The 113,207-nt window shown below is 70.5% G+C and carries 109 protein-coding genes, 1 tRNA gene and 1 riboswitch (1 of these 111 running past the window's edge); of the genes, 66 read left to right on the plus strand and 44 right to left on the minus strand.

Annotation, left to right across the window (positions count from 1 at the left end):
• The first annotated feature begins 144 nt into the window (after positions 1–144).
• From N542_RS0115065 to N542_RS0115080, 4 genes are all read left to right on the plus strand, one after another.
• On the plus strand, positions 145–534 hold the full coding sequence (locus N542_RS0115065) for a hypothetical protein (RefSeq protein ID WP_155993123.1): 390 nt from the start codon (positions 145–147) through the stop codon (positions 532–534).
• Between the two features lie 118 nt (positions 535–652).
• Entirely contained in the window at positions 653–2,395 is a 1,743-nt protein-coding gene (locus tag N542_RS0115070) for a DUF4012 domain-containing protein (RefSeq protein WP_028644636.1), read from the plus strand.
• 202 nt (positions 2,396–2,597) lie between these two features.
• The gene (locus N542_RS0115075; RefSeq protein ID WP_028644637.1) at positions 2,598–3,551 is read left to right on the plus strand and encodes an NAD-dependent epimerase/dehydratase family protein; all 954 of its coding nucleotides are present in this window, start codon (positions 2,598–2,600) and stop codon (positions 3,549–3,551) included.
• Positions 3,552–3,583: 32 nt separating this feature from the next.
• A complete protein-coding gene (locus tag N542_RS0115080; RefSeq protein ID WP_197025982.1) occupies positions 3,584–4,759 on the plus strand; it encodes a glycosyltransferase in 1,176 nt (391 codons plus the stop codon).
• 10 nt (positions 4,760–4,769) lie between these two features.
• On the opposite strand, the gene N542_RS28305 is transcribed toward N542_RS0115080, so the two are convergent.
• Complete coding sequence (locus tag N542_RS28305) at positions 4,770–5,282, minus strand: serine O-acetyltransferase (protein WP_051551855.1); 513 nt, start codon at positions 5,280–5,282, stop codon at positions 4,770–4,772.
• A 31-nt stretch (positions 5,283–5,313) separates the two neighbouring features.
• Positions 5,314–6,609 (minus strand): hypothetical protein, encoded by a 1,296-nt coding sequence (locus N542_RS0115090; RefSeq protein WP_028644639.1) that lies wholly within the window; start codon positions 6,607–6,609, stop codon positions 5,314–5,316.
• Between the two features lie 222 nt (positions 6,610–6,831).
• On the opposite strand from N542_RS0115090, the gene N542_RS0115095 reads away from it, so the two are divergent.
• Positions 6,832–8,121: an oligosaccharide flippase family protein gene (locus tag N542_RS0115095; RefSeq protein ID WP_269319776.1), complete on the plus strand. Its 1,290-nt coding sequence runs from the start codon at positions 6,832–6,834 to the stop codon at positions 8,119–8,121.
• A gap of 16 nt (positions 8,122–8,137) precedes the next feature.
• On the opposite strand, the gene N542_RS25055 is transcribed toward N542_RS0115095, so the two are convergent.
• On the minus strand, positions 8,138–8,614 hold the full coding sequence (locus tag N542_RS25055) for a serine O-acetyltransferase (protein WP_051551856.1): 477 nt from the start codon (positions 8,612–8,614) through the stop codon (positions 8,138–8,140).
• Positions 8,615–8,724: 110 nt separating this feature from the next.
• On the opposite strand from N542_RS25055, the gene N542_RS0115105 reads away from it, so the two are divergent.
• On the plus strand, positions 8,725–10,101 hold the full coding sequence (locus N542_RS0115105; protein WP_028644641.1) for a polysaccharide biosynthesis tyrosine autokinase: 1,377 nt from the start codon (positions 8,725–8,727) through the stop codon (positions 10,099–10,101).
• A gap of 57 nt (positions 10,102–10,158) precedes the next feature.
• On the opposite strand, the gene cysN is transcribed toward N542_RS0115105, so the two are convergent.
• Both cysN and cysD read right to left on the minus strand, forming a co-directional pair.
• Positions 10,159–11,433: a sulfate adenylyltransferase subunit CysN gene (gene cysN, locus N542_RS0115110; RefSeq protein ID WP_028644642.1), complete on the minus strand. Its 1,275-nt coding sequence runs from the start codon at positions 11,431–11,433 to the stop codon at positions 10,159–10,161.
• The gene (gene cysD / locus N542_RS0115115) at positions 11,433–12,347 is read right to left on the minus strand and encodes a sulfate adenylyltransferase subunit CysD (RefSeq protein WP_028644643.1); all 915 of its coding nucleotides are present in this window, start codon (positions 12,345–12,347) and stop codon (positions 11,433–11,435) included. The genes cysN and cysD overlap by 1 nt, the downstream gene beginning before the upstream one ends.
• 230 nt (positions 12,348–12,577) lie before the next feature.
• Here cysD and N542_RS0115120 point away from each other — a divergent pair, with 230 nt between their 5' ends.
• Positions 12,578–13,765, plus strand: coding sequence for a nucleotide sugar dehydrogenase (locus N542_RS0115120; RefSeq protein ID WP_269319774.1), 1,188 nt, complete (start codon positions 12,578–12,580; stop codon positions 13,763–13,765).
• A 76-nt stretch (positions 13,766–13,841) separates the two neighbouring features.
• On the opposite strand, the gene cysC is transcribed toward N542_RS0115120, so the two are convergent.
• Positions 13,842–15,755, minus strand: coding sequence for an adenylyl-sulfate kinase (cysC, locus tag N542_RS0115125; protein ID WP_028644645.1), 1,914 nt, complete (start codon positions 15,753–15,755; stop codon positions 13,842–13,844).
• A gap of 39 nt (positions 15,756–15,794) precedes the next feature.
• Here cysC and N542_RS0115130 point away from each other — a divergent pair, with 39 nt between their 5' ends.
• Both N542_RS0115130 and gmd (N542_RS0115135) read left to right on the plus strand, forming a co-directional pair.
• Positions 15,795–16,754: an asparaginase gene (locus N542_RS0115130; RefSeq protein ID WP_028644646.1), complete on the plus strand. Its 960-nt coding sequence runs from the start codon at positions 15,795–15,797 to the stop codon at positions 16,752–16,754.
• Between the two features lie 13 nt (positions 16,755–16,767).
• A complete protein-coding gene (gene gmd, locus N542_RS0115135; protein ID WP_028644647.1) occupies positions 16,768–17,793 on the plus strand; it encodes a GDP-mannose 4,6-dehydratase in 1,026 nt (341 codons plus the stop codon).
• Positions 17,794–17,802: 9 nt separating this feature from the next.
• Here gmd (N542_RS0115135) and manA read toward each other — a convergent pair whose 3' ends face one another.
• A complete protein-coding gene (manA, locus tag N542_RS0115140; protein WP_028644648.1) occupies positions 17,803–19,038 on the minus strand; it encodes a mannose-6-phosphate isomerase, class I in 1,236 nt (411 codons plus the stop codon).
• A 149-nt stretch (positions 19,039–19,187) separates the two neighbouring features.
• On the opposite strand from manA, the gene N542_RS0115145 reads away from it, so the two are divergent.
• Both N542_RS0115145 and N542_RS26730 read left to right on the plus strand, forming a co-directional pair.
• Entirely contained in the window at positions 19,188–19,565 is a 378-nt protein-coding gene (locus tag N542_RS0115145) for a helix-turn-helix domain-containing protein (protein ID WP_028644649.1), read from the plus strand.
• 5 nt (positions 19,566–19,570) lie between these two features.
• Positions 19,571–20,260: a hypothetical protein gene (locus N542_RS26730; protein ID WP_028644650.1), complete on the plus strand. Its 690-nt coding sequence runs from the start codon at positions 19,571–19,573 to the stop codon at positions 20,258–20,260.
• A gap of 84 nt (positions 20,261–20,344) precedes the next feature.
• Here N542_RS26730 and N542_RS0115155 read toward each other — a convergent pair whose 3' ends face one another.
• Positions 20,345–22,468 (minus strand): acyltransferase family protein, encoded by a 2,124-nt coding sequence (locus N542_RS0115155; RefSeq protein ID WP_197025984.1) that lies wholly within the window; start codon positions 22,466–22,468, stop codon positions 20,345–20,347.
• A 172-nt stretch (positions 22,469–22,640) separates the two neighbouring features.
• Here N542_RS0115155 and N542_RS25065 point away from each other — a divergent pair, with 172 nt between their 5' ends.
• A complete protein-coding gene (locus tag N542_RS25065) occupies positions 22,641–22,928 on the plus strand; it encodes a DUF2516 family protein (protein ID WP_081795234.1) in 288 nt (95 codons plus the stop codon).
• 8 nt (positions 22,929–22,936) lie between these two features.
• Here N542_RS25065 and rfbB read toward each other — a convergent pair whose 3' ends face one another.
• The gene (rfbB, locus tag N542_RS0115165) at positions 22,937–23,935 is read right to left on the minus strand and encodes a dTDP-glucose 4,6-dehydratase (protein ID WP_028644652.1); all 999 of its coding nucleotides are present in this window, start codon (positions 23,933–23,935) and stop codon (positions 22,937–22,939) included.
• A 99-nt stretch (positions 23,936–24,034) separates the two neighbouring features.
• Between rfbB and rfbA the strand changes: the two genes are divergently transcribed.
• Positions 24,035–24,898, plus strand: coding sequence for a glucose-1-phosphate thymidylyltransferase RfbA (rfbA, locus tag N542_RS0115170; protein ID WP_028644653.1), 864 nt, complete (start codon positions 24,035–24,037; stop codon positions 24,896–24,898).
• On the opposite strand, the gene N542_RS0115175 is transcribed toward rfbA, so the two are convergent.
• The 3 genes from N542_RS0115175 to N542_RS0115185 are packed head-to-tail and all read right to left on the minus strand — an operon-like array spanning position 24,871 to position 28,319.
• Entirely contained in the window at positions 24,871–25,848 is a 978-nt protein-coding gene (locus tag N542_RS0115175) for a GDP-mannose 4,6-dehydratase (protein WP_028644654.1), read from the minus strand. The two genes, rfbA and N542_RS0115175, sit on opposite strands and share 28 nt — an antisense overlap.
• Position 25,849: 1 nt before the next feature.
• Positions 25,850–26,830: a GDP-mannose 4,6-dehydratase gene (gene gmd / locus N542_RS0115180; protein WP_028644655.1), complete on the minus strand. Its 981-nt coding sequence runs from the start codon at positions 26,828–26,830 to the stop codon at positions 25,850–25,852.
• Positions 26,831–26,876: 46 nt separating this feature from the next.
• On the minus strand, positions 26,877–28,319 hold the full coding sequence (locus N542_RS0115185) for a sugar transferase (protein WP_051551862.1): 1,443 nt from the start codon (positions 28,317–28,319) through the stop codon (positions 26,877–26,879).
• 270 nt (positions 28,320–28,589) lie between these two features.
• On the opposite strand from N542_RS0115185, the gene N542_RS27915 reads away from it, so the two are divergent.
• The 6 genes from N542_RS27915 to N542_RS0115220 all read left to right on the plus strand — a co-directional run bounded on the left by N542_RS27915 (position 28,590) and on the right by N542_RS0115220 (position 32,539).
• The gene (locus N542_RS27915; protein ID WP_197025985.1) at positions 28,590–28,742 is read left to right on the plus strand and encodes a hypothetical protein; all 153 of its coding nucleotides are present in this window, start codon (positions 28,590–28,592) and stop codon (positions 28,740–28,742) included.
• Positions 28,743–29,008: 266 nt separating this feature from the next.
• Entirely contained in the window at positions 29,009–29,374 is a 366-nt protein-coding gene (locus N542_RS0115200; RefSeq protein WP_028644657.1) for an ArsR/SmtB family transcription factor, read from the plus strand.
• Positions 29,374–29,865 carry an SRPBCC family protein gene (locus N542_RS27920; protein ID WP_231482687.1) on the plus strand — a complete coding sequence of 164 codons (492 nt, stop codon included), beginning with the start codon at positions 29,374–29,376 and terminating at the stop codon, positions 29,863–29,865. Before N542_RS0115200 ends, N542_RS27920 begins: the two co-directional genes overlap by 1 nt.
• Positions 29,862–30,422, plus strand: coding sequence for a TIGR03086 family metal-binding protein (locus N542_RS27925; protein WP_028644659.1), 561 nt, complete (start codon positions 29,862–29,864; stop codon positions 30,420–30,422). The genes N542_RS27920 and N542_RS27925 overlap by 4 nt, the downstream gene beginning before the upstream one ends.
• A gap of 348 nt (positions 30,423–30,770) precedes the next feature.
• A complete protein-coding gene (gene galE, locus N542_RS0115215; RefSeq protein WP_028644660.1) occupies positions 30,771–31,775 on the plus strand; it encodes a UDP-glucose 4-epimerase GalE in 1,005 nt (334 codons plus the stop codon).
• Entirely contained in the window at positions 31,772–32,539 is a 768-nt protein-coding gene (locus N542_RS0115220) for an N-acetylmuramoyl-L-alanine amidase (RefSeq protein WP_028644661.1), read from the plus strand. Before galE ends, N542_RS0115220 begins: the two co-directional genes overlap by 4 nt.
• Here N542_RS0115220 and N542_RS0115225 read toward each other — a convergent pair.
• Together N542_RS0115225 and N542_RS25070 are read right to left on the minus strand one after the other, a co-directional pair.
• Entirely contained in the window at positions 32,536–33,150 is a 615-nt protein-coding gene (locus N542_RS0115225; protein ID WP_028644662.1) for a TetR/AcrR family transcriptional regulator, read from the minus strand. The two genes, N542_RS0115220 and N542_RS0115225, sit on opposite strands and share 4 nt — an antisense overlap.
• A 67-nt stretch (positions 33,151–33,217) precedes the next feature.
• On the minus strand, positions 33,218–33,829 hold the full coding sequence (locus tag N542_RS25070) for a TetR/AcrR family transcriptional regulator (RefSeq protein WP_036508140.1): 612 nt from the start codon (positions 33,827–33,829) through the stop codon (positions 33,218–33,220).
• Between the two features lie 100 nt (positions 33,830–33,929).
• Between N542_RS25070 and N542_RS25075 the strand changes: the two genes are divergently transcribed.
• Genes N542_RS25075 through N542_RS0115250 form a run of 4 tightly spaced genes read left to right on the plus strand, consistent with a single transcriptional unit; the run spans position 33,930 to position 36,758 of the window.
• Positions 33,930–34,802 carry a glucosyl-3-phosphoglycerate synthase gene (locus N542_RS25075; protein WP_036508142.1) on the plus strand — a complete coding sequence of 291 codons (873 nt, stop codon included), beginning with the start codon at positions 33,930–33,932 and terminating at the stop codon, positions 34,800–34,802.
• Positions 34,799–35,662: a dihydropteroate synthase gene (gene folP / locus N542_RS0115240; RefSeq protein ID WP_028644663.1), complete on the plus strand. Its 864-nt coding sequence runs from the start codon at positions 34,799–34,801 to the stop codon at positions 35,660–35,662. Before N542_RS25075 ends, folP begins: the two co-directional genes overlap by 4 nt.
• A gap of 5 nt (positions 35,663–35,667) precedes the next feature.
• Complete coding sequence (locus N542_RS0115245; protein ID WP_231482689.1) at positions 35,668–36,180, plus strand: hypothetical protein; 513 nt, start codon at positions 35,668–35,670, stop codon at positions 36,178–36,180.
• Positions 36,177–36,758, plus strand: coding sequence for a dihydrofolate reductase family protein (locus tag N542_RS0115250; RefSeq protein WP_036508332.1), 582 nt, complete (start codon positions 36,177–36,179; stop codon positions 36,756–36,758). Before N542_RS0115245 ends, N542_RS0115250 begins: the two co-directional genes overlap by 4 nt.
• 172 nt (positions 36,759–36,930) lie before the next feature.
• Here the strand turns inward: N542_RS0115250 and N542_RS0115260 are convergent, their stop codons facing one another.
• Positions 36,931–38,511 (minus strand): fatty acyl-CoA synthetase, encoded by a 1,581-nt coding sequence (locus N542_RS0115260; protein ID WP_028644666.1) that lies wholly within the window; start codon positions 38,509–38,511, stop codon positions 36,931–36,933.
• 17 nt (positions 38,512–38,528) lie between these two features.
• Between N542_RS0115260 and N542_RS0115265 the strand changes: the two genes are divergently transcribed.
• The gene (locus N542_RS0115265; RefSeq protein ID WP_231482690.1) at positions 38,529–39,422 is read left to right on the plus strand and encodes an LLM class flavin-dependent oxidoreductase; all 894 of its coding nucleotides are present in this window, start codon (positions 38,529–38,531) and stop codon (positions 39,420–39,422) included.
• Between the two features lie 233 nt (positions 39,423–39,655).
• Here N542_RS0115265 and N542_RS0115270 read toward each other — a convergent pair whose 3' ends face one another.
• From N542_RS0115270 to typA, 3 genes are read right to left on the minus strand one after another with little or no spacing between them, the layout of a single operon-like run.
• Complete coding sequence (locus N542_RS0115270) at positions 39,656–40,669, minus strand: TIGR03617 family F420-dependent LLM class oxidoreductase (protein WP_028644668.1); 1,014 nt, start codon at positions 40,667–40,669, stop codon at positions 39,656–39,658.
• A gap of 7 nt (positions 40,670–40,676) precedes the next feature.
• The gene (locus tag N542_RS25080) at positions 40,677–42,059 is read right to left on the minus strand and encodes an MFS transporter (protein WP_051551863.1); all 1,383 of its coding nucleotides are present in this window, start codon (positions 42,057–42,059) and stop codon (positions 40,677–40,679) included.
• A gap of 4 nt (positions 42,060–42,063) precedes the next feature.
• Complete coding sequence (gene typA, locus N542_RS0115280; RefSeq protein ID WP_028644669.1) at positions 42,064–43,953, minus strand: translational GTPase TypA; 1,890 nt, start codon at positions 43,951–43,953, stop codon at positions 42,064–42,066.
• Between the two features lie 126 nt (positions 43,954–44,079).
• On the opposite strand from typA, the gene N542_RS0115285 reads away from it, so the two are divergent.
• From N542_RS0115285 to N542_RS25085, 3 genes are read left to right on the plus strand one after another with little or no spacing between them, the layout of a single operon-like run.
• Positions 44,080–44,316, plus strand: a complete 237-nt coding sequence (locus N542_RS0115285) for a hypothetical protein (RefSeq protein ID WP_028644670.1) — start codon at positions 44,080–44,082, stop codon at positions 44,314–44,316.
• A gap of 18 nt (positions 44,317–44,334) precedes the next feature.
• A complete protein-coding gene (locus N542_RS0115290) occupies positions 44,335–44,805 on the plus strand; it encodes a PPOX class F420-dependent oxidoreductase (protein ID WP_028644671.1) in 471 nt (156 codons plus the stop codon).
• A 53-nt stretch (positions 44,806–44,858) separates the two neighbouring features.
• A complete protein-coding gene (locus tag N542_RS25085; RefSeq protein ID WP_051551865.1) occupies positions 44,859–46,175 on the plus strand; it encodes a protealysin inhibitor emfourin in 1,317 nt (438 codons plus the stop codon).
• 87 nt (positions 46,176–46,262) lie between these two features.
• On the opposite strand, the gene N542_RS0115300 is transcribed toward N542_RS25085, so the two are convergent.
• Together N542_RS0115300 and N542_RS0115305 are read right to left on the minus strand one after the other, a co-directional pair.
• Positions 46,263–46,952, minus strand: coding sequence for an aspartate/glutamate racemase family protein (locus N542_RS0115300; RefSeq protein ID WP_028644672.1), 690 nt, complete (start codon positions 46,950–46,952; stop codon positions 46,263–46,265).
• Between the two features lie 166 nt (positions 46,953–47,118).
• Positions 47,119–47,865, minus strand: coding sequence for an SDR family NAD(P)-dependent oxidoreductase (locus N542_RS0115305; RefSeq protein WP_028644673.1), 747 nt, complete (start codon positions 47,863–47,865; stop codon positions 47,119–47,121).
• 106 nt (positions 47,866–47,971) lie between these two features.
• Between N542_RS0115305 and mshA the strand changes: the two genes are divergently transcribed.
• The gene (gene mshA, locus N542_RS0115310) at positions 47,972–49,234 is read left to right on the plus strand and encodes a D-inositol-3-phosphate glycosyltransferase (protein WP_442937472.1); all 1,263 of its coding nucleotides are present in this window, start codon (positions 47,972–47,974) and stop codon (positions 49,232–49,234) included.
• On the plus strand, positions 49,231–49,758 hold the full coding sequence (locus N542_RS25090; protein WP_036508144.1) for a YbjN domain-containing protein: 528 nt from the start codon (positions 49,231–49,233) through the stop codon (positions 49,756–49,758). Before mshA ends, N542_RS25090 begins: the two co-directional genes overlap by 4 nt.
• On the opposite strand, the gene N542_RS0115320 is transcribed toward N542_RS25090, so the two are convergent.
• The 4 genes from N542_RS0115320 to N542_RS0115335 form a co-directional block, all read right to left on the minus strand.
• Positions 49,726–50,079: a DUF1304 domain-containing protein gene (locus N542_RS0115320; RefSeq protein WP_028644675.1), complete on the minus strand. Its 354-nt coding sequence runs from the start codon at positions 50,077–50,079 to the stop codon at positions 49,726–49,728. The two genes, N542_RS25090 and N542_RS0115320, sit on opposite strands and share 33 nt — an antisense overlap.
• A gap of 18 nt (positions 50,080–50,097) precedes the next feature.
• Positions 50,098–51,039 carry a DMT family transporter gene (locus N542_RS0115325; protein WP_028644676.1) on the minus strand — a complete coding sequence of 314 codons (942 nt, stop codon included), beginning with the start codon at positions 51,037–51,039 and terminating at the stop codon, positions 50,098–50,100.
• A 110-nt stretch (positions 51,040–51,149) separates the two neighbouring features.
• Positions 51,150–51,827 carry a response regulator transcription factor gene (locus N542_RS0115330; RefSeq protein ID WP_028644677.1) on the minus strand — a complete coding sequence of 226 codons (678 nt, stop codon included), beginning with the start codon at positions 51,825–51,827 and terminating at the stop codon, positions 51,150–51,152.
• Positions 51,824–52,972, minus strand: coding sequence for a sensor histidine kinase (locus N542_RS0115335; protein WP_028644678.1), 1,149 nt, complete (start codon positions 52,970–52,972; stop codon positions 51,824–51,826). The genes N542_RS0115330 and N542_RS0115335 overlap by 4 nt, the downstream gene beginning before the upstream one ends.
• Positions 52,973–53,092: 120 nt before the next feature.
• Here N542_RS0115335 and phoU point away from each other — a divergent pair, with 120 nt between their 5' ends.
• Complete coding sequence (phoU, locus tag N542_RS0115340) at positions 53,093–53,749, plus strand: phosphate signaling complex protein PhoU (RefSeq protein WP_028644679.1); 657 nt, start codon at positions 53,093–53,095, stop codon at positions 53,747–53,749.
• Between the two features lie 89 nt (positions 53,750–53,838).
• Here phoU and N542_RS0115345 read toward each other — a convergent pair whose 3' ends face one another.
• The 3 genes from N542_RS0115345 to N542_RS0115355 form a co-directional block, all read right to left on the minus strand.
• Positions 53,839–54,582: a phosphoglyceromutase gene (locus N542_RS0115345; protein WP_028644680.1), complete on the minus strand. Its 744-nt coding sequence runs from the start codon at positions 54,580–54,582 to the stop codon at positions 53,839–53,841.
• Position 54,583: 1 nt separating this feature from the next.
• Complete coding sequence (locus N542_RS0115350; RefSeq protein WP_155993127.1) at positions 54,584–55,126, minus strand: hypothetical protein; 543 nt, start codon at positions 55,124–55,126, stop codon at positions 54,584–54,586.
• Between the two features lie 75 nt (positions 55,127–55,201).
• On the minus strand, positions 55,202–56,173 hold the full coding sequence (locus N542_RS0115355; RefSeq protein WP_231482691.1) for a UbiA family prenyltransferase: 972 nt from the start codon (positions 56,171–56,173) through the stop codon (positions 55,202–55,204).
• 199 nt (positions 56,174–56,372) lie between these two features.
• Between N542_RS0115355 and N542_RS0115360 the strand changes: the two genes are divergently transcribed.
• Both N542_RS0115360 and N542_RS0115365 read left to right on the plus strand, forming a co-directional pair.
• Positions 56,373–56,858 carry a CarD family transcriptional regulator gene (locus N542_RS0115360; protein WP_028644683.1) on the plus strand — a complete coding sequence of 162 codons (486 nt, stop codon included), beginning with the start codon at positions 56,373–56,375 and terminating at the stop codon, positions 56,856–56,858.
• Between the two features lie 81 nt (positions 56,859–56,939).
• A complete protein-coding gene (locus N542_RS0115365) occupies positions 56,940–57,527 on the plus strand; it encodes a 2-C-methyl-D-erythritol 4-phosphate cytidylyltransferase (RefSeq protein ID WP_028644684.1) in 588 nt (195 codons plus the stop codon).
• On the opposite strand, the gene N542_RS0115370 is transcribed toward N542_RS0115365, so the two are convergent.
• On the minus strand, positions 57,484–58,155 hold the full coding sequence (locus tag N542_RS0115370; protein WP_028644685.1) for an IspD/TarI family cytidylyltransferase: 672 nt from the start codon (positions 58,153–58,155) through the stop codon (positions 57,484–57,486). The two genes, N542_RS0115365 and N542_RS0115370, sit on opposite strands and share 44 nt — an antisense overlap.
• 97 nt (positions 58,156–58,252) lie before the next feature.
• Here N542_RS0115370 and nirD point away from each other — a divergent pair, with 97 nt between their 5' ends.
• Positions 58,253–58,618: a nitrite reductase small subunit NirD gene (gene nirD, locus N542_RS0115375; protein ID WP_028644686.1), complete on the plus strand. Its 366-nt coding sequence runs from the start codon at positions 58,253–58,255 to the stop codon at positions 58,616–58,618.
• Positions 58,619–59,020: 402 nt separating this feature from the next.
• On the opposite strand, the gene ispF is transcribed toward nirD, so the two are convergent.
• Positions 59,021–59,494, minus strand: coding sequence for a 2-C-methyl-D-erythritol 2,4-cyclodiphosphate synthase (ispF, locus tag N542_RS0115380; protein ID WP_028644687.1), 474 nt, complete (start codon positions 59,492–59,494; stop codon positions 59,021–59,023).
• A 32-nt stretch (positions 59,495–59,526) separates the two neighbouring features.
• On the opposite strand from ispF, the gene N542_RS0115385 reads away from it, so the two are divergent.
• The 6 genes from N542_RS0115385 to N542_RS0115410 all read left to right on the plus strand — a co-directional run bounded on the left by N542_RS0115385 (position 59,527) and on the right by N542_RS0115410 (position 68,083).
• A complete protein-coding gene (locus tag N542_RS0115385; RefSeq protein ID WP_028644688.1) occupies positions 59,527–61,122 on the plus strand; it encodes a molybdopterin-dependent oxidoreductase in 1,596 nt (531 codons plus the stop codon).
• Positions 61,115–61,849: an SDR family NAD(P)-dependent oxidoreductase gene (locus N542_RS0115390; RefSeq protein ID WP_028644689.1), complete on the plus strand. Its 735-nt coding sequence runs from the start codon at positions 61,115–61,117 to the stop codon at positions 61,847–61,849. Before N542_RS0115385 ends, N542_RS0115390 begins: the two co-directional genes overlap by 8 nt.
• A 54-nt stretch (positions 61,850–61,903) precedes the next feature.
• Positions 61,904–63,316: a cysteine--tRNA ligase gene (gene cysS, locus N542_RS0115395; RefSeq protein WP_028644690.1), complete on the plus strand. Its 1,413-nt coding sequence runs from the start codon at positions 61,904–61,906 to the stop codon at positions 63,314–63,316.
• Complete coding sequence (gene rlmB, locus N542_RS0115400; protein WP_028644691.1) at positions 63,316–64,266, plus strand: 23S rRNA (guanosine(2251)-2'-O)-methyltransferase RlmB; 951 nt, start codon at positions 63,316–63,318, stop codon at positions 64,264–64,266. Before cysS ends, rlmB begins: the two co-directional genes overlap by 1 nt.
• 11 nt (positions 64,267–64,277) lie before the next feature.
• Positions 64,278–65,786, plus strand: a complete 1,509-nt coding sequence (locus N542_RS25095) for a metallophosphoesterase (RefSeq protein WP_155993129.1) — start codon at positions 64,278–64,280, stop codon at positions 65,784–65,786.
• Between the two features lie 140 nt (positions 65,787–65,926).
• A complete protein-coding gene (locus tag N542_RS0115410; protein WP_028644692.1) occupies positions 65,927–68,083 on the plus strand; it encodes an ATP-binding protein in 2,157 nt (718 codons plus the stop codon).
• Here N542_RS0115410 and N542_RS0115415 read toward each other — a convergent pair.
• From N542_RS0115415 to soxR, 3 genes are all read right to left on the minus strand, one after another.
• The gene (locus N542_RS0115415) at positions 68,080–69,300 is read right to left on the minus strand and encodes a DUF4032 domain-containing protein (RefSeq protein ID WP_028644693.1); all 1,221 of its coding nucleotides are present in this window, start codon (positions 69,298–69,300) and stop codon (positions 68,080–68,082) included. The genes N542_RS0115410 and N542_RS0115415 overlap by 4 nt on opposite strands.
• Before the next feature lie 111 nt (positions 69,301–69,411).
• Positions 69,412–71,244 (minus strand): glycoside hydrolase family 13 protein, encoded by a 1,833-nt coding sequence (locus N542_RS0115420; RefSeq protein ID WP_028644694.1) that lies wholly within the window; start codon positions 71,242–71,244, stop codon positions 69,412–69,414.
• Positions 71,241–71,690: a redox-sensitive transcriptional activator SoxR gene (soxR, locus tag N542_RS0115425; protein WP_028644695.1), complete on the minus strand. Its 450-nt coding sequence runs from the start codon at positions 71,688–71,690 to the stop codon at positions 71,241–71,243. The genes N542_RS0115420 and soxR overlap by 4 nt, the downstream gene beginning before the upstream one ends.
• A gap of 119 nt (positions 71,691–71,809) precedes the next feature.
• On the opposite strand from soxR, the gene N542_RS0115430 reads away from it, so the two are divergent.
• The 5 genes from N542_RS0115430 (at position 71,810) to N542_RS0115450 (ending at position 75,469) form a co-directional block, all read left to right on the plus strand.
• On the plus strand, positions 71,810–72,535 hold the full coding sequence (locus N542_RS0115430) for an SDR family NAD(P)-dependent oxidoreductase (protein WP_028644696.1): 726 nt from the start codon (positions 71,810–71,812) through the stop codon (positions 72,533–72,535).
• A 51-nt stretch (positions 72,536–72,586) separates the two neighbouring features.
• A tRNA-Thr gene (locus N542_RS0115435) sits at positions 72,587–72,659 on the plus strand.
• Positions 72,660–72,772: 113 nt separating this feature from the next.
• Positions 72,773–74,185 (plus strand): ferredoxin reductase family protein, encoded by a 1,413-nt coding sequence (locus tag N542_RS0115440; protein ID WP_231482694.1) that lies wholly within the window; start codon positions 72,773–72,775, stop codon positions 74,183–74,185.
• Positions 74,186–74,189: 4 nt separating this feature from the next.
• On the plus strand, positions 74,190–74,708 hold the full coding sequence (locus N542_RS0115445) for an FMN-binding protein (RefSeq protein ID WP_028644698.1): 519 nt from the start codon (positions 74,190–74,192) through the stop codon (positions 74,706–74,708).
• Positions 74,705–75,469, plus strand: a complete 765-nt coding sequence (locus N542_RS0115450) for an FAD:protein FMN transferase (RefSeq protein ID WP_028644699.1) — start codon at positions 74,705–74,707, stop codon at positions 75,467–75,469. The genes N542_RS0115445 and N542_RS0115450 overlap by 4 nt, the downstream gene beginning before the upstream one ends.
• Here N542_RS0115450 and N542_RS0115455 read toward each other — a convergent pair.
• Together N542_RS0115455 and pdxY are read right to left on the minus strand one after the other, a co-directional pair.
• Positions 75,466–76,044, minus strand: coding sequence for a DUF305 domain-containing protein (locus N542_RS0115455; protein ID WP_028644700.1), 579 nt, complete (start codon positions 76,042–76,044; stop codon positions 75,466–75,468). The genes N542_RS0115450 and N542_RS0115455 overlap by 4 nt on opposite strands.
• 52 nt (positions 76,045–76,096) lie before the next feature.
• The gene (gene pdxY, locus N542_RS0115460) at positions 76,097–76,948 is read right to left on the minus strand and encodes a pyridoxal kinase PdxY (protein ID WP_028644701.1); all 852 of its coding nucleotides are present in this window, start codon (positions 76,946–76,948) and stop codon (positions 76,097–76,099) included.
• 62 nt (positions 76,949–77,010) lie between these two features.
• On the opposite strand from pdxY, the gene N542_RS0115465 reads away from it, so the two are divergent.
• Both N542_RS0115465 and N542_RS0115470 read left to right on the plus strand, forming a co-directional pair.
• A complete protein-coding gene (locus N542_RS0115465) occupies positions 77,011–78,570 on the plus strand; it encodes a succinic semialdehyde dehydrogenase (RefSeq protein WP_028644702.1) in 1,560 nt (519 codons plus the stop codon).
• A gap of 36 nt (positions 78,571–78,606) precedes the next feature.
• Positions 78,607–79,557 carry an aldo/keto reductase gene (locus N542_RS0115470; protein WP_036508348.1) on the plus strand — a complete coding sequence of 317 codons (951 nt, stop codon included), beginning with the start codon at positions 78,607–78,609 and terminating at the stop codon, positions 79,555–79,557.
• A gap of 86 nt (positions 79,558–79,643) precedes the next feature.
• On the opposite strand, the gene N542_RS0115475 is transcribed toward N542_RS0115470, so the two are convergent.
• Together N542_RS0115475 and N542_RS0115480 are read right to left on the minus strand one after the other, a co-directional pair.
• Positions 79,644–80,429: a dioxygenase family protein gene (locus N542_RS0115475; protein WP_197025986.1), complete on the minus strand. Its 786-nt coding sequence runs from the start codon at positions 80,427–80,429 to the stop codon at positions 79,644–79,646.
• Between the two features lie 22 nt (positions 80,430–80,451).
• Complete coding sequence (locus tag N542_RS0115480) at positions 80,452–81,150, minus strand: uracil-DNA glycosylase (RefSeq protein ID WP_028644705.1); 699 nt, start codon at positions 81,148–81,150, stop codon at positions 80,452–80,454.
• A gap of 65 nt (positions 81,151–81,215) precedes the next feature.
• Here N542_RS0115480 and N542_RS0115485 point away from each other — a divergent pair, with 65 nt between their 5' ends.
• From N542_RS0115485 to N542_RS0115495, 3 genes are read left to right on the plus strand one after another with little or no spacing between them, the layout of a single operon-like run.
• Positions 81,216–81,863, plus strand: a complete 648-nt coding sequence (locus N542_RS0115485; RefSeq protein WP_028644706.1) for a TetR/AcrR family transcriptional regulator — start codon at positions 81,216–81,218, stop codon at positions 81,861–81,863.
• Positions 81,860–82,519: a class II aldolase/adducin family protein gene (locus tag N542_RS0115490; RefSeq protein ID WP_028644707.1), complete on the plus strand. Its 660-nt coding sequence runs from the start codon at positions 81,860–81,862 to the stop codon at positions 82,517–82,519. Before N542_RS0115485 ends, N542_RS0115490 begins: the two co-directional genes overlap by 4 nt.
• On the plus strand, positions 82,516–83,442 hold the full coding sequence (locus N542_RS0115495) for a carbohydrate kinase family protein (RefSeq protein WP_028644708.1): 927 nt from the start codon (positions 82,516–82,518) through the stop codon (positions 83,440–83,442). The genes N542_RS0115490 and N542_RS0115495 overlap by 4 nt, the downstream gene beginning before the upstream one ends.
• Here N542_RS0115495 and N542_RS0115500 read toward each other — a convergent pair.
• The 5 genes from N542_RS0115500 to N542_RS0115520 form a co-directional block, all read right to left on the minus strand.
• Positions 83,439–84,875: a pyridoxal phosphate-dependent decarboxylase family protein gene (locus tag N542_RS0115500; protein WP_028644709.1), complete on the minus strand. Its 1,437-nt coding sequence runs from the start codon at positions 84,873–84,875 to the stop codon at positions 83,439–83,441. The genes N542_RS0115495 and N542_RS0115500 overlap by 4 nt on opposite strands.
• The gene (locus N542_RS0115505; protein ID WP_028644710.1) at positions 84,872–86,203 is read right to left on the minus strand and encodes an MFS transporter; all 1,332 of its coding nucleotides are present in this window, start codon (positions 86,201–86,203) and stop codon (positions 84,872–84,874) included. The genes N542_RS0115500 and N542_RS0115505 overlap by 4 nt, the downstream gene beginning before the upstream one ends.
• Before the next feature lie 109 nt (positions 86,204–86,312).
• Positions 86,313–87,638: an alpha/beta fold hydrolase gene (locus N542_RS25105; RefSeq protein WP_051551867.1), complete on the minus strand. Its 1,326-nt coding sequence runs from the start codon at positions 87,636–87,638 to the stop codon at positions 86,313–86,315.
• A 5-nt stretch (positions 87,639–87,643) separates the two neighbouring features.
• Complete coding sequence (locus N542_RS0115515) at positions 87,644–89,083, minus strand: alpha,alpha-trehalose-phosphate synthase (UDP-forming) (RefSeq protein WP_028644712.1); 1,440 nt, start codon at positions 89,081–89,083, stop codon at positions 87,644–87,646.
• Between the two features lie 43 nt (positions 89,084–89,126).
• The gene (locus N542_RS0115520) at positions 89,127–89,570 is read right to left on the minus strand and encodes a nuclear transport factor 2 family protein (protein WP_028644713.1); all 444 of its coding nucleotides are present in this window, start codon (positions 89,568–89,570) and stop codon (positions 89,127–89,129) included.
• A 22-nt stretch (positions 89,571–89,592) separates the two neighbouring features.
• Between N542_RS0115520 and N542_RS25110 the strand changes: the two genes are divergently transcribed.
• A complete protein-coding gene (locus N542_RS25110; protein ID WP_036508148.1) occupies positions 89,593–90,729 on the plus strand; it encodes a sulfotransferase family protein in 1,137 nt (378 codons plus the stop codon).
• Positions 90,730–90,784: 55 nt separating this feature from the next.
• Here N542_RS25110 and N542_RS25115 read toward each other — a convergent pair whose 3' ends face one another.
• Positions 90,785–93,817: an amidase gene (locus N542_RS25115; protein WP_051551870.1), complete on the minus strand. Its 3,033-nt coding sequence runs from the start codon at positions 93,815–93,817 to the stop codon at positions 90,785–90,787.
• A gap of 228 nt (positions 93,818–94,045) precedes the next feature.
• Between N542_RS25115 and N542_RS0115535 the strand changes: the two genes are divergently transcribed.
• Positions 94,046–94,879 (plus strand): pseudouridine synthase, encoded by an 834-nt coding sequence (locus N542_RS0115535; protein WP_197026005.1) that lies wholly within the window; start codon positions 94,046–94,048, stop codon positions 94,877–94,879.
• Between the two features lie 313 nt (positions 94,880–95,192).
• On the opposite strand, the gene N542_RS0115540 is transcribed toward N542_RS0115535, so the two are convergent.
• Positions 95,193–95,753, minus strand: coding sequence for a TetR/AcrR family transcriptional regulator (locus N542_RS0115540; protein WP_028644715.1), 561 nt, complete (start codon positions 95,751–95,753; stop codon positions 95,193–95,195).
• 52 nt (positions 95,754–95,805) lie between these two features.
• Between N542_RS0115540 and N542_RS0115545 the strand changes: the two genes are divergently transcribed.
• From N542_RS0115545 to N542_RS0115565, 5 genes are all read left to right on the plus strand, one after another.
• Positions 95,806–97,047: a hypothetical protein gene (locus tag N542_RS0115545; RefSeq protein WP_036508150.1), complete on the plus strand. Its 1,242-nt coding sequence runs from the start codon at positions 95,806–95,808 to the stop codon at positions 97,045–97,047.
• Complete coding sequence (locus N542_RS0115550) at positions 97,044–97,883, plus strand: oxidoreductase (protein ID WP_028644717.1); 840 nt, start codon at positions 97,044–97,046, stop codon at positions 97,881–97,883. The genes N542_RS0115545 and N542_RS0115550 overlap by 4 nt, the downstream gene beginning before the upstream one ends.
• Entirely contained in the window at positions 97,880–98,809 is a 930-nt protein-coding gene (locus N542_RS0115555) for an oxidoreductase (RefSeq protein ID WP_028644718.1), read from the plus strand. The genes N542_RS0115550 and N542_RS0115555 overlap by 4 nt, the downstream gene beginning before the upstream one ends.
• A gap of 84 nt (positions 98,810–98,893) precedes the next feature.
• The gene (locus N542_RS0115560; RefSeq protein ID WP_051551871.1) at positions 98,894–100,192 is read left to right on the plus strand and encodes a sensor histidine kinase; all 1,299 of its coding nucleotides are present in this window, start codon (positions 98,894–98,896) and stop codon (positions 100,190–100,192) included.
• Positions 100,189–100,830, plus strand: coding sequence for a LuxR C-terminal-related transcriptional regulator (locus tag N542_RS0115565; protein WP_028644720.1), 642 nt, complete (start codon positions 100,189–100,191; stop codon positions 100,828–100,830). The genes N542_RS0115560 and N542_RS0115565 overlap by 4 nt, the downstream gene beginning before the upstream one ends.
• Here the strand turns inward: N542_RS0115565 and N542_RS0115570 are convergent.
• The gene (locus N542_RS0115570; protein ID WP_081795239.1) at positions 100,827–101,894 is read right to left on the minus strand and encodes a Gfo/Idh/MocA family protein; all 1,068 of its coding nucleotides are present in this window, start codon (positions 101,892–101,894) and stop codon (positions 100,827–100,829) included. The genes N542_RS0115565 and N542_RS0115570 overlap by 4 nt on opposite strands.
• Positions 101,895–102,011: 117 nt before the next feature.
• Between N542_RS0115570 and N542_RS0115575 the strand changes: the two genes are divergently transcribed.
• The 10 genes from N542_RS0115575 to N542_RS0115620 all read left to right on the plus strand — a co-directional run.
• Positions 102,012–102,308, plus strand: coding sequence for a DUF3263 domain-containing protein (locus N542_RS0115575; protein WP_028644722.1), 297 nt, complete (start codon positions 102,012–102,014; stop codon positions 102,306–102,308).
• 12 nt (positions 102,309–102,320) lie between these two features.
• Positions 102,321–102,818 carry a LytR C-terminal domain-containing protein gene (locus N542_RS0115580; RefSeq protein ID WP_036508361.1) on the plus strand — a complete coding sequence of 166 codons (498 nt, stop codon included), beginning with the start codon at positions 102,321–102,323 and terminating at the stop codon, positions 102,816–102,818.
• A gap of 63 nt (positions 102,819–102,881) precedes the next feature.
• Positions 102,882–103,721 carry a trehalose-phosphatase gene (gene otsB / locus N542_RS0115585; protein ID WP_028644724.1) on the plus strand — a complete coding sequence of 280 codons (840 nt, stop codon included), beginning with the start codon at positions 102,882–102,884 and terminating at the stop codon, positions 103,719–103,721.
• A gap of 121 nt (positions 103,722–103,842) precedes the next feature.
• Entirely contained in the window at positions 103,843–106,155 is a 2,313-nt protein-coding gene (lon, locus tag N542_RS0115590; protein ID WP_028644725.1) for an endopeptidase La, read from the plus strand.
• Between the two features lie 132 nt (positions 106,156–106,287).
• Positions 106,288–106,433: riboswitch (SAM riboswitch) on the plus strand.
• Positions 106,434–106,443: 10 nt separating this feature from the next.
• Positions 106,444–107,712: a threonine synthase gene (gene thrC, locus N542_RS0115595; protein ID WP_028644726.1), complete on the plus strand. Its 1,269-nt coding sequence runs from the start codon at positions 106,444–106,446 to the stop codon at positions 107,710–107,712.
• A gap of 22 nt (positions 107,713–107,734) precedes the next feature.
• A complete protein-coding gene (locus N542_RS0115600) occupies positions 107,735–108,013 on the plus strand; it encodes a MoaD/ThiS family protein (protein ID WP_028644727.1) in 279 nt (92 codons plus the stop codon).
• 267 nt (positions 108,014–108,280) lie between these two features.
• Entirely contained in the window at positions 108,281–109,300 is a 1,020-nt protein-coding gene (locus N542_RS0115605) for a LacI family DNA-binding transcriptional regulator (RefSeq protein WP_028644728.1), read from the plus strand.
• A 17-nt stretch (positions 109,301–109,317) separates the two neighbouring features.
• The gene (locus N542_RS0115610) at positions 109,318–110,175 is read left to right on the plus strand and encodes an ATP-grasp domain-containing protein (protein WP_051551873.1); all 858 of its coding nucleotides are present in this window, start codon (positions 109,318–109,320) and stop codon (positions 110,173–110,175) included.
• Between the two features lie 201 nt (positions 110,176–110,376).
• Positions 110,377–112,005: a chaperonin GroEL gene (gene groL / locus N542_RS0115615; RefSeq protein WP_028644730.1), complete on the plus strand. Its 1,629-nt coding sequence runs from the start codon at positions 110,377–110,379 to the stop codon at positions 112,003–112,005.
• 125 nt (positions 112,006–112,130) lie between these two features.
• A protein-coding gene (locus N542_RS0115620) for a TolB family protein (RefSeq protein ID WP_155993133.1) crosses the window boundary here: on the plus strand, positions 112,131–113,207 show its 5' portion. Its footprint extends 864 nt past the window's final position; the window shows 1,077 of its 1,941 coding nt (coding positions 1–1,077); its start codon is at positions 112,131–112,133; its stop codon lies off the right edge, out of view.

Consider the following 113,207-nt stretch of genomic DNA (forward strand, 5'->3'; position numbering starts at 1 on the left):
TCCGTGACGAAGGCGTAAATTCTGCGCCTCTCGCGCTCCAAGATCACGCGACGACAGCACATATCCCCAATCTTTGTGATTGGATTGCCGCTCCAGACCCGAGTTACCTCATGGGGAGTCCCAATGAAGAAGTTCCTTTCCGGCTTGATCGCAGCGTTCATGCTGTCGGCTGGCTTTGTTGCGGTCTCCGCTGAGACCGCGCAGGCCGCGTGCAAGCCCACCCGCTACGTGCAGTGCACCGCCACGACGCCCAAGGCGTCCGTGCCGAAGAAGGTCAAGAAGAACAAGAAGGCCAAGGTCGGCGTCACGATCCGCACCCAGGGCAACAAGAAGGCCCTGGGCACCGTCACGGTCGTCATCAGGGGCCCGAAGGGCTTCAAGACCTACAAGAAGACGGTCTCCTACAAGGGCAAGCGGATCTCGGTCCTGACGTCCAAGTTCAAGAAGAAGGGCACCTACAAGGTGACCATCATCTTCAAGGGCAAGAGCCCCTTCAAGGACTCGAAGAAGACCTACACGATCAAGGTCAAGTAGTCATCTGACTTCTGCGCGAAGGGAGCGTCGGCATCGCCGACGCTCCCTTCGTCACATTTCGACAGCGTTCGCTGACACCGTGGCCAGGTGCCGCACTGACACTAGATAGGTTCTCCGCATGCGTAGACGCAGGGTCTGGTCGGCCATCTGGATCATCGTGGCCGCCGTCGTCCTGGCCGCTGCCTGGGCGGGTTGGACTGCCTACCGCGTCAACAGGGATCTCTCGGCCGCCGTCGGTGACGTCACGGTGCTGCGTCAGGCGATCGAGGATGGCGACGACGAAGCCGCCGATGCCGCGCTCGTCGAGCTTGAGGACCACAGCGGCTCGGCCGTCGGTCGAACCGACGGACCGACGTGGGCGCTCCTGGAGCACCTGCCGTCCGTCGGTGACGACGCCCGCGGCGTCTCCGTCGTCAGCGCCGTCGTCGAGGACCTGACCAAGGACGGCATCCGCCCTCTCGTGCAGGTGTCCAGCGATCTGGAGTCGATCGTCCCGAGTGGCGGCATAATCGACCCCGCGGCCGTCGAGAGCCTCCAGCGGCCGGTGGCAACCGCCAGCGCCGCCTTCACCGTCGCAGACAATCGCCTGTCGGCAGAGGACTCGAGCGGGTACGTCCAACGATTGCGCGGCAAGTACCGCAACCTCGCCGGTCAGGTCGACGACGCAGCCACTGCGCTCGACAGTGCTGAGACGGCGGTCCAGGTCCTTCCGGCGATGCTGGGGGCGGACAGCCCACAGAACTACTTGCTCGTCTTCCAGAACAACGCTGAGATTCGCGCTACCGGCGGTCTGCCCGGAGCAGTCTCGCTAGTTCGGGCTGACGGCGGCGAGGTCAGCATGACCCGGCAGGTCGCGGCCAACACCTTCGGCTACACCGACAAGCCGGTCCTCCCACTCACCGCGGCCGAGGAGGAGATCTACGGCGACATCATGGGGACGTTCTTCCTCAATGCCAACCTTCAGCCCGACTTCCCACGCGCCTCTGACCTGTGGAAGGCGCGCTGGGAGCAGGTGTATCCGGAGAAGGTCGACGGGGTGCTCTCGATCGACCCGGTAGCAATCTCTTACGTCCTAGGTGCGACTGGCGCGATCAAGGTCGACGGCATCACCCTGACCCAGGACAACGTCGTCGACGAGCTGCTGCACAAGGTCTATATCCGTTACAAGGATCCCGACGACCAGGACACGTTCTTCCGCGCTGTCGCCAGCACGATGTTCGATGCGATCTCCAACGGTACCGACGCGCCGCGAAACCTGATCTCTGCGCTCGCCCAGGGTGCGGGCGAGCATCGGGTCTACGTTCACGATTTCAACGACGAGGTCCAGTCCGAACTCAGCGGCACGGCTGTCGCTGGTGAGCTCGTGACGAGGGCTGGGCGCGAACCGCAGGTGGGCGTCTACCTCACGGACGCGACGGGCGCAAAGATGTCCTACTACCTGCGCTACGACGCCGCGGTGACTGCAACGTACTGCACCGACGACGTGCAGGGCCTGACAGGGCACCTTCGCCTGATGTCGGATGCGCCGACCGACGCCGCCAAGCTGCCGCCCTATCTCACGGGCGGAGGCTTGTACGGCGTGAAGGCCGGCAACCAGCTGGTGTTCATTCGGCTGTACGGGCCGGTGGACGGCTCAGTCTCCGCCGTGGCTCTCAACAGCGAGCCCATCACTGGATTCCCAGCGGTCGACTCAAGAGGTCGCAAGGTGTTCACGGCGATCGTAGAGCTCAAGCCGCAACAGAAGGCGGACCTCACCTGGCAGATGAAGTCCGGTGCCCGCCAGACGGGCACCATCCGTGTCAGCGTCACACCGTCGGTTGAGCAGGGCGACACCTCGTCCTTCGTTCGAAGCGCTTGTTGATTCGCTATCCCGGCCGTCGATCGTAAGGGAACGCTTCGGCCGGCGCTATTTCTAACAATGGCGGTTCGAGCGCGGCTGTGAGAACCCTAGAACTCCGTCGATGCGTACACATGTAATTCCATCGCCCGTAACAGGCGATGCACTCGTGCACGGTAGACTGCCCGGGTTGTAGGTTAAATTAAAGTCGAAGTAAGGATGAGGCGTGAAAGCTTTAGTGACAGGTGTTGCGGGATTTATCGGAAGCACCTTGGCGGCCCGCCTGCTCCAAAGCGACGACGTCGAGGTCGTCGGAGTTGACTGCTTTTCCGACTATTACTCTCCCGACATCAAGAGGCGCAATTTGTCGAGCCTCCTCACTAATAGTCGTTTCACATTCGTCGAAGCTGATCTCTCCACTGACCCAGTCGAGGAACTGGTCCGAGACGTGAACTGGATTTTCCACCAAGCAGGACAGCCTGGTGTACGGAAGTCGTGGGGAGCGGACTTCCAGATCTACGTCGACGCCAACGTCTCGGCGACTCAGCGACTGCTCGAGGCAAGTCGGGAGTCATCGTCGCTGAAGGCGTTCGTCTACGCATCGTCATCGTCTGTCTACGGCGATGCTGAGCGTTACCCCACTCGTGAGAGTGACCGACCGACGCCACTGAGCCCGTATGGCGTCACGAAACTCGCGGCAGAGCATCTCTGCGTCCTTTATGCCAAGAATTTTGGCGTGCCCACCACCTCCCTTCGATACTTCACTGTCTACGGGCCCGGACAACGGCCCGACATGGCATTCCACAGGTTTGTAAGGGCTGCGATCAGCGATGAGTCTCTGACGGTCTTTGGCACGGGTGAGCAGGTACGGGAATTCACTCACGTCTCGGATATTGTTGCCGCCAATATCCTCACTGCACGGGCCGAGTTGCCTGGCGGCACGGTCATCAATCTTTCAGGCGGAAGTGCCGTTTCCGTGAATGAGGTATTGGATCAGATCGCTGATATTCACGGCTCTCCTCTTCGGGTCGAGCGGGGCAATCCCGTTCCCGGGGACGTCTTCCGAACCGGCGGCAGCACGGAGCTGGCCCAGACCCTCCTCGGGTGGAGCCCCGTCATTGGAATTCGCGAAGGCCTGGAAAGCGAGTACCACTGGATGGCCAAGTTGCTCGAGGGATGACGATGCCGCACTCATCGATCGATGACGCCAGCATGGCAGCCGAGCTCGGCGCGACTTGGGTGGGACCCAAGCGGGTGGCGTTCGTTGTCAACAACGACCGATCTTTCCTCAGCCACCGGGCGACTTGGGCGACGGCTTTGCAGGCCTCGGGGTCCTCGATCGTCGTCGTCGCGGAGGACACCGGTCGACGGGATCAGGTGGAGAGTTTAGGGATCAGGTTCATCGACGTTCGGATCGGCCGAGAGACCTCGAGTATCGCATCGACCCTGGTTGCTTCCCTGCGCATTCTGGTGGTTCTGCTGCGACTTCGACCGAAGACGGTGTTCTTGTCGGCGTCGGTCGCTTACACGATCGGGTGGCCCGCCGCCCTGATTCTTAGGCGCAGCAAATTCATTCGGTTGATCGCGGGCGCCGGGATGGCCATGTCGGAGTCCAGGATGGGGTCGCTCGGCAGCAGGGTCGTGGTTGCTTCCGCGAGGACGTCCGCACGACTTCGAAACGTCTGGACCGTCTTCCAGATCGAGCAGGACCGGGAGCTCTTCGGCCGGTATCAGATGTATCACGCCGATCGCGCGTCCCTCGTACCCGGGACGGGCATTCGCGCGGAGGGCTGGGCGCGGGACGACGCTGGCCCGATGGCCCCGCCGCGAAAGGTTCTCTTTGCGTCCCGTATCTACTGGGAGAAGGGCATCGGCGAGTTCATCGACGCCGCACAGCTCCTACTGGGCGAACCTTTCGAGTTCGTCGTCGCCGGCGGATTCGACGAGGGGGTGGAGTCGGCGATCGACCCGGCGACCGTCGAGCGTTGGCTGGCACTGCCAAACGTCCAGTTTACGGGACACGTCGACAACATGAGGGCGCTGCTTACCGATGCGTGGCTCCTGGTCTTTCCGACCAAGCATCCGGAAGGTACCCCCCGCATCCTGATCGAGGCTGCGGCCAACGGGCTCCCCGTGTTGTGTTCGAATATTGCCGGCTGCGTGGCGGTCGTCGAGCACCAGCGCACGGGAATCGTGATGGACTCGACCGACGCGGCAGTCATTGCATCTTGGATCCGTAAGCTCGACCAGGACGACGAGCAGTGGCGTCGCCTCAGCAACGAGGCTCAGGAAGCCGCACAGAAGCGCTTCGATCTGTCTGTGGTCCTGCCCGACATCTTGGCGCTGGCTGGCGCGCACGAGAGGGTCGCCAGCGGCCGAGTGAGCTGAGACGGCTGGGTCAGCCTCCGCTAGCCAGTCCCCCGCCGAACTTTGCTGGGATAATCCGTGCTGGAACTCCGACAGCGGTGGCGTAGTCGGGCACGTCAGTCAGCACCACCGCGTTGGCGCCGATCTGTGCACCGTTGCCGACCCTGATCTCACCGATGACTTTGCTTCCGGCTCCGAGATACACGTCGTTGCCGATCACCGGCCAGAGATAGTTCCTGTTCCCGACGGTGACGCCTTGCTGAATGTGGCAGTTCGTGCCGATCGCAGCTCGGGGACCGATCACAACGCCCTGCGGGTGGAACAGCTGGAGCCCCCGCCCGATGTCGGCCTGCCAGGCGAGATCGGCACCGGTCAGGACATGGTTGAACTGCTTGATCGCGAAGGCTGGGAGGGGGTGGACGCGGCCAGCCAATTGGGAGAGACGGAACAAGAACACGCACCATCCGCGAACAGTCGCCAACTTGCCGAGCCCTTGCGATCCGTCTGTCAGGTCCTGGGTCAGAAACCGCAGAGTCGCACTCATGTCACAAGCCTAATGTGGGAGGCGTCCACGGTCAGGTACCGACGTCGCCACGGTGCGGGAGATCCCCCTTCAGCGAGGGCGATGGTCCAGAATGTCTTGGCACCCGGGTTGCGTCCGCGGAAGGTCGCGGCCGAGGCGAAGGTCGCGACAGCATCAGGTAGACGACCGCCGGTACGAAGTTCGCGAACGCCTTGTCCAAGCTCCCGACGAAATTGCCACCCACCGCCGCGAGCCACGTGATGGCGAAGAGATAGCCCACAAGCAACTCCGGAGAACGGATTGTCCGGATCTTGTGGTTCAGGTACTCCAAGCCAACCCCGTAGAAAGTTGCGCCAATGCAGACACCGACGAGTCCACCGGCCATGTAGAACCATCCCGGCACGCTGACGCCGAAGGCGACACCTTGAGCGAGGACCAAGGGGAAGAACGTGTTCATGAAGTCGTCGTTCGCGCCTGTGAGCCACCGCGACGGGTCCGGATCGATATACCCGGACTGTGAGATTAGGACGAAGTTGGACATCCCATCGAAGTTCCGATGCTGGAACAAAGAGTCGACGTTCAACACAGCCGACAGGCTGATCGGTTCCCCTGTGGTCAGGTACTTGGTAAGGGGGTCGAGGAGTAGAAGCGCGCCGACGGCCACGAGGGCCGCGATAATGAGCCGGCCGTATCTCATGCGTCGACCGCTGGCGATGAGCAGGATGACCGCAATCGCTGCTGGCCAGAGAATGCGGCCCCGCGACTCCGTCAGGGTCACGGAGGCCGCGAAGATGCCGAACGCCAAGAATCCGAGCGCATACCGCCTCGCTGCTATGGCCTGCGCGAGGATAATCGCCACCGCGAATTCCCCGAAGTACACCACGGTAGTGACCAGACGCCCCTGCCAAGACTTCACGAGTTGGGACCGGAAGCCAGTGGCGTTGCTGTACTGGACGCTCAGGTAGATGTTGGCCAGGACGCCGGCGAGCAGGAAGATGATCAGGACCGTCAGCTGACGACGCGTCAGCGGCTTCAACAGGATGCTCGACGCGTTTGGGATCGCGCCGCGCCGTGTCGTCGGCCTCGCCAGCATGATGCCGAGCGCAACGAAGAACAGGAATATTGCGAATCCCCACGCTCCGCTGACAAACATCTCTTCCATCGACTTCGTCGAACCGAGGGCCGGAAAATCGTCGAGGTAGAAGTCGTGCGCTATCCCGTATATCTCGGGAAGTATAAAGAAGAGCGTCGCGAAGAGAACAAAGAATGCGGCCGGGTTGAAGAATGTAAGAAAAATGCCGGCATCTTTCGGCGCACGCGACAGCCGGATGATTGACGTCAGCAGCACCAGCTGGACTGCTAGCGGAATGAGAGCATTCAACGTGAAGTTCCCTGCGTGGCCTTGTCGGTGTGACCAGATAACTTAGTGGGATTTGTCTTGTCTACGTTTGATCTAGGTTGCCGTCCGGCGCGCTGACTACCACTATACTTTGCGTCAGACGCGCGGTCCACGCCCCTCGCGTCTGCCATCGATGCGGCCGCCAGCAGTCGGCTTAAAAAGGAGTCGGAAATTAGCGGAAGTCGCAAAGCGGTAGCACTAGTAGCGATCGCCAATGTCGCTCGTGCGGGGAGTTTGGCAGTCTCGATGTTTGTGCTCGCGCGAGCACTGGGCCCGACCGGTCGCGGGGAGGTCGCGGCCGCTCTCGCACCGATGACTGCCGCGTCCGCGGCCTTCGCCGGAGGGTTGCCCGATGCAGTCTCGCACTTCGTGGCCAGGTTTCCGACATCTGCGCGCAAGGTCCTGGTGCGCGGTCTGTGGATGGCTTTGGTACTGGGCGTTCTTGCTGCCGCCACCGTGGCCTCGTTCGCTGGCCTACTCGGCGGCGGGAACGATGGTTTGGCCGAAATGATCATGTGGGTCGGGCTGGCGACTATTCCCACGATCGGGATCGTTGTACTCCGGGCGCACTCTTCAGGGCGAAGACTATGGCGTCGCGTTTCATTCGAGGCCATAATTGCTGGCTCGATTCAGATTGTCGGACTAACTGCGTTGTGGGCGCTTGGTCAATTGCATGTTCAGTATGCACTCATCGTCATGGTATTCGGCGCCGCCGCGGGCGGACTTGTTTATATCGGTGCGAAATCGTCATCCGACGAACTGCGCGATGACGAAGTCTCTTACGAGATGCTGGGGCGTTATAGCGCTGGCGCATGGCTCGGCGCGATAGGTATGGTCGGAATGACATATCTGGACCAGATGTTGATGACTCCGCTCTCGTCTGTCGAGCAATTGGGAATTTATGCGCTCGCAATCAACATTGCGTCGCTGCTGAGCGTCGTTACGGTATCGATCCGAAGCGTCGTCCTCGTGAATGAATCGGCGGCAATCGACTTCGAACGGTTGGCGCGGCATGCGAGGTTCTCACTAGTGCTGAGCCTGGTTCTCGCCCTGGCGACAGCGGTCACGCTCCCATTCCTGGTGCCGCTGATATTCGGCGATGCGTTCGCGGCTTCGGTAGTGCCCGCACTCCTGCTCCTGCCTCCGCTGGTCATAACGGCAAGCGGGTCGGTTGCCACCGCGGGCCTGATGGCCCTGGGTCGCCCGTGGTTGAGGAGCATCTCGATTGCAATCGGGATGGTTCTTAACGTCGTGCTGGTGGTCCTGCTGGTCCCGCCTTTCGGGGCCATCGGCGCCGCGCTCGCGATGCTGGCCAGCGCTATCCCGCCGTTGCTGAGCATCCTGTTCCTGCGGAGGTACTACGGGTTGCGAGTCAGGGACTTCCTGATTCCTCGACCGGCCGACGTGCGCGGACTGCTCTCGATGCTGGGTGGCATCGGGCGCGGTCGAGGCGAAAACTAGCGTCTGACGCGGGCGGTCACCCGCGCGGCCACTCGCCGGGCTCCGCCGGTGCTGTGGCAGCTGCGGATGAGGTCGTGACCATCGCCCGGACCACATGACCGGGCGGGACGTCGTCCGTCACCAGCGCGTTCGCGCCGATGATAGACAGCGCGCCAACCGTCACCCCGCCGACGATGCTTGCACCCGGCATGAGGCACGCGCCGTCCTCGATGCGAGGGTAACCGCCACGACGATCACGACCGAGAGTCACGTTCTGGTAAATCGTGACGTCGTCTCCGATTCGCACTCCTTCGCCGATCACGATGCCGATCGGGTGCGGAGTGCTCAGACTGGACGGAATCGCATACCTAGTGGAGACGTCGCAGCCGTGGAGACTGATCAGCAGGTTGCGCCAGATATAGGAGCGCCATCCGCCGAGGCTGGACAGCCGGATCAGGCTCGCCGCCCGGAGGCGTGGCGTAGCGGCGGTTTGTAGCGCTGATAAGACGGTCACGCTGCTGAACGATACCGGCGGACCCGGCGCTGCGCTGGCGGCCGCCAAAGAGGAGATCCCGCGCCGTGCCACTAGGATTCCCGCAGACATACTCAGAGGGGGTTCGGCTCGTGGAGCTTGGCGATTATCTGCGACTGCTGCGCCGCCGTTGGCTTACGATCGCAGTCGTAGCGTGCATTGTTTTCGGTGGAGTCGTCGCTTACACGCTCGCTGTGACCCCTGTCTACCAGTCGAGCACGCGGTTGTTCGTGACGACCCAGACATCAGACACGGCGTCAGACCTAAATCAGGGTGGCCTGTTCTCTGCCCAACGCGTCAGCTCTTACGCCGACTTGGTGGCGAGCCGAGATCTCGCCACCGCGGTCATCGATCGGCTGGGGCTCGACCTCACGCCGGATGAGTTGATCGACAACGTAAGCGCGACCGTCGTCCCGGAGACCGTCAACCTGAAGATTTCATACTCCGATCCGAGCCCGCGCGAGGCGCAAGCCATTGCACAGGGCTACGCGGAGAGTCTGGTTGACCTCGTCCGTCAATTGGAGACGCCGGTCGGCACGACCGATGCCCCGATCAAGGCCACGATCGTCGATGCGGCGTCCCTGCCCACCGACCCGCTCAGTCCTCGTGTGGCGAGGAACCTGGCGCTGGGCCTGGTCCTCGGTCTGCTCCTCGGAGTCGGCGCCGCGCTTCTGCGGGACCTCCTCGACACCACAGTTAAGTCCGAGGAGGACATCGCGCAGAAGCTCGACGCCCCGATTCTCGGTGGGATCGCGTTCGACGGTAGCGCACGCCAACGACCTCTGGTCACCTCGCTCGAGCCGCATGCTCCGAGGGTCGAGGCGTTCCGCGTGCTCCGCACGAACCTCCAGTTCGTGGAGGTGGATAGCGCGCATAAGGTCTTTGTGGTCACGTCGGCTGTGCCTGAGGAGGGAAAGTCGACGACCTCTGTCAACCTGGCCATCACCATGGCTCAGGCGGGGCATAAGACCTTGTTGATCGAGGGCGACCTCCGTCGCCCGAAGGCCACATCGTCGCTTGGTCTCGACAATGCGGTCGGCATCACCACACTTCTCGTCGGAAAAGTCAAACTGGAGGACGCGATCCAGCGTTACGCCGAGGCTGACCTAGACGTTCTGGCGAGCGGGGCGGTTCCTCCCAACCCTGCTGAATTGCTGCAGTCCAACGCCATGGCGCAGTTGCTCGACCGCTTGCGCAGCGAGTACGAGGTCATCATCGTTGACGCGCCACCCCTTCTTCCCGTCACGGACGCAGCTCTGCTGGCATCCCAGGCCGACGGTGCAATCATCGTTGTTCGGTTCGGGAAGACGACGAAGGATCAACTCGGCCAGGCGGTGCAACGGCTCCAGCAGGTTGATGTCAGTCCGGTAGGTGTTGTCCTGAACATGGTGCCGAACAAGCGTCGCCACGGGTACGGGTACGGCTACGGGTACGGCTACGCCCCTGAAGAGGCTCGTCCGAACGACTGACGGCTGCTCAGACATTTGTCGCCGTGAAGCGGCACCCCGCTATCGGTCCCCCTTCACTCAGCTGCCGGAGTTGATCATTCCCGCACCGACGGTCACGCCGGTCGCCTCGTCGATGAGGATGAAGGAACCGGTGGTTCGGTTCTTCGAATACGGGTCGCACAGCAGCGGCACCGTGGTGCGCAGCTGGACGCGGCCGATCTCGTTGACGCCGAGTTCCTTGGTCTCTTGGTCGCGGTGCAGCGTGTTGACGTCCAGGCGGTACTGGATGTCCTTCACCAGCGCCCGCGCCGAGCGTGTCGTGTGCTTGATCGCCAGCTTCTGACGGGGGCGCAGCGGCTCGTTGGTCATCCAGCAGATCATCGCGTCGATGTCCTGCGACGGCTTCGGGGCGTTCCTGACGCGAGCGATCATGTCGCCGCGCGAGACGTCGACGTCGTCCTCGAGCCGCACGGTCACCGACATCGGGGGGAACGCCTCGGTGATCTCACGGTCGAAGAGGTCGATGGCGGCGATCTTCGAGGTCATGCCCGAGGGGAGGACCACGACCTCGTCGCCGGGCTTGAGGACGCCGCCGGCGACCATGCCGCCGTACCCGCGGTAGTCGTGGTGCTCGTCCGACTTGGGTCGTACGACGTACTGGACTGGGAAGCGTACGTCGACCAGGTCGCGGTCCGAGGCGACGTGGACGTGCTCGAGGTGGTGCATGAGCGTCGGTCCGGAGTACCAGGGCATGTTTTCGGAGCGGTTGACGACGTTGTCGCCCTGCAGCGCGGAGATCGGGATGACCTCGAGGTCCGGAATGTTGAGCTTGGTTGCGAAGGCGGCGAACTCGGCGTGGATCTTCTCGTAGACCTCCTCGGAGAAGTTGACGAGGTCCATCTTGTTGACCGCGAGCACGAGGTGCGGGACCCGCAGCAGGGAGAGGATCACGGCGTGCCGACGGGACTGCTCGGTCAGGCCCTGGCGGGCGTCGACCAGCACCAGGCCGAGGTCGGCGGTGGAGGCGCCGGTGACCATGTTGCGCGTGTACTGCACGTGCCCCGGGGTGTCGGCGATGATGAACTTGCGCGTGGGCGTCGCGAAGTACCGGTAGGCGACGTCGATCGTGATGCCCTGCTCGCGCTCCGAACGCAGTCCGTCGGTCAGCAGGGCCAGGTCCGTGTAGTCGTAGCCCTTGGACTGCGAGGTCGCCTCGACCGCCTCGAGCTGGTCTTCGAAGATCGACTTGGAGTCGAGCAGCAGTCGTCCGATGAGGGTGGACTTGCCGTCGTCGACGGATCCGGCGGTGGCGAATCGGAGCAGGTCCATCTGCTCGCTCTTGACGGTGGCCATCAGAAGTAGCCCTCCTTCTTCCGGTCTTCCATGGCTGCTTCGGAGAACCGGTCGTCACCACGGGTGGCACCGCGCTCGGTCACCCTGGCGACGGCGACCTCGTCGATGATCTCGTCGATCGTGCTGGCGGTCGACTCGACGCAACCGGTCAGTGTCAGGTCGCCGACCGTGCGGAATCGGATGGTGCGCTCCTCCACCGTCTCGCCCGAGCGCAGCGGATTGTGCTCGCTCTCGCTGAGCAGCATGCCGTCGCGCTTGAAGACCCGGCGCTGGTGCGAGAAGTAGATCGTCGGGATCTCGATGCCCTCCCGGCCGATGTAGTCCCAGATGTCCAGCTCGGTCCAGTTGGAGATCGGGAAGATCCGCATGTGCTCGCCCTCGTGCAGGCGGCCGTTGTAGAGGCTCCACAGCTCGGGCCGCTGCATCTTCGGGTCCCACTGACCGAATTCGTCGCGGTGCGAGTAGACGCGCTCCTTCGCGCGGGCCTTCTCCTCGTCGCGGCGCCCGCCACCGAAGGCGGCGGTGAAGCCACCTTCCTCGAGTGCGTTCAGCAGGGTGCCGATCTGCAGCCGGTTGCGGCTGGTCTTGCCGTCGTCGATGACGATGCCGTCGCGGATCGCGTCCTCGACGCTCGCGACGATCAGGCGCACGCCGAGCCGGTTGACCCAGTTGTCACGGGTGCTGAGCACCTCGGGGAAGTCGTAGCCGGTGTCGACCTGCAGCACCGGGAACGGGATCTTGGCCGGGTAGAAGGCCTTCTCGGCGAGCCGCATCATCACGATCGAGTCCTTGCCGCCCGAGAACATCAGGACGGGCTTCTCGAACTCCGCAGCCACCTCGCGGAAGATGTGGATCGACTCCGCTTCCAGCTGGTCGAGCTGACTCAGCCGGTAGTCAGTGTGGGTTTGGGTCATGGCGGACGGAAAACCTCTCCTCGGGACGCGCAGCCCACATCGTAGCGATCGGCATCCGTCTGGGCAGGGGAGCCGACGAAGTCAACTGACGCTGTCCACTTTACGCATGTAGTCCCGGGTTCAAGAGTGAGTCTCGTCGAACTGGCAGCGGCAGGCCACGGCCACCCACGCGTGCAAACTCCATGTCACGGTCTGGTGAAACCTGGGGACTCCGTCGAGGTGCGGTCGCAATGCGCCTTAGGCTCGTCGTCGTGAAGATCGCCATCGCAGGTATCGGCTACGTCGGCCTCTCGAACGCCGTCGTCCTCGCGCAGCACCACGAGGTCTGGGCGATCGACCTCGACGACGACAAGGTGGCGATGGTCAACCGGCGGGAGTCGCCGCTGGAGGATCCGGAGCTCGAGCAGTACCTCGCCGAAAGACCGCTGCAGCTGAAGGCGACTCTCGACAAGTACGAGGCGTACGGCGCCGCCGACATCGTCGTCGTCGCTACACCGACCGACTACGACAGCCGGACGAACTATTTCAACACCGAATCTGTCGAGGCGGTCATCGCTGAAGTCCTCGAGATCGCGCCAACGGCGACCATGGTCATCAAGTCGACCGTCCCTGTCGGCTTCACTGCGCGGATGTGTGAGCAGTACCCGGACGCGTCGATCATCTTCAGTCCCGAGTTCCTCCGTGAGGGGCGTGCTCTCTACGACAACCTGCACCCCTCCCGCATCGTTGTGGGTGATCGGGGCGACCGCGGACAGGCGTTCGCTGAGCTGTTGGTGCAGGGAGCCTTGGACGACGACGTGCCGGTCCTTCTCACCGACTCGACAGAGGCGGAGGCGATCAAGCTCTTCGCTAATACGTACCTCGCGCTCCGGGTCGCCTACTTCAACGAGCTGGACACTTATGCCGCGACGCACGCTCTAGACAGCGCGCAGATCATCGAGGGTGTCGGCCTCGACCCTCGAATCGGCAATCACTACAACAACCCGAGCTTTGGCTACGGCGGCTACTGCCTGCCTAAGGACACCAAGCAGCTCCAAGCGAACTACCGCGAGGTCCCGCAGAACCTGATCAGTGCGATTGTCGAGGCGAACACGACGAGGAAGGACTTCATTGCCGATGACATCCTCCGGCGCAAGCCGCAGACGGTAGGTGTGTACCGCTTGATCATGAAGTCGGGCTCCGACAACTTCCGGATGTCGTCAATTCAGGGCGTGATGAAGAGGATCAAGGCCAAGGGAATCGAGGTCGTTGTCTTCGAGCCTGCGCTCGACGGCAGCGAGTTCTTCGGCTCCAAGGTCATCCGAGATCTCGAGGAGTTCAAGGAGCGCTCGGATGTGATCATCGCCAACCGACGTACCGAGGTGCTCGCTGATGTCGCCGACAAGGTCTACACCCGTGACATCTACGGTCGGGACTGAGTGCCACCCGTCACTAGTGTTGGAGTCCAGGGACCGTGGATACGTCCGTGTCCCTGGCGTTCCAGAACTGGTCTGATCAGCCGGCCGGACCGGGCGAGGTGACGGCCAAGGCGGGCACCACGGTCTCCAAGAGCCCATCGAGGTGCTCGGCGCAGGCACGAGCGGCCTCGGAGCCGCGTCGATACGGGTCGGCGACGTCGAGGGCGTGATCGGCCGGACCGCGGTGCTGTCCGGCGAAGTCCACTAGCTCGCGCCCGTGCAGGTCGGAGTGTCGGACGATCTCGGCGAACTGCCCGAGTGTGAAGACCTTGCGGAAGTCGCCCGGGTGGTCGTCCAGGATGAACTGCCGGTGCGTGCCTTCAGCGGTCAGCACCAGATCGGCGTTGCCCAGTAGGCGCGCGGTCAGCGGACGACTGCGGAAGGCGTCCCGGTCGTCGGTGTCGAGGAGGGCTGCCATTTCGGAGTCCATCGCACTGTCGCGGAAGCCGTGGGTGCCTGCGCTGCTGAAGGCGACGCCCGCGCCCGGGCCGGCGATGCGACGCGCGGCGAGCTCCATGTAGGGCGAGCGACAGATGTTGGCGGTGCAGACGAAGAGGACCTTCAGCTGCCCGTGGTCACCGCTGTGGCCGGGTGCGGGGGTCTCGACGACGCTCGCTGGCGCTCGCTGCTCGACCACCGGGGAGCCGGCGCTGTCTGCTCGCTGCTCGACCGCCGGGGAGTCGGCGCTGTCTGCTCGCTGCTCGACCGCCGGAGAGCCGTCGCTCGGTCGGTGCTCGGCCACCGAGGTCGGGAGCTCGAGGTAGCCGGCCTCTGCGAGTCCGACGAGGACGTCGTCGAGCACCTCGTCGATGCTGCGGCCGGTGGTGTCGACGACGACGTCGGCGTCGTCTGGCTTCTCGTACGGCGAGGAAATGCCCGTGAACTCCGGGATCTCGCCCCGGCGAGCCTTGGCGTACAGGCCCTTGCGGTCACGGCGCTCGCACTCCTCCAATGGGGTGGCGACGTGCACGAGGAAGAAGGCGCCCCCCGCGTCCTCGACCATCGCCCGGACCTGCTGTCGGGTCTCGTCGAAGGGCGCGATCGGGCTGCACACGGCCAGTCCGCCGTGTCGCGAGATCTCGGCCGCGACCCAGCCGATCCGGCGGATGTTGGTCTCCCGGTCCTGCTTGGAGAAGGTGAGCCCGGCGGAGAGCTGGCGGCGTACGACATCACCGTCCAGGCTTGTCACGGTCCGGCCGCCATGCTCGAGGACCCGGTCCATCAGCGCGCGGGCGAGCGTCGACTTCCCGCTCCCGGACAGCCCGGTGAAGAAGATGACCAGGCCCTGGTCGACGGACGCGGGTCGCTCCTGGTCGACGACGGCCTGGATCGACGGCGGACAGGGCGACGACGAGTCCGGCACACCGATCACCGGGTCCGGGCCGGCGTAGTTGGACACGACCTGGAGCCCGAGCGCGTGATCGACGTCGGCGTTGCCGTGGGCCGCCAGCGGGACCGCGACGACGACGGCGTCCGGCAACAGGTCGGCCGCGGCCAACGTCGCCCGGATGAGCCCGCTCGCAGAGAGCTCGGGAGTGCCGTGACCGACCAGCGCGAGCAGCAGCAGCGGTCCCGCCGCCGCCAGCACGGCCAGTTCGTCCTCGGGGAGCGCGTCGACGACCGGGACGACGGTCCGGCCCGCGTACTGCTGTCGGACCTGTGCGGGCGAGACGTAGAGCCGCCGGAAGGGACCGTACTGAATCTTGTTCAGTAGAGAGATCGCGCCCCCTGGGATGCTGACCAGTGCGAGTGGCAGGCCCTCGGGGTCGACCAGCTCGACGGCGCCGGCCACCTCGGCGAGGGCGGCCACGTCCGGGGGCAACGTCAGAGTGACCGGGCTGCCCGCCTCGTCGAAAGACACCGTCGGGGCCAGGGCGCCGACCGCCAGCAGCTCGAGGTCATCGAGCTCTCGCGGCGTCGGGCAGTACTGCGGCGGGGCGGGCGTCGGCACGGCGTCATCCTGCCACCCAGGTGAAGTTAACCTGCACCCATGCCGAACCCCGTCGTCGTTGCCGAGCTCGTCCGATCAGGCTTCGTCGAGGGCCACCACCACGGGTCGGTCGTCGCCCTGGACCGAGACGGGTCCGTCGCGTGGTCGGTCGGCAGTGTCGACCAGCCGGTCCTGCCGCGGTCGAGCAACAAGCCGCTCCAGGCGCTCGCGATGGTGCGTCTCGGGCTGGACCTGCCGTCGGAGCTGCTGGCGCTGGTCTGCGCCTCGCACTCGGGCGAGCCCTTCCACCTCGACGGCGTACGCCGGATCCTGGCGTCGGCCGGGCTGTCAGAGGCCGCGCTGCAGACACCGCCCGACTATCCGCTCGAGGACGCCGAGTGGCAGGCCGTCGTGGCGGCCGGAGGCGGTCGCACGCCGCTGCAGATGAACTGCTCCGGCAAGCACGCGGGCATGCTCGCGACCTGCGTCGTCAACGGCTGGGACACCGACACCTACCTGGACCCGACCCACCCCCTCCAGGTGGCGATCCGCTCCACCATCGAGGACCTTAGCGGCGGGCCGATCGCCGCGGCCGCTGTGGACGGCTGCGGTGCTCCGCTGCTGTCGACGTCGTTGATCGGTCTGGCCGGCGCCTTCCGCCGCTTGGCAGTCGCCGAGACCGGTCCGGAGCTGCGGGTGGCCGCCGCGATCCGGGAGCACCCGGCCTGGGTCTCCGGCACGCGACGCGACGAGATGGCACTGCTGACCGCCATCCCCGGCGCGATCGGGAAGGCGGGGGCCGAGGCCTGCTACGCCGTCGCCCTGTCCGACGGCCGGGCGTACGCGCTCAAGATCGACGACGGTGGGGCCCGGGCCCGGCCGGTCGTGATGGCGGCTGCACTGCAGCGGTCGGGCATCGATCGGGAGCCGGGGGTCGACGGCGACGCCGTACGCCGGACCGGGGACGCACCCCTGCTCGGCGGAGGTCGTCGAGTCGGCGAGATCCGCGCCGTCTTGTGACAGGCTTCGGAGGGTGACGAGACGCGCGCTGATCACCGGCATCACCGGCCAGGACGGTTCCTACCTGGCCGAGCTGCTGCTGGCCAAGGGCTATGAGGTGCACGGCCTGCGGCGCCGGTCGTCCACCTTCAACAGCGGGCGAGTCGAGCACCTCTACCGCGATCCGCGCGACCCGGACACCCGGCTCTTCTTCCACTACGCGGACCTCACCGACGAGACTCGCCTGATCCGGCTGTTGCGCCGTATCCAGCCCGACGAGGTCTACAACCTGGCCGGCCAGTCACACGTCGGTGTGAGCTTCGACGAGCCGGAGTACACCGGCGACACCGTCGGACTGGGGGCCGTGCGCCTGTTGGAGGCGATCCGTACGGCCGAGCTCGACTGCCGCTACTACCAGGCCTCGAGCTCGGCGATGTACGGCACGGCCCCGGCGCCCCAGCGGGAGGACACGGCCTTCCGCCCGACCTCGCCGTACGGCGCCGCGAAGCTCTACGCCCACAACGCGACCACCATCTACCGCGAGGGCTACGGGATGTTCGCGGTCAGCGGCATCCTCTTCAACCACGAGTCTCCCCGCCGCGGCGAGACGTTCGTGACTCGCAAGGTCAGTCGCGCGGTCGCTCGCATCCAGGCCGGGCTCGCCGACTACCTCTACATGGGCAACCTCGACGGGGTCCGGGACTGGGGATACGCCCCCGAGTACGTCGAGGGCATGTGGCGGATGCTTCAGGCCGATCATCCGCAGGACTACGTCCTGGCCACCGGACAGAGCTTCACCGTGCGCGACTTCGTCGTCGCGGCCTTCGAGCACGCCGGTCTCGACTGGGAGAAGCACGTCCGCACCGACCAGCGCTACCTGCGCCCCACCGAGCCGGCCGCCCAGATCGGCGATGCTGCCAAGGCCGAACGGGAGCTCGGCTGGAAGGCGCACGTGCACGGCAAGCAGCTCGTCGAGATCATGGTCGACGCGGATGCGGCGGCCCTGGGGCACGAGGGCAAGCCCTGGGTGGACCGGCCGCGGCACTGGCCCGCGAGCTGACCGGCAGGCTCAGCTGACGGGGACGCTCGCGACGGCGAGCGTGCCCTCGCCCTCCAGGCTGATCGCGCCGTCGCTGTGCGGCACGAAGAGCGTCTGGCCCCGGCGCAGCTCGTGGCGAGCGGCGGCACTGCTCACCACGAGCTCGCCCTCCAGGCACAGCAGCGTGCGCGGGCCTTGCGTGGGCAGACGATCGCCGGGCTCCCGCGCGATGGTCAGCGCAAACTCTGCGACCGGTGGCCGGTAGCTGAGCGTGTGAGCACTGAGGGCGGCAGGCTCCCAGAGCGGAGCAGGCATCGGGGTGAAGTTCGCGATGTGGAGGAGCTCCGGCACGTCGACGTGCTTGGGCGTCAGTCCGGCGCGTACGACGTTGTCGGACGACGCCATGATCTCCACGCCGAAACCAGAGCCGTAGGCGTGCACCACGCCGGCGTCCAGGAACATCGCCTCCCCGGGCGACAGCACGACGTGGTTGAGGAGCAGCGTGACCAGCACCCCCGGATCGGTCGGGTACTTGCTTGCCAGCGACGCGGTCTGGGCGAAGAGGCGGGTGCTCTCGCGCTCGACGCTGGCCCGGTCGAGGTATCTCCGGCCCGACGTGCGAGACGTCTGGTGGCCGCGCTCCTCGGCGGCCGCCGCGGATGCGGCGATCTCGCTCACGAGCTGGCGCAGCCCGTCTCCGCGCTGGTCCAGGATCTCGCTCACGACGGAGTGCAGTGCCTGGTAGGGCGGCGCAGCGTCGAGCTCCTTGGCGATGCGGTCTGCCCAGGGGTGCTCGAGGAGCCGCAGGATCTGCACGGTCTTCTCGACGTCTCGGAAGCCGGCCATGCCCTCGAAGCGGGTGATCGCGACGATCATCTCCGGCTTGTGGAAGCAGTCCTGGTAGCTCCGCTCGGCGGCCCCGACCGGGATGCCTGCCTGGGTCTCGAGCTCGAAGCCGATCCGGGCGCGCTGGGACGTCGGGTGCACCTGCAGCGACAGGGGCTCCGCGGCGGCCAGGGCCTTCACCAGGTAGGGCAGGCGGGGGCCGAAGGTCTCCAGGGAGTGGTCGCCGAGGGCGCTCTCCGCGTGGTTGCGGATGTGGTCGTCGAGCCGGGTCCCGTCGGGGAGCTGGGCCGGGTCCCCGGGGTGGGCGCCGATCCACATCTCTGCTTGGGGGCGGCCGTCAGCCGGCGTGCCGAGGAAGCGGGGGATCAGGCTCGTCGATCCCCACGCGTAGTCGCGCGTCACGCACGTCAGCTCCTCCACGCCTTGATGGTAGGACCGGTGAGGGACCGTCGGCTCCGTTGTTGACGTCTTGTGTGCAAGCTGTGGCACCCGTGTGGCCGAGGTGGTGTGCACGGACTCACACTCCAGGTGCTTGCAAAGTGCTAGCAGTTGCAAGCACAGTGGAGGCAATGGCTAAGGGCAAGGTCGTCAAGACCGTCGAGACTCTCGGGGACTACCTGCGACAGCAGCGCGAAGGCGCTCAGCTGTCGCTGCGTCAGCTCGCCGAGCAGGCTGGCGTCTCGAATCCCTACCTGAGCCAGATCGAGCGCGGACTGCGCCGACCGTCTGCACAGGTCCTGCAGCAGCTCGCCAAGGCGCTCCGCATCTCCGCTGAGCAGCTCTATGTGCGAGCAGGGATCGTCAGTCCCGAGGAGGGCGTCGGCGGATCCGTCGAGCTCGCGATCCTCGGTGACTCCGCGCTGACCGAGCGTCAGAAGCAGTCGCTGCTCGACGTCTATGCGTCGTTCCTCGCGCTCAACAGGACGACGACCCAACCGAAGGAGTAACACCCATGGCCAAGTTCGACATCCCCACGTTCGAGATCCCCACCGAGGCGGCCCGCCCGCTGTACGCCGCCGCCGGCGCCACCGACGTCGTGGTCGGCTACGTCCGCGACGCGTTCACCGACATCCAGAAGCAGCTGGCCGGACTCCAGAAGGACGTGCAGACCCGCGTCACGAGCTTCGAGCTCGAGCCCAAGACGCTGCGGGACCAGGCCGTCACCGTCCTCGCGACCCAGATCGACACCCTGTCCAAGGACGCCAAGGCGCGTCGCGAGGCCATCGAGGCCCGGGTCGCCGAGCTGCAGGCGGACGCGATGGGTCTGCCCGCCAAGGTGCAGGGCTTCGTGGCGGAGAACGCGGTCACCGTGAACTCGGCGTACGCGGACCTCGCCAAGCGTGGCGAGACCCTCGTCGGCCGGATCCGCGCGCAGGAGTCGACGAAGGCGACCACCGCTGCCGCGCAGACCACCGCTGCTAAGGCGAAGACCACCAAGACGCAGGCCACCAAGGCGACCAAGTCGGCCACCACGACCGCCAAGAAGGCGACGAAGTCGGCGGCCAAGAAGACCACCTCGACGGCGAAGAAGACGTCGACGGCGCCCAAGAGCAGCGCGAAGGCGACCACCACCGCCGCCAAGAAGACCGTCTCGTCGGCTGCTGCGGCGACCACCGATGCTGCGGCCAAGATCGGCGACTGATCCTTACCCAATCCTGCGCGTGGGGCGGCGACCGAATGGTTGCCGCCCTGTGGGAGCGCATCTTCGACCCAACTATTCGAATCATCAGTCGGTGTTCGCACGCCCGCTGAGCAATGCCTCGCCCAGCAGTGGCGCCAGCTGTCGGGAGTACTTCGCCGTCATATGGGAACCGTCATACATCACAGGTGTCGTGCCGACGAACGAGGGGCATTGGCTCCAAGAGCAGAACCAGTTCCGGGTCTGCACGAAAGGGACCTCGGCCGAGTCCGCAGCCTTCTGCTCGCCCTCGACGGCCTCGTGCCAGCCCCTATTGAGCCTGGTGACGCAGTCCACCGGGTGACCCACCCTGGTCTTGCAGTTCACGATCGGTTTGCCTGACGGTGGCGATCCGAGCACGACGATGCGGTGAGCAAGCGGCGTCAGATCCGTCAGTGTGGCCAACAACGCACCTTGGGCGAGTTGCTCTCCATCGTTAGGCATGTCTGGCCGCTCTGAGTTGCGCACGTTCATCCAAGAACTCGCGAGGACAACAAGGTCCGGGTGGTGCTGCTCGATGTAGTCGTGCACAAACACGTGGTGCTCGGCACATTCCGCGAACCTCGTGCCGTCGATGCGCAGGTAGCTAGGCAGCGTCCAGGCTGGACACTCGACCATCGTGAGCTGCTGAACAGTCCATCCGTGCGGTACCAGAGCAGCGCGGATGCCGTCGGTCCACGAGACTGCAATCGAGTCGCCGACGACCACGGCCACTCGGCGACCGTTGCCCCACCGGCACCGGTCGAGGTTGTGAGCCCGAATGTTGAGGCATTCGCCCTCTTGGTGCGCGGCGTTCATGGCGTCGATGCCGAGGTTGTCGAGGTCCGGATGGAGATCGGGAAAGCTGGTCTGGCTGAGTGCCTTCACGATTCGGCGCTGCTGTAGTTCGACCAATGTCGGTATGGGTCGGTCCGCCCCAGCCGCCGCTGCAGCCGGTCGGACGGTCGGGGTGATCACGGGGGGGATGAGTGCTGCCGCACAGAGCGCTGCCAGCGCTGTTCCGACCAGCGCCGACAAACCCACCTGCCGGCTGAGTACTCGACGCTCCTCTGGCCACGGCTGCCACCGCTCCCGCTCTGGTGGCGTCATCAGTACGCGGGCGAAGCGCAAGGGACGCTCAACCAGGTGGTAGGTCGCGACGGCGGCGCCGAAGGAGATGACGATCGCCAAGATGTAGAACAGCGGGTCGCCGAGCGGGTACCACGCTGTGAGCAAGACGGCGAGCGGCAAGTGCCAGAGGTACAGCGAATACGAGATGTCGCCGAGATAGACCATTGCTGGGTTGTCGACCATCGGCAGATAGCGGGTGTCGCGGCCGATACCGCCGACCAGGATTGCCCCGGTCAGCAGTGCCGGGAGCAGACCCCAGGGCGCCGGGAACGAAACGCTCAACGGGATCACGAACACAGTGGCGACGATGCCGATGAATCCGACCCACCCCAGGGTGATTCCGAGCCAGAGAGGGAGCCGAGCGAACCGAGCCGATAGGAGCCCGAGAATGCCGCCGATGCCAAACTCCCAGATCCGGTCGAGAGTCGAGAAGTATGCCGCCATCGGTTCGGTCGCCGAATGCCATAGCGAGTAGCCGAATGAGAGGACGGTGACGACCCCCAAGAAGCCGAACAGCACTGCCAGCGGAGATTCTCGGTGGGTCCGGCGCCACAGGGCCAGCATCAGGAGAATCAGGAACGGCCAGACCGCGTAGAACTGTTCCTCCACCGAGAGCGACCAGTAGTGCACGAACGGGGACGGCGTGTGGTCGTGGAAGTAATCTGCCCCGACCTGGATGTAGTGCCAGTTGGCCAGGAAAGCGAAGGCCCACAATCCGTCGATGCCGACGAGTCGGCCTCGGGCCGAGGAATACACGGCGTAGAAAAGCAGGATCGTGGTCGCGACCACCAGCCCCGCCGCCGGCATCAGGCGCCGAATCCGGTTGAGGTAGAAGACAACCGTGAATCGCGCGCCGTGCTCTCGCATTCCGTCGACGAGAATCGGCGTGATGAGGAAGCCGGACAGGACGAAGAACATGTCGAGCACCGTGAAAGCGCCCGCTGGCCACTGCCAAAGGTGCCCAACGACCACGAAGGCGACGCCGAGTCCACGCAGACCTTGCAGGTCACGGCGTACCGCGTGCGGCGGCTTGGTGCGCGCGTGGGTGAGCGGGCTGCTCACACTGTCCCCCCGGGGTGTTCGAACGGTTGCCAGCCAGAACCGTAGATCGTGTCAAGCGCCGTTGCAGACGCCCGCAACCATCGCCCGATGTGTCTAGACCATCCGAGCCGGCACATGTCACTGCATCGATGCCCGTCGTCGCGGTGGCGAGGCCCGTAGGCTGTGCCCCGTGATGGCGGTGTTCAACTTGGAATCGGGTTTCATGCTGATCGTCGAGCTGGTCCTGCTCGCCGTGAAGGTGTTCACCTTCGTCAACTCGCTGCTGTGGTCGACGGACTCCTACAAGGCCGCCAACAAGCTCACCAAGCCGGCATGGGCGATCATCCTCGGCCTGGGGCTGGTCGTGCAGCTCGTCATGCCAGGGGGGCCGATCAGTCTGCTCAACCTGGTCTTCACCGTTGCCGCGTTCGTCTACCTCGCCGACGTGCGACCGGCGTTGGCCAGCCTGACACGTCGTTGAGCTAGCGCCTACTGCCCGCGCGCGGCGTACGACGCTTCCACGGCGTCCTTGCGGGGACGCCACCATGCCTCGTTCGCGACGTACCACTCGATCGTGGCCTGCAGCCCGGCCTCGAAGTCGGAGTGGATCGGATGCCAGTCGAGTCCGCTTCGCAGCTTGCCGGAGTCGATGGCGTAGCGGCGGTCGTGACCGGGGCGGTCGCGGACGAAGTCGATGTCGTCCTCGCTGCGTCCGAAGTGGCGCAGGATCGCTCGCACCACCTCGAGGTTGCTCCGCTCCCCGTCGGCGCCAACGAGGTACGTCTCGCCGATCGCTCCGCGCTCCAGGATCGCCAGGACGGCCGAGGAGTGGTCGTCGGTGTGGATCCAGTCGCGGACGTTGCGTCCGTCGCCGTAGAGCCGTGGTCTCCGGCCGTCGATCACCTCGGTGACCTGGCGGGGAATGAACTTCTCGAGGTGCTGCCACGGCCCGTAGTTGTTGGAGCAGCAGGAGATCGTGGCTCGGAGCCCGAAGGAGCGGATCCACGCGCGCACCAGGTGGTCTGAGCCTGCCTTGGACGCCGAGTACGGCGACGAGGGTCGGTACGGCGAGTCCTCGGTGAAGCGCTGTGAGTCGTCCAGCTCGAGGTCGCCGTACACCTCGTCGGTCGATACATGATGGAAGCGCCGGCCATGCGCCCGTGCCGCCTCGAGGAGGGTGAAGGTGCCGACGAGGTTCGTGCGGATGAAAGGCACGGGATCCTCGAGGCTGTTGTCGTTGTGGGACTCGGCGGCGAAGTGCACGACGGTGTCGGCCTCGCGCACCAGCGGCCCCACCACATCGGGCTCGGCGATGTCGCCCACCACCAGCTCGACTCGGTCGGACGGCAGTCCGGCAAGCGACTCCAGGCTCGCGGCGTACGTGAGCTTGTCCAACACCGTCACGTGCGCGTCCGTGTGCGCGATGAGGTGATGAACGATGTTGGACCCGATGAAGCCGGCCCCACCGGTCACGAGGATGCGGTCCACGCGGCCGATCCTAGGGCGACTTCACTCTCCCAGGTGCTTTCGGCCGCGGTCGTGTCAGGGACACCAGAAGGCCGGTGAGACGCGCATATGATGCGGGCCATGCGAGGCATCATCCTGGCGGCGGGTACCGGTTCTCGGCTGCACCCGATCACCATCGCGGTGAGCAAACAGCTGATGCCCGTCTACGACAAGCCGATGATTTATTACCCGCTCTCGACGCTCATGTTGGCCGGGATCCGCGACATTCTGGTGATCACCACCCCGCATGAGGCCGATCAGTTCGCGCGACTGTTGGGCGATGGCAGCCAGTTCGGCATCTCGATCAGCTACGCCGTCCAGCCGAGCCCCGACGGTCTGCCCCAGGCCTTTCTGATCGGGGAGGCGCACATCGCGGGTAGCAGTGTCGCGCTGGTGCTCGGAGACAACCTCTTCTACGGGGCTGGACTCGGTGCCCAGCTAAAGCGGTTCGACGACCTCGACGGGGCGGTGGTCTTCGGATACCGAATGGCCGATGCTTCGGCGTATGGCGTCATCGAGCTCGACGAGCGAGGCAGCGTCCTGTCGTTGGAGGAGAAGCCGACGAAGCCGAAGAGCAGCCTCGCGGTGCCGGGCCTCTACTTCTACGACGACACCGTGGCGGATCGGGCGAAGATCCTGGAGCCGTCGCTACGAGGTGAGCTAGAGATCGTCGATCTCACCCGGACGTACCTCGACGAACACAAGCTCAAGGTCGAGATCTTGTCCCGCGGTGTGGTCTGGCTCGATACAGGTACCGTCGACGACCTCAACCAGGCCAGCAACTACGTCCGCGCCGTCGAGCACCGGCAGGGCATGAAGATCGGCTGCCCTGAGGAGGTCGCCTGGCGCAACGGCTTCCTCAGTGATGACGAGCTCGCAACGGTGGCCGAGCCCCTGCGCAAGAGCGGGTACGGCGCCTACCTGCTCGGCCTGCTCGACGACTGATCCCCGACCAATTCGAGGTCGCGGTCGACCATTCGGCCCACCAGTTCCTCGAAGCCGACACTAGGGGCCCAGCCGAGGAACTTGCGAGCCCGCGAGCTGTCGCCCACCAACTCGGTCGCATCCACCGGGCGTACGAATGCTGGGTCGATCACGACGTGCGACTCCCAGTCTTCGAGCCCGGCTCGGGCGAACGCGGCTTCTACGAACTCGCGTACGGAGTGCGCGACCCCGGTGGCGATCACGTAGTCGCGAGCGTCGTCGGCGCGCGCCGCGCGGACCAGTGCGTCGACGTAGTCGGGTGCCCACCCCCAGTCGCGCCGCGCATCCAGGTTGCCGAGAGCAAGGGTATCGGCCTCGCCGTGCGCGATCGCTGCGACGGTCGCCGTGATCTTCCGGGTGACGAACTGGGTCGGGCGGCGCGGCGACTCGTGGTTGTAGAGGATCGCACTGACGGCATGGAGCTTCCGCCTGCGATAGACCTCGACGGCGAGGTGGGCGTAAGCCTTGGAGACGCCGTAGGGGTTGATCGGCTTGACGAGGGTGGCCTCGTCCTGGGGCGAGCTGGTGGGCTCGCCGAAGATCTCGGCGCTCGAGGCTTGCACGAACCGGACCGCCCGACCGGAGGCCTCCTGGACCTGCCAAGCGGACTCCAGCAGGGCGACTGCCGCGAGGCCATTGACCTGTCCCGTGAGGTCCGGTTCGCTCCAGGACCTCGCGACCGAGCTCACTCCGGCGAGGTTGTACACCTCGTCCGGTGCCAGGTCGAGCAGCAGATGGCGGGTCTGCGCGATGTCGGTGAGGTCGCCCGGGTGCAGCTCGACGCCGCGCGCCACCGGCGCTCGGTCGTCGGGGTGAGCGAGCGCGTGCACTTCTGCACCCGCCGACAGCAGCTGCTCGGCGAGGTAGCTGCCGTCTTGACCACCGATCCCGGTGATGAACGCTCGGGTCATCTCACCAGCCCTGCCGGGTCGCGGCCAGGTCCGCCTCGACCATCATGGAGACCAGCTCGGGGAAGGACACCTTGGGCTTCCAGCCCAGCACCTCGCGGGCCTTGCTGGCGTCGCCGATGAGGTGGTCGACCTCGGCCGGTCGCATGAAGCGCGCGTCCTGCCGGACGTAGCCGGTCCAGTCCTCGATGCCGACGTGAGCGAAGGCGGCGTCGAGGAAGTCTCGGATGGAGTGGGTCTCTCCGGTCGCGACCACGTAGTCGTCCGCCTGCGGCTGCTGCAGCATCAGCCACATGGCCTCGACGTAGTCGCCGGCGAATCCCCAGTCCCGCTCTGCGTCGAGGTTGCCCAGCACCACGTGGTCCTGGATGCCGAGCTTGATCCGGGCGACCGCCTCACTGATCTTGCGGGTCACGAACTCCGGGCCGCGACGTGGCGACTCGTGGTTGAAGAGGATCCCGGAGGAGGCGTGCATGCCGTAGGACTCGCGGTAGTTGATCGTCATGTAGTGGCCGAAGACCTTGCTCACGCCGTACGGCGAGCGCGGCCACAGCAGGGTGCGCTCGTGCTGCGGCACCTCCTGGACCTTGCCGAACATCTCCGAGCTCGAGGCCTGGTAGAAGCGGATGCCCTCGGGTCGGTCACCGGTGTGGAGACGGACCGCCTCGAGCATGTTGAGGACGCCCTTGGCGGTGACATCGGTCGTGAGCGCAGCGTTCTCCCACGAGTACGCGACGAACGACACCGCGCCCAGGTTGTAGACCTCGTCGGGATCGGACATCCGCAACGCCCGGATCAGGCTCGACATGTCGGTGAGGTCGCCGTTGTGGAGGCGCACGTCGGGCAGCAGCTCCTCGACCAGGTCGCGCTTCGGGTTGTTCTGGCCGCGGATCACGCCGTGGACGTCGTACCCCTTGGAGAGCAGGAGCTCGGCCAGGTAGAGCCCGTCCTGGCCGGTGATCCCGGTGATGAGTGCGGTCGGCATGCTCGGATTGTGCCGGAAGTGGTCGCCGCGTGGGGTGGTGTGGTGACTAGTAGGCGCCGCGGGAGCCGAAGACTGCGCCCACGGTGCGTCCCAGGATGGACACGTCCTGGACGAGGGACCAGTTGTCGACGTAGTAGAGGTCGAGGCGAATCGCTTCCTGGATGCTGAGCTCGCTGCGTCCGGAGACCTGCCACAGCCCGGTCATGCCGGGGCGCACCCGGAGGCGCCGCGACATCGGGCCGTTGTAGAGCGCGACCTCCTGGGCCACCTGCGGTCGCGGCCCGACCAGGCTCATGTCGCCCCGGAGCACGTTGAACAGCTGCGGGAGCTCATCGACCGAGAATCGTCGGATCCACTTGCCGGGCTTGGTGATGCGTGGGTCTGCCTTCATCTTGAAGAGCAGCGCACTCTGGCCGACGTCGGTCTGCAGCTGGCCGACCAGCTCGTCGGCGTTCACCACCATGGTCCGATACTTCAGGCAGGTGAACTCCTCGCCGTTGCGACCGATGCGAGTCTGCCGGAAGAGGATCGGACCTCCGTCGTGCATCTTGATGCGGATCGCGGCGAACAGGAAGATCGGCGTGAAAGCCACGATCAGCGCCAGCGAGCCGACCGCGTCGAACGAGCGCTTGCCGATGCTGGAGGCGTCCGTGGCGCGCGGCGGGTCGATGTGCATGAGCGGCAGGCCGCCGACCGGGCGGATCCGCACGCGTTCGCTCGAGATGTCGCTGACGCTCGGCGCCACGACGACCTGGACCTCGTCCTTCTCCAGGTCCCAAGCCACTTGGCGAAGCTGTGCCGCCGACGTCAATGCGCCGCCGGCGAAGAAGATGATGTCGGCGCCCGATGCCCGGACTTCCGCTGTCACGTCTTCGCACGCCCCGATGACCGGAAGTCCGGAGTCGGTGTGCTCCCCGCGCATCTCGCGACGAGGGAGCAGCGCACCGATGACCTCGTAGCCGAGCCACGGCTCCCTGTGGAGGACTGCTGCGATCTCGTCCACGTGCTCGGCAGAGCCGGCGATCAGCACCCGGTGCTGGAGATACCCCTGTCGACGGGCTCGGTGCACGGCCTGTCGGAGCAACCATCGCCCGAGCATCAGCGCCGGGACGCCCAATCCGAAGGCGAGCAGGAAGAAGCCGCGGGAGAGCGGGAACTTCGCCAAGTAGCAGCCCACGCCGAGCAGGCCAGCCGTCACCAGACTTGCGTTGAAGACCCGCTTGTACTCGTCGGTCCCGGCGCCGAAGACGTCGTCACGGTAGCCACCGAAGGCCGCGATCACGACGAGCCAGCCGAGCAGCACCATGGGTCCGGCGACCTGGAGCGACGACGCGATGCCGGAGGCAGTGTCAAAGACGTCGAGGCGGCTGCGGCCGAGGACGGCCAGCACGAAGACACCGATCATGACGATCAGGTCGAGGACCAGGGCGGAGACAGGGAGGTAGCGGAGTGCTCGACTCGGCGGACCGAGGGTCCGCGTCCTCTTCACCGATAGCAGTGTCATACCGATCCCATGCCGTTCCCGTGCAATCTGGTGTTGCGTCCCCGAGAGAGACCGCCGATGCACCGGCAGACAGTCTGCCCCATGGCGAGGGGCCCCGCAGCCGATTCGGGTCTCAGCGTAGGTGCGTTGTGTTACACCCAGTGCAAGGACGTGCGTCCGTGGGATTTCTGGCCCGTGACCCCTGCCCCGCATCGCCGGATCAAATGGCCGCGTGGTGGATGTTTGCCGCTTCGTGTCCCAGGTCACACTTGCTGCATGACTGCACTCGTGATCGTCGCGCTCGCGATGGTGCTGTGGTGCGTCGCCCCGATCCCGGTGGCCGTGGTCGTGGGACGAGCGTTCCGGGCGGGCGAGATCGAGACCGCCTTCGACGAGATCGTCCGCGACTACGACGCTGCCGGGGTGTGAGCTTCGCCGGCGCCCACGCTGTGCTCGTAGAGGGGCCAGGCCCGCGAGTCCTCGGGGTGCAGGTCCATCGACTCGCACCATTCCTCGAACGGTGTCGCTAGCGACTCGGCGTCGTCGTCGCCAGTGGAGAAGACCAGGATCATGTCGCTCTGATCGGCGCAGTGCGCGGGGACCTGAGATCTCCGGTCAGTTCAACCAGATGGTTGACAATTGCGGTCGCCGATGACACCCTTGCTCAACCAGTTGGTTGATGATGAGGTGGTGACATGGCGGACCAGTTGTCCCGGGTGTTCCAGGCGCTGGCGGACCCGACCCGTCGAGACCTGGTCGCGCGCCTCGCCGCCGATGGGGACGCGAGCGTCGGTGACCTGGCCGCGCCGTACGACGTGACCGTGCAGGCGATCTCCAAGCACGTCAAGGTGCTCGAGGACGCCGGCCTGGTCAGTCGGAGCCGCGATGCCCAGCGCCGTCCGGTCCACCTCGAGGCGGAGGTGCTGGACCTCATGACGAAGTGGATCGAGCGCTACCGCCGCGAGGCCGAGGAGCGGTTCAGCCGTCTCGACGCCCTGCTGGGAACCGAGGACCGGGCCGTGAGCTCGGTCGAGGACGACGACGAGGGAGCAGCATCATGATGACCCAGCAGCACCAGACCCGGATCGAGGCGGTCGCGGACCTGCCGGTGATCCGCATCATCCGTGAGTTCGAAGCGCTGCCGGAGCGCGTCTTCCGCGCCTTCGTCGACCCCGAGCTCTTCGCGCAGTGGTGCGGGCCGCGCAGCATCGAGACGAGGATCGAGCGCTGGGACGCCCGCACCGGGGGCGAGTGGCGCTACTCCGCGATCAGGACCGGCGACGACGACTTCACGATGGGCTTCTGGGGCTCCTTCCACGAGGTCCGCCCGTCGGAGCGGATCGTGCAGACCTGGGCGTACGACGGCAGCCCGGACCACGCGAGCCTGGAGACGATGATCTTCGAGACGCTCGAGGGTGGCCGCTGCCGGCTGACGAGCACGGCGGTCGTCGAGTCGATCGAGCTCCGTGACCAGATGCTGGCCAGCGGGATGGAGACCGGCGTCCGCGAGGGCTACGAACAGCTCGACGAGCTGCTCGAGGACGGGCGATGACGACCCCGGCCGAGCACCACCGCGAGGTGTCGGGCGGCTTCACCCGCCGGGTCGACGGTACGACGAGCTGGGACGTCCCGGCACCCGTGGCCGGCTGGACGGCGCGCGACGTCGTACGGCACCTGGTCGAGTGGTTCCCGGCCTTCCTGGAGTCGGGCACCGGCATCCGGCTCGCCGCAGGACCGTCCGTGGACGACGACCCGGTCGCCGCCTGGCATGCGCATGCCGACGCGGTGCAGTCGCTGCTCGACGACCCGGAGTCGGAGGCTCAGGTGTTGAGCAACCCGCACATCGGCGACATCCCGCTGCCGCAGGCGGTCGACAACTTCTACACGGCCGACGTCTTCATGCACACCTGGGACCTAGCCCGGGCCACGGGTCAGGACGAGACGCTCGACGCGGACACCTGCGCCCAGATGCTCGCCGGCATGGAGCCGATCGACGAGATGCTCCGCTCGAGCGGGCAGTACGGGCCGCGAGTGGAGGTCGCGGCGGATGCGGACGCGCAGACGAAGCTGATCGGCTTCATCGGGCGGGATCCGCAGTGGCGGGCGTGAGGTCGCTCGTCGGGTGCGGGGGTCTCGACGACGCTCGGCGCTAGCGCGCCTCCCTGCTCGACCACCGGGGGCTCCGGGTCTCGACGACGCTCGACCAGCGGGGGTGCGGGGGTCTCGACGACGCTCGGCGCTAGCGCGCCTCCCTGCTCGACCACCGGGGGCTGCCGGTCTCGACGACGCTCGACCAGCGGGGGTGCGGGGGTCTCGACGACGCTCGGCGCCAGCGCGCCTCCCTGCTCGACCACCGGAGCTCCCGGGTCTCGACGACGCTCGACCAGCGGGGCTCCTGGGTCTCGACGACGCTCGACCAGCGAGGCGGTGATCGGGCCTCCGCCGTAGGGTTGTCGCATGAAGATCCTGGTGACCGGCGGCGCCGGCTATATCGGTTCGACGACCGCGAAGGCGCTGGAGGCCGCGGGGCACACGCCGGTCATCCTCGACTCGCTGCTCACCGGGCCGCAGGCGTTTGTGCGCGACCGGATCTTCTACGAGGGCGACATCGGCGATCGGTCGCTGATCCGTCGTGTCGTCGACGAGCACCCCGACATCGACGCCACGATCCACATGGCGGCCCGGATCGTCGTACCGGAGTCGGTGGAGAAGCCCTACGACTACTACAAGGACAACGTCGCCAAGTCGCTCGAGCTCTTCGACGAGCTGAACGCGGTCGGCAAGCCGCGGGTGCTCTTCTCCTCGTCGGCGTCGCTCTACGCGACCAAGGAGAACTTCGAGGTCGTCGAGTCCGACCCGCTCGCGCCGCAGTCGCCGTACGCGCGCACCAAGGGGATGATGGAGCAGATCCTCATCGACATGGCCGCGGCCACGGACCTGCGGGCGATCATCCTGCGCTACTTCAACCCGATCGGCTCCGACCCGGATCTCGAGTCCGGGATCTACGCCAAGGAGCCCTCCCACGTGCTCGGCCAGCTGGTGATGGCCGCGCGTGGGCAGAAGGACTCCTTCACCATCACCGGCACCGACCTGCCCACCCGCGACGGCACCGGGATCCGCGACTACGTCCATGTCTGGGACCTCGCGAAGGCGCACGTGCGGGCGGTCGAGCGGTTCGACGCCGTGCTGGAGCAGGTCGGGGCTCCCAGCGTCGTGATCAACGTCGGCACCGGCTCCGGCGTGACCGTGCGCGAGCTGGTCGCCGCCTTCGAGGGCGTCTTCGGCCGCGACGTGCCGATCAGCGAGGCGCCGCCGCGTCCGGGTGACGCGGTCGGGGCGTTCGCCAACGTCGACCGGTCGGCGGAGCTGCTCGACTGGCACACCGAGCTCTCGCTCGAGGACGCGATCGCCTCCGCTCTCGCCTGGGGCGAGAAGCGCCAGGAGATCCTGGGCTACGAATGAGACGCGCAGCAGCACTCCTCCTGGCGCTCGCCGTCCTGAGCGGCCTCGCCGGGCCGGCGTACGCCGACCGCCCCACCGGACCCGCACGGGCGGCGAAGCCGCTGGCCGGTCGGGTGGTCGTCATCGACCCGGGCCACCAGCTCGGCAACGGGCGTCACCCGCGCCAGGTCAACCGGCTGGTGCCGGCCGGCGGGTCGCGCAAGCCCTGCAACACCACGGGGACGGCGACCAACGCCGGCTACCCGGAGGCGACCTTCGCGTGGAAGGTCGCGCTGAAGGTGCGCGCCCGTCTCGAGCGGCTCGGGGCCACCGTCCGGCTGACCCGCCACTCCAACTCCGTCAGGCGGTGGGGGCCGTGCGTCGACGTGCGCGGGCAAGCCGGCAACAGGCTGCGGGCCGACCTCAAGCTGAGCATCCACGCCGACGGCAGCTATGCGGCCGGCGCTCGCGGCTTCCACGTCATCGCGCCGGCCGACCGGCGCCCGTGGACCCACGACATCTACCGCTCGTCCTACCGCCTCGCCCGGGAGACCCGGTCCGCGCTGCGGCGCCACGGGCTGCACGTCGCCAACTACATCGCGGGCGGCGACGGGCTCGACGTCCGGTCGGACCTCGGCACCCTCAACCTCTCGGACGTGCCGACCGTGATGGTCGAGCTCGGCAACATGCGCGACTCCCGCGACGCGCGCCGGATGACGTCGGCGAAGGGACGCTCGACGTACGCCGCCGGCCTGGTCTCCGGGGTGCGCAGGTATCTCGACTAGCTGCCGGCGATGCCGCGCAGCACGATCGCGACGATGTCGTCGGCGCGCGTCTGGATCCAGGCGTCGTCGTCGCCGCGACCCTGGAGGCGGTCGGTGAGCGCGTCGACGACGGCGGAGCCGTAGATCGCCTCGGTGATCGCTCCGGTCGGGACGCCCTCGACCATCTCGCCGCGCTCGACGGCCCGACGGCAGATCTGCTCCACCGGTCGCCCGTGCACCTGGATGACGGCCGCCGAGAACGCGCCGAGCCGCTCGTGGGCGCTGGCCACGTCGAAGGTGACCCGCAGGGCCGCCCATCCGGCGGTCGAGTGGAACTGTCGCAGCAGGCTGAGCGCCAGGTGCCGCAGGTCGCCCGCCAGGGTCCCCGTGTCGGCCGTCGTGATCCCGATGCCGTGGTTGGTCACGGCATCGGTCAGCAGGGCGTCCTTGTCGGGCCAGCGCAGGTAGACCGTCGACTTGCCCACGCCCGCGCGTCGCGCGACGGCGTCCATCGTGAACCCGGCCCAGCCGTGCTCGGCGTACTCGTCGAGGGCGGCGGCGAGGATCTTGTCATCGGCTCCCGGCGTCCGGGGTCGGCCGCGACCGCGGCTCGGGTCGGTTCCGGGGCTCATGATTGATTGAAACATCAGACACCGGTCGTCGGATATGGCCCAGATGGCGTCTTTTGGCTGCTCGGCCCTAGCAGAGGCCCCGGGTCAGGACGCTCACGACGTTGTCCACCCGGCTGGTGAGCTCGGCGTCCGTGATCTCGGCGTGGTCGAGGCGGCACCCGAGGGTGTAGAACAGGGCCGCGCCGTAGATCAGGTCGGTGAGGGCGAGCGGCTCGACCTCGGTCAGCAGCTCGCCACGGCCACGGCCGCGCTCGAAGATCCCTTCGATGACGTCGCGGTGCACCCCGCTCACCTCTCGGGTGAACTGGCCCAGGGGCACGCTGGCGCTGGCGCTGTCGATGACCATCCGGAAGCCGGCCCAGCCCTGCGGTTCGGTGAACTCGCGGAAGACCGCGGTCGCCAGGGCGGTGAGGTCGCCGCTGAACGAACCCGTGTCGACCTGCGCGACCGTGCGGCTGCGCAGGCGCACGGCGTCGGTGAGCAGCGCGTCCTTGTCCGGCCAGCGCAGGTAGAGCGTCGACTTGCCGAAGCCCGCCCGCCGGGCGACGCCGTCCATGGTGAAGCCCGCCCAGCCGTGCTCGGTGTACTCCTCCAGGGCGGCCTGCAGGATCTTCTCCTCGGCGCCGGGGGCCCGGGGGCGACCGCGGCCACGGCGCGGCGGCTCCTCGCTCGACGTCATCCGATGATTGAAGCATCCGACAGCGGACGTCGGATATGACCCGTATGGCCCGTTTTCTCGCCTCGGATGGCCCTGTGGGGCCGTCGTCTACGCTCAGCGCGTGCCCCGACCCGTCCCGCCGTACGACGTCGAGAGCTGGGCCGGTCGCCACACGCACCACTGGGACGACTGGTCGCTCGACTCCCTGGTGGCGGCGAAGGATTCCCGGGTCGTCAGCCTCGTGGTCCCCGCCCGCAACGAGGCGGCGACCGTCGGCGACGTGGTCACCCAGGTGCGCTCCGCCCTCGTCGAGACCGTCGCCCTGGTCGACGAGATCGTGGTCATCGACTCGGACTCCACGGACGACACGTACGCCGTCGCGGCGGATGCCGGCGCGACCGTGCACCGGTCCGCCGAGATCCGACCCGACCTCGGCACCCGCCCGGGCAAGGGCGAGGCGATGTGGAAGTCCCTCTTCGTCACCTCGGGTGAGCTGATCGTCTTCATGGACGCCGACCTGGTCGACTGGGACACCCACTTCGTGCCGGGCCTGCTCGGGCCGTTGCTCGCCGACCCCGGCGTCGAGCTGGTCAAGGGCTTCTACGAGCGGCCGATGGGCTCGGGCGCCGATGCGGTGCCCTTCGAGGGCGGCCGGGTGACCGAGCTGGTCGCGCGTCCGCTGATCCGGCTGCTCTTCCCGGAGCTGGCGGGCCTGCACCAGCCGCTGGCGGGGGAGTGGGCGATCCGGCGCTCGCTCTTCGAGTTGCTCCGGGTCCCGCACGAGTACGCCGTCGAGCTGGCCGCCCTCGTCGACACGGAGCGCGCCCGCGGGCTCGAGGCGATCGCCCAGGTCGACCTCGGCGTACGCGCCCATCGGCACCAGTCGCTGCACGACCTCAGCGGCATGGCCACCCAGATCCTGGCCGCGGCCCTGGCCCGGGCCGGCGCCGGCCCGGCGGTCGAGGAGCGTCCGCCGGCGGTGGGCCTGCGATGACGTTGCAGCTGGGCCGGCACGCCTTCGCCGACGACGCGACCCTGATGATGGCGATCGTCAACCGCACCCCCGACTCGTTCTACGACCAGGGTGCGACGTGGGCCGAGGACAGCGCCTTCTCGCGGGTCGAGCTGGTGGTCTCCCAAGGTGCCGAGATCGTCGACATCGGCGGCATCAAGGCGGCGCCCGGCGTCGAGATCTCGGCGGCCGAGGAGATGTCGCGGGTCGTCGACTTCGTGGCGCGGGTGCGCGCGGCCTTCCCGTCGCTGGTCATCTCCGTCGACACGTGGCGCGCCTCGGTGGCCGCGGCGGTCTGCGCCGCCGGCGCCGACGTCGTCAACGACGCCTGGGGAGGTGCGGACCCCGAGCTCGTCGACGCGGCCGCGGAGGGTGGGGCGGCGATCATCTGCACCCACACCGGCGGGGCGACGCCGCGGACGCGGCCCTACCGGATCGAGTACGACGACGTCGTGGCCGCCGCGATCGCCGACACGGTCGCCTACGCCGCGCGGGCGATCGCCGCCGGAGTGTCGCCGGAGTCGGTCGTGATCGACCCGGCGCACGACTTCGGCAAGAACACCTTCCACTCCCTCGAGGTCACCCGCCGGCTCGGCGAGATGGTCGAGACCGGCTACCCGGTGCTGGTGTCGCTGTCCAACAAGGACTTCGTGGGCGAGACCCTCGACCAGCAGGTGGGGTCCCGACTCATCGGCACCCTGGCCGCGACCGCCGTGTGCGCGCTCGCCGGCGCCCGGATCTATCGGGTGCACGAGGTCGTGGAGACCCGCCAGACCGTCGACATGGTGTCGTCGATCGCCGGCCGCCGGCCCCCGGCGCGCGCGATCCGGGGGCTCCAGTGACGCGGGTGGTGCTGGTGCCGGGCGTGCTCGCGCTGCTGCCGGCGTACGCCTCGCTCGAGGACCCGGTGGCGGACCTGCGAGCCGCGTGCCTGGCCGCCGTGACGTGGCTCGGGCCGGACCCTGTGGTGCTGGCCGATGCGCAGGGTGCTCGGGTCGCGGCCGCGTTGCTGGCGGCCTGCACCGAGCCGCTGGTCGAGGCGCCAGGGCCTCTGGGCCCGAGCCTCGCCGCCACCGCCGAGGCGTCGTACCTCGTCGTCGGCAACGGCTCGGCCCGCCGGACGGAGAAGGCGCCCGGGCACCTCGACGAGCGAGCGGCGGCGTACGACGACGCGCTGCGGGCCGCGCTGACGTCGGGTGACGGCGACCTGCCCGACCTCGAGGTGGGCCGGAGCCTGCTCGCGTCGCTCGACGGCATCGACCGGCTGGCCGACCTGCTCCCGCCAGGTGTCGGGGCTCGGGTGGACTACGACGACGACCCCTTCGGGGTGCAGTACTGGGTGCTGAGGTGGCAGTGGTGAGGGTGCTGGTCGGGCCGGACACCGACGACCTCGGCGAGCTGTACGCCGCGCCGCGGCTCCCGTGGCTGCGGGTCAACATGGTGGGCAGCGTCGACGGCGCCGCGACGGGCGACTCCGGCAAGAGCGGGTCGCTCAACAACGCCGCCGACAAGCGGGTCTTCGACCACCTCCGCTCGGTCGCCGACGTGGTCGTCGTGGGCGCCGGCACCGCCCGCACCGAGGGCTACCGGCCGATCGATCGGCCGATCGTCGTGGTGAGCAGGAGCGATGAGGTGCCGGAGACCCTGCGCGGCGCGGCCCCGGGCCGGGTGCTGGTCGAGCGGGTCGACGACCCGGTCGCGTTCAAGCAGACGCTCGTCGCCCGCGGGTGGACCAGCATCCTGTGCGAGGGCGGCCCCACGCTGCTCGGCGACCTCCTGGCCGGCGGCGTCGTCGACGAGCTCTGCACGACGACGGTGCCGCGGCTGGTGGGCGGTGACCACCGACGGATCATCGAGGGACCGGCGGTCGACGTACCCCTGCGGCTGCACACGCTGCTGGAGTCCGAGGGCACCCTCCTCGCGCGCTGGTGGGTCTGAGTACCCCATGTTGGTGATGACGGGCGACCGGGCCGGTTCGTAGCGTCGTGGTATGTCCCGGAGACAGGCGACGGCCGATCAGCTCGTGTGGAGGTCCGTGCTCGCCCTGCTCGTGCTCGTCGTGCTGTGGACCGTCTTCGCGACGTCCCTCCACCGGGTCTGAGGCCGGACGTCAGTCCGCCTGGGCCGCCAGGTCGGCGTGCTCCGCGCGCAGCTGGCGCTTGAGGATCTTGCCCGACGGGTTCTTCGGGAGGGCCTCGACGACCACGACGTGCTTGGGCGTCTTGAAGCCGGCCAGCACCGAGCGGGTGTGCGCGATCACGGCCTCGGGGGTCAGTGACGCACCCGCCTTCGGTACGACGACCGCGGCGACCGCCTCGACCCAGCGCGGGTGGTCGACGCCGAAGACCGCGACCTCGGCGACCCCGTCGAGCAGGTAGATCGCCTCCTCCACCTCCCGGCTGGCGACGTTCTCCCCGCCGGTCTTAATCATGTCCTTCTTGCGGTCCACGACGTAGAGCCGACCGCCCTCGTCGAGGTAGCCCAGGTCGCCGGAGTGGAACCAGCCGCCGCGGAACGCCTCGGCCGTCTTCGCCTCGTCCCGGTAGTAGCCGAGGGTCGCGTGCGGCGAGCGATGCACGATCTCGCCGACGGTGCCCGCGGGCACCGGCTCGTCGCGGTCGTCGACGATCCGGGTCTCGACGTTGAGCGCGGCCCGGCCGGCCGAGCCGGGGTAGGTGAGCTGCTCCTCGGGACCCAGGATCGTGGCGAGCGGGGACATCTCGGTCTGTCCGTAGAAGTTCCAGAGGTCGACGTCGGGCAGGCGTCGGCGCATCTCCTCCAGCACCGCGACCGGCATCGGCGACGCGCCGTAGTAGCCCGTGCGCAGCGACGACAGGTCGGCGTCGTCGAAGTCGGGGTGACGCAGCAGGCCGATCCAGATGGTCGGCGGCGCGAAGAACTTCGTGACCCGGTGCTCCGCGATCGCCCGCAGGATCGCGCCCGGCTCCGGCGCCGGCAGGATGATGCTGGTCGCGCCGAGATAGACGTCGACGCCGAGGAAGCAGTCCAGCTGCGCGCAGTGGTAGAGCGGCATCGTGTGCAGCTCGACGTCGTCGGCGCGCATCCGGCCGTCGACCACGCACGAGACGTACTGCCACAGCAGCGACCGGCTCGACAGCAGCGCACCCTTCGGACGCGACTCCGTGCCCGAGGTGAACATCATCCGCACCGGGTCGTCGTCGCCGAGCACCACGGCGTACGGCGTGCCCGGGCGGTCGAGCCAGCCCCGGAGGTCGGACCAGCCCGTGGGGACGTCGCCGCCCGCCAGACGGACGACCGCCCGGGTGGTCACGGCCCCGGCCGTCGAGGCGAGCGCCTGCTCGGCCACGGGCAGAAGGCCGTCCTCCACCACGAACGCCGTCGCACCGCTGTGGTCCAGGATGAACGCGATCTCGTCGGCGCCGAGCATGAAGTTGACCGGCACCAGGACGACGCCCGCGCGGGCGCAGGCGAAGTCGAGCACGACGTACTGCCAGCTGTTGTGGCTCAGCAGGGCCAGTCGGTCGCCGACGCCGAGTCCTGCCTGCTGGAGGGCCGCCGCCGCCCGGTCCACGACCGCGTCGAGCTCGGCGAAGGTGAGCCGCACGTCGCCGTCGACGACGGCCGCCTTGTCGGGGGAGCGCTGCGCCGTACGACGAGGCAGGTCGCCCAAGGTCTGGTGGCGCGCCTGGTCGACGTGCGGCGAGGTCATGCCCGCACACTAGGGCCGTGGACGTTGGCATGACGTTGCCCGTGATGGAGCCCAACCTGTGGGTCGAGGGCCCCGCGACGCTCGAGGCGTGGGCGCGCGCGGTCGACGAGGGGCCATGGTCGTCGCTGTGCTGGGGCGAGCGGATGGCCTTCGACAACCCGCACTCGCTGACCCTGCTCGGTGCCGTCGCGGCCTGGACCCGGCGGGCGCGGCTGACCACCACGGTCGTCGTACCCCAGCTGCACGACCCGGTGTCGCTGGCCAAGGCGCTCGCGACCGGGGACCAGCTCTGCGGTGGTCGGCTCAGCGTGGGATTCGGGGTCGGCGGGCGCGAGGAGGACTACCGCGCCGCCGGGGCGCCGCTGACGTCGAGGACGATGGGCCAGATGGCCGACCGGGTGGCCGTCATGAAGCGGGTCTGGGCCGGGGAGAGGGTCACCGACTCGGTGCGGCCGGTCGGGCCGGCACCGGTGCAGCCCGGCGGACCTGAGCTGCTGGTGGGCACCCTCGGACCGCGCACGATCCGCAGCGCCGCGGCGTGGGCCGACGGTCTGGCCGGGATGTCGCTCGACCTCGACCTCGCCGAGATGGCCCGGGTGTTCTCGCTGACGCGGGAGGCATGGGCGGACGAGGGACGGCGTACGCCGCGGGTGACGACGTCCTTCTGGTTCGCGCTCGGGGATCCGGAGGAGGCCCGCCAGCAGGTCCGGCGGCACCTGCGCCACTACATGAACTGGATCCCCGGGCAGTACGTCGACGCCCTCGCCGCCACCGCCGGCTTCGCGGGCACGCGCGCCGAGCTGGGCGAGGTGCTGCGACGCATCGAGGACCTCGGCTGCGACGAGGTGCAGCTGATCCCGACGGACTCCGCGGTCGACCAGGTGCACCTGCTCGCCGAGGTGCTCTCCTGATCGAGGTCGTCGCCGGCTGAGGACGGCTCCGATCCGGGCTTGTGGCCTGGGTGGGCGGTCGGGTGCGGGGGTCTCGACGACGCTCGGGCCTGGCGGCCCTCACTGCTCGACCAGCGGGGCGGTCGGGTGCGGGGGTCTCGACGACGCTCGGGCCTGGCGGCCCTCGCTGCTCGACCAGCGGGGTGCCCGGCTGGGGGCCCTCACTGCTCGACCAGCGGGGTGGTGGGGTGCGGCTACAGCGCGCGCAACGAGCCGGCGAGGTCGGCGATCTGCTCCAGCGGTGGCTCGTAGCCCGGGAAGTAGCAGCACACCCGCTCGGCGACGTCCCCGAAGCGGCGACCGATCTCGGCGGCGCACTCCTCCGGGGTCCCGCGTACGGCGAGGGTCTCGAGCATCTCGTCGGTCACCAGCGCGAACATCGCGGCGAGGTCGCCGGTCTTCGACAGCCGGTTGAGCTCCGGCTGGACGTCGGCCCAGCCCTCCGCCTCGAGCACCGGCACGTACGCCGGGGTGGAGCCGTAGAACGCGAGCAGCCCGCGTACGCCGACCGAGGCCGCCGCGAGCTCCTCGTCCGTGCGGCCCATCGCCACGATCGCCTGGGGCAGGATCGAGAAGTCCTCGCGACGACGCCCGGAGCGGGCCAGCCCCTCGTCGACGGCCGGTAGCGTGCGCGAGCGGAAGTGCCGGTGGCTGTGGAACGGCATCACCAGCAGGCCGTCGGCCACCTCCGCAGCGGTCCGCGTCATCACCGGTCCGAGCGCACCCAGGAGCACCGGTGGGACGCCGTACCGGTTGGGGCCGGGCACGAACGTCGGCGGCATCAGCGTGTGCCGGGTGAACTCGCCCTCGAAGTGCAGCGGCGTCCCGTCCTGCCAGGAGCCGAGGATCGCCTTGGTCGCCAGCACGATCTCGCGCATCCGTGCCGCGGGCGGCGACCAGGTGGCGCCGTACCGCTTCTCGATGTGCGGCTTGATCTGCGAGCCCAGGCCGAGGCGGAAGCGACCGCCCGACATCAGGTGGAGGTCGTACGCCGTGTTGGCCAGGTGCATCGGGCTGCGGGGCATCGCGATCGCGACGTTCGTCATCAGGTCGACGTCGACCCCGGCCGCCGCGGAGGCCGCGAGCGGCAGGAAGACGTCGTGCGGGCCCTCGAAGGTGAACAGCCCGGCGATGCCGGTCCCGGCCAGCTCGCGGGCGCGGGGGACGGCCTGGTCGGGCGGGGCGTCGAGCTGGATGTCGAGGAGCACCCGCCGATCATGGCTGAATCGACGCGGTCTGTCTGGCAGTCCGCCGGTCGAGCACCACGGCACCGGCCGCCGCGAGCGCGAAGATCGACGACACGGTCAGGAGGGTCGCCCGGAAGCCGCGGTCCCCACCGCCGTACGCCGCCACCAGCGCAACGCTGAGGGCGCTGCCGATGGTGAACCCGAGGTAGCGCAGCACCTGGTTGAACGCCATCGCGCTGCCGGTCTCCGGCTGCGGCACGTGCGGCACCATCAGCACCGCGAGCGACGAGAACGTGAAGCCGCTGCCGACGCCGCCGATCGCCATCGCGAGCAGCAGCTGCCAGAGCCGGTCGTGGGCGAGGGCCAGCAGCATGGTGGACCCCAGGAACATCAGGCAGCCCGTCGGCAGCAGCAGTGCCGGGCCCAGCCGGGTGCGCACCACCCGGGCCAGCTGGTTGCCGAGCACGCTCATCACGGAGTACGGCACCAGGATCAGGCCGGCGACGATGACCGGCAGCCCGAGCCCGAACCCGGGCTCGTCGGCGCGGACCAGCACGACGGCCAGCGTGAGGAGCGAGTACATCCCCAGGCCGCCCACGAACGCCACCAGGTTGGGCGCCGCGATCCCGGGCAGCACCGCCATCCGGAGGTCGACCAGCGGCGTCGCGCTGCGCAGCGTCCAGCGGGCGAAGACCAGCAGCAGCACGGCGCCGGCGGCACCCAGGCCGATGGTGATCGGCGAGTCCCAGCCCCAGACCTCGCCCTCGCTGACGGCCAGCAGGACCGCGAGCATCCCGCTGCTCAGCAGCGCGGCGCCGGCCCAGTCGACGCGCATCGACGCGGCGTCGTCGCTCGCGGGCAGGTGGCGCCAGGCCATCGCGAGGGTCGCGGCGGCGAGGACGGTGCCGAGCCCGTACGCCGCGGGGAGCCCGCCCACCTCGGCCACGAGCGCGGTCAGCGGGTAGCCGAGCCCGGCACCGGCCACCGTCGTCACCGACAGCAGCGCGATGGCGCGGCTCATCCGCTCGCCGTCGAGTGCATCGCGCGCCACCGCGATCGCCAGTGGCAGCAGCGCCATGCCGACGCCCTGCATGGCACGACCGGCGACGAGGACGCCGTACGTCGAGGGGACGACCGCCAGGGCGGTGCCGGCCGTGACGACCATCAGCCCGGCCAGGATGGTGGGCCGTCGCAGCCGACCGCTCGCGAACCGGCCGACGACCGGGGTCGCCAGCGCGCCGGTGAGCAGCGTCGCGGTCAGCGACCACTGCGCCGTCGTCAGGCGGACGTCGTACGCCGCCGCGATGCTCGGCACCAGCGGTGCGCCGAGGCTGCTGACCACCGCCGTGATGGTGGTGAGCAGGGCCAGGGTGGGCAGCAGCAGACGCTGCTGCCCGCCCCGGGGTGTCAAGGAACTACTTGGACTTGCGGGCCCGCGACGCGATCTTGGCGCGCTCGTTCTGGTCGAGGATCACCTTGCGGATCCGGACCGACTCGGGCGTGACCTCGACGCACTCGTCGTCGCGGCAGAACTCCAGGCTCTGCTCCAGCGACAGCTTCTTCGCCGGGATCAGCTTCTCGAAGTTGTCGGAGGTGGCGGACCGGATGTTGGTCTGCTGCTTCTCCTTGGTGATGTTGACGTCCATGTCGTCGGCGCGGGAGTTCTCGCCGACGATCATGCCCTCGTAGACCTCGGTGGTCGGCTCGAGGAACATCACGCCGCGCTCCTGCAGCGAGGTCATGGCGTACGCCGTCGCGGCGCCCTTGCGGTCGGCGACGAGCGAGCCGTTGTTGCGCGAGCGGATCTCGCCGGCCCACGGCTCGTAGCCCTCGGAGATGCCGTGGGCGATGCCGGTGCCGCGGGTGTCGGTGAGGAACTGCGTCCGGAAGCCGATCAGGCCGCGGGCCGGGACGATGAACTCCATCCGGACCCAGCCGCTGCCGTGGTTGGTCATCTGCTCCATGCGGCCCTTGCGGGCGGCGAGCAGCTCGGTGATCGCGCCGAGGTACTCCTCCGGCGCGTCGATGGTCAGGCGCTCGACCGGCTCGTGGAGCTTGCCGTCGACCTCCTTGGTGACGACCTGCGGCTTGCCGACGGTCAGCTCGAAGCCCTCGCGCCGCATCTGCTCGACGAGGATCGCCAGCGCCAGCTCGCCGCGGCCCTGCACCTCCCACGCGTCGGGACGCTCGGTCGGGAGGATGCGCAGCGACACGTTGCCGACGAGCTCGGAGTCGAGGCGGTCCTTGACGAGGCGGGCGGTGACCTTCGAGCCCTTGATCCGGCCGACGAGCGGCGAGGTGTTGGTGCCGATGGTCATCGAGATCGCGGGCTCGTCGACGTGGATGAGCGGCAGCGCGACCGGGTTCTCGACGTCGGCGAGGGTCTCGCCGATCGTGATCTCCGGGATGCCGGCGATGGCGACGATGTCGCCCGGACCCGCGGACTCGCCGGGCTGGCGCTCGAGGCCCTCGGTGACGAGCAGCTCGGTGATCTTGACGTTCTTGACGGTCCCGTCGCGCTTCATCCACGCGACCTGCTGGCCCTTCTTCAGGGTGCCCTCGTGGACGCGGACCAGCGCGAGCCGGCCGAGGAACGGCGAGGCGTCGAGGTTGGTGACGTGCGCCTGCAGCGGCGCGCCCTCGGTGTACGTCGGGGCCGGGATGGTCTCGAGGATCGTCTTGAAGAGCGGCTCCAGGTCCGTGCCCTCGGGCATCGTGCCGTTCTCGGGAGCGGTGAGGCTGGCGATGCCGGCCCGGCCCGAGGCGTAGACGACCGGGAAGTCGAGCGCGTCCTGGCTGTGGCTCTCGTCGAGCAGGTCCATGAAGAGCTCGTAGGTCTCGTCGACGACCTCGGCGATGCGGGCGTCGCCACGGTCGGTCTTGTTGACCACCAGGATCACCGGCATGTCGGCGTTCAGCGCCTTGCGCAGCACGAAGCGGGTCTGGGGCAGCGGGCCCTCGGACGCGTCGACCAGCAGCACGATGCCGTCGACCATCGACAGGCCGCGCTCGACCTCGCCACCGAAGTCCGCGTGACCCGGGGTGTCGATGATGTTGATGACCATCGGCTGACCGCCGCCGGCCGGACCCGCGTAGTGCACCGCGGTGTTCTTCGCGAGGATCGTGATGCCCTTCTCGCGCTCCAGGTCGCCGGAGTCCATGACCCGCTCGGCCACGCTCTCGGCCTGGTGCTCGGTGAAGGCGCCGGCCTGGCGCAGCATCGCGTCGACGAGCGTCGTCTTGCCGTGGTCAACGTGGGCAACGATGGCGACGTTGCGGAGATCGGTGCGAGTGGTGGTCGACATGCGCGCTGCAGCATTCCGTTCGGGAGACGAGTGCGGCCCAAACGGGCCTCGTCGAGTCTAGTCGGGTCCGCGGCTTCGACCCGCATCGGTGATCTGGGCGCGACGTGCGGGTTTGCGCGGTCGACGGTGCAACCCGCCGCCGCTCGATACCCCGAGCAGCGCACGCCGCTGGCGCCCGGCTGCCGCTACCTGTGGACCCTCGCCGGGCTGGCGAAGGTCCGCGTCGGCAAGACCCGGGTCACCGCGCGCAGCTGGCGCTGGCCGGCGGACATCGTGTCGTGGGACAGCACGCAGCTGCGCTGGATCCAGGTCGTCGACAGGTCGGGTCTCCGGAGCAGGTGGCACCGGCTGCGGCTGCGCTGACCTGGGTACGGTGAGGAGATGCCTCGCATCGCCACCGCCGACCGCGTCGACCGGGACCAGCTGCTCGACTTCGTCCGCACCCGCCACCACCTGGTGCTGGTGACCACCCGGGCCGACGGGCGACCCCAGGTCTCCCCGGTCGCCGGCGGGGTGGACGCCGACGGGCGGATCGTCATCTCCACCTACCCCGACCGGGCGAAGGCGGTGAACCTGCGCCGCCGACCGGCCGCCTCCGTGCTGGTGCTCTCCGACGAGTGGGACGACGCGTGGGTCCAGGTGGACGGCGTCGCCGAGGTCCTGGACATGCCCGACCAGGCGGCCGAGGACGGGCTGGTCGAGTACTTCCGCTGCATCGCCGGCGAGCACCCGGACTGGGACGAGTACCGCGCCGCGATGCGCACGCAGGGCAAGTCGCTGATCAGGATCACGGTCGAGGGCTGGGGCCCGGTCGCGACCGGCGGCTTCCCGCCGGACCGCGCACCGTCGTGACGGGTGCGCCCGGCTGAGGATTGGGGTCGCTGCTCGGGTGGCACCCTGGTCACATGAGCCGCTGCCGGTTCGTGCCGCCGTACCTCCTCGCCCGGGTCGCTCCGCGGAGCCTCGTGGTGGACGAGGCGCTGCGCGCCGCCCGTACGGTCCCGGTCGCCACCCGGACGCCGGTGCTGGTCGCTCCGGCGCCCGCGTGGACCGTGCACACGGCCGCCGGCACGACCACGCTGCCGGGTCAGGTGGTCCGACCCGCCGGCTCCGCGGAGTCCGGGGACCCGGCGGTCGACGAGGCCGCCACCGGGATCACCGGTGCCCTGGCGCTCTTCGAGGAGGTCTACGGGCGGGCGTCGTACGACGGCGCGGGCGCGCCGGTCAGCCTGACCGTCCACTACGGGCAGGACTACGACAACGCGTTCTGGGACGGCACCCAGCTGGTCTTCGGGGACGGTGACGGCCGGGTCTTCGGACGGTTCACCGAGCCCGTCGACGTCCTCGGGCACGAGCTCACGCACGCCGTGACCGAGCACACCGCCGGGCTCGTCTACCGCGACCAGCCCGGCGCCCTCAACGAGTCGGTCTCCGACGTCTTCGCGGCCTGCCTCAAGCAGCGGCTGCTCGGCCAGACCCCCTCGGACGCCGACTGGCTCATCGGTGCCGGGATCTTCGTGCCGGGCATCCAGGCCCGGGCCCTGCGCGACATGGCCGCCCCCGGCACGGCGTACGACGACCCGGCGCTGGGGCGCGATCCCCAGGTCGGACACCTCGACGACTACGTCTCCACCTCGGACGACAACGGTGGGGTGCACCTCAACTCCGGTATCCCCAACCGCGCCTTCCAGCTGGCCGCCGTCGCCGTCGGCGGCTCGACGTGGGAGGGCGCCGGACGGATCTGGTACGCCGCGCTCACCAGCGGGGCGGTCGGCCCCGAGTCGGACTTCGCCGCCTTCGCCGGGGCCACCGTGGCCGCTGCCGGCTCCCAGGCCGACGCCGTCGGCTCGGCCTGGGAGGCCGTGGGGGTGACGCCGGGCGGTGCCGCCACCGCGCCCCCGGGCGGACCGGTGGTGGTGGACCCGGCCCGCCGCGTCGTCGTACGCCGCACCGGTGGCTTCGCCGGTCTCCGGGCCAGCGGCGAGCTCGACCTCGCGGGCGACGACCCGCGCGTCCCCGAGGTCGTCGCGCTGGTCGACCGGGTGGACCTGCGTGCCCTCACCTCCGAGCCACCGCACCCCGACCGCTACGTCTACGCCTTCGACCTCTGCGGCGACCGCGCGACCGTCCCCGAGCAGGGCCTCACCCCCGACCTGCGCCGGCTCGCCGACCTGGTGCTCGAGCCCGGTCGGACGGATCCCCGCGGCCCCGCCTGGAGCTAGCCCCGCCCGAGGGGTAGTCCCTGACGATCGCGGGGTCTGTGGAGCGCATCGACCCCGGAAACGTCAGGGACTACCCCGGCGATCCGACTATGCCAGCGCGCGGTCCAGGGCAGCGGCCACGTGGAGGGCGGTGCCGGGGAAGACCGGGATGTCGGCATCCGCCTGCTTGACCAGGAGCTCGAGCTCGGTGCAGCCGAGGATGACCCCGCCGGCACCGGCGTCCCAGAGCTCGTCGATGAGCTCGACGACGGTACGCCGCGAGCTGTCGAGCACCTTGCCGTGGACCAGCTCGTCGTAGATCACCGCGTTGAGCGGCGCGTGGTGCCGAGTGTCCGGCACGTGCACGGTCAGGCCGTGCGAGGCGATCCGGTCGGTGAAGAACGTGCGGGACATGGCGAAGGTCGTCCCGAGGAACCCCACGGACTCCAGGCCCTTCGCCCTGCACTCGGCGGCGACCACGTCGGCCAGGTGGAGGAGCGGGATGTCCACGGCCTCGGCGACCTGGTCGGCGACGCGGTGGAAGGTCGTCGTGCACAGCAGCAGGAAGTCCGCGCCGCCGGCCTCGACCCCGCGGGCGGCAGTGGAGAGGATGGCGGCGACGTCGTCCCACCGCTCCTGCTCCTGCAGTGCGGTGACCTCGGCGAAGTCCACCGACGCCAGTACGCTGCGCGCCGACGAGAGGCCGCCGACGCGGGCCTCGACGCCTCGGTTGAGCTCCTGGTAGTAGACCGCGCTGCTCTCCCAGCTGAGGCCCCCGACGAGTCCGATCGTCTGCATGGCCGTCAGTGTGGCAGAACGTCCGGGCGGCAGCCGCTTGCTCCCGGCACGCCCGCCGCGAGCTCCGCGCTCGGTCGTGACCACCAGGTCTCGACACGCCCGTCGCGACCTCCTTCGTCGGTCCCGGGGCTTGCTCGACCTCCACCGCTGCAGCCCTTCGCTGCGCTCAGGGCTGGCGGTGGACCTTGTGCTGGGCGGCCTGGGCGCGCGGACGGATCACCAGCTCGTCGATGTTCACGTGCGCGGGGCGCGTGACCATCCAGGTGATCGCGTCGGCGATGTCCTCGGCGACGAGCGGCTCCGCGACCCCGGCGTACACCGCCTCGGCCTTGGCCCGGTCGCCCTCGAAGCGTACGAGCGCGAACTCGTCGGTCTTGACCATGCCGGGGGCGATCTCCATGACCCGGACCGGCTGGTCCCACAGCTCGAGCCGCAGCGTCTCGGTGACGACCTGGGTGCCGTGCTTGGCGGCCGTGTAGCCGCCGCCGCCCTCGTAGGCGACCCGGCCGGCGGTCGAGCCCACGTTGACGATGGCGCCCGCACCGGTGGCGACGAGGGCGGGCAGCAGCGCCCGGGTGACCTGGACCAGGCCGATCACGTTGACCTCGTACATCTGGCGCCACTCGTCGCTGTCGGCCCCGGACACCGGGGAGGCGCCGTACGCGCCGCCGGCGTTGTTGACCAGGACGTCGAGCCGCTCGCCGACCGCCGTGGCCAGGGCCGCGACGGACTCCTCCGAGGTGACGTCGCACTCGACCGCCGTACCGCCGATCTCGGCGGCGAGCGCCTCGATCCGGTCGCGCCGGCGGGCGGCGCAGAAGACGTGGTAGCCGGCGGCGGCGAGCTGACGGGCGGTGGCCGCGCCGATGCCGCTGCTGGCTCCGGTGACGACGGCGGTCCTCTGGGTGCTCATGGTTCCATTGTCGACGACCGGGTCCGAGCTCGTGCGCGGTGGTCCGGGAATCAAAAGCCCGGGGTGGGCGTTCACCCGAGTCGGACCAGTCGTCAACGAATCCGAGGTGTCCGTGGAGCCGATGCGCCGTGTGGCGATGGTCAGCCTGCACACCTCCCCGCTCGACCAGCCGGGCACCGGTGACGCGGGGGGCATGAACGTCTACGTCATCGAGCTGGCCCGGCGGATGGCCGCCCGCGGCATCGAGGTGGACATCTTCACCCGCGCCACCAGCTCGCTGCTCGACCCGGTCGTCTCGGCTGGGGACGGCGTCCGGGTGCGCCACATCCACGCCGGCCCGTTCGAGGGGCTGAGCAAGGGCGAGCTGCCCGGCCAGCTCTGCGTCTTCGCCCGCGAGGTGCTCCGCGCCGAGGCCTCGCAGCCGGTCGGGCACTACGACGTGGTGCACTCCCACTACTGGCTCTCCGGCCAGGTCGGCGCGCTGGCCCGCGACCGCTGGGGCGTGCCGCTGGTCCACTCGATGCACACCATGGCGAAGGTCAAGAACGCCGCGCTCGCGCTGGGCGACACCCCGGAGCCGGACGCGCGGATCATCGGCGAGGAGCAGGTGGTGGAGGCGGCCGACATGCTGATCGCCAACACCGAGCTCGAGGCCCGCCAGCTGATCGACCTGTACGACGCCGAGCCCGCTCGCGTCGAGGTCGTGCACCCCGGCGTGGACCTCGACGTCTTCCGGCCGTACGACCAGGCCACCGTCCGCGCCGAGCTCGGGCTGCCGGCCGACGCCGCCGTGCTGCTGTTCGCCGGGCGCATCCAGCCGCTCAAGGCCCCCGACGTGCTGCTGCGCGCCGTCGCCGAGCTGCTCAGCCAGTCACCCGAGCTGCGGTCGCGGCTCGTCGTACCCGTCGTGGGTGGGCCCTCCGGCAGCGGGCTCGAGCACCCCGAGTCGCTCGCCCAGCTGTCGTCCGAACTCGGCCTGGACGGTGTGGTGCGGTTCGTCCCGCCGGTCGCGCAGGACCAGCTCGCCCGGTGGTGCTCGGCGGCCACCCTGGTCGCCGTACCGTCCTACAACGAGTCGTTCGGCCTGGTCGCCGCCGAGGCGCAGGCGACCGGCACCCCGGTCGTCGCGGCCGCCGTCGGCGGACTGACCACCGTCGTCCGCGACGGCCACAGCGGCCTCCTCGTCGACGGCCACGAGCCGCGCGCCTGGGCCGCTGCGCTGCGCCGGGTCGTCGAGGACGACGCGCTGCGTCTCCGGTTGGAGGGCGGTGCGCTCGAGCAGGCCCGGCAGTTCTCGTGGGAGCGCACGGCCGAGCGCACGCTCGCCGTCTACCAGCAGGCCCGGGCCGAGCTGCGGGAGACGGTGTGACGGACCCCAAGCAGGTCATCCGCGACCACCTGAGCGCCACCGAGGTGGAGTACGACGAGGCCACCGAGGGCGTCTTCTCGTTCTCGCTCCCGGGGGACAAGAAGCTCCAGACCGCGGTCCGTCTCGACGTCGGCCAGCACGCGCTCGGCGTGCACGCGTTCGTCTGCCGCAAGCCCGACGAGGAGCACGAGCGGGTCTACCGCTGGCTGCTCGAGCGCAACCTGAAGATGTACGGCGTCGCCTTCGCCGTCGACCGGCTCGGCGACATCTACCTCGACGGCCGGCTGCCGCTCGCCGCCGTCACCCCCGAGGAGCTCGACCGGCTGCTCGGCTCGGTGCTGACGTACGCCGACGAGTCCTTCAACACCATCCTCGAGCTCGGCTTCGCCAGCTCGATCCGCAAGGAGTGGGAGTGGCGCAAGCTGCGCGGCGAGCCCACCCACAACCTCGAGGCCTTCCGTGGCTGGCTCGAGGCGGGCGACGACGCGGCCTCACCAGGCGAGCAGGACGGCTCCGAGCGCTAGCAGCGCCGGGACCGCCTGGACGACCAAAATCCGCGAGCTGACGGTGATCGCGCCGTACACCCCGGCCACGATCACGCAGACCAGGAAGAACACGCAGACGTCGTACCGCTGCGCGACCAGCCCCCAGACCAGGCCGGCGACCAGGAAGCCGTTGTAGAGGCCCTGGTTGGCGGCGAGCACCTTGCTCGCCTCGGCGAACTCCGGGGTGTTGCCGAAGGTGCGGCGCCCGAGCGGCTTGGTCCAGAGGAACATCTCGAGGACCAGGAAGTAGAGGTGGAGCGCGGCCACCAGACCGACGAGTACGTATGCGACGACGTCCATGCGGAGCAGCATGACGCATCAGGCAGGTGGCGTGGCCTCCTGCGCCACGGTGCGCGGCTTGCGACGGGCCACGGCCACGCCGACGAGGGCGAGCGCACCGCCGACGTACGCCATCGCCGGCGGCGCCTCGTCGAGGAAGATCACGCCCATCACGATGGTGATCGGCGGGACCAGGTAGGTCGTGATGCCGAGGTTGCTGGCGCTCATGTGCTTGAGAGCGAAGGCGTACGTCGTGAACGCGATCGCCGTGGGGAAGACCCCGAGGTAGACGACCCAGAGCACCGAGGAGGTCGGCGCGTCACGGGTCTGGTCGACCAGCTGCCCGGCGAAGGGCAGGCAGGCGATCGCGCCGATCGTGCAGGCCAGCCAGGTCACGTGGATCGCGGGCAGCTTGGCGACGAGCGGCTTCTGCAGGATCAGGCTGACGGAGTAGACCGCGGCCGAGACCAGGCAGAGCAGGACGCCGATGACGTCGTGGTCGCTGGACTCCCCGGACGACAGGCTGATCAGCCCGACGCCGGTGAAGGCGAGGGCGAGGCCCAGGCCGATGTAGATCGTGAACCTCTCGTTGAGGAAGATCGCCGCGAGCACGGCGATCAGCACCGGCGACACCTGGATCAGCATCGCGGCGGTGCCCGCGTCGACGCGGCGCTCGCCGGCGTTGAGCGCGATGTTGTAGACGCCGAACCACAGCACGCCGATGGTGACCAGCGAGACCCACTGGCCCCTGCTCGGGTGCGGGACGCCCTGGGTCGCCAGCGCGACGACGCCGAGGCAGAGCGCGCCGACCAGCGTCCGGCCGAGCGAGAGCGCGCCGGGGGAGAGGTCCTCGCCGAGGTGCCGGATCGCGACGAACGCCGACGCCCAGAAGACCAGCGTGATCGCCACCGCCGTCACCGGCAGCCAGGTGGGGGTGGCCGTCGCTGCGGGCGTGGTCGGGGGCGTCGCCGTACTCGTCACCCACTCAGCCTAGAGACGTGCACCGACGGCGGACACGCGGGTTTCGGACGTCGATGCGCGATCCGCTGCCAGATCGTCCCGGGCGGCGTCCCACCCTCCGCGCACTCGGCTCAGAGATCGAGCTTGTAGCCGAGCCCGCGCACGGTGACGAGGTACTTCGGCTCGCCCGGGTCGGGCTCGATCTTGGCGCGCAGCCGCTTCACGTGGACGTCGAGGGTCTTGGTGTCACCGACGTAGTCGGAGCCCCAGACGCGGTCGATCAGCTGGCCGCGGGTGAGCACCCGGCCGGGGTTGCGCAGGAACATCTCCAGCAGCTCGAACTCCTTGAGCGGCAGCCGCTGCGCCGAGCCGTCGACGGTGACGACGTGACGCTCCACGTCCATCCGCACCGGCCCGGCCTCGAGGGTGGGCGGCGCGAGGTCCGGCTCCTGCCCGCGTCGCAGCACGGCGCGGATCCGGGCCACCAGCTCGCGCGGCGAGTAGGGCTTGGTGACGTAGTCGTCGGCGCCGAGCTCGAGGCCGACGACCTTGTCGACCTCGTCGTCCTTCGCGCTGACCATGATCACCGGCACGCTGGAGGTCTGCCGGATCTGCCGGCACACCTCGGTGCCGGGGATGCCCGGAAGCATCAGGTCGAGCAGCACGATGTCGGCCCCGTTGCGGTCGAACTCCACCAGGGCGGAGTTGCCGTCGGCGGCGATCGCCACCTCGAAGCCCTCCTTGCGCAGCATGTAGGCGAGCGCCTCGCTGTAGCTCTCTTCGTCCTCTACGACGAGTACGCGGGTCACCGGTATTCCTCCTGGCTCTCCCTGACGGAGAGATAGCGGGGGAGGCTCAAGGTGAACGTAGACCCTTGACCCTCGACGGACCACACATTGACGTCCCCGCCGTGCGAGGCGGCGACGTGCTTGACGATGGACAGGCCGAGGCCGGTGCCACCGGTGGAGCGGTGCCGGGCGGGGTCGACCCGGTAGAAGCGCTCGAAGATCCGGTCGATCTCCTCGGTCGGGATGCCGATGCCCTGGTCGACCACCGAGACCGAGACGCTGGAGTCGTCGGCCTTCGTCGAGACCAGCACCGTGGACCCGGACTCCGAGTACGAGACGGCGTTGGCCACGAGGTTGGAGATCGCCGCGGTGACCTGCTCGCTGTTGCCGAGGACCTCGACGCCCTTGACGCCGCTGGTCACCACCGCGATGTGCTTGGAGACCGCGTCGATCGCACTGGTGTCGACGGCGACCTCGATCGCGTCGTCGAGGGAGACCGGGATCGGGGCCTCGAGCGGGTCGTCCCCCTGGAGCCGCGACAGCTCGATGACCTGCTGCACGAGCCGCGAGAGCCGCTCGCTCTCGATCAGCATCCGGTCGGAGAACCGCTTGACGGCCTCGGGGTCCTCGGAGGCCTCGTGCACCGCCTCGGCCAGCAGCCGGATGGCGCCGACCGGGGTCTTCAGCTCGTGGCTCACGTTGCCCACGAAGTCACGGCGTACCGCCTCGACCCGACGCTCGCGGGTGCGGTCCTCGACCAGGGCGAGCACGAGGCGCGCACCGAGCGGGGCGACCCGGGCGGTCACGTGGCGCGAGGGCACCCCGGGACGGGCCATCACCAGCTCGGTCTCGCGGATCTGCCCGTCACGGCGTACCTGCTGGACCAGGGTGGCGAGCTCGGAGGAGACCAACGACTGCCCGCGGACCAGGCCCATCGCGTACGCCGGCGCGGAGGCCTTGAGCACGGTGTCGCTGTCGTCGACCACGACGGCGCTGCTCTTGAGCACCGAGAGGACCGCGGCGACACCGGCCGGTACGACGGGCTCGTCGGTCGTGACTCCCGTGCCATGCTGTTGCCGGTCGCTGACGTGCCACGCGAGCACCGCTCCGCCGGCGACGACGGCGCCGATGATGGCGGCGATGAACGCCTGCGTCGTCGAGTCCACACGTGAATCGTACGAGGGAATTCAGCGGGAGTTCGCCCGGGAGGCGGGGGCTTCCGAACGTTCATCCCTCGTTCACGTCACAACCCCGGCTGTCCACCTAGCATGCCTAGGGTCTGCGTCATGCGAGAGGCATTCCACGAACAGCTCGACGGCATCTTCATCGACCTGGCTGCGATCTGCGGCGACGTCGAGGTCGCCGTACGGCTTGCGACCCAGGCCCTGCTCACCGGCGACGCCGAGATCGCCGAGAAGGTGATCAGCGCCGACATCGAGGTCGACCGGTCCCGCGAGCGCGTCGAGGACTCCGCCTTCCTCCTGCTGTCGCTGCAGCAGCCGGTCGCCAGCGACCTGCGGACCGTCGTCGCCGCGCTGCGCATGGTCAGCGAGCTCGAGCGGATGGGCGACCTGTCGGTGCACGTCGCCAAGATCGCCCGGCTGCGGGTGCCCAACCTTGCCGTGCCCACCGACGTCGTCCCGATCATCGAGCGGATGGCGCAGGTCGCCGAGGACATGGTCGGCCGGGTGTCGCGGATCATCACCGACCGCAACGTCGACGACGCGCTCGCGCTCGTGCACGCTGACGAGGAGATGGACCAGCTGCGGCGCAAGAGCTTCGCCGAGCTGCTCTCCACCGACTGGGACCACGGCGTCGAGGCCGCGGTCGACGTGGCCCTGCTGGGTCGCTACTACGAGCGGATCGCCGACCACGCGGTCTCGGTCGCCAACCGGGTCGTCTTCGTCGTCACCGGCGAGAACCCGCGCTCCGTCATCGGCTGAGGCTCCACCGTCGGGGTAGTCCCTGACGAAACGGGCCCCTGGCGGCGGTGTTGTCCCCGCAAACGTCAGGGACTACCCCGGTACGGCGCTCAGCGACCCTGGTTGGCGACGGCGGCGGCAGCGGCCGCAGCGGCCTCGGGGTCGAGGTAGGTGCCACCGGGGACGGTCGGCCGGAGCGACTCGTCGAGCTCGTAGACCAGCGGCATGCCGGTCGGGATGTTGAGCCCGGCGATGTCCTCGTCGCTGATCCCGTCGAGGTGCTTCACCAGCGCTCGCAGGCTGTTGCCGTGGGCAGCGACGAGCACGGTGCGGCCCGAGCGCAGGTCGGGCACGATCGCCGAGTCCCAGTACGGCAGGAAGCGCGCGATCACGTCCTTGAGGCACTCGGTGCGGGGCAGCTCGGCGCCGAGGTCGGCGTACTGCGGGAGCCCGGCCTGGGAGAACTCGCTGTCGTCGTCGAGCGGCGGCGGCGGCACGTCGAAGGAGCGGCGCCAGAGCATGAACTGCTCCTCGCCGTACGCCTCGAGCGTCTCCTTCTTGTTCTTGCCCTGGAGCGCGCCGTAGTGGCGCTCGTTGAGGCGCCACGAGCGGCGCACCGGGATCCAGTGCCGGTCGGCGCCGTCGAGCGCCGTGGCCGCCGTGTTGATCGCGCGGCGCAGCAGCGAGGTGTGGACGACGTCGGGGAGCACGCCGGCGTCGCGCAGCAGCTCACCGGCGCGGACCCCCTCGGCGCGGCCCTTGTCGTTGAGCGGGACGTCGACCCACCCGGTGAAGAGGTTCTTGGCGTTCCACTCGCTCTCGCCGTGGCGGAGCAGGACCAGGGTGTACGTCACGTCACTCCTCGATCTCGACGGCTGCGGGCTTGCACTCGTCGGCGGGCGTCGGGGTCTCCGCCGACTTGTCGAGGCCGGAGTACTCGTAGCAGTCGGCGACCGCCGGGATGTCGAGCCGGGTGGTGCTCCCGTCGCCGAAGGTGAACTCCAGCGTCAGGAAGTCGCCGGCCCCGAAGTCGCCGGTGATGGTGACGGGGGTGTCGGCGTCGGCCAGGTTGACGTACCCGCCGGGGGCGAGCTCGATCGGCGTGAAGCCCTCGACCTTGAGGGCGGCGTCGTCGCCGGCACCCGCGATCGCGGTGACCTTCTCCGGCTCCTTGGCCTTGTTGTTGGCGAAGGTCGTGACCAGCGTCCCGGACCCTTCCTCGGCGCTCACGACGACCGAGCCCAGCACGTCGACCTTGGTGTCCTGGTCGTTGGTGCCGGTGCCCGGCGTGTAGACCCGGTCGGTCGCGTAGTCGAAGCCGCAGGAGGACAGCACCGGGGCGGCGAGCAGGAGCGCTCCCGCGGCGGCGAGCAGGCGAGCGGTACGGCGAAGCTGCATCTTCAGGGCCTTCACGTGTGGCGACGACGGGTGCGAGACCAGCCTAGCGGTCCGCCCGGGTGGGTTCAGAGGCCCCTACTGACTGAGTCCGACGGCGTTTCCGACCAGCAGCAGCCCGACCAGCACGAGCCCGGTCCAGGCCAGCGAGACGACCAGCAGCCGGGTCGCGCCGATCTTGAGCGCCACCCGCAGCGGCAGGTGGCGTACGCCGTCCTCGTGGTCGGCCACGAGCCCCGGCAGCGCGCACAGGAAGTGCACGCCCACGCCGAGCAGGGCCGCGAGCACGACCATCGCCACCTGGGGCGGGTCGCCGTCGGCCTGACCGCCCCAGCCGCCGTACGAGAGGAAGGCCGGGAGCAGCGCGTACGACGCCGCCCAGGTCACCCACGAGAGCCAGCCCCGGCGCAGGACGACGTTGCCCAGCAGGCCGATCCCGACGGAGGCGAGGTAGAGGCAGCCGGCCGTCACGCCGTTCGAGATCGCCAGCGGCACCAGCAGCAGCACCGCGCAGCCGGCCGCGAACCAGGCGGTGCCCGGGTCGAGGTAGCCGTCGGCGATCGGCTTGCCGCTGGGCAGGCGCTGCGCATCGCGGCTGCGGTCGACGAGGTCGTTGCACCAGCCGAGCAGGATCTGACCGACCAGGACCGTCGCCAGCATCAGGCCGACCTCGCGGCTCGGCCGGCCCGCGAGCGCGGCGGCCACCGCCATGGCCAGGGCGGTGATGACCGCCTGGCGCGGGTGCGCGGCGCGCAGCAGCAGGACCGGCGTGGTCTGCGCGAGCGTACGGCGCCGCTCCCGGCCGCTCGGGGGAGCGGCGGGCGCCTGCGTGGGCGGCTTGTCGCCCGGCTTGTCGGCCGGCTTGTCGACCACCGTGCCGGGCGGCTTCGCGGCCACCTTCTCCGGCGCCGTCTCGCGCGGCTCCCCGGACATCTTCTCGGGGCCCTTCTCGGGCACCTTCTCGGGCACCGTCGTGGTGGCCGTGGCGGCGGTCCCGGAGGGCAGCTCCGCGACCGGTTCCGGCTTCCGTCGGCGCAGGTGGGGCGACATACCCCGCAGTATCGACCAGCGGCCGCCCGGGTATGCCTGATCCGGGCCCCGGAGTGTCCGGGAGGCCGTTCGCAGGGGGCCCGCCACCACACCGATTCCGGTCTGTCAAGCCCCGATTGTGCCCCTGACCTGCGCAAACGATGCTGGGCTCTCACCGATGGCGTGTTAGAATCTTCACCTAGGAAGGGGTACTTCACATATGACTTTCACCGTCGGCGAAACGGTTGTTTACCCGAATCACGGGGCCGCCATCATCGAGGACATCGAGATGCGGACCATCAAGGGAGAGGACCGGGAGTACCTCGTACTCCGGATCGTCGCCCAGCAGGACCTGGTCGTCCGAGTGCCCGCCTGCAACCTCGACCTGGTCGGGGTGCGCGACGTCGTCGACAAGGCCGGTCTCGACCGGGTGTTCGACATCCTCCGGGCCGCCCACGTCGAGGAGCCGACCAACTGGTCGCGGCGCTACAAGGCCAACCTCGAGAAGCTGCACAGCGGTGACGTGATGAAGGTGTCGGAGGTCGTGCGCGACCTGTGGCGCCGGGAGCGGGACCGCGGTCTGTCGGCCGGCGAGAAGCGGATGCTCGCCAAGGCCCGCCAGATCCTGGTGTCGGAGCTCGCGCTCGCGGAGCACACCAACGAGGACAAGGCCGAGGCGCTGCTCGACGAGGTACTCGCCTCCTGAGTCAGCCTCACAGCTTCGAAGGCCCCCGGAGAGATCCGGGGGCCTTCGTGCGTCTGCGGCACGTCGCCTAGGGTCGCAACCGTGTACGACGACGAGGAGCTGCCCCCCGCTCTCGGTGCCGTGCTCGACGACGACCGCGGCCACCTGCCGTACGCGCTGATCCACGGCGAGTCCCTCGTCGCCGCGGCCGCCTGGGCGCTGGGCGAGGCCGGCGTGACCCCGGTCGACCTCGGCACGACGTGGGAGGGGCTGGCCGACGCGGACGAGCCGTTCGTGCTCCACGACCCGCTGTGCCCGATGACCCCGCCGGCGTTCATCGCCGAGTGCGTCGCGCGGGCCGTCGAGCGGGGGTGCGTGGTGGTCGGCGTACGCCCGGTGACCGACACCGTGAAGGTCGTGACCGACGGGGTCGTCGGCGACACCGTGGAGCGCACCGGGCTCGTGGCCGTCGCCTCGCCCGTGGTCCTCCCGGCGAGCGTGGTGGCCGCCCTGGGCGGGCTGCCGAGCACGGACTTCGTCGCCCTGGTCGCCGAGCTGCGACGGCGCTACCCGGTCGAGCTCGTGGAGGCGCCGCCGTACGCGCGCCGGGTCGGCTCGGTCGACGACCTGCGGGTGCTGGAGGCGCTCACGTCAGGCGCAACGCCAGGTCCAGGTCCTCGGGGAACGTGATCTTGAGGTTGGTCGGACTGCTCGGCACCGCCGCCACGGGCAGGGCGGAGTAGCGCGCCCAGCACGCGGCGGTGTCGGTGACCTCGAAGCCCTCGGTGGTCGCTGCCGTGTAGGCGGCGAGCAGCTCGACGGCCCGGAAGGCCTGCGGCGTCTGGACCCCGTCGAGCTCGGCCGGGAGCTCCCGGCCGTCGCGCGCCAGCAGCCCGGGCAGTCGTACGCCGGGGATGGCGCCACCGTGCTGGCGAGCGGCCTCGATCGTGGCGGTGAAGAGATCCCGCCCCGCCAGGGGACGCGCACCGTCGTGGATCGCCACCACGTCCACCTCGCCGCGCTCGATCTCCGGGGCGAGCGCGCGCAGCGCCGCCCACTCCGACGCGTGCCGCGTCGAGCCGCCGTCGACCAGGCTGATCTCGGCGGCTCCCAGGTGCGGCTGCAGGGCGGCGGCCACCGCGTCGTGCTCACCGGGACGCACCACCACGAGGACCCGCCGTACGTCGCCGAGCGCCGTCGCGTCGCGCACCGACCAGGCCAGGACCGGGCGGTCGCCGAGAGGCAGCAGCACCTTGTTGGAGCCGGCCCCGACGCGTGAGCCGGTCCCGGCGGCGAGGATCACGACGGCGGCGGGCACCCGCAGAGTCTAGGGAGTGTTTTCACGGCTGTTACACGGCGAAACAGGTGCTTGACGCGCCGCACCTACGTTCGTGACACCAGGAAGGGGCACTCGGATGACGCCTGCGGCACACCAGCGTGCGGAGGAGTGGCAGCCCGTGTGCCGCATCGTCGAGCTCGCCGTCGAGCGCGGTGCGACCGCGCTCGTGCACGGCCAGGCGATCGCGATCTTCCGCACCCAGGACGACCACGTCTACGCACTCGGCAACCACGACCCCTTCGCCAAGGCGTCGGTGCTGGCCAAGGGCATCGTCGGGACCCGCGAGGGCGTGCCGTTCGTCGCCTCTCCCTCGCACAAGCATGCCTTCGACCTGCGCAGCGGACGCTGCCTCGACGACACCCACGTCTCCGTCCCGGCGTACGACGTGCGCGTGGTCGAGGGCGTCGTCCTGGTCGGCCACCGCAAGGTCGACGCCGCCTGACGCAGCCGCACCTGAGGTCGTGGCACCCGCTGGTCGAGCAGTGAGCGCTAGCGAGCGTCGTCGAGACCCCCGCACTCGACGGCGTACGCGGGTTTCGGGGGTTTCGAGACGGGCCTGGCGGCCCTCCTCAACCACCGGGGTTTCCGGTGGTCGAGCAGCGAGCGCTAGCGAGCGTCGTCGAGACCCCGGCACTCGGCGGCGTACGCGGGTTTCGGGGGTTTCGAGACGGGCCTGGCGGCCCTCCTCAACCACCGGGGTTTCCGGTGGTCGAGCAGCGAGCGCTAGCGAGCGTCGTCGAGACCCCGGCACTCGGCGGCGTACGTGGGTTGCGGGGGTTTCGAGACGGGCCTGGCGGCCCTCCTCGACCACCGGTGCGGCCGGGGCTCTCCGACACCCGAGGGGTCAGTAGACGAGTGCGGTGGCGATCGCTGCGACACCCTCGCCGCGGCCGGTGAGGCCGAGGCCGTCAGTGGTGGTCGCGGAGATGGAGACCGGCGCGCCGATCGCTGCGGACAGGGCGGCCTGGGCCTCGGCGCGGCGCGGGCCGAGCCGCGGCCGGTTGCCGATGACCTGCACGGCGACGTTGCCGATCTCGAGGCCCGCGGCCCGCACCCGGGCGGCGGTCTCGGTCAGCAGAGCCGCTCCGGACGCGCCGGCCCACTGCGGCTCCGCCGTACCGAAGTTCGAGCCGAGGTCGCCCAGGCCGGCCGCGGAGAGCAGTGCGTCGCACGCCGCATGGGCCGCGACGTCGGCGTCGGAGTGTCCCTCGAGACCCTGCGGTTCGTCGGGCCAGGAGAGGCCCGCGAGGTGGAGAGGTACGCCGTCGACGAGCCGGTGCACATCGGTGCCGATGCCGACTCGGGGGAGGTGGTCCACACGGAGATCATGCCTGAGACAGAATCAACGCTGTGAGGACATCGCGCGGCAGCTGGTCGGTGGCCGGCCTGGTCGCGGGTCTTGCCGGTCTGGTGACGAGCTACTGCGTCGCGATGGTGATGACCACGCGGGACTCGCCGGTCACCGCGGTCGCGTCGCTGGTGACCCGACTGACGCCGGGTCCCGTCGTCGAGCGCGCGATCAAGCTCCTCGGACACCACGACAAGCAGTTCCTGCTGCTGGTGATCCTGGTGCTCTCCGGGGTCGTCTTCGCGTGGGCCGGCCGGCTGGCCCGTCGGTCGTGGTGGGCGCCGGCGATCGTCTTCGGCGTGCTCGGCATCGTCGGCGCGGTGGCGGTCGGGCGGCAGCACGGGTCGGGGACCATCGACGTCCTGCCGATCGGGGTCGGCGTCGCGACCTGGCTGGTCTGCTTGTCGCTGCTGACCGAGCCGCTGCGCCGGCAGGAGCTCGCGCTCGCCCACGCCGGCGAGGCACCTGCTGCCGACGCGCCAGCCGCAGGGCCGTCGCCCCAGCCCCGACCGGCCGACCACACCCGTCGTACCTTCCTGCTGCGCGCGGGCGCGATGGTCGCCGGGGCCACCGTGCTGGGCACCGTCGGACGGGTCGTCGGTCGCAGCCGCCGCCACGTCGAGGAGGCGCGGCGACTGCTGCGGCTGCCGGGCGTCACGGCACCGGAGGGCGTCGCCGGCAGCCGGATCGGCCTGGCCGGCCTGACCCCGTGGGCGACCCCGGCGAGCAGGTTCTACCGGATCGACACGGCCTTCGTGGTGCCCACGATCGAGCCGACCGACTGGCAGCTGCGCATCCACGGGATGGTCGACCGCGAGGTGGTGCTGAACTACCAGCAGCTGATCGACCGGCAGATCACCGAGGCCTGGGTGACCATCAACTGCGTCTCCAACCCCGTCGGCGGCGACCTCATCGGCAACGCCTGGTGGAGTGGCGTGCGCATCGCCGACCTGCTCGCCCTGGCCGGCGTGCAGCCGGGGGCGGACGCCGTGCTGCAGACCTCCGAGGACGGCTGGACGTGCGGTACGCCGCTGACCGCGCTCACCGACGAGCGCGACGCGATGCTGGCTGTCGCGATGAACGGCCGGCCGCTGCCGATCGAGCACGGCTTCCCGGTGCGCACCATCGTCCCCGGGCTGTACGGCTACGTCTCCGCCTGCAAGTGGGTGGTGGAGATGGAGGTGACCCGGTTCGCTGACATCGAGGCGTACTGGACCGGCAAGGGCTGGTCGGAGCGCGGCCCGGTCAAGATGTCGTCGCGCATCGACGTCCCGGGCAAGGGCGGCGGCGAGGTGCTCGCCTCGGGCGGACGCGTGGGTGGCATGGCCTGGTCGCAGCACACCGGCATCAAGGCCGTCGAGATCTCGATCGACGACGGACCGTGGGAGGCCGCCGCGATCGGCCAGGTGCCGAGCGTCGACACCTGGGTGCAGTGGGCCGCGACGATCGACGTCGAGCCGGGCGAGCACACCCTCGCCGTGCGCGCGATCGACACCGCCGGCGTGGTGCAGACCGGCCAGGAGCAGGACACCCTGCCCGACGGCGCGACCGGGTGGGACACGACGAGCTTCACCGCGACGGAGGCCACGGATGACTGACTTCGCCGGACGGGACGGTGTGGCGCTGGTCGTCGGCGGCAGCGGTGGCATCGGCGCCGCGATCACCGACCTGCTCCGGGAGCGGGGAGCCACGGTAGCCGTCACGCACCGGAGCAACCCGGTCGCGGGGTCCCTCGAGCTCGACCTGGGGGCGTCGACGGCCGCGACCGACGCGGCTCGGGTCGTCGCCGAGGTCGTCGCGTCGGCCGGCGGGCTGCACACGCTCGTCTACGCGGCGGGGCCGCACGTCCCGATGGCCCACCTCTCCGGCGTCGACCCGGTCGCGATGGCGGCCCAGCTCACCGCGGACGCGGCGGGCTTCTTCGCGGTCGTCGCACCGGCGCTCCCGCACCTGCGCGCCAGCGAGGGCTCGATCGTCGCGGTGACGACGGCGGCCACCACCCGCTTCCCGGTGCGCGACGGGCTGTCGTCGGCGCCGAAGGCGGCGGTCGAGGCCATGGTGCGCGCGCTCGCGGCCGAGGAGGGGCGGTACGGCGTACGGGTCAACGCCGTGGGTCCCGGCATGCTCACCGACGGGATGGCGGCCCGGCTGATCGGGTCCGGGGAGCTGTCCGAGGAGGCGCTCGCGGTCATCCGCCGCAACATCCCGCTGCGTCGTTTCGGCACCGCCCGCGACGTCGCGGAGGCGGTCTGCTTCCTGGCCTCCGACCGGGCGGGGTTCGTGTCCGGCCAGAAGCTGGACGTGGACGGCGGATACGGCGTCTGAGGCACTCCCCGCGACGATGCGAGAGCGCCGCCCCGACATCTCTAGACTGGGCCGGTGACCTTCAGGCTCTACGACACCGCGACGCGCGAAGTCCGTGACTTCGTCCCCCTCGAGGAGGGGAAGGCCGGCATCTACCTGTGCGGCCTCACGGTGCAGTCGGAGCCGCACGTCGGCCACGTGCGATCGGGCGTCAACTTCGACGTGCTGCAGCGCTGGCTGGCCCACCTGGGCTACGCCGTGACGTTCATCCGCAACGTCACCGACATCGACGACAAGATCCTCACCAAGGCCGCCGACCAGGGCCGGCCCTGGTACAACCTCGCCTACGAGATGCACCGCGAGCTCGACAAGGCGTACGCCGCGCTCAACGTCGCGCCGCCGACGTACGAGCCCAGCGCCACCGGGCACGTCCCGGAGATGGTCGAGCTGATCGCCACCCTGATCGAGCGAGGTCACGCGTACGCCGCCGCCGACGGCTCGGGCGACGTCTACTTCGACGTGCGGTCCTGGCCGTCGTACGGCGAGCTGACCCACCAGCGGATCGACGACATGGAGGCGGCCGAGGACGCCGACCCCCGCGGCAAGCGGGACCCGCGAGACTTCGCGCTGTGGAAGGGCCGCAAGGACTCCGAGCCGCAGACCGCGTCCTGGCCGAGCCCGTGGGGCCGCGGCCGTCCCGGCTGGCACATCGAGTGCTCCGCGATGGCGGAGAAGTACCTCGGTGCGGCGTTCGACATCCACGGCGGCGGCGTCGACCTGCGCTTCCCCCACCACGAGAACGAGCAGGCCCAGTCGCGCGCGGCCGGCCACCCGTTCGCGTCGTACTGGATGCACAACGCCTGGATCACCACCGCCGGCGAGAAGATGAGCAAGTCGCTCGGCAACACGCTGTCGATCCCGTCGGTGCTGCAGCAGGTCCGCGGGATCGAGCTCAGGTTCTACATGGTGGCGGCGCACTACCGCAGCCACGTCGAGTTCAGCTTCGAGGCGCTCCAGGAGGCCGCGGTCGGCTTCCGCCGGATCGAGAACTTCCTCGAGCGCGCCAACACCCCGGGCGCCGTCGACGTCGACCTGCCCGCCGCCTTCGTCGACGCGATGAACGACGACCTCGGGACCCCCGCGGCCGTCGCCGTCATCCACGACACCGTGCGCGAGGGCAACCGCGTGCTGGCGGCGGGCGACGACACGGCGGCCCGGGCCGCACGGGTCCAGGTCGTCGCGATGCTCGACGTGCTCGGCCTCAACCCGGCCGACCCCGCGTGGGGGCCGACCGCCAGCGACGACCAGCAGCTCACCGACGCCGTGGACGTGCTCGTCCGCGGGCTCCTCGACCAACGCGCACAGGCGCGCGCGAACAAGGACTTCGCCGCCGCCGACATGATCCGCGACCAGATCAAGGCCGCCGGCATCGCGATCACGGACACCCCCGACGGCCCGACGTGGTCACTGGAAGCAGGCACGAAGTAATGGCAGGGAACAGTCAGCGCAAGGGCGCTATCAAGAAGACCGGCAAGGGCAACCCGACCGCCGGCTCCGGCGGCCGCGTCAAGCGCGGGCTGGAGGGCCGCGGCCCGACGCCGAAGGCCAAGGACCGCGAGTACCACAAGGCGTACAAGGCCGCGAACAAGGTCGACAAGTCCGCCGCCGCGCGGCCGAAGAAGCGGCGCACCGGCAGCACCGACGCCGAGTGGATCGCCGGTCGCAACTCCGTCGTCGAGGCGCTGCGCGAGGGCGTGCCGGTCAACGGCGTGTACGTCGCGGAGGGCGTCGAGCGCGACGGTCGGGTGCGCGAGGCGTTCGCGCTGGCCGCGGACCGGGGCATCAGCCTGCTCGAGGTGACCCGCAACGAGCTCGACCGGATGACCTCCGGTGCGGTGCACCAAGGCCTCGCCGCGCGGATCCCGTCGTACGAGTACGCCCACGCCGACGACCTCCTCGACGCGGCCGCCGCCAACGGCGAGCCGCCCCTGATCGTGGTGCTCGACTCGGTCACCGACCCCCGCAACCTCGGCGCGATCGTCCGCAGCGCGGCCGGCTTCGGCGCCCACGGCGTGGTCATCCCCGAGCGGCGCGCGGCCGGCATGACCGCGTCGGCGTGGAAGACCAGCGCCGGTGCGGCCGCCCGCATCCCGGTCGCCCAGACCGTCAACCTGGTGCGCCAGCTCAAGGCCTACCAGGACGCGGGCTGCATGGTGATCGGCCTCGCGGCAGACGGGGACGTCAGCCTGCCCGAGCTCGACCTGGCCGACGGCCCGCTCGTGGTCGTCGTCGGCTCGGAGGGTGGCGGCCTCGGCCGCCTGGTCGCCGAGACCTGCGACCAGCTGGTCTCGATCCCGATGGCCAACCAGCTCGAGTCCCTCAACGCGGGAGTCGCGGCGTCGGTGGTCCTCTACGCCATCTCCGAGGCCCGCCGCTGACGGTGCCGGTCGTGGCGCGACGCGCAGTCACGGCCCTGGCGTACGCCGGGGCCTGGTTGGCGTGCTCGCTCGCGGTCACGGCCGTGCTCTTCTTCTCGAGCAGCCGGGCCGTCGAGCTGGCCAGCCACGACGCGGTCGTGCGGCCGACCATGACGGGGTCGGCGGTCCTGCAGACCGGTCCGGTGCTGCCCGACGTACGCATCAAGGGCACCGGTCGGATCGGCGTGAACATCCGGCTCGACAAGACCGACGCGGCCTCCACCGACGAGCTGGTCCGGCGCTACGGCTACATCGCCGGGCAGCCCGACGGTCAGATCGCCAAGGTGACCGACGCTGTCGCCGACATGCTCGGCGACGCCGCCCTGCGCGGGGCGGTGGTCGGGCTCGTGCCGATCGCCGTGTGGCTGCTGGTCGGGCGAGCCCGCCGGCGCGAGATCGCCTCCCGGCTCGGACCGCCGCAGCTGGTCATCGCGCTGAGTGTCGTGGTGGTGCTCGGCATCAGCCTGTGGCAGCCCTGGACGACCGACGCCGAGCGCATCGCCGACGACGAGGACTGGGTGTCGCTGCAGGACTTCCTCGGTCCGCAGGTGCCGCTGCCCGGCGGGCTCGAGGACGTCGAGGTGCGCGGCGACGTGACGACCGCCCAGACCCGGCGGCTGATCGAGAGTGCCGTCGACACCTACGACAAGAGCAAGGTCTTCTACGCGAGCGTGGCCACGGAGGCGGCGACCCTCGACCTGCGCCAGCCCGAGGAGGGCGACACCGTCGTCGCCTTCGTCTCCGACCGGCACGACAACATCGGAATGGACCCCGTCGCACGGGCGATCGCCGACGCGGCCGGGGCGCACGCGGTGTACGACGGCGGGGACGACACCTCGTCGGGCAAGAGCTGGGAGGCGTTCTCCCTCGACTCGGTGTCCGAGGCGTTCGACGGCTTCGACCGGTGGGGGGTCGCGGGCAACCACGACCAGGGCAGCTTCGTGCACGACTACCTGGGTGACCACGGGTGGAAGATGCTCGACGGTGAGGTCATCGAGGGTCCGGGCGGCACCACGCTGCTCGGTGTCGACGACCCCCGCTCGAGCGGGCTCGGCTCGTGGCGCGACGAGACCGGGCTGAGCTTCGCCGAGGTGGAGCAGCGCATCGCCGACGCCGCCTGCGACAGCGACACCCGGGTCACCACGATCCTGGTCCACGACACCAACCTGGGCCGCACCGCACTGGCCCGCGGCTGCGTCGACCTCGTGCTGGGCGGCCACGTGCACGTGCGGTCCGGCCCGGACCGGGTGGACGGGCCGGACGGCCAGGTGGGCTACAGCTACACGACGGGTACGACGGGCGGGGCGGCGTACGCCATCGCGATCGGCAGCAAGCCGCGACGCGACGCCGACGTCAGCCTGGTGACCTACCGCGACGGTCGGCCGGCAGGCATCCAGTGGGTGACCGTCCAGCCCAACGGGGTCTTCGAGGTGGGCATCTACGAGGCGCTGACCTTCCCGGAGGCGGCGCCGGCGGGCTGACCGCCGCCGTCCCTGACCAGACCACCGGGTTCGGGCACCGTCAGAACGGGTAAGAGACAGGCACGCGCTTCGGCGTCGCCACCGGGACCAGCCGCAGCTGGGATGTCTCGACGGAAGGTACGACCTACCGAGAGATCTCCATGCCGCACACCCGTACCCCCGCGTCGACCGTCCGGGTCATCCTCCTGCTGGGCGCCGTCGCCGTCATCGGCTTCTGCGCGGTGGAGGGCTCCGGACCAGACGTCGCGGGCGACCTCTGGCCGGTCGGACTGCTGACCGGTGTGCTCTGTGTGGCCTCGGCCGGGGCCCGTCCGCTGGTCGTGGCGAGCGCCGTCGCGCTCGCGGTCGCGACGATGTGGGCCGGTGGGCGGCCGTCGGACGTCGCCCTCGGGCTGGCCACCGGCGCGGTCGCCGGCTCCTGGGTGGTCTGGCGGCTGGCCTGCGGTCCGAGGGGCGATCGGACGAGCCTGGTGACCGATCGCGACTTCACCCGCTTCCTGCTCTCGACGATGGCCGGAGCCGGGGTCGCCGGGCTGGTCGCCTCGACCACGTCCGCCGTGACCGGCTGGAACTCTCCTGCTCTCGTCGGGCTGGCGACCGCCCTGGCCCACCTCGCCGCCCAGCTCGTCGTCCTCCCCTTCTTCCTGCGGATGCAGGAACGCCCGACCGTCGCTCCGTCGATCGAGGTCGTGGCGCTGTGGGGCACCACGGCGCTGGTGACCGGGCTCGTCTTCGCGTCGAGCAGCGTGCCGGCCCTGGTGTTCCTGGTGATCCCGGTCCTCGTCTGGGGTGCCATGCGGGTGGCGCCCCGCCAGGCCCTCTGGCAGGTGGCGGCCGTGTCGGCAGTGGCCATCACGATGACGATGCTCGGGTTCGGACGGTTCGCCAGCAGTGGCGGTGACCTCGGGTTGCGCGGCTACGAGCCCACTCTCTTCGCGGAGCTCTTCGTGGTCGCCTGCGTGCTCGCCGTCGTACCTCTCCTGCTGAACGTCGGTCAGCGGGTCGACAGCGCGCGCGACGCGGCGGCCGCGGACGACAACCTGCGCCAGGTCATGGAGAGCGCCCTGGCGGTCGCGATCATCGGCACCGATCCCGAGGGCCGGATCACCTTCTTCAGCCCCGGAGCCCAACGACTGCTGGGATATGAGCCCGGCGAGGTCCTCGGCGGGTCGGTGCGGATGTTCTTCGACCCCGCCGAGATCACCGCCCAGGCCGCGGACCTCGGCGTCGAGGACGACTTCGGCTCGGTGATGCAGCACTTCCTCGAGCTTCCCCGCTACGGCCCGGGCCGTGACCTCGTCTACCGCCGCAGGGACGGGCAGCCACGGACCCACTCCACCAGCGTCGTGAAGCGCACGGACGGACGCGGCGAGGTCAGCGGCTACGTGATCACCTCCGACGACGTCACCGAGCGGGTGCGGGCGCAGGAGTGCCTGGTCGAGGCGCTGGAGGTCGAGCGACGCGCGGTCGACCGGCTGCACCAGGTCGACCAGATCAAGGACGACCTGATCTCGACGGTCAGCCACGAGCTGCGTACGCCGATCACCAGCATCGTCGGCTACCTCGAGCTCTTCGAGGACGGAGCGTACGGCGTCGTCAGCGCCCGCCAGGTCCAGGCGCTCGAGCGCGTCACCGCCAACAGCGGTCGACTGCTCACCCTGATCGACAAGCTGCTGACGCTGTCCCAGATCCAGGAGGACGGGAGCGAGGTCGTCGACGAGACCATGGACCTGCGTGCCGTCGTCCAGGCGGGGTACGACGTGGCCGCCACCGAGTCGAGGACGCGCGGCCTCGACGTGCTGCTCGAGCTGCCGAGCGAGCCGGTCGCCTACCTGGGCGACGGCGAGATGCTCGAGCGGGTCGTGGTCAACCTGGTCGACAACGCCATCAAGTTCACGCCGCACGGCGGCCTGGTCGGGGTCGGTCTCTCCGCCACCGCGGACGAGGCCGTGATCGTCGTGACCGACACCGGGATCGGGATCCCGCACGAGGAGCAGGGTCTGCTCTTCACGCGGTTCTTCCGGTCCTCGCTGGCGAAGCGGGAGGAGATCGCCGGCAGCGGTCTGGGCCTGTCGATCGCCCGTGCCGTGGTCGAGATGCACGGCGGCACCCTGCAGGTGGAGTCGAGCCCCGGGGCCGGGACGACGTTCGAGGCGCGGCTGCCGCGTCGCCAGGTCGGTCACGTGGGACCGCCGGCCGTGCCGCAGCCGCACGGCGAGTCGGTGCCCCGGCTCCGGCTGGTCGCCGGCGGACGGCACCCCGGCGTCGGCGTACGCCCGGCCTCCGCGCGTCGCTAGAGGGCGTCCGGGGCCTGGTCGGCGGTCATGACCTCGTCCGGCTTCTGGGCCAGCACCGTCTCCATGTAGTCGCGTGCCGTCTCGAGGAGGTCGACGGCGTGGCCGGCGCGCTCGGAGAGGTACCACCGGTGGACCAGGATCTCGTGGAAGACCTCGGCCGGCTCGAGCTTGCCGCGTGCCTCGGCCGGGATCATCGCGACGATCGGGTCGTAGGTCTGGTTGAGCCACTTGGCCGCGACCAGGGACCGGTCCTCGCGTCCGAGGTCGAAGTGGGCGGTGAACGACGCGATGTCGTTGAGCATCCGCCGGGCCTGGGCGTCCTCGACGTGCAGCCCGGTCAGCGCCTGCAGCTCGCGCTGGTGGTGACCGAGCTCGACGACCTTCGGCTGGATCCGGATCTTCTCGCCGTCCCAGTCGGTGACGATGTCGAGCTCGTCGACGTCGAAGCCCAGGTTGTTGAGCCGCTCGACGCGCTGCTCGATGCGCCACATCTCGTGGGTCGCGAACTCCTCGGCGGCGGTCAGCTCGGCCCAGAGCGCGTCGTACCTGTCGCGGAGCATCTCGACGATGTCGAGCGCCTGCACCTCGTGGTCGAGCGACTCGCTGGCCTGGAGGTCGAGCAGCTCGGCGAAGACGTTCTCGCTGGCGACTGTGATGTCGTGCTCGCGCAACCGGTCCGACAGCGTGGACTTGAGCTCGCCGGTCTCGGCGTCGACGAGGTACGCCGCGAAGCCGCCCGCGCTGCGCCGGAAGAGCACGTTGGAGAGCGACACGTCGCCCCAGTAGAAGTCCGCGAGGTGCAGCCGCACCAGCAGCACCACCATCGCGTCGACGAGTGACGGCAGGTTGTCGGCGGTCAGGCCGTGGGAGAAGAGGCTGCGGTAGGGCAGCGAGAACTGCAGGTGCTGGGTCAGCAGCGCCGCCGGCAGCTCCTCGCCGTGCTCGTCGACCCGGCCGGTCACCACGCCCTGGGCCACCACGGCCGGCAGGCCGATCCGCTGCAGGTCGCGCAGCAGCCGGTACTCGCGGAACGCGATCGGCTCCTGGGTCTCCTTCACGGCGTACGTGTTGCCGCCCAGCCGGATGATCCGCACCACGTGCCGCGACAGGCCGCGGGGGAGCGGGACGACGTGCTCGGTCCACTCCTCGAGCGGCGTCGACCACGGGAGCCCGAGCAGGGCCGGGTCCGGCCGGTTCGCCACGATGCGGAGCGCCATGCGGCTCAGGCTAGTCGCTCAGCCGGGCGCGGGGTTCCTGGACGGAACTCGGGGTTGTGGTGCGGAACTTCGTCCAGGAACCCGCAGTTTCACCGGGTAGGCGGTGAAACCTCACAGCCGCCAGACGCCGAGCACCGGCCCATCGGTGGCAGGCAGGGTCACGACGCCGTCGACCTCGACCAGGTCGGCGGCGGAGCCGGTGCTGAGCAGCAGCGACCCGTCACCGAAGCCCAGCGGCCCGGCGTCGAGGTCGATCGCCGGGCCCGCCGTACGACGCGCGGCGACCAGGACGGAGCCCGCCGGGTGCTCGCGCAGGTAGACCAGGGTGTCGTCGTCGACGTACGCCCAGCGCAGCCCACCGCGACGCAGCGCCTCCTCCTCGGTGCGCAGCCGGGCGAGAGCGGCGTACGTCGCCAGGGTGTCGTCGTCCCAGCTGTCGGGGTCGGCCCACGGGAAGGGGCGCCGGGAGTCCTCGCCGTTGACGCCCTCGAGGCCGATCTCGTCACCGGCGAAGAGCATCGGGACCCCGGGCATCGTGAACTGCAGCCCCACGGCGACCCGGTGCGTCTCGCCCGAGCCGGTCACGGTGCGGATCCGGGCGCTGTCGTGGGAGCTCAGGATGTTCCACGAGCAGGTGGAGGCGCGCCAGCCGTAGCGGCCCTGCCACTCGCGCAGGCTGCGCACGACGGCCTCCCCGGCACGCCGCGGCGCGGGGACCGGCCGGCCGAAGGCCCGCGCGGGCGACTCGGGGTCGCGCAGCCACGACCAGATCGGCCAGGAGAAGCCGGAGTAGTTCATGGTGCCGTGCCAGCCGTCGCCGTCGACGTCGGAGGAGGCGTCATGGTTGTGCTCGCCGATCACGAACGCGTCGGGACGCTCGGCCTCCGCGGTACGTCGTACCAGCCGAGCCACCTCGTGGTTGACGTCGATCGCGCCGAGCCGGCCGGTCATGTTGGCCACGTCGACCCGCCAGCCGTCCAGGTTGAAGGGCGGCCGCAGCCAGCGCGCGACGACCGAGTCCGGCCCGTCGACCATCGCGGCTCGCAGCGCGGGGTCGGCGTGGTTGAGCTTGGGCAGGGTGCCGTGGCCCATCCAGCACTCGTAGTGCCCGGTCGGCAGGAAGTAGTAGAACGACCTGGCGGGCGCGCCCTCGACGTCACGCGCGGCGACGAACCACTCGTGCGTGTCACCGGTGTGGTTGGTCGTCAGGTCGCCGAGGATCCGCCAGCCGCGCTCGTGCACCGCGGTCGCGAGCCGCACGTAGGCCTCGTCACCGCCGAGCAGCGCGTCGACGGTCTCGAAGGTCGAGGCGTTGTAGCGGTGGTTGCTCTCGCCCGGGAAGACGGGGGTCGTGTAGACGACGCTGACCCCGATGTCGGCGAGGTGGTCGAGGTGCTCGGTGGCGCCGTCGAGGTCGCCGCCGAAGAACTGGAGCGGGGTCCGGGGGTCGGCACCCTCGAAGACCACGACGTCGTCCCACTCCGCCGGCACCGCCCAGTCGGGCATCGGCCGGTCGGCGGCCGCACCCGAGCGGGCGAACCGGTCCGGGAAGATCTGGTAGACCACGGCGTCACGGGCCCAGTCCGGCGGCGGCTTGTAGGAGCTGACCCGGAAGTCGAAGGCGTCGGGCGGGTCGTGCTCGACCGTCCCGACAGCACTCACCCAGCGCTGGCTGCCGCCGCCGTCGAGCAGGAACCGGTAGTTGGTGACCGGGTTGTGCACCGGCAGCGAGGCCTGCCACCAGACCACGTGCTCGTCGCTGGAGGCCACGGTGCAGGGGTGGTACGTCGGCTCGGCGTCGTACGTCGTGCGCACCCACACCTGCTCGACCGGGTCGGTGATGTCGGTGCGCAGCCGCACGGTCACGATCGAGCCGGGCGCGGGGGCCTCGACGTCGACGTACGTCGGGGAGCCGTCGTGGTGCGGCTCGCGGAGGTGGCTCATGTCGTCCTTCGTCGGTGGGGCTCCAGGAAGACCGGGCCGGGTCCTCCCTCGGCGGCGGTGTCGTCGGGGTTGGTGAGGGCGCAGGTCCTCAGGCTCAGGCAGCCGCAGCCGATGCAGCCGTCGAGCCGGTCGCGCAGCCGCTCGATCCGCTCGATCTGCTCGTCGAGCCGCGGTCGCCAGGCCTTGCTGAGGCGGTGCCAGTCGGACTTCGTCGGCGCCCGACCGTGGGGCAGGGTCTCCAGCGCCTCACCGATCTCCTCGAGGCTGAGCCCGACGCGCTGCGCCGTACGGATGAACGCGACGCGACGCAGCGTCGACTGCTCGTAGCGGCGCTGGTTGCCCGCCGTGCGCACCGAGGCGATCAGGCCCTTGGACTCGTAGAAGCGGATCGCCGACGTCGCCACGCCGGCCCGCTCCGCGAGGTGGCCGATCGTCACGTGCGTCATGGGACCAGGGTCGCCGAACCTCAAGCATCCTTCAAGTTCACGTGCACCCGGCGCGCCCGGGTCGTCGCGCCGGCGGCGACATCTAGAACGTGTTCTAGATGTGCGGTAGCGTCCGCGCTGTGACTGAGCCCACCTCTCCCCGCGTCGTCGTCATCACCGGAGCTGCCTCCGGGATCGGCTACGCCACCGCCGAGCTGTTCCGCGACCTGGGCGACACCGTCTACGGCCTCGACATCAACCCGACGGTCCCCGACGGCGTGACGTACGTCGAGTGCAACGTCGCCAGCAAGGCGGCGGTCGACTCGGCCATCGAGACCTGCGCCGCGTCGGGCCGGATCGACGTGCTGGCCAACATCGCGGGGATCGTGCAGTTCGGCCGGATCGAGACGGTGACCGAGGACGAGTGGGACCGGGTGCACTCGGTGGACCTCAAGGGCCCGTTCTTCATGGTCCAGGCCGCGCTCCCGCACATCCGCGCCGCCAAGGGCACGATCGTCAACGTCTCCTCCGTCGCCGGCAACGCGCCGCAGCCCTACGCCACGGCGTACGCCGCCGCGAAGGGCGGACTGACCCAGTTCAGCCGGGCGCTGGCGCTGGAGCTCTCGCCCGAGGGCATCCGGGTCAACGTGATCTGCCCCGGCACCGTCGACACCCCGATCGTCGAGCAGGTCTTCCACAAGCTCACCGACGACCTCAACACCCGGGTCGCCGACCGGCTGATGATGATGCTGCCGGGCGGCGCCATCAAGCCCTCCGAGATCGGCGACACCGTCGTGTGGCTCGCCTCGCCGTCGGCCCGGATGATCACCGGTGCCGTGATCGCGCACGACGGTGGCATGAGCTGACGCTGGCCCGACCCGTAACATGTGGCCTCGCCGTGGGCTCGCCGACGGCTCGCCGCGTTAGCTCAGCTGGTAGAGCTCCCGCCTTGTAAGCGGACGGTCAGGAGTTCGAGTCTCCTACGCGGCTCCGCCCGATCCGCCCAGTCCGTGGCCGGCCCAGCGCTCACAGGATCCGCACAGGTCGTCCATCGAGACCGCCCAGCGACGCGGCGGACAGTTGCCTTCGAACCAGGAGGCACCGTGACCGACACGACCGCGCTGACCGCGCACCCGATCCCACCCCCGGCGACGACCGTCCGCTCGCCGGCGCGGGCGGACGCCGCCGTACGCACCGCGTCCGCGCTCCTGCTGTGGGCCGGGCTGCTCCTGGTGACGTACTGGTGGGTGGCCGACGGCGGCATCCAGGACCTGGGCGGCTGGGAGACGGGGCTGACCTCGGTCGGTCGGCAGACCGGTCTCGTCGCCTCCGTGCTGCTGCTCGCGCAGGTCGCCCTGATGGCCCGCATCCCGGTCCTCGAGCACGCCTTCGGCCAGGACCGCCTGGCCCACCTGCACCGGCTGGTCGGCTTCACCTCGTTCAACCTCATGCTCGCCCACGTCGGACTGATCACCTGGGGCTACGCCGCCGGCGACCTCGGTCAGGTCCCGCGCACGTTCTGGGACCTGACGGTCGACTACCCCGGCATACTGCTCGCGCTCGTCGGCACGCTCTGCCTGGTGCTCGTCGCGGTGACGAGCGCCCGTGCCGCCCGTCGGCGACTGCGCTACGAGTCCTGGCACCTGCTCCACCTCTACGCGTACGTCGGGGTCGGGCTCGCGCTGCCGCACCAGCTGTGGACCGGGGCGCAGTTCATGTCGTCCACCGCCCGCACGGTCTTCTGGTGGGCGGCCTGGGGGTCGGTCGTGGTCGCGGTGCTGGTCTGGCGCGTGGGGCTGCCGGTGGCCCGCAACCTGCGCCACGACCTGCGCGTCGAAGCCGTGGTCCCCGAGGGGCCGGGTGTCGTCTCGGTCTACCTGACGGGACGGCGCCTGGACCGGTTCCCGGCCGAGGCCGGGCAGTTCTTCCTGTGGCGCTTCCTGGGCCGTCCCGGGTGGACGCGCGCCAACCCCTACTCCCTGTCGGCGGCGCCGGACGGCCGTCGGCTGCGGATCACCGCGCAGGCCGTGGGAGACGGCAGCGCCGCGCTCGCGACCCTGCGGCCCGGCGGCCGGGTCTTCGTCGAGGGCCCGTACGGCCGACTCTCGGCCCGGGCCCGATCGCGGCGCAAGGTCGCCCTGGTCGGCGCCGGCGTCGGCATGGCGCCGATCCGGGCGCTCGCGGCCGGGCTCGACTACGCACCCGGCGAGGCGGTGCTCGTGCACCGCTACCGCGACCAGCCGCTCTTCGCCGCGGAGATCGCCCAGCTCGCGCGCGACCGCGGTCTGAGGGTGCTGGCCCTGCCCGGTCGCCGCCGTGCGCCCGGGTCCTGGACCGGAGGCACGACCACCGGCCCCGCCTCCGACCTGGACGCCCTGCGCACCTGGATCCCCGACATCGCCGAGCGCGACGTCTACCTCTGCGGCCCTGCGGCGTGGGCCGACCTGGTCCGCGCCGACCTCCAGCTCGCCGGGCTCCCGCCCGAGCGACTCCACCTCGAGACCTTCGGATGGTGACCTCGTGAAGAAGATCGTCCTCGCCTTCGCCGGCACCGTGTCGGTGATCGTGCTCCTCTTCGGGTACGACACCTCCACGGCCGGTCCCATGGCCACCACCTCGCAGACCTCGGTCATCAGCGGCGGTGCCACCACGGCACCGTCCGGCAGTGACTCGTCGGGCAGTGACTCGTCGGGCAGTGACTCGTCCGGCAATGCGTCCTCCGGCTCGGACTCCTCCGGCAGCGGCTCGACCGGAGCCTCGCAGTCGAGCACGGTCACCGGTGACGTCGCCCAGACCCGGTGGGGACCGGTCCAGGTCGAGCTGACACTCGACGGAGACACGATCTCGGACGTGTCGGTCGTGCAGTACCCCAACGGCAACGGCAAGGACCAGGAGATCAACTCCTACGCCCTGCCGATCCTGGTGCAGGAGACGATCGACGCGCAGAGCTCGGACATCGACATGGTCAGCGGCGCGACCGTCACCAGCGTCGGCTACCAGCAGTCGCTGCAGAGCGCGATCGACCAGGCGTCGACGTGAGCGAGCCGACCTGGCGGGCGGTCGAGCAGATCATGGGCCTGCCCGTGAGCATCGCGCTGCGCGGACGCCACGCGGGCTCGGCTGCCGGCAACGCGGCGTGGGCGGCGGTCGTCGCCGACCTGCGCACGGTCGACCGCGCGTTCAGCACCTATCGGACCGACTCCTGGATCTCCCGGCACAACGCCGGCGAACTCCTCGACCCGCCGCCGGAGGCCGCCGAGGTGCTGGCGCTGGCCGAGGCGGCGCGGCGCGAGTCCGACGGTGCGTTCGACGTACGCCGCACCGGTCGCGGACCGGTCGGCTCCCTCGACCTCGACGGGGTCGTGAAGGGATGGGCGGTCCAGCGGGCCGCTGCACGACTGCGCGACCTGGACGACACCGATTCCTGCCTGTCCGGGGGCGGCGACCTGGTGTGCTGGACCGCGGAGCCGGACGGTGCGCCGTGGCGGATCGGCATCGAGGATCCCCTGGACCCCCGGGGCGTGATCGCCCGGCTGCCGGTCAGCCGCGGGGCGGTGGCGACGTCGGGGAGGGTCCACCGGGGCGACCACATCGTCGACGCCCGCACCGGGCGGCCGCCCGTCGGCGGTCCCGTGTCGGTGACGGTCGTCGGCGCGGAGCTCGCCCAGGTCGACATCGACGCGACGGTGGCCTTCGCCCAGGGCGGGCGGGCCGTGGCCTGGCTGCGGGCCCGACCCGACCACGCCGGGCTCGTGGTGTGGGGCGACGGCCGGGTCGAGACCTGGAGGTCGGCCGCCTAGGACCCGGCGAGCATCGACCGCATGTGCGCGATCTCCGCGGTCTGGGAGGTCACGATCGAGCGAGCGAGGGCGACGGCGGCGCCGTACTGGCCGCCCTCGATCTCGGTCTTCGCCATCTCGACGGCGCCCTCGTGGTGCGCGATCATCATCCGCAGCCACATCGCCTCGAAGCGGTCGGGAGCGGCGCCGTCGAGCTCGGCGAGGTCGTCGTCTCCCATCATGTCGCTGTCCGTCGAGCCGCTGGCCATGCCGCCCATCGGGTGCCCGTCGTCCGGCACCTTCTCGCCCCACTTCTCGAGCCAGCCGGTCATCTCCTCGATCTCGGGCGCCTGCGCGGCCTTGATGTCCTGGGTCAGCTCGGCGAGCTCGGGGCTGAGGTCGCGGCCCTCGGTCATGTCCACCATGAGCAGCGCCTGCTCGTGGTGCGCGATCATGTCGCTCGCGAAGGCCACGTCGGCGGAGCTGTGGCCCGTCGTGCCCGAGGAGCTCGCGGGCTCGTCGCTGCCGCAGCCGACGAGCCCGGCGCCCGCCAGGGCCAGCAGGAGGACGACGGCGGCCGATCGACGGGTGGGCATGCCTCCACGGTAGGTCAGCCGCGGTGGCGCGTCGGGGGGCGAAGGTCCCGAGTCAGCGCAGCCGTCGGACCTCGAAGCCCATCGGCGGTGCGGCGATGGCGTCCTGGGCGGCGACGAGCTGGATCTCGCGGGTGCCGGCCGCGATGGTGGCCTCGAGGACCGCGTAGACCGACGACGTGGTGCGGGCCAGTGCCTCGGCCGCCGAGCCCGTCGTGCGCAGGTGGGCGAGGTAGAGCGCCGCCGTCACGTCGCCACACCCGTTGGGCGCGATCGGGAGCAGCGGCGTCTCGACGGCCCACGCGCCCTCGTCGGAGACGGCGAGCACGTCGAGCCGCCCGTCGGGGACGTCGCCGTGCAGCACGCTGGTGACCAGCACGTCGCGTGGCCCGCGCGCGCGTACGTCGTCCACGGCGTCGAGGATCTCGTCGAGCGTGGTCGTCGTGCGGCCGGCCAGGAAGTCGAGCTCGAAGTGGTTGGGCGTGACGATGTCGGCCTGCGGCACCACGGTGTCGCGCATGAACTCCGGGATGCCGGGCCGCACGAACATGCCGCGCCCGACGTCGCCCATCACCGGGTCGCAGCAGTAGACGGCGTCCGGGTTGAGCTCCTTCACCCGGGCGACGGCCTCGAGGATGATGCCGCCGACCGCGGGGTCGCCCTGGTAGCCGGACAGCACGGCGTCGGCCTCGCCGAGCACGCCACGGTCGTCGATCCCGGCGATCACCTCGCGCACGTCCTCGGGGGCGAGCAGCGGGCCGCGCCAGGCGCCGTACCCGGTGTGGTTGGAGAAGTGCACCGTGAGCACCGGCCAGACCTCGTGACCGAGCCGCTGGAGCGGGAAGACCGCGGCGGAGTTGCCGACGTGGCCGTAGGCGACCGAGGACTGGATGGACAGGATCTTCACGGCTCCATCCTCTCGTGACCGGCGCCTGTACGAGCAAACTAGAACGGGTTACATTTTTGGGCATGACCCTGCAGCGACCGGCCACCCTGACCGACGACTTCCTCGCGGCACTGGTGGCTCGCGTCCCGTCGAGCGACGGCGGGAGCTGGAAGCTGACCGAGGTCTACACCGGCGAGCTCCTCGTCGAGCTCCCGCAGTCGACCCCGGCCGACATCGAGCGGGCCTTTGCGACCGCCCGGGCCGCGCAGGTGGACTGGGCGAGGCGGCCCCTCAAGCAGCGCCTCGAGGTGTTCAAGCGAGCGCACACGCTCTTCCTGGACCGTGCCCAGGTGACCACCGACCTGATCCAGGCCGAGAGCGGCAAGAACCGGCGGATGGCGATCGAGGAGACCTGCGACCCGCCGATGGTGATGAGCCACTACCTCAAGCGGGCACCCAAGCTACTCGCGCCGGTCAAGCGCGGTGGTCCGGTGCCCTTCCTCACGACGTCGACCGAGATCCGCCAGCCTAAGGGCGTCGTCGGGATCATCGCGCCGTGGAACTTCCCGTTCGCCACCGGGATCTCCGACTCGATCTCGGCGCTGATGGCCGGCAACGCGATCGTGCTCAAGCCCGACAACAAGACGGCGCTGTCGCCGCTGTACGGCGTTGCGCTGCTCGAGGAGGCCGGACTCCCGCAGGGCCTCTTCCAGGTCGTCTGCGGCGAGGGGCCGGACATCGGGCCGACCCTCATCGACAACGCGAACTACGTGATGTTCACCGGCTCGACGGCGACCGGCCGGGTGATCGGCGAGCGGGCCGGTCGCAACCTGATCGGCTGCTGCCTCGAGCTGGGTGGCAAGAACCCGATGATCGTGCTGGACGACGCCGACCTCGACGACGTCGTCCAGGGCGCGATCTTCGGCGCCTTCGGCAACACGGGCCAGATCTGCATGCACATCGAGCGGCTCTACCTGCCCGAGTCGCGCTACGACGAGTTCCGCGACGCGTTCGTCGCCGCGACCGAGGCGCTGCGCATCGGCGCGGCGTACGACTTCGGTCCGGACATGGGCTCGCTGGTCTCGTCCGAGCACATGGAGCGGGTGAAGTCGCACGTCGACGACGCCGTCGCCAAGGGGGCGAGGGTGCTGACCGGTGGCCGGCCGCGGCCCGACCTCGGGCCCGCCTTCTTCGAGCCGACCATCCTCGAGGGCGTCACCAAGGACATGCTGGCCGGTGTCACCGAGACCTTCGGTCCGGTGATCGCGCTGCACCGCTACCGCACCGTCGACGAGGCCGTGGCGCTCGCCAACGACACCGAGTACGGCCTCAACGCCTCCGTGTGGGGCGGTGACGTCGCGAACGCCTGTCAGGTCGGCAAGCGCCTGCAGTCGGGCAACGTCAACGTCAACGACGTCCTCGCGACGGCGTTCGCCTCCAAGGGGACGCCGTCGGGAGGCGTCAAGCAGTCCGGCGTCGGCGCGCGCCACGGCGATCAGGGCCTGCTCAAGTACACCGACGTGCAGCAGCTCGCGGTGCTCAAGAAGCAGGTCATGGGCGCGCGGCCGGGGCAGGACTACGACGAGTACGTCAAGAGCATGCTCGGCGGCCTGAAGATGATGCGCAGGACCGGCATCCGCTGACGATCCGCCGGTCGTAGGGTCGACCTCGTGACGGAGATGACCTACCGCCCGCTGGGCGACTCGGGCCTGATGGTGAGCGCGGTCGGGATCGGCTGCAACGCGTTCAGCCGCCGGGTCGACCTGGACGGCGTACGCGACATCCTGAGGGCTGCCCGCGACACCGGGGTGACGCTGCTCGACACCGCCGACATCTACGGGTCGCCGCCCGGCGGGTCCGAGGAGCTGCTGGGGGAGGCGCTCGCCGGCCAGCGCGACGAGTTCGTGCTGGCGACGAAGTTCGGCATGGACATGCAGGGCGCGAACGGCAACGACTTCGGTGCGCGGGCGTCGCGACGCTACGTGCGCCGTGCCGTCGAGGCGTCCCTGCGGCGGCTGCGGACCGACCACATCGACCTCTACCAGCTGCACCAGCCTGACGGCGTGACGCCGATCGAGGAGACCCTGTCGGCGCTGACCGACCTGGTCCGCGAGGGCAAGGTCCGCTACGTCGGCTGCTCGAACTTCGACGGCTGGCAGATCGCGGACGCCGCCTGGACGGCCCGCACCGTCGGGCTCGAGGCCTTCGTGTCCGTGCAGAACCGCTACTCCCTGCTCGACCGCACCGTCGAGGCCGAGGTGACCCCGGCGAGCCAGAGCTTCGGGCTCGGCATCCTGCCGTTCTTCCCGCTGGAGTACGGCCTGCTCACGGGCAAGTACCGCCGCGGCGCGGGTGCTCCCGAGGGCTCGCGGGCCGCCCTCGACCCGGCGCGCTCGCAGTGGCTGGAGGCGGCCGACTGGGACCGGATCGAGGCGGTGGAGCGCTACGCCGAGGCGCGCGGGCTCGCCGTACTGGACGTGGCGATCGCGGGACTGGCCGCCCAGCCCGCGGTGGCCTCGGTCATCTCCGGCGCGACCTCAGGTGAGCAGGTGCGGACGAACGCCGCCGCGTTGCGCTGGGTGCCGACTGCCGAGGACCTGGTCGAGCTCGACCAGATCACCCAGGGCTGAACTCCTCGGGCACTTCATGAGGTTCTGGGGCATTGCAGGGCCATAGAAGTTCGGGGATACCCGGTTAACCGGGTATCCCCGGCCGGTCAGGTGACCTGCAACGAACGCTTCGACAGACCCATCCAGAAGCCGTCGATCACCTGCTGGCCGGGCTCGTCGGGGGTGGTCGCGGCGCCGAGGGTGACGAAGAGCGGCGTGTAGTGCTCGACGGTCGGGTGGGCGTACGGCATGCCGGGAGCGTGGGTGCGGTAGCGGGCGAGCTCGTCGACATCGCCGCGGGCGAGGGCCTCGCCGGCCCACGCGTCGAAGTCGCTCGACCAGCCCGGAGCGTCGGCCTCGATCCGGAACTCCGTGAGGAACGGCAGGCCGTGGGTGAGGAAGCCGGAGCCGATGATCAGCACGCCCTCGTCGCGCAGCGGGCGCAGCCGCTCCCCGAGCGCCATCAGCCGCACCGGGTCGTGGGTCGGCAGCGACATCTGCAGGACCGGGATGTCGGCGTCGGGGTACATGATCCGCAGCGGCACCCAGGCCCCGTGGTCCAGGCCGCGGCTGGCGTGCTGGTGGACCGGCTCGGAGGAGGGCATCATCGCCGCGATCCGCTGCGCCAGCGCGGTGGCGTCGGGCGTCGCGTACGTCATCCGGTAGTACTTCGCGTCGAACCCGCCGAAGTCGTAGACCAGTGGCGCGCCGTTCGCGGTCAGGCTGACCGGGGCCGACTCCCAGTGCGCGCTGACGATCAGGATCGCCTTCGGTCGGGGCAGGTCGCGGGCCCAGGCGGCCAGCTGTCCGGACCACACCGGGTCGTCGAGCAGCGGCGGTGCGCCGTGGCCGATGTAGAGGGCGGGCATGCGCAGGTCGGGGGCGTCGGTCATGGTCACTCCAATGATTGAAGCATCAACTATATGCCGCCGGCAGGCGCCAGTCCACCGGTTCGGCGCCCTGCTCCGCGAGGAGGGCGTTGACCTGGCTGAACGGCCGCGAGCCGAAGAAGCCCCGGTAGGACGACAGCGGCGAGGGGTGCACGGACTCGACGCACGGGATCGGGCCGAGCAGCGGCCGCAGCTTGCGGGCCGGGCTGCCCCACAGGATCGCGACGCACGGCCCACCGCGGCGAGCCAGCGCCTCGATCGCGCACTGCGTGACCACCTCCCAGCCCCTGCCGTGGTGCGCGCCCGAGGTGCGCGGCTGCACGGTCAGGACCCGGTTGAGCAGCATCACACCCTGGTCGGCCCACGACGTGAGGTCGCCGTGCGGGGGAGTCTCGATGCCGAGGTCGGAGCGCAGCTCCTGGTAGATGTTCGCGAGGCTCGGCGGCAGCGGACGGACGTCCGCCTCCACCGCGAACGACAGCCCGATCGGGTGCCCCGGCGTCGGGTAGGGGTCCTGTCCGACCACGAGCACCCGTACGTCGGCGAGCGGCCGCCGGAACGCCCGGAAGACGAGGTCGCCGGCCGGCAGGTAGCCCCGACCGGCGGCGACCTCCTCGCGCAGGAACTGCCCCATCGTCGCGATCTGCTCGTCGACCGGGGACAGCGCCTCCGCCCAGTCCGGGGCCATCAGTCCTTGGTTGACGAGTCCCGCGAGCGCGCTCATGGCGTGAGGGTACCGAGGTCGGGCGAAAACCTGAATGCGTGTCAGGTTTTGATTAGGCTCGGCCCATGGCCCCCGCAACGACCGCAGCCCCGCAGCGACGCGTCCCCCGGCAGGACCGCAGCAGGCGCCGCTTCGAGGACCTCCTCGACGCGGCCGCGCGCCTGGTCGTGGAGCGGGGCGTGGACGCGCTCACGACGCGCGACATCGCCGAAGGCGCGGGCGCACCGGTCGGCTCGCTCTACCAGTACTTCGCCGGCAAGGAGGACGTGCTCCTCGCGCTCGCCCAGCGCGACATGGAGGAGATGGACGCCCAGGTGATCGCCGACCTCGCGCAGCTCGAGGTGCTCTCGGTGGCCGGCATCGTGCGCACCACCATGCTGGCGTTCGTGAGCGTCTACCGGCGGCGCCGAGCCTTCGTCGAGATCTACCTGCGCGGGCGCAACAACGCGGCCGTGCGGCAGTTCGGGCGCACGCACAACGAGCGTGTCGCCGAGATGCTGCAGGCGTACGCCGTCGACGCCGGTCTCGCCAGCGCCCACCTCACTCTGGCGAAGACCCTGCTGGCCGTCGAGGTCGGCGACCGGGTCTTCCAGCTCGCCTACGAGTCCGACCTCGAGGGCGACCCGGTCCTGATCGAGGAGGGCATCACCCTGGTGACCGCCTACCTGGAGCGCTACGCCACGACCGAGGGCCTGATCGGCATCCGTCCGTGACCGACCACGCCCCGGCGTACGCCGCCGTCGCCGCCGGCTGCCGACGGCTCGCCGCCCAGGGCCTGGTGATCGGGAGCGCAGGCAACGTGAGCGTGCGCCTGCCCGGCACCGACGACCTGGTCGTGACGAGGAGCGGTGTCGCGTTCGCCGACTGCACGCCCGACGACGTCGTGCGCGTCGGCTCCAGCGGCCGGGTGCTCCCGGGCACGGGTACGCCGACCTCGGAGATCGACCTCCACCTCGGCATCTACGCCGACACCTCGGCAGCGGCCGTCGTGCACACGCACGCGCCGTACTCCACCGCCGTGGCCTGCGTGCTCGACGAGCTGCCGGTCCTGCACTACCAGCAGATGCTGCTGGGCGGCCCGGTGCGCGTCGCGCCGTACGCGACCTTCGGCACGCCGGAGCTCGCCGCGCACGTGCGGGACGCACTGGTCGACCGGCAGGCCGCGCTGATGTCCAACCACGGCTCCGTCGCCCTCGGTGCGTCGTTGGACCAGGCGATCGAGCACGCGCTGCTGCTCGAGTGGCTGGCGGCCCTGCACCACCGCTCCTCCGCGCTCGGGACCCCCCGCGTCCTCACCGCCGAGGAGCAGTCCGACGTGGTCGCCCAAGCGGTCCGCCGCAGCTACGGAACCCAGCAGGAGAAGCCATGAAGATCGCCACCGTCGGGGTGCACGTCCTCGACACCCACGTCATCGGCATCGAGTCGATCCCGCCCGGCTCCGAGGGCCAGCTCGTCGAGACGATCCGGATGTCGCCGGCCGGCACCGCGGGAGGTACGGCGGTGGTGCTGAGCCGGCTCGGGGCCGAGGTGCTCGCCTTCGGCGCCGTCGGCACGGACCCGATCGGCGACGTGCTGGTCGGTCTGCTCGGGGTGGAGGGCGTCGACGTGTCCGGGCTGGTGCGCAAGGACGGGGACCAGACGTCCGCCTCGGTGATCCCGGTCCGCCCTGACGGCGATCGGCCCGCCTGGCACTGCATCGGCGCCAACGGCGCCTTCACCCTCGACGACCTGCCGCTCGCCGCGCTGACGGGGATCACCCACCTCCACCTCGGCGGGCCGGAGTTCCTGGGCGGCGAGGCCGCCGGCGAGCTGCTCGCCCACGGGCGCTCGATCGGAGCGGTGACGTCCCTCGACCTCCTCGCGCCGGGTGACCCCGACCTGCTCGGCTGGATCGCGGACGCGCTGCCCCACACGGACTACCTGCTGCCCAACGACGAGCAGGTGCTGGGGTTCACCGGCGCCGCGTCGCTCGTCGCGGGTGCGCAGGCGCTGGTGGCAGCCGGGGTCGGCTGCGTGGCCGTCACGCAGGGAGCTCGTGGCGCGCTGGTGGTGACGGCCGACGAGGTGATCGAGGTGCCGGCGTACGTCGTCGACGTCGTCGACACGACCGGGTGTGGTGACGCCTTCTCGGCCGGCTTCCTCCGAGGGCTGTCGCTCGGACGCGACCGTCGCGGCGCGGCCGAGCTCGGGTGCGCGGCCGCCGCCCAGGTGGCAGGCGGGCTGGGGAGCGATGCCGGCGCCTACGACCTGGCGTCGGTGGAGAGGTTCGCCGCGGAGGCCGAGCGCCGCTAGCGGTGCGGGCGGGCCAGCCGGTCCAGGAACGCCACGAGCAACGCCTCACGCATCGCCGGGCTGGCGACGTCGAGCATCGCGTTGACCTCGGCCATCCGGCTGGGCAGCGCGAGGCCGGCGTCGCCGTCACCGCCGCCCACGAGGCCGGACGCCGTGAGCAGCCCGTCGAAGTCGGCGTCGGAGAGTGCGGCGGGGTCCAGCGTCTCGATGAACGCAGCGACGTCGGGGTCGACCGACACCGGACCGGCGGCGACCGCGGCGGCGACCGACTCGGTCAGCGCCGTCAGGAGCTCGTCGACGTGTGCGAGCGTCGCGGCACTCACCGAGAGGTGAATGTTGGGCACGGACCCGGCGTACGACATCTGTGGCTGGACGTACCAGTCCCTCGTCGCCATCTCGTCGCAGATCGTGAAGGCGTCGCACGAGCCGTCGGTGACGAGGGTGACGAGGGTGGAGTCGGGGACCGCGAGCAGGCTCAGCTCGGGGATCGCCTCGATGCCGGCGGCGATCCGGTCGACCGCCTCGAAGACGTCGCGGGTCAGCTGCTCGTAGCCCGCGTCGCCCAGGGACTGCACCACGGCCCACGCGCCCGCGAGCGGACCACCCGACTTGGTCGACTGGATGGTCGAGTTGAGCATGGTGTAGCCCGGCCAGTCGGCGTGCGCGAAGTACTGCGGGCGCCGGTGCGCCGACGAGCGGTGCAGCAGCACCGAGGAGCCCTTGGGTGCGTAGGCGTACTTGTGGGTGTCGACCGAGATCGAGGTGACGCCCTCGACCGCGAAGGTCCACGGCGCCACGTCGCGACCGATCCGGGCGGCGTACGGCAGCACCCAGCCGCCGATGCAGCCGTCGACGTGGCAGCGGATGCCGCGCTCGGCGGCGGCGGCGGCGACCGGTGGGACCGGGTCGATGACCCCGTGGGCGTACGACGGCGCCGAGACCACGACGAGCACGGTGCGCTCGGGCGCCTCGTCGATCGCCGCCACCATCGCGGCCGGGTCGGCGCGGAAGTCGGGGCCGACCGGCACGACGACGGCCTCGACCCCGAAGTAGTGGGCGGCCTTGAGGAACGCCGCGTGCACGGTCGACGGCACGACCATCCGCGGCCGGTCGACGTCGGGGCGGCTGTCGCGCGCGCCCTGCACGGCCAGCAGGCAGGACTCGGTGCCGCCGGAGGTGACCGTGCCGACCGCCTCGGGGGGCGCGTCGAGCAGGTCGGCGGTGAAGCCGACCAGGTCGTTCTCCATCTGCAGCAGGCTCGGGAACGCCGTCGGGTCCAGGCCGTTGGAGCCGGCGTACGCCGCGACCGCCTCGCGGCCGATCCGGTCGACGTCGGGCAGGCCGGAGTCGTAGACGTAGGCGAGCGTCCGGCCGCCGTGGACGGGCAGGTCGGCGGTCTGCATCTCACGCAGGCGGGCGAGGGCGTCACTCATGCTGCGACCTTCTCATCCACCTCGGCGGAGCCGAGCGAGTACCTCCGCAGCCACCACAGGCTGAGGATGATCAGGACGGCCGGGAGGATCGAGAAGCCGAGGGTGATCGCGGTCAGGGCCGAGTCGGGCTGGGCGACGTCGCCGTCGGTCGACGAGCGGTAGCCGCCGATCGCGAGCACCAGCGCGAAGACGCCCGGTCCGAGCGCGAGGCCGAGGGTCTCGCCGGCGGTCCAGACGCCGGTGTAGACGCCGGCGCGGTTGGAGCCGGTACGCCGTACGTCGACCGCCGCGGCGTCCGGCAGCATCGCCATCGGGAAGACCTGGCAGCCGGCGTACCCGACCCCGACCAGCACCACGGCGAGGTAGACCACGGCGACCGGGGCCGACTGCGCCGTCACCGCGAGCAGCCCGCCGCACGCCAGGATGACGGAGCTGGCGACGTACCCGCTCTTCTTGCCGACCCGGGTGCCGATTGCCGACCACACGGGCGTGAGCAGCAGAGCGGGCCCGACGAAGCAGACGAAGAGGATGGTCGCGGCGCCGTCCTTGCCGAGCACGTCGGAGGCCAGGTAGTCGACCCCGGCGAGCATGCAGCCGGTCGCGAGCGCCTGGATGACGAAGCAGGTCAGCAGCGCCCGGAAGTCGTGCGCACCGGCGACGATGCGCAGCTGGTCGCGCAGGCTGCCGGCGCCCGGCTGCGGCGACGTGACCGGCGCGTTGCGGGTGCCGACGTACGAGCTGACGACGCCGATGACGATGATCGCCGCCATCACCAGGCCCATCACGCGGTAGCCGTCACGGCCGCCCACTGCGTCGCGGATCGCCGGCGCGGTCGCGCCGGCCAACATGATCGTGAACGCCAGGATCGCCACCCGCCAGGTCATCAGGCGGGTGCGCTCGTCGTACGACGACGTCATCTCGGCGGGCATCGCGACGTACGGCACCTGGAAGAAGGCGTACGCCGTCGCGCACGCCAGGAACGCGACCAGCACCCAGGCCGCCTCGAGGCCGGTGGCCATGTCGGGCGCTGCGAAGAGCAGCACGAACCCGACCGCCAGCCCGGCACCGCCGCGCAGCAGCCACGGCCGGCGGGGCCCGCGCGGGTCGACGGTGCGGTCGGAGATGCGGCCCGCGATCGGGTTGAGGATCACGTCCCACGCCTTGGGGAGGAACACGATGAACCCGGCGAGGATCGCGGCGATGCCGAGGCTGTCGGTGAGGTACGGCAGGAGCATCAGGCCCGGGACCGTGCCGAAGGCGCCGGTGGCGACGGAGCCCGAGCCGTAGCCGATCCGGACGCCTCTCGTGAGCGTGTCGGTGGCTGGCATGCGGGGGAGAGTATCGGTCGGCGGGACGCGGGATCCCCGGTTCACCGGGGATTGCCGCACTTCTCGGGCGTTGCAACGGCCGAGAAGTGCAGGAAGAGCCTGAGAAGTCCTACGGCGCGAGGGCGCGTGAGCCGGCCGACGGGTGCCGTCGACGCGGGTTGGCGCCGATGGCCTCCGTGTCCGGCGCCTTCTTCGCCGGCGCCTTCTCCGCGGCGACCTTCTTCGCCGGCGCCTTCTCCGCGGCGACCTTCTTCGCCGGCGCCTTCTCCGCGGCGACCTTCTTCGCCGGGGCCTTCTGTGCCGCGACCTTCTTCGCGCGAGCCTGGGTGGCGGGGGCCTTCTTCGCCGCCCGCCTCCTCGGTACGGCGCGCCCGTCGTGCTCCTCGAACCACTCGTCGAGCACCTGCCATGTGGAGTCCCGCGCCCCGCGGCCGGCCAGCATCCCGAGGTGCCCGCCCGGCACGATCTCGAACCGTACGTCGCTCGAGCCGCTCAGCAGCGGCAGCACGGCGCGGACCGCGGCGATCGGCGCGATGCCGTCGCCGGCGCCCGCGAAGACCAGCGTGGGGGCCGTGACCGCGGACAGCGAGACGGGGTGGTCGCCGAGCTCGACGGTGCCGGTCGCCAGCGCGTTGCCCTTGGCGAAGCGGTGGTAGAGCTGCCCGAAGCTGCGGCCGGGGTACGCCGTCATCGCCGCGGTGAAGCGGTCGACCGCCTCGACCTGGGCGAGCCAGTCGGCATCGTCGAGGTGGACGGCGACGGCGATCGGCTTGGTGACCAGCTTCTGGAAGGAGGTGAGCTGGAAGGCCCAGCGCACCAGCGGCGTCGGCGCTCCGCCGAGGGCGCGGTAGGTGCGGGTGATCGGGCCCGGCCAGTCCGTCTCCCGCAGGAGCGGCCGCAGCGGCGCGATCATCGGCACCAGGGTCGTGTCGACCGGGGCGCCCAGGACCGACAGCGACGCGATCGGCAGGTCGGCGAAGTCCGCGGCGGCGAGCATCGCGAAGATCCCACCGAGGCTCCAGCCGACGACGTGCACGGGCCGTCCGCCGGCATGGCGGGACGCCTCCCGGATCGCGGTCGGCACGACCTCCTCGACCCAGTGCTCCAGGCCGAGGTTGCGGTCGCGGAAGGAGACCTCGCCGTACTCCACCAGGTACGTCGGCCGTCCGGTGCCGACCAGGTGCTCGACGACCGAGCAGCCGCGGCGCAGGTCGAAGCAGGTCGCCGGCGCGGCCAGCGGGGTCACCAGCAGCACCGGGTCGCCGTGCTGCTCGACCGCCGGGTCGGGCCGGTAGTGGTAGACCTCCCGCAGCAGGCCGTCGTCGACCAGGGTGCGCGGCATCGGGCGCAGGTCGGCCAGGCCGCCGTACAGCAGCAGGTGCGCGGCGTTGCCGGCAGCCGCCAGGACCTGATCGGGCTTCGGCACCAGGTCCATCGCGCTCAGCCCTGCTTCGCCGGGCGGACGATCTTGGCGTGCGAGGCCTGCGTGTCGTTGAGCGCCTGGAGGAAGCTGGCCGCCCATGCGGCGACGTCGTGCTCCATCACCTGCTTGCGCATCGCCTTCATCCGCCGGGTCAGGTCGCGGTCGTCGGCCCGGTAGGCCTCCATGAAGGCGGACTTCATGCCGTTGATGTCGTAGGGGTTGATCTGCCAGGCCTGGCGCAGCTCCTCGGCGGCCCCGGCGAACTCGGAGAGCACCAGCGCGCCGTCGTTCTCGAAGCGGCAGGCGACGTACTCCTTGGCCACCAGGTTCATCCCGTCACGGTACGGCGTGACGACCATGATGTCGGCCGCCCGGAAGAGCGCGGCCATCTCCTCGCGGGGGTACGACGCGTGGAAGTAGCTGATCGCCGGCTGCCCGATCTTGCCCAGGTCGCCGTTGATCCGCCCGACGAGGCGGTCGATGTCGTCACGCAGGATCCGGTACTGCTCGACCTGCTCGCGCGACGGGGTCGCGACCTGGACGAAGACGGCGTCCTCGACGTCGAGGGCCCCGTCCTCGATCAGCTCGGCGAAAGCGCGCAGCCGGGCGTGGATGCCCTTGGTGTAGTCGAGGCGGTCGACGCCGAGGAAGACCTTGCGGGGACTGCCGAGAGCCGCGCGGATCTCGGTGGCCCGCTCCTCGACCTCCTCGGTCCGCGCGAGCTCCTCGAACCCGCGCGAGTCGATGGAGATCGGGAAGGCGGCGGCCCGCACGGTGCGGCCGTCGGGCAGGTAGACGACGTCGCGGTGGGTCTTGTGCCCCACGCGCTGGCGGACCAGGCGGACGAAGTTCTGCGCCGCTCCGCTGAGCTGGAAGCCGACCAGGTCCGCGCCCAGCAGACCCTCGAGGATCTGCCGGCGCCACGGCAGCTGCTGGAAGAGCTCGGTCGGGGGGAAGGGGATGTGCAGGAAGAAGCCGATGCGCAGGTCCGGGCGCAGCTCGCGCAGCATGGCCGGCACCAGCTGCATCTGGTAGTCGTGGACCCACACGGTCGCGCCCTCGGCGGCGGCCTCCGCCGCTCGCTCCGCGAAGCGCCGGTTGACCGCGGTGTAGGAGTCCCACCACTCGCGGTGGAACTCCGGCTTGGCGACGACGTCGTGGTAGAGCGGCCAGAGGGTCGCGTTGGAGAAGCCCTCGTAGTGCTCCTCGACCTCCTCGGCGCTCATCGTCATCGGGATCAGGTCCATGCCGTCGTCCGTGAACGGCTCGAGGCCGCTCTCGGTGCCGCCCGGCCAGCCGATCCAGGTGCCGTCGTTCTCCCGCATGATCGGCTCGATGGCCGTCACCAGACCGCCGGGCGAGCGCCGCCAGCCGGGGCTGCCGTCCGGGAGCGTCACGCGGTCCACGGGCAGCCGGTTCGCCACGATGACCAGGTCTGCCGAGCCAGAGGTTGCCACGCTGTCACCCTAGTCGGAGCCCTCACACGGGTCCGACGGCGTACTAGAACCGCAGGTGGTGGCTCAGGTCGCCGCTCTGGTCCACGAACATGGTGCGGCTGTCGAAGCACCACACGTCGTCGATGCGGTGGAACGTGTCGTGGTAGTGCCCGGTGATGATCACCTGGAGCGGCAGCGCGTCGGTGGCCTGCGTGACGAGGTAGCTGGTGCGCGCGGTCGCCGTGCCGGCGGCGTCGTCGACCTCGATGCGGGCGTTGGTCGTCAGGTGCTTGGTCTTCGGCGTCCCGGTGTCGTCGTAGATCCGGGTGGCCATCCCGTAGAGCTCGCGCACCCGCTCGCGTCCCTCGAAGACCGTCTCGGGCGGGCCGCCCTCCTGGCCGTTGATGCGGCCGTGGGCGAAGAGGTCGGCCACCCCGTCCAGGTCGCCCGCGTCAATGAGCTCGGCGTACTCGTAGAGCAGGTTCTCGATCTCGCGGGCGCTGTCCACCGCGACAGCATAGGTTCGCGCCATGGTGGCTGGCTTCGATCTGGCGAGCGTCGTCGAGGACGCGCGCCGCAAGGAGGGCCTCGACGACTTCGGGCCGGGCGCCTTCGAGGAGCCGCTGGGCGTCCTGCTCGAGGCGTACGCCGGCGCGGGGCTCACCGACGTGGGGGCGCACCTGCTGCGCGGCGGCGCGGTCCACAGCCTCCGGATGCGACTGCGGGCCCAGGAGTGGGTGCGCCGGCACTCCGAGATCGCCGATGAGCAGGTCGTCGACCCGGTGGTCGTGGTCGGGATGATGCGCAGCGGCACGACCCTGCTGCAGCGGCTGCTCGCGGCGGACCCGCGCTTCCGCTGCGCGCGAGGGTGGGAGGTCGTCGAGGTCGCCCCGCGGCTCGACCACCGCTGGGACGGCGACGACCCCCGGATCGCGAAGGCGGTGGCGCGCGAGGAGGCGTCGCGCCAGTGGGTGCCCGAGCTCTACGCGATCCACCCGATGCACGCGCTGGAGGCCGAGGAGGAGATCGTCTTCCTGGCCGATGCCTTCCTCTCCCACGTGCCCGAGGCCGGCGCGCACGTGCCGGCGTACCGATCCTGGATCGACACCCAGGACTTCGCGCCGGCGTACGAGCACCTCCACCGGATGCTCCAGCTCCTGCAGTGGCAGCAGCGACGCCGCGGCATCGAGGCCGAGCGGTGGGTGCTCAAGACGCCGGCCCACCTGGGCTACCTCGACGTCCTGTGGGCGCGCTTCCCCGGCCTGCACGTCGTGCACCTGCACCGCGACCCGGTCGAGACGATCGCCTCGGGTGCCAGCCTCAACGCGACCCTGCACGCGATGCACGCCGACACCGTCGACCTGCACCGGATCGGTGCCGAGTGGATCGAGCGGATGGGGTGGACCGACGACCGCGCCACCGCGACGCGGGCCGGCTGGCCGGGTTCGCTGGTCACCGACGTGGAGTTCGCCGAGGCGGTCGCCGACCCGATCGGCCAGGTCGCGCGGGTGTACGACGCGCTGGGGCTCGACCTGACCGCCGAGGCCGAGGCGTCCATGCGCGACTGGCTCCGGCGCCGTCCGCGCGACGCGAGCCGGCCGGCGTACACCCCCGAGACCTACGGCCTCTCCGCGGACCAGATCCGCGAGCGGTTCACCCGGCGTTGACACGCAGCAGCGCCGTGGACCCCGAGGTCCACGGCGCTGCTGAGGGGGAGCGCTGCTACTTCTTCTTGACCCGCAGGGTCAGGGTGCGGCTCCACTTCGACGCGTACTGCTCACCCGCGACGACGTACAGCCGGATCTTGTGGCTGCCCACGGACAGCTTGGGCAGGAGCACCGTGCTGGACCGGTTGACTTTGACGGTCCTGATGACCCTGGAGCCGTCGTACACGAGGACCGTGGACGGGGCGCCGACCGTCACCTTGACCGCCGAGCGCTGGCCGGCCTTGACGGTCGACCTGGTCAGCGTGACGCTCACGCTCGGAGCGGCCTTGGACACCTTGAGCGTCGCGGTGGCGACGCTCGCGGCCACGGTCGCCGAGCCGGCGTACGACGCGGTGACCAGGTGCGTGCCGACCGACACGGTCCGAGGCAGGGTCAGCGTGACCCGGCCGGCGGCCAGGGTGCCGGTGACCGTGCGTCCGTCGACCTCGACCGAGACCTTGCCGGTCGCGGCCGGGTCGGCGGTGACGGAGACGGTCGCGGTGGTCGTGGCGCCGTACTTCACCGCCGTGCTCGAGAGCCGCAGCCCGGTGACCGACTCGGCCGGTCCGCTCCACGTCAGGGCGGGGGCGAACTCGGTGTGCATCGCGGCCTTGGTCTGCTGCTCCAGGGCGTAGCCCATGCCGAGCACGTCGGCGTCGTCCCAAGCCCGTCCGACGATCTGGATGTTGTTGGACTGGCCCTCGGCGTTCTCTCCGATCGGCAGGATCGCCGTCGGCAGGCCGATGGTCTGCGTGATGACGCCGGACGCGCGGTCGGAGCTGAAGATCGCCGAGGACGCGTCGTTGTTGCCGACACTGGTGAGGAAGCCGGGGTAGATCACGGCGTCGACCGGGGTGATCGCCTCGGGGGTGGCCCCGAACGCGGTGTCCATCCAGGTCGCTGCCGTCTCCTTGTAGGCGTCGCGTCGAGCCAGCAGGTTGGTGACGGAGGTGTCGTCCATCGGCTGCGAGGTGTAGTTGCTCGACACGTTGTAGGGCAGGTTCGCCTGGCTCTCCATCAGCTGCTTGGTGGTGAGGGGGAACGTGGTGGGACGCGCCTCGGCGATGTAGCGCTCCCAGCCCTCGGCGCCGGCGCTGCCGGTCGTCGGGTAGCTCCCGGTCGGCGCGGGCGGCGCCGTCTGACCGGTCGCCACCGGGACGAGCGTGCCCCCGGCGGCCTCGATGGCGGCCTTGGCCTGGGCGAGCGCCAGGGCGCCGGCGTTGTCGTCGACGATGACGGTCGAGGCGAAGGCGGCCGGGTTGTAGCCGATGACCTTGCCCTGGAGGGCGTCGGTCCTCAGGGCGGTCTTCCACTCGGTCGGCCGGAGGTCGTTGTCGACGCGGCTGGTGAGCAGGTCGTCGGGGTTGTTGCCGGTGGTCCGGGTGGCCGTCGCGTCGAGCATCGAGGCCACGTCGGTGACCGACTTGGCGATGGGGCCCGCATAGTCGGTGGCCCAGGTCAGCGGCATCACGCCGTTGGTGCTGGACAGGCCGTCGGTGCCCCGGAACGTCGTCAGGCTGGCGCCGGTCGACGGTGCGTAGAGCGAGACCCCGGTCTGGGTGCCCATCGCCGCGGCGGCCAGCTCGGCCCGCACGGCGGTCGCCGACCCGCCGCTGGAGCCGAACGAGGTCTTCGACGGGTAGAGCGCGTTCCAGGTCTGCTCGAAGCCGCTCTCGCTGAACGATCCCGAGTTGGCGAACTCCGACAGGTTGGTCTTGCCGATGATCACGGCGCCGGCCTCGCGCAGCTTGGCGACCTGCCACGCGTCGGTCTTCGGCTCCCAGTCCTTCAGGGCCAGGGTGCCACCCGACGTGGGCATGTCCTTGGTGTCGTAGAGGTCCTTCAGCGCGATCGGCACCCCGAGGAGGTCACCGTTCTTGCCGTCCGCGCGGGCCGCGTCGGCCGCCATCGCCTGCGCGACGGCGTCCTTGGCGACGGTGATGAAGGCGTGGAAGCCCAGCGCCCCGTCGTCGTAGGCCGCGATCCGGTCGAGGTAGGCCTTCGTGACCTGCACCGAGGTGACGGTGCCGGCCACCATGTCGGCCTGCAGGTCGGCGATGGTCTTGCCGGTGACGTCGTAGGCGACCTTGGTGGTGTGCTCGACCTCGGCGTCGGCCGCGGGCAGCTGCAGGGGCTCGGCCCCGGCGCAGGCGGCGGCGTACGCCGAGATGTCCCAGTTCTGCAGCGTGCAGATCTCGTCGATCGTCAGGTTGGAGAAGTCCGGCGTCGCGGCCAGCGCGGCGGTGTCGGTCGCGATCTGGGTGGTGTCGCTGAGCGCCCCGACGACGACGTACTGGGCCAACGACTCCGTCTGGCCCGGCGCGACGGTCAGCTCGCGGACGAAGCCGAGGTCGTTGGCGCGGCTGCCGGTGGGGACGTACGCCGTGGTGAACGGGTCGGACTGCTGGTCGCCGAGGTCACTGATGCCCGACCCGACGACGACGCCGGTCGGGCGGGTGCTGCCCGGGGTGGTCGCGGCGATCCAGGTGTCGGTCGGGTCGGCGACCGCGTCACCGCTGCTCGAGGCGCTGAGGGTCGCCTTGTTGGGGCTCGTGGTCGCGGTCAGGCCGGAGCCGAGCGAGCCGCCGAAGGAGACCTTGAGGGTCACCGGCTCGGTCGAGGTGTTGGTGAAGGTGTCGAAGAAGCTGGTGGTGTTGGTGGCGGTCGCGACCTGGACCTTGCGGGTCATCAGGACGTCGGCCAGCCGGACCGACCTCGTTGAGCGGTACGACCCGGGCGCGGCGGCGGTGAGACCGAAGCCGCGCATCATCTGGTCGTTCATCCGAGGTGCTTCGTCGGCCGGGGTGTCGACGTGGACGAAGAGGTTGCCGAACCCCTCCATCCGGGAGCCGGTGACGTTGCGGATCGACCCGGTGTCGAGTCCGGGGCGACGGGCGTCGTTGATGGAGACGTTGGCGCCGTTGCTGGTCGTGACGTTGGTCAGTGCCTGCGCCTGCGGGGCGATCGCGAGGGCGCTCAGGCCGACCGCGACGACCACCGGGACGGCGGTCAGGCGGGCGGCGCGGCGCCCGGGAGTCTGGTGGGGCATGGAGGTGGCGGTGCCTTTCATCGGGAGGACGAGCTCGTGGCCACCGCTGTTCTATGCACGCCCGGTAACGGACGATCGGTCCCCACATTTCTCGCCTGTAACGTTTCAAGATCCGCCGGCACCTAGCATCGGCGGATGCCCCCGCACTCGCCCCTGCCGCTGCGCCACGGCCTGGGCGCGGCCTGGGTGCGGACGCCGGACCGTGCCGAGCCGGCGCCGTGCTCGACGATGGGCGAGTGGCTCGAGCAGCGGCTCAGGCCCCGGGTCGACGTGGCCGCGCTGCTTGCCGAGGGTCGGTTCGTGTACGACGACCTCCGGCCCGTCCGCGACGACGATCCCTACCGTCCGCACACCTTCGTGTGGTTCCACCGCGACCTGCGTGACGAGCCGCAGGTGCCGGGCGCGCTGCCGGTCATCCACCGCGACGAGCGACTCGTGGTCGTCGACAAGCCGGCCTTCCTGTCGTCCATCCCGCGTGGCGACCACGTCGTCCAGAGCGTCGTCGTCCGGCTGCGTGCGGAGCTCGGCCTGCCCGAGCTCTCGACGCTGCACCGGCTCGACCGCGTCACCTCCGGGGTCCTGATGCTCGCGACCGAGCAGCGCTGGCGGGCGCCGTACCAGCAGCTCTTCGAGCGCGGCGAGGTGCGCAAGACCTACCGGGCGCTGGCGTCGTACCGTGCCGATCTCGAGCTGCCGGTGACGGTGCGCAACCACATCGCCAAGGAGCGCGGGGCGTGGCGGGCCGAGGTGGTGCCGGGGGCGGCGGTCAACGCCGAGACCTGCGTCGACCTGGAGTCGCGCGACGGCGAGCTGGCCGTCTACCGGCTGTCGCCCCGCACCGGTCGCACCCACCAGCTGCGCCTGCACCTCTACGGCCTGGGCATCCCGATCGTCGACGACCCGCTCTACCCGGTCGTTCGCGAGATCTCGATCGACGACTTCAGTCGCCCGCTGCAGCTGCTGGCCAGCGAGCTCGCCTTCACCGACCCGGTCGACGGGAGCGAGCGCCGCTTCGAGAGCGTCCGGCGGCTCCCGCTGAGGACGTCGGTGGACGCTGGTTGAGGTGTGAGCCGCGCTAGCGGCGAGCCTCGACACCATCGTGGGTCGGCCTGGGTGGTTTCGAGGCTCGGGCCTGGCGGCCCTCGCACCTCAACCACCGGTGGGTCTGTGTGTCGTGCGGTGACGGCGTTGGTTGAGGTGTGAGCCGCGCTAGCGGCGAGCCTCGAAACCATCGTGGGTCGGCTGGGGTGGTTTCGAGGCTCGGGCCTGGCGGCCCTCGCACCTCAACCACCGTGGTGCTCCGGGCCTGGCGGCCCTCGCGCCTCAACCACCGTGGTGCTCCGGGCCTGGCGGCCCTCGCACCTCAACCACCGGGCTAGAGGGCCGGGCGAACGCGCTCGAGGGCTTGCTGGGTGAGGTCGCCGAGGCCGGCGAGGTCTCGGTCGGCGGGGCCCTCGGTCCAGACGGCGAGGGCCGCGAAGACGGCACCCGCCACCACCTCCGCGCGTACGGCGGCGTCGAGCGGCGACTCGCCGCGCTCGGTCAGGAGGGTCCGCAGCTCGGTGGCCATGGCGCCCTGGCGGTCGCGGAAGGTGCGCTCGATCCGGTCGGCGCTGAGCAGCTGGGTGCGCAGCCGCGCGATCTCCAGCATCAGCCGCGGGTCGGTCGGCGCCGAGGCGAGGGCGGCGAGCACGGAGCGGATCAGGTCCTCGTCGGCGGGTCGGTCGCGCATCGCCGTGCGGAACCAGGCCAGACGGCTGACGACGTCGCCGAAGAGGACCTCGTCCTTGGTGGCGAAGTGGCGGTAGAAGGTGCGCTCGGTGACGCCCACCTCGGCCGCGATCGCGGCGACGCTGGCCGCCTCGAAGCCGTGCTCGACGTAGTGCCGCAGGGCGGCGTCACGCAGCGCGGCCCTGGTGCGATCCGCCTTCGTCATGCTCTCATAATGTCAGAACTGACATTCCGACTCGGCACCGCTGAGGAGAGCCATGACCCACCCGGTCGCCACCGCCGAGCAGCACGCCCACGAGCTCGCCGCCCTCGAGCTGGTCGCGCACCCGACCGTGCGGACGGCGTACGGCGCCGTCGCCGAGACCTGGCTGGGTCGCGCCCGCGCGTCGGACGCGATGCGGGCGCGGTTCGACGCGGCGTACGAGGAGGTGATGTTCTCCGCGGCCGTGTGGTCGTCCAACCAGGACCCGCTGCGGCCGAAGGTCACCACGATCACGCGGCTCGCGCACGAGGTCGACGGTCGCCGGATCCCCGGCAGCCGCTGGGGCATCGACAACCCGGACTCGGTCTACCGGGTCGTCCCGATCTCCGGCGACGAGCGCTACGAGATCCGCGGACGGGTCGGCGAGCACCGGATGACCGAGAACTACTTCACCCTCTGGGACGCCCACATGGGCACCGTCGACGTGCTCGACGGTCGCCGGATGCACGTCGAGGACGACGGGTCGTTCCTGATCACCGTCGACCCCGCCCCCGCAGGCGGTCGGCCCAACCACGTCCGCTCCACGTCGCAGGCGCACGAGCTCTACGTCCGCGACGTGCTGCTCGACTGGGGCCGCGACGACCCGAACGCGTTCACCGTCGAGCGGCTCGGTGGCCGACCCGCCCGGCCGGCCGCCACGCTCGACGAGCAGGCCGAGGCGACGGCGCGGATGATGGCCCACTTCGCGAGCTTCACCGGCAAGCTCAGCCACGGCATGTACAAGGCGCCGGAGAACCACTTCTCGCTCGCCTGGACCGCCGACCACACCGGCGCGATGCGCAACCAGGTGTACGTCGCGGGGCGGTTCGTGCTCGCGCCGGACGAGGCGTTCGTGGTCGACGTGAGCGACGGGGGAGCGGAGTACTTCACCGTCCCGCTCTCCAACATCTGGGGCACGACGCTCGACGTGCTCGACCGGACCGGCAGCCTCAACAAGGCCCAGTCGCTCGCCAACGCGGACGGCACCTACACCTACGTGATCGCCGCCCAGGACCCCGGCGTGCACAACTGGATCGACACCGACGGACTGCTCGAGGGGATTCTCACGCTGCGGATGGCGGAGTTCCCCGACGGCGGCGCGCGACCCGACCTGTCCGCGCGCGGGCGGGTGGTCCGGCTCGATCGGCTGGACGCAGAGCTGCCGGACGCACCGCGGCTCGACGCCGCCGGGCGCGCCGCCCAGCTCGCCGCCCGGCGTACGGCGTACCTGCGCCGCCTCCCGGAGGTGACGGCATGAGCCGCTGGCTGATCACGGGGTGCTCGACCGGCATCGGCCGGGAGATCGCCCGCGCGGCGCTCGGCGACGGGCACCAGGTCGTCGTCACCGCCCGCAGGGTCGCGGACGTCGAGGACCTCGTGGAGACGTACGGCGACGCGGCGCTCGCCGTACCTCTCGACGTCACCGACCGCGCGCAGATCGACGCTGCCGTGGCCGCCGCGGGCGCGGCCTTCGGCGGCATCGACGTCCTGGTCAACAACGCCGGCTACGGCTACCTCTCGGCCGTGGAGGAGGGCGACGACGCCGACGTACGACGGCTCTTCGACACCAACTACTTCGGGGTCGTGGACACGCTCAAGGCCGTCCTGCCCGGCATGCGCGCGCAGGGCAGCGGCCACGTCATCAACATCTCCTCGATGACGGGCCTCGTCGCCAACCCGCCCAACGCCTACTACAGCTCGACCAAGTTCGCGCTCGAGGCGCTCACCGAGGCGCTGGCCAAGGAGGTCGGCCCGCTCGGCATCAGGGTCACCGCCATCGAGCCGGGCGCCTTCCGCACCGACTGGGCCAAGCGCTCGATGCACGAGGCGGCGGCTCCCATCGAGGCGTACGCCGCCGACGTCGGCGCCCGCAAGGAGCTGATCAGGGCGTTCGCCGACCACCTGCCCGGCGATCCGCGCAAGGTGGGCGCCGCGGTCGTGATGGTCGCCGGTCTCGAGGAGCCACCGCTCCGGCTGCTGCTGGGCAAGGACGTGCTCGCGGCGGTGCGCGCCAAGCTCGCCGAGACGGCGGCGTCCATCGACGCGTGGGAGCACGTCACCATCGACACCGACCTCCCGCCGGACCACCGATGACCACGCCGACCGCGCGGCTCCCCACCGCCGCCGAGGTCCTCGTCGGCATCGATCTCTCGGGCCGGACCGCCCTGGTGACCGGCGGCTACTCCGGCATCGGCGTCGAGGTGGTCCGCGCCCTCGCCGGCGCCGGCGCCCAGGTGCTCGCCCCGGCCCGGCGCCCGGACAAGGCCGAGCGCGTCCTGGCCGGCATCGCCGGTGTCGAGGTCGGTGCGCTGGACCTGGCCGACCAGGCCAGCGTCGCGGCGTACGCCGACAGCGTGGCCGGCCGCCGCCTCGACCTGGTCATCAACAACGCCGGGATCATGGCCTGCCCCGAGACCCGGGTCGGCGACGGGTGGGAGCTGCAGCTCGCCACCAACCACCTCGGCCACTACGCGCTCGTCAACCGGCTCTGGCCGGCGATCGGCGAGGGCGCCCGCGTGGTGAGCGTGTCGTCGACCGGGCACCACCTCTCGGACATCCGGTGGGACGACCCGTGGTTCGCGGAGGGCTACGACAAGTGGCTCGCCTACGGGCAGTCCAAGACCGCCAACGTGCTCTTCGCCGTCCACCTCGACGAGCTCGCCCAGCAGCACGGCGTGCGCGCCTTCTCCCTGCACCCCGGGGCCATCCTGACCCCGCTCGGGCGGCACCTCCAGGCCGAGGACCTCGACGCCGTGATGACCCTCGACGATGACGGCAACCCGGTGCTGCCCGACTTCCGCTCGCCCGAGCAGGGTGCGGCGACCGCGGTCTGGGCGGCGACGTCGTCCGAGCTCGACGGACGTGGTGGGGACTACCTCGAGGACTGCGCCGTCGCGGACGTCGTGCCGGACGGACCGCAGACCACCAGCGGCGTACGCGCCTATGCCCTCGACCGCGACGCGGCCGCGCGGCTGTGGACCTGGTCCGCCGACGCGACCGGGGTCGACGCCTTCCGGTGACCGGGGCGGTGTCGGGCTGGCCCGACCAGGGCTGTCGGGCTGGCAGGATCGTGCACCGACGCCGAGACTCCTAGCGTCGACGCCATGACGGAGACCGTGACCATGCCCCTCGCGACGCCCGCCGACGCGCCGGCGCCCACCCGCCCGCGCGGCGTGCGCCGGGTGCTGCTGGAGAGTGCCTACAGCCTGTCGGCCTTCCCCATCGCCCTGGTGGCGTTCGTCGTGGTGGTCACCGCCCTGACGGTGGGGCTGGCACTGGCGATCTTCATCGGGGGCATCCTGCTGGTCTCGGGCGGCGTCATCGTCGCGCGCGGCTTCGCCCGCCTCGAGCGGATCCGGCTGCGGGGGATGCTCGGCCGGGAGGCGCCCACCCCGCGCTACGTCGCCGCACCCGCGGGCGCCGGCTTCTGGCGCCGGTCGCTGACGCCGCTCAAGGACGCCCAGTCCTGGCTCGACGTGGTGTGGTCGCTGGTCGGGCTGGTGACCGGGACGCTGGCGTTCGCGGTGGCCCTGATCTGGTGGACGGCCACGGCGACCGGGCTCACCTACTGGTTCTGGCAGCACTGGATCCCCGAGGGTGACGAGTCCGGGCTCGCGGACCTGGTCGGGCTCGGCGAGGGCCGGACGACGGAGAGCCTGCTCAACCTCGGCCTCGGCGTCGTCCTGCTGCTGACCCTGCCGTGGGCGGTGCGGCTGGTGACGGTGGTGCACGCCAGCCTGGCGTGGGTGCTGCTCAGCAGCCGCGCCGAGCTGCAGCACGAGGTCGCCCGCGTCGAGGGCGGCCGCGACGCGGCCCGGGTCGCCGAGGCCGAGTCGATGCGCCGGCTCGAGCGCGACATCCACGACGGACCGCAGCAGCGGCTGGTCCGGCTGACGATGGACCTCGGCCGGGCGAAGCGCCAGGTCGCCGACGACCCCGCACAGGCCGCGGTGACCATCGACGGGGCCCTGGCCCAGGCCCGCGAGACCGTCGCCGAGCTCCGGTCGCTGAGCCGGGGGATCGCCCCGCCGCTGCTGGTCGACCGCGGCCTGGCCGCGGCGCTCGAGGAGATGCTCACCCAGAGCGTGGTCCCGGTCGAGTCGCGCATCGACGTACCCGCCCAGCTCCCGCCGCACGTCGAGACGGCCGTCTACTTCGTGGCCGCCGAGGCGCTCACCAACGTCGCCAAGCACAGCGGTGCCGCGACGGCGACGGTGTCCGTCGTCGCGTCCGCGGCCGAGGTCGAGGTGCGCGTCGAGGACGACGGCGTCGGCGGCGCCCACCCGTCGAAGGGTCTCGGGCTGGCCGGCCTGCGCCAGCGGCTCGCGGCCGTCGACGGCACCCTCGACGTCGCCTCCCCGGAGCAGGTCGGCACGACGCTCGTCGCGAGGATCCCGCGGTGAGGGTGGTCGTCGCCGACGACTCCCTGCTGCTGCGGGAGGGGCTCCAGCTGCTGCTCGTCGAGGCCGGCCACGACGTGGTCGGCTCGGTGGGCGACGGCCCGTCCTTCGTCGCGGCGATGCTCGAGCAGCGCCCGGACCTGGGGATCGTGGACGTCCGGATGCCGCCCAGCCACACCGACGAGGGCCTGCGGGCCGCGGTCGACGTACGACGTGCGTGGCCGGAGGCCCGGCTGATGGTGCTGTCGCAGTACGTCGAGGTGTCGTACGCCGAGGACCTGCTCGCCGCCGGCGACGGCGGGATCGGCTACCTGCTCAAGGACCGGGTCAGCGACCTCGACGACTTCCTCGGCGCCGTGCAGGCGGTCGCCGCCGGCGGCACCGTGCTCGACCCGATGGTCGTGCGCCAGCTGATGGGCCGCAACCGCGACCCGCTCGCCGACCTCACGCCGCGCGAGCGCGAGGTGCTCTCGCTGATGGCGGAGGGCCGCTCGAACGCGGCGATCGCCGAGGCGCTCTCGGTCTCGCTCGGCGGCGTCGAGAAGCACACCCAGCGGATCTTCGCGAAGCTCGGGCTGCTGCCCGACGACGATGCCGCGCACCGACGGGTGGTGGCCGTGCTGCGCTTCCTGCGCTCCTAGCCCGGGAAGGTGACGCCGACCTGGCGGCGCACGTCGTCCATCTGGCGCAGCAGCGTGAGCGTCTGCGCGTGCGGCACCAGCGGGCTCTCGCGCAGGCCGGCCCGCAGGCAGCGCTCCACCTCGGCGATCTCGTTGCCGTAGCCCTGGCCGATCACCGGCTCCTCGCCCACGACCTCGACCGGCGCGCCGGGCTCGACGGCCCAGCTGCCGGCGCCCTCGACGTACGGCGTGAAGACGGCCTTGGTGGGGTGGTGGAAGTCGTCGAGCTCGATCCGACCACGGTCCGTGGCGATCTCCGCGCGACGCGAGGAGTACGACGTCATCGACGCGGTCATCGTCGCCAGCGCACCCCCGGGGTAACGGCCGGCGACCGCGACGTCGAGGTCGATCCCGCGCGTCGACAGGTCGGCGGTGGCGAGCAGCTGGTCGGCCTCGCCGAGCAGCAGGTGCGCGACGGTGAGCGGGTAGATGCCCATGTCGAGGAGCGCGGAGGCGCCCAGGGCGGGGTCGAGCATCCGGTCGTCGGGGTCGGCGTCGACGCGGAAGCCGAGCTCGGCGTGCAGGTGCCGCGGCCGCCCGAACTCGCCGGCCGCCAGCCGGGTGCGCAGCTCACGGATCACCGGGTGGCAGGCGGTCCACATCGCCTCCATCAGGAAGCAGTCGTGCACGCCGGCGAGCCGCACCATCTCCTCGGCGTCGGCGGTGTCCAGGGTGAGCGGCTTCTCGCACAGCACGTGCTTGCCCGCCTCGAAGCACAGCCGGGCGTTGTCGAGGTGGAAGGCGTGCGGCGTCGCGACGTAGATGACGTCGACGTCGGGGTCCGCGACCAGCTCCTCGTAGGAGCCGTACGCCGCCGGCGTCCCCTCCCCGGCGTACTCCCGGGCGAAGGCCTGCGCGCTCTCCAGCCGCCGCGACCCGACCGCCGCGAGGCGGCTGCCGGGCACCTTCGCGAGGTCGCGGGCGAAGGTCTGGGCGATCTTGCCGGTGGCGAGGATGCCCCACCCGATGCTGCTGGACTCGCTGCTGGACTCGCCGGGGAGGTCGCTGCCGATGTCTGCTGCCATGACGCGGAGAGTAGCCGGAGATCAGGCGCCCGCGACTCGCCGCCGGACGAATCACATCGTTGTGGTTCGCTCGCCCTATAGTGATCGTGACCAGCACTGTCGACCCCGAGGAGCACCATGGACGCCGCGAACGCGCTCCACGGCGACGCGGGCAACGCCGCGCCCGCCCTGAGCGCCCGTGACGCCGAGATCCTCGAGTTCGAGCGGCAGTGGTGGAAGTACGCCGGCGCCAAGGAGACCGCGGTGCGCGAGAAGTTCGACATGTCCTCGACGCGCTACTACCAGGTCCTCAACGCCCTCATCGACCGTCCCGAGGCGCTCGAGGCGGACCCGCTGCTGGTCCGCCGGCTGCGTCGGCTCCGGGCCGCCCGCCAGCGGCAGCGCTCCGCGCGCCGCCTCGGCTTCGAGGTCTGAGCGGTGGCCCGGATGCATGGAACGCGTGGTCAGCGGGGTGCGGTCTTCCCGTCCCCGGTCGTGATCCTCAGCGTGCTCGCCGTCGCGATGGCCGGCATCGCCTACGTCGTGACCCAGGACAGCGAGCCGACCGAGCGTGAGGTCACGACGGTCGTCAAGCAGCAGCCGAAGGAGTCGCCCGCGCCGTCGTACACCGCGAGCGCCACGGCGAAGCCGAAGCCCAAGCCGCGCGTGCACCGCGGCAAGGTCTACGTCGAGGTCTACAACAACTCCGGCATCACCGGGCTCGCCGGCACGGTCGCCGACCGGGCCACCGACATCGGCTGGAAGGTCGTCGGGTCGGACAACTGGTACGGAACCATCCCCGCGACGACCGTCTACTACCCGAAGCGGCTCAAGCGCGAGGCCAAGACGCTGGCGCTCGACCTGGGCATCCGCCGTACGGCGCCCGCCGTCGACCCGATGCGCCAGGACCGGCTCACCCTGATCCTCACCGACCCCCTGGACTGAGCGGTTCGCCACATTTCGGCTCCCGGCATCCCGGGGTCGGCGCTCGGATGATTGGGTGGACTCATGGAGTTCACCTCCACCGACGGGGCACGACGGTACGACGAGCTCGTGCGCGTCGCGGGCCGCGCGATCATCGGGCTCGACTTCGACGGCACGCTCTCGCCGATCGTCGACGACCCGGAGGCCGCGCACATCCACGACGACGCCCCCGACGTGCTGCTCGACCTGGCCCGTGAGGTCGCCGCGGTCGCGGTGATCACCGGGCGCCCCGCGCGCCAGGTGCTCGACCTGGGCGGTCTGGAGGAGGTCGGCGACGCGCTCGCGAGCGCCGACGCGGACCTCTACGTCTTCGGCCAGTACGGCAACGAGCGCTGGTCGTCTCGGAGCCGACGGATCATCACGCCGCGCCCGCCGCGGGGCCTGGCGTCCTTCGAGCGCGAGCTGACCGGCGTGCTGCGTCGCGCCGACGCCGCCGACGCGTGGGTCGAGGACAAGGGTCTCGCGGTCGCCGTGCACACCCGACGCCTCGACGACCCGGACGCCGCCTTCCAGCGGCTGCTGCCGCTGATCCGCAACCTCGCCAAGAACAACGACCTGATCACCGAGCCCGGTCGCAACGTCATCGAGGTGCGCTCCTCGGGGATGCACAAGGGCCTGGCCGTGCGGACGCTGGTCGAGGAGCTCGACGCCGGTGCCTTCCTCTTCGCCGGCGACGACCTCGGCGACATGGAGGCCTTCGAGGCCGTCGCCGAGCTCCGCGACGCGGGCCTGCCCACGCTGCTGGTCTGCTCGGCCTCGGCCGAGCAGAGCGCTCTCGTGCCGCTCTCCGACGTGGTCGTGAAGGGCCCCGAGGGGGTCCTCGACCTGCTGCGCCGGCTGACGGCCGACGCGCGCGACGCCTAGCTGCCGGGCCGGGATGGTCCGGCGCGTTCGCCCTCGGTGAACAGGAGGGTGTCTCCGGAACACCCGGCACCCCCGGGAAGTTGAGTCGTCATCACTCAACTCCCATGAAGGTGAGGACATCGTGTCCACCAGTCTTCCGGTCCTGTTCGTGTCCGACCTCGTCGTGCTGCCGGGCATGGTCGTCCCACTCGCGCTCGACGAGTCCTCCCAGGCCGCCATCGACGCCGCCGGCGCCGGCTCCGACAACCAGGTCCTCGTCGCCCCGCGGCTCGAGGACCGCTACGCGTCGTACGGCGTGATCGCGACCGTCGACCGCGTCGGCCGCTTCAGCGGCGGCTCGCCCGCGGCCGTGCTCAAGGCGGGCACCCGCGCCCGCATCGGCAGCGGGGTCACCGGCCCCGGCGCCGCCCTGTGGGTCGAGGTCGAGCCCGTCGAGGACGTGGTCAGCGACCACGCCCGTGAGCTCGCGGAGGAGTACAAGCGGCTCGTCGTCGCCGTGCTCCAGCGCCGCGAGGCCTGGCAGGTCATCGACCAGGTCCACCAGATGTCCGACCCCAGCGCGATCGCGGACGCGGCCGGCTACGCGCCGTACCTCTCCATCGACCGCAAGCGCGAGCTGCTCGAGGACCCCGACGTCGAGTCCCGGCTCGAGACCCTGATCGCCTGGACCCGCGAGCACCTGGCCGAGGCCGAGCTCACCGACAAGATCGGCGAGGACGTGCGCGACGGGATGGAGAAGACCCAGCGCGAGTACCTGCTGCGTCAGCAGCTCGCCGCGATCCGCAAGGAGCTCGGCGAGGGCGAGCCCGAGGGGGCCGACGACTACCGCGCCCGGGTCGAGTCCGCCGACCTGCCCGAGTCCGTCCGCGCGGCCGCGCTCAAGGAGGTCGACAAGCTCGAGCGCTCCAGCGACCAGAGCCCCGAGACGGCCTGGATCCGCACCTGGCTCGACACCGTCCTGGAGCTGCCCTGGGGCGTGACGACCGACGACTCGACCGACCTGGTCGCGGCCCGCGCCGTCCTCGACGCCGACCACCACGGCCTGGAGGAGGTCAAGGAGCGGATCGTCGAGTACCTCGCCGTCCGGGCCCGTCGCGCCGAGCGCGGCCTGCAGGTCGTCGGCGGCCGCGGCTCCGGCGCGGTGATCCTGCTCGCCGGACCTCCCGGCGTCGGCAAGACCTCGCTCGGCGAGTCCGTCGCGCGCTCGCTCGGACGCACGTTCGTCCGGGTCGCGCTCGGTGGCGTCCGCGACGAGGCCGAGATCCGCGGCCACCGCCGGACCTACGTCGGCGCGCTGCCCGGTCGGATCGTCCGGGCTGTCAAGGAGGCCGGCTCCATGAACCCGGTCGTCCTGCTGGACGAGGTCGACAAGGTCGGCGCCGACTACCGCGGAGACCCCGCCGCGGCCCTGCTCGAGGTGCTCGACCCGGCGCAGAACCACACGTTCCGCGACCACTACCTCGAGCTCGACCTGGACCTGTCCGACGTCGTCTTCATCGCCACGGCCAACGTGGTCGAGCAGATCCCGTCGGCCCTGCTGGACCGGATGGAGCTGGTGACGCTCGACGGCTACACCGAGGACGACAAGGTGGCGATCGCTCGCGACTTCCTGCTCCCGCGCCAGCTGGAGCGGGCCGCGCTGACGGCCGACGAGGTGAGCGTCACCGACGCCGCGCTGCACGAGATCGCGGCCAACTACACCCGCGAGGCCGGCGTACGCCAGATGGAGCGGCTGCTCGCCAAGGCCCTGCGCAAGGCGGCGACCCGGCTCGCGACGGGGGAGTCGCACGTCGACATCGACGAGCCCGACCTCAAGGACCTGGTCGGTCGCCCGCGGTTCACGCCGGAGGCGCACGAGCGTACGTCGGTCCCCGGCGTCGCCACCGGCCTCGCCGTGACCGGGCTCGGCGGTGACGTGCTCTTCATCGAGGCCTCCGCCAGCGAGGGCACGACCGGCCTGACCCTGACGGGCCAGCTCGGCGACGTGATGAAGGAGTCCGCGCAGATCGCGCTGTCCTTCGTGCGCTCGCACGCCGCGCAGCTCGGGGTCGACCCGGCGTTCTTCGACCAGTCGATCCACGTGCACGTGCCGGCCGGCGCGACGCCCAAGGACGGACCCTCGGCAGGCGTCACCATGGTGACGGCGCTGACGTCGCTGGCCACCGGGCGACCGGTGCGCGGCGAGGTGGGGATGACCGGTGAGGTCACCCTCAACGGACGGGTGCTGCCGATCGGCGGCCTGAAGCAGAAGCTGCTGGCGGCTCAGCGCAACGGCCTGACCGAGGTGTTCGTGCCGCTGCGCAACGAGCCCGACCTCGACGACGTCCCCGCCGACGTCCTCGAGACGGTCACGGTGCACGTGGTGGGCGACGTCCTCGACGTGGTCCGCGGTGCGCTCGAGCCGGCGGCGGAGACGGTCACCGCCGCCGCCTGAAATTCCGGGTCGTCCGCCTCACGCATCTCTGGAGACAGGGGTGAGGCGGACGACCCGGTTGCACGTTCGCTCATGTCCCACATCGCGGAACCGATGTGCACATGGTGAGACGAGCGACGTAGAGTTCTTCTCAGCTCATCAAGAGGGACAGAGGGATACGGCCCTGTGAAGTCCCGGCAACCGCCGCGAGCCTCCGCCGCCCAGCACATCGGGATGCGGTTCGCGGAGACGGTGCCAATTCCGTCCGGCGCGAGAGTCGCAGCCGGAGAAGATGAGAAGGAGGCCTTCATGAGCGCTGTAGTTGCAGAAAAGACCACCACCCTGCGCGAGGGTGCCTTCGGCAACGCCACCAACCTAGCGTGCCGCGAGTGCGGCCACCAGGTCGAGCTCGGCCCCTTCTACGCGTGTCCGGAGTGCTTCGGCCCGCTCGAGGTCGCCTACGAGTTCGGCGCGGTGACCCGCGAGCAGATCGAGGCCGGCCCCGCCAACATCTGGCGCTACAAGGCGCTGCTGCCGGTCCCGACCGACATCGAGACCAGCCCCAACACCGAGCCGGGCTTCACCCGCCTGCTGCGCGCGACCAACCTCGGCGCCGAGCTCGGGATCACCAACCTGTGGGTCAAGGACGACTCGACCAACCCCACCAACTCCTTCAAGGACCGGGTCGTGGCGTGTGCGCTGAGCGCCGCCCGCGAGCTCGGCGCGAAGGTCTTCGCGTGCCCCTCGACGGGCAACCTGGCGAACGCCGTCGCCGCGGCCGGCGCCCGGGCCGGGATCAAGACCGTCGTCTTCATCCCGAGCAACCTCGAGCAGCCCAAGCAGGTCAACTCCGCGGTCTTCACCGAGTCGCTGGTCGCCGTCAACGGCAACTACGACGACGTCAACAAGCTCGCCTCCGAGATCGCCGGCGAGGAGGACGGCTGGGCGTTCGTCAACGTCAACGTCCGCCCGTTCTACGCCGAGGGCTCCAAGACGCTCGGCTACGAGATCGCCGAGCAGCTCGGCTGGCGGCTGCCCGACCAGGTCGTCATCCCGGTCGCGTCCGGCTCGCAGCTGACCAAGGTGCACAAGTCCTTCCAGGAGCTGGTCAAGCTCGGCCTGGTCGAGGACAAGCCGTACCGGATCTACGGCGCCCAGGCCGCGGGCTGCTCGCCCGTCTCGGTCGCCTACAAGGCCGGCGTCGACGCGATCCGCCCGGTCAAGCCGGACACCATCGCCAAGAGCCTCGCCATCGGCAACCCGGCCGACGGCATCTACGTGCTCGACATCTGCCGCGAGACCGGCGGCGCCGTCGAGGACGTCACCGACGACGAGGTCCGCGACGGCATCGTCCTGCTCGCCCGCACCGAGGGCATCTTCACCGAGACCGCCGGGGGCACCACCGTCGCGGTGCTGAAGAAGCTCGTCGAGACCGGCCAGCTCGACACCTCCCTCGAGACCGTCGTCATCAACACCGGCCACGGCCTGAAGACGCTCGACGCGGTCTCCGGCAAGGTCGGGCCGGCCGCGACCATCGAGCCGTCGTACGCCGCCTTCGCCGCCACCGGGCTGGCCTGAGAACCACCGAGAGAAGAGCCTGATGTCCGTCTCCGTCCGGATCCCGACCATCCTGCGCACCTACACCGGTGGTGACTCCGAGGTGAGCGCCACCGGCGCCACCCTGGGCGAGGTGCTCGAGGACCTCGACGCCCACTTCAGCGGGATCAAGGGGCGGATCCTCGACGAGTCCGGTGCGCTGCGCCGCTTCGTCAACGTGTACGTCGACAACGACGACGTGCGGTTCCTCGACAACCTGGACACCCCCACGCCCGACGGCACCCAGATCTCGGTGATCCCCGCCGTCGCCGGCGGCTGCTGACCGGCTGCCGATCCTGGGCAAAATCGCCCAGCAGGTCCTTGACACCTCCTTGGGTCAGGCAGCACAGTACGAAGTGGGAACGCTCCCATACGCCACGGAGCGACGAGGGGTGGACCGCGTGATGGCCTCGGACCGACGTGGTGGGAGCGCCCGGCCCGGACGGCGGTTCGTGGCCGGGCCCCGCCGTACGGCGGGCCTGGGACTCCTCGACGTCCCGGGCCCGCCGTTCGCACCTCCGCTTCCCGGGCGCCTCGGCATACTGACGCCATGACCCGACCGCCGCGCACCCGCCCGACCCTCGAGGAGGTCGCCGCCCGGGCCGGGGTCGGACGCGGTACGGCGTCGCGCGTGATCAACGGGGGCGAGAAGGTCTCCGAGCGGGCGCGGCTCGCGGTCGAGCAGGCGATCGCCGAGCTGGGCTACGTCCCCAACGCCGCGGCCCGCGCGCTGGTCACCCGCCGCACCGACGCGGTCGCCCTGGTGATCGCGGAGTCCGAGGAGCGGGTGTTCGGCGAGCCGTTCTTCGCCGGCGTCATCCGCGGCATCGGGTCCGCCCTGGCCCAGGCCGACCGGCAGCTGATCCTGCTGCTCGCCCAGGCCTCGCAGCGCCGAGGTGCGCTCGACGACTACCTCACCCGCCAGCACGTCGACGGCGTGCTGCTGCTCTCGCTCCACGACGACGACGAGCTGCCCGACCGGATCCGCGCCCACGGCGTGCCCGTCGTCGTCGGCGGTCGTCGTGGCGATGCCCGCGAGGACTTCGTGGACGTCGACAACGTGCAGGGTGCCGAGCTGGCCGTCGCGCACCTGGCCGGCATCGGACGCCGCCACATCGCCACCATCGCCGGCCCGTCCGACATGGTCGCCGGCCGCTCGCGCTTCGAGGGGTACGTCGCCGGGCTGGTCGCCGCCGACCTGCCCGTGGACGACCGCCTCGTGGTGCGTGGGGACTTCGGCCAGGGCAGCGGGGAGAAGTCGATGCGCACGCTCCTCGGTCGGGGGGTGGACGTCGACGCGGTCTTCTGCGCCAACGACCTGATGGCCGCGGGCGCGCTGCGCGCCCTCAGCGACGCGGGCCGGCGGGTGCCCGAGGACGTCGCGGTCGTGGGCTTCGAGGACGCGCCGATCGCGATGTCGACCAACCCGCCGCTGACGACCGTGCACCAGTCGCCGGAGAAGATGGGCCGCGAGATGGTCGCCATGCTGCTGGACTCGACCCGGACCCCGGGTGTCGCCCAACCGGGTCGGATGCTGTCGACGCACCTGGTCGTCCGCGGCAGCACCTAGGTCGCTAGCCTCGGCCGGTGACGCGCGTCCTCCTGGCCACCTTCAACCTGATGCCCGACGGCGAGCCCGGCGGGGACCTGCTGCTCCGCGCCCTGACCGAGCGCGGCGTGGACGCCGCGTGGGCGTGCTGGGACGACCCGGCCGTCGACTGGGCCGCCGCCGACCTGGTCGCGGTCCGGAGCACCTGGGACTACCACCGCCGCTGCCCGGAGTTCCTCGACTGGGCCACCTCGGTGGCGGCGCGGACGGTGCTGCTCAACGGCGCCGAGGTCTTCGCGTGGAACGCTGACAAGTCCTACCTGACCGACCTCGGCGACCTTCCCGTCGTGCCGACGAGCCTCCTCGACGACCGCTCCCTGGTCGCCGGTCTGCGCGAGGCGGTGGCCGCGTGGGGGACGGTCGTGGTCAAGCCCGCCACGGGAGCCGGGGGAGTCGGGCTCGTGGTCGCGGAGGGGCTCGACGACCCCTCCCTGGAGGGGCTGGTCGCGGGACCCTGGGTGGTCCAGCCGCTGGTCGGGTCGGTGCGCACGACGGGTGAGATCTCGGTCTACGTCCTCGACGGTCGGGCGGTGTCGCAGGTGGACAAGCTGCCGGCCGGTGGCGAGCTCCGGGTGCAGGAGCTGTACGGCGGCGGGACCCGGCCCGGCGTCCTCGAGCCCGAGACGGCCGCCCTCGCCGAGCGAGTGGTCGCGGTCGTCGGGTCGCGCCTCGGCGCCGACCTGTCCTACGCGCGGGTCGACCTGATGACGTACGACGAGCGGCTGGTGATCAGCGAGCTGGAGCTGATCGAGCCCGGTCTCCACCTCGACGTGCTGCCCGGCAACGCGGCCGCGTTCGCCGACCTGGTCGCGCAGCGGCTCCGCCGGCTCTCCTGAGGACGACCCCACTTCTTGCACTCGCCAGGGCCGAGTGCTAAACATGACGCTGGCACTCTCGTCATGAGAGTGACAACCGGATCGGTGCCAGTTGAGGCCCTCCGCGCCGGCGAGAAAGGGTTCGCCGGGGCCGGGTCGTCCGTCGCGGGCAACCCATCGGATCCGGATTCCCGAACTCAAGCGTGAGGAATCGCAGGAGTTATGCCCAAGCTGATTGCTTTCAATGAGGAAGCCCGGCGCGGCCTCGAGCGTGGCATGAACACGCTCGCAGACGCCGTCAAGGTCACCCTCGGTCCCAAGGGCCGCAACGTCGTGCTCGAGAAGAAGTGGGGCGCCCCCACGATCACCAACGACGGCGTCTCCATCGCCAAGGAGATCGAGCTCGAGGACCCGTACGAGAAGATCGGTGCCGAGCTCGTCAAGGAGGTCGCCAAGAAGACCGACGACGTCGCCGGCGACGGTACGACGACCGCCACGGTCCTCGCCCAGGCGATGGTCCGCGAGGGCCTGCGCAACGTGGCCGCGGGTGCGAACCCGATGGGCCTCAAGCGCGGCATCGAGGCCGCTGTCGCCGCCGTGTCGGAGCAGCTCTCCAGCATGGCGATCGACATCGAGACCAAGGAGCAGATCGCCGCGACCGCGTCGATCTCCGCCGCTGACACCACGGTCGGCGAGATCATCGCCGAGGCGATGGACAAGGTCGGCAAGGAAGGTGTCATCACCGTCGAGGAGTCGAACACCTTCGGGCTCGACCTCGAGCTGACCGAGGGCATGCGCTTCGACAAGGGCTACATCTCGGCGTACTTCGTCACTGACCCCGAGCGGATGGAGACGGTCCTCGAGGACCCCTACATCCTGATCGCGAACCAGAAGATCTCCTCGGTCAAGGACCTCCTCCCGCTCCTCGAGAAGGTCATGCAGTCCGGCAAGCCGCTGCTGATCCTCGCCGAGGACACCGACGGCGAGGCGCTGTCGACCCTGGTCGTCAACAAGATCCGTGGCACCTTCAAGTCCGTCGCCGTCAAGGCCCCGGGCTTCGGCGACCGCCGCAAGGCCATGCTGCAGGACATCGCGATCCTGACCGGCGGCCAGGTCATCTCGGAGGAGGTCGGCCTCAAGCTCGAGTCGACCAGCATCGAGCTGCTCGGCCAGGCCCGCAAGGTCGTCATCACCAAGGACGAGACCACCATCGTCGAGGGTGCCGGTGACGCCGACCAGATCGCCGGTCGGGTCAACCAGATCCGTGCCGAGATCGAGAAGTCGGACTCCGACTACGACCGCGAGAAGCTGCAGGAGCGCCTGGCCAAGCTGGCCGGTGGCGTTGCGGTCATCAAGGTCGGCGCGGCCACCGAGGTCGAGCTCAAGGAGCGCAAGCACCGCATCGAGGACGCCGTTCGCAACGCGAAGGCGGCCGTCGAGGAGGGCATCGTCGCCGGTGGCGGCGTGGCGCTCGTGCAGGCTGCGGCCACCGCGTTCGACAAGCTGGAGCTCACCGGCGACGAGGCGACGGGTGCCAACATCGTGCGCTTCGCCTCCGACGCCCCGCTCAAGCAGATCGCGATCAACGCCGGCCTCGAGGGCGGCGTCGTGGCGGAGAAGGTCCGCAACCTGCCTGCAGGCCAGGGCCTCAACGCGGCCACCGGCGAGTACGTCGACATGATCGCCTCCGGCATCATCGACCCCGCCAAGGTGACCCGCAGCGCGCTGCAGAACGCCGCCTCCATCGCGGCGCTCTTCCTCACCACCGAGGCTGTCGTCGCCGACAAGCCGGAGAAGGCCGCCCCCATGGGTGGCGACCCCTCCGGTGGCATGGGCGGCATGGACTTCTGAGTCCAGCCTCACCAGCTCCCACACAGCAGGGCCTCCGCCTCGGCGGGGGCCCTGCTGCCATGGGGGCCCCGCAACAGCACATCCGGGCCATGCCGGCGGGCGGCGACCGGACCTAGGGTCGGGGCATGACTCTCGGTGGCCCCGGTCGACGGCGTGCCCGACTGGCGGTGGCCGCCCTGGTCGGGCTGCTGCTCGCGACGGGCGGCACGTCCGCGACGGCCTCCGCGGGACCCGATCGGCGTACGCCGCAGCGCGCGGCGCCCACGGTTGTCGTGTCACCCACCGCCCGGATCCCCGGGGAGACGTTCACCGTCACGGGCACGGTCCGCGGGGGCACCTTCAAGCGCACCGTCCGCCTCCAGGGGCGCACCGGGTCGGTCTGGAGGACGCTCGCCACCACGAGGGCGAAGGGCGGGCGGTCGCTGACCTTCCGCACCTCGACACGCTCCACCGCCGTCCGGTTCACGGCGCCGAAGGTCAAGCACCGGGGCAGGTGGTACCCCGCCTTCACCACGACCGCTCGGTCCGTCGGCGTGCAGGTGCAGCGCGCGCGGCTCACGATGCCGGGCGCGGTCGTGGCCGGCTCCACCGTCCACGCCTCCGTCACGGTCACGCCGTTCCGCACCGGCCGCGCCGTGCGGCTGCAGGGTCTCGGGCCCGGCGGCTGGACCGACGTCGACAGCGCCGACCCCGGGACGACGCAGGTGGCGCTCTTCGCCTGGCTGGCCGAGTCGGGCGTCACCGCCTACCGCGTCGTCGCCGCGGCGTACCACGGCGCCCCGCTCCTGGTGTCTCCCGCGAAGCCGGTGACCGTCACGCCGCCCGCCGGCACGGTCAAGGTGTCCCAGCAGCCCGGCGGTGGCGAGTCCGACGGTGAGAGCATCCTGCCCTCGGTGTCCGACGACGGGCGCTACGTCGCCTTCCAGTCCGGGTCCTACGACCTCGGCACGGGCGACACCAGTGCCCGCACCGACGTCTACCTCCGCGACCAGCAGACCGGGATCGCCACCCGGGTGTCGACGTCCGTCACGGCCGACCCGACCGCGGCCTCGGGGGTCTATCCCGTGGTGTCCGGCGACGGGAAGTGGGTGGTGTTCTTCTCCGAGGACGCACTCGTCGCAACGGACACCAACAACGAGGACGATGTCTACCTGTGGAGCCGCCTCACCGGCACCACGACACTGGTCTCGCACGTCCCGGGT

Source organism: Nocardioides sp. URHA0020 (genome assembly GCF_000620705.1).
GTDB lineage: Bacteria > Actinomycetota > Actinomycetes > Propionibacteriales > Nocardioidaceae > Nocardioides.

Excerpts from the sequence above, each read along its gene's own strand:
- N542_RS0115300 (WP_028644672.1), bottom strand. The coding sequence starts at position 46,952 with ATGCAGACGATCGGACTCGTCGGGGGCCTCAGCTGGGAGAGCAGCGCG.
- N542_RS0115145 (WP_028644649.1), top strand. The coding sequence starts at position 19,188 with ATGGCTAAGGGCAAGGTCGTCAAGACCGTCGAGACTCTCGGGGACTAC.
- N542_RS0115605 (WP_028644728.1), top strand. The coding sequence starts at position 108,281 with ATGACCCGACCGCCGCGCACCCGCCCGACCCTCGAGGAGGTCGCCGCC.
- phoU (WP_028644679.1), top strand. The coding sequence starts at position 53,093 with ATGCGAGAGGCATTCCACGAACAGCTCGACGGCATCTTCATCGACCTG.
- nirD (WP_028644686.1), top strand. The coding sequence starts at position 58,253 with ATGACGCCTGCGGCACACCAGCGTGCGGAGGAGTGGCAGCCCGTGTGC.
- folP (WP_028644663.1), top strand. The coding sequence starts at position 34,799 with ATGACGTTGCAGCTGGGCCGGCACGCCTTCGCCGACGACGCGACCCTG.
- N542_RS27920 (WP_231482687.1), top strand. The coding sequence starts at position 29,374 with ATGACCCAGCAGCACCAGACCCGGATCGAGGCGGTCGCGGACCTGCCG.
- N542_RS0115535 (WP_197026005.1), top strand. The coding sequence starts at position 94,046 with ATGGGCGAGTGGCTCGAGCAGCGGCTCAGGCCCCGGGTCGACGTGGCC.
- N542_RS0115470 (WP_036508348.1), top strand. The coding sequence starts at position 78,607 with ATGACCTACCGCCCGCTGGGCGACTCGGGCCTGATGGTGAGCGCGGTC.
- N542_RS0115500 (WP_028644709.1), bottom strand. The coding sequence starts at position 84,875 with ATGAGTGACGCCCTCGCCCGCCTGCGTGAGATGCAGACCGCCGACCTG.
- N542_RS0115480 (WP_028644705.1), bottom strand. The coding sequence starts at position 81,150 with ATGAGCGCGCTCGCGGGACTCGTCAACCAAGGACTGATGGCCCCGGAC.
- N542_RS0115545 (WP_036508150.1), top strand. The coding sequence starts at position 95,806 with ATGACCCACCCGGTCGCCACCGCCGAGCAGCACGCCCACGAGCTCGCC.
- N542_RS27915 (WP_197025985.1), top strand. The coding sequence starts at position 28,590 with ATGACTGCACTCGTGATCGTCGCGCTCGCGATGGTGCTGTGGTGCGTC.
- N542_RS0115350 (WP_155993127.1), bottom strand. The coding sequence starts at position 55,126 with ATGCAGCTTCGCCGTACCGCTCGCCTGCTCGCCGCCGCGGGAGCGCTC.
- N542_RS0115320 (WP_028644675.1), bottom strand. The coding sequence starts at position 50,079 with ATGGACGTCGTCGCATACGTACTCGTCGGTCTGGTGGCCGCGCTCCAC.
- N542_RS0115120 (WP_269319774.1), top strand. The coding sequence starts at position 12,578 with ATGCGCCTTAGGCTCGTCGTCGTGAAGATCGCCATCGCAGGTATCGGC.
- N542_RS26730 (WP_028644650.1), top strand. The coding sequence starts at position 19,571 with ATGGCCAAGTTCGACATCCCCACGTTCGAGATCCCCACCGAGGCGGCC.
- groL (WP_028644730.1), top strand. The coding sequence starts at position 110,377 with ATGCCCAAGCTGATTGCTTTCAATGAGGAAGCCCGGCGCGGCCTCGAG.
- rlmB (WP_028644691.1), top strand. The coding sequence starts at position 63,316 with ATGGCAGGGAACAGTCAGCGCAAGGGCGCTATCAAGAAGACCGGCAAG.
- N542_RS0115455 (WP_028644700.1), bottom strand. The coding sequence starts at position 76,044 with ATGCCCACCCGTCGATCGGCCGCCGTCGTCCTCCTGCTGGCCCTGGCG.
- N542_RS28305 (WP_051551855.1), bottom strand. The coding sequence starts at position 5,282 with ATGAGTGCGACTCTGCGGTTTCTGACCCAGGACCTGACAGACGGATCG.
- N542_RS0115360 (WP_028644683.1), top strand. The coding sequence starts at position 56,373 with ATGACTTTCACCGTCGGCGAAACGGTTGTTTACCCGAATCACGGGGCC.
- soxR (WP_028644695.1), bottom strand. The coding sequence starts at position 71,690 with ATGACGCACGTGACGATCGGCCACCTCGCGGAGCGGGCCGGCGTGGCG.
- N542_RS0115290 (WP_028644671.1), top strand. The coding sequence starts at position 44,335 with ATGCCTCGCATCGCCACCGCCGACCGCGTCGACCGGGACCAGCTGCTC.
- galE (WP_028644660.1), top strand. The coding sequence starts at position 30,771 with ATGAAGATCCTGGTGACCGGCGGCGCCGGCTATATCGGTTCGACGACC.
- N542_RS0115220 (WP_028644661.1), top strand. The coding sequence starts at position 31,772 with ATGAGACGCGCAGCAGCACTCCTCCTGGCGCTCGCCGTCCTGAGCGGC.
- N542_RS0115130 (WP_028644646.1), top strand. The coding sequence starts at position 15,795 with ATGCCGAACCCCGTCGTCGTTGCCGAGCTCGTCCGATCAGGCTTCGTC.
- N542_RS0115355 (WP_231482691.1), bottom strand. The coding sequence starts at position 56,173 with ATGTCGCCCCACCTGCGCCGACGGAAGCCGGAACCGGTCGCGGAGCTG.
- N542_RS0115600 (WP_028644727.1), top strand. The coding sequence starts at position 107,735 with ATGTCCGTCTCCGTCCGGATCCCGACCATCCTGCGCACCTACACCGGT.
- N542_RS0115410 (WP_028644692.1), top strand. The coding sequence starts at position 65,927 with ATGCCGCACACCCGTACCCCCGCGTCGACCGTCCGGGTCATCCTCCTG.
- thrC (WP_028644726.1), top strand. The coding sequence starts at position 106,444 with ATGAGCGCTGTAGTTGCAGAAAAGACCACCACCCTGCGCGAGGGTGCC.
- N542_RS0115390 (WP_028644689.1), top strand. The coding sequence starts at position 61,115 with ATGACTGACTTCGCCGGACGGGACGGTGTGGCGCTGGTCGTCGGCGGC.
- N542_RS25070 (WP_036508140.1), bottom strand. The coding sequence starts at position 33,829 with ATGACGTCGAGCGAGGAGCCGCCGCGCCGTGGCCGCGGTCGCCCCCGG.
- N542_RS0115080 (WP_197025982.1), top strand. The coding sequence starts at position 3,584 with ATGGCAGCCGAGCTCGGCGCGACTTGGGTGGGACCCAAGCGGGTGGCG.
- N542_RS0115575 (WP_028644722.1), top strand. The coding sequence starts at position 102,012 with ATGGACGCCGCGAACGCGCTCCACGGCGACGCGGGCAACGCCGCGCCC.
- N542_RS25085 (WP_051551865.1), top strand. The coding sequence starts at position 44,859 with ATGAGCCGCTGCCGGTTCGTGCCGCCGTACCTCCTCGCCCGGGTCGCT.
- N542_RS25105 (WP_051551867.1), bottom strand. The coding sequence starts at position 87,638 with ATGGACCTGGTGCCGAAGCCCGATCAGGTCCTGGCGGCTGCCGGCAAC.
- N542_RS25110 (WP_036508148.1), top strand. The coding sequence starts at position 89,593 with ATGGTGGCTGGCTTCGATCTGGCGAGCGTCGTCGAGGACGCGCGCCGC.
- N542_RS0115505 (WP_028644710.1), bottom strand. The coding sequence starts at position 86,203 with ATGCCAGCCACCGACACGCTCACGAGAGGCGTCCGGATCGGCTACGGC.
- N542_RS0115495 (WP_028644708.1), top strand. The coding sequence starts at position 82,516 with ATGAAGATCGCCACCGTCGGGGTGCACGTCCTCGACACCCACGTCATC.
- N542_RS0115175 (WP_028644654.1), bottom strand. The coding sequence starts at position 25,848 with ATGACCCGAGCGTTCATCACCGGGATCGGTGGTCAAGACGGCAGCTAC.
- N542_RS0115200 (WP_028644657.1), top strand. The coding sequence starts at position 29,009 with ATGGCGGACCAGTTGTCCCGGGTGTTCCAGGCGCTGGCGGACCCGACC.
- N542_RS0115420 (WP_028644694.1), bottom strand. The coding sequence starts at position 71,244 with ATGAGCCACCTCCGCGAGCCGCACCACGACGGCTCCCCGACGTACGTC.
- N542_RS0115305 (WP_028644673.1), bottom strand. The coding sequence starts at position 47,865 with ATGAGCACCCAGAGGACCGCCGTCGTCACCGGAGCCAGCAGCGGCATC.
- N542_RS0115225 (WP_028644662.1), bottom strand. The coding sequence starts at position 33,150 with ATGAGCCCCGGAACCGACCCGAGCCGCGGTCGCGGCCGACCCCGGACG.
- typA (WP_028644669.1), bottom strand. The coding sequence starts at position 43,953 with ATGTCGACCACCACTCGCACCGATCTCCGCAACGTCGCCATCGTTGCC.
- cysN (WP_028644642.1), bottom strand. The coding sequence starts at position 11,433 with ATGGCCACCGTCAAGAGCGAGCAGATGGACCTGCTCCGATTCGCCACC.
- N542_RS0115260 (WP_028644666.1), bottom strand. The coding sequence starts at position 38,511 with ATGACCTCGCCGCACGTCGACCAGGCGCGCCACCAGACCTTGGGCGAC.
- N542_RS25115 (WP_051551870.1), bottom strand. The coding sequence starts at position 93,817 with ATGCCCCACCAGACTCCCGGGCGCCGCGCCGCCCGCCTGACCGCCGTC.
- N542_RS0115415 (WP_028644693.1), bottom strand. The coding sequence starts at position 69,300 with ATGGCGCTCCGCATCGTGGCGAACCGGCCGGACCCGGCCCTGCTCGGG.
- N542_RS0115580 (WP_036508361.1), top strand. The coding sequence starts at position 102,321 with ATGCATGGAACGCGTGGTCAGCGGGGTGCGGTCTTCCCGTCCCCGGTC.
- N542_RS0115485 (WP_028644706.1), top strand. The coding sequence starts at position 81,216 with ATGGCCCCCGCAACGACCGCAGCCCCGCAGCGACGCGTCCCCCGGCAG.
- N542_RS27925 (WP_028644659.1), top strand. The coding sequence starts at position 29,862 with ATGACGACCCCGGCCGAGCACCACCGCGAGGTGTCGGGCGGCTTCACC.
- N542_RS25065 (WP_081795234.1), top strand. The coding sequence starts at position 22,641 with ATGGCGGTGTTCAACTTGGAATCGGGTTTCATGCTGATCGTCGAGCTG.
- N542_RS0115540 (WP_028644715.1), bottom strand. The coding sequence starts at position 95,753 with ATGACGAAGGCGGATCGCACCAGGGCCGCGCTGCGTGACGCCGCCCTG.
- N542_RS0115555 (WP_028644718.1), top strand. The coding sequence starts at position 97,880 with ATGACCACGCCGACCGCGCGGCTCCCCACCGCCGCCGAGGTCCTCGTC.
- N542_RS0115070 (WP_028644636.1), top strand. The coding sequence starts at position 653 with ATGCGTAGACGCAGGGTCTGGTCGGCCATCTGGATCATCGTGGCCGCC.
- gmd (WP_028644655.1), bottom strand. The coding sequence starts at position 26,830 with ATGCCGACCGCACTCATCACCGGGATCACCGGCCAGGACGGGCTCTAC.
- N542_RS0115570 (WP_081795239.1), bottom strand. The coding sequence starts at position 101,894 with ATGGCAGCAGACATCGGCAGCGACCTCCCCGGCGAGTCCAGCAGCGAG.
- otsB (WP_028644724.1), top strand. The coding sequence starts at position 102,882 with ATGGAGTTCACCTCCACCGACGGGGCACGACGGTACGACGAGCTCGTG.
- N542_RS0115560 (WP_051551871.1), top strand. The coding sequence starts at position 98,894 with ATGACGGAGACCGTGACCATGCCCCTCGCGACGCCCGCCGACGCGCCG.
- rfbA (WP_028644653.1), top strand. The coding sequence starts at position 24,035 with ATGCGAGGCATCATCCTGGCGGCGGGTACCGGTTCTCGGCTGCACCCG.
- N542_RS0115465 (WP_028644702.1), top strand. The coding sequence starts at position 77,011 with ATGACCCTGCAGCGACCGGCCACCCTGACCGACGACTTCCTCGCGGCA.
- N542_RS0115550 (WP_028644717.1), top strand. The coding sequence starts at position 97,044 with ATGAGCCGCTGGCTGATCACGGGGTGCTCGACCGGCATCGGCCGGGAG.
- cysD (WP_028644643.1), bottom strand. The coding sequence starts at position 12,347 with ATGACCCAAACCCACACTGACTACCGGCTGAGTCAGCTCGACCAGCTG.
- N542_RS0115475 (WP_197025986.1), bottom strand. The coding sequence starts at position 80,429 with ATGACCGACGCCCCCGACCTGCGCATGCCCGCCCTCTACATCGGCCAC.